Origin of the sequence: Demequina aestuarii (genome assembly GCF_000975095.1) — a bacterium.
In the GTDB taxonomy this organism is placed as follows: Bacteria; Actinomycetota; Actinomycetes; order Actinomycetales; family Demequinaceae; genus Demequina; species Demequina aestuarii.
In genome coordinates this window covers 2,061,789-2,175,574 of the sequence record NZ_BBRD01000001.1, presented here as the reverse complement: position 1 = coordinate 2,175,574, position 113,786 = coordinate 2,061,789, and the positions used below count along the sequence as shown (strand labels likewise).

At 68.7% G+C, this 113,786-nt stretch carries 109 protein-coding genes, 1 pseudogene and 1 riboswitch (2 of these 111 cut by a window edge); of the genes and pseudogenes, 75 read left to right on the top strand and 35 right to left on the bottom strand.

Translation table 11 applies throughout. From position 1 onward, the window contains the following. Positions 1 to 342, top strand: partial view of a citrate synthase gene (locus tag AOP72_RS10215; RefSeq protein ID WP_062135916.1) — the end only. Its footprint begins 948 nt before the window's first position; only the last 342 of its 1,290 coding nucleotides appear in the window; the start codon falls outside the window, past its left edge; its stop codon occupies positions 340 to 342. Between the two features lie 37 nt (positions 343 to 379). Here the strand turns inward: AOP72_RS10215 and AOP72_RS10210 are convergent, their stop codons facing one another. Both AOP72_RS10210 and dapD read right to left on the bottom strand, forming a co-directional pair. Further along, entirely contained in the window at positions 380 to 1,225 is an 846-nt protein-coding gene (locus AOP72_RS10210; RefSeq protein WP_062135914.1) for a hypothetical protein, read from the bottom strand. A gap of 1 nt (position 1,226) precedes the next feature. Beyond that, positions 1,227 to 2,174 (bottom strand): 2,3,4,5-tetrahydropyridine-2,6-dicarboxylate N-succinyltransferase, encoded by a 948-nt coding sequence (dapD, locus tag AOP72_RS10205; protein ID WP_062135911.1) that lies wholly within the window; start codon positions 2,172 to 2,174, stop codon positions 1,227 to 1,229. Positions 2,175 to 2,339: 165 nt separating this feature from the next. Between dapD and dapE the strand changes: the two genes are divergently transcribed. The 3 genes from dapE (at position 2,340) to AOP72_RS10190 (ending at position 4,570) form a co-directional block, all read left to right on the top strand. Continuing rightward, positions 2,340 to 3,434 carry a succinyl-diaminopimelate desuccinylase gene (gene dapE, locus AOP72_RS10200; RefSeq protein ID WP_062135908.1) on the top strand — a complete coding sequence of 365 codons (1,095 nt, stop codon included), beginning with the start codon at positions 2,340 to 2,342 and terminating at the stop codon, positions 3,432 to 3,434. Between the two features lie 46 nt (positions 3,435 to 3,480). Next, entirely contained in the window at positions 3,481 to 4,257 is a 777-nt protein-coding gene (locus AOP72_RS10195; RefSeq protein ID WP_062135906.1) for an LOG family protein, read from the top strand. Between the two features lie 133 nt (positions 4,258 to 4,390). Continuing rightward, the gene (locus tag AOP72_RS10190) at positions 4,391 to 4,570 is read left to right on the top strand and encodes a DUF3117 domain-containing protein (protein WP_062135903.1); all 180 of its coding nucleotides are present in this window, start codon (positions 4,391 to 4,393) and stop codon (positions 4,568 to 4,570) included. Between the two features lie 69 nt (positions 4,571 to 4,639). On the opposite strand, the gene AOP72_RS10185 is transcribed toward AOP72_RS10190, so the two are convergent. After that, a complete protein-coding gene (locus AOP72_RS10185) occupies positions 4,640 to 5,275 on the bottom strand; it encodes an O-methyltransferase (RefSeq protein ID WP_062135900.1) in 636 nt (211 codons plus the stop codon). A 124-nt stretch (positions 5,276 to 5,399) separates the two neighbouring features. On the opposite strand from AOP72_RS10185, the gene sigE reads away from it, so the two are divergent. The 7 genes from sigE (at position 5,400) to AOP72_RS10150 (ending at position 11,478) form a co-directional block, all read left to right on the top strand. After that, entirely contained in the window at positions 5,400 to 6,008 is a 609-nt protein-coding gene (gene sigE, locus AOP72_RS10180) for an RNA polymerase sigma factor SigE (RefSeq protein WP_062135897.1), read from the top strand. Then, positions 6,005 to 6,868 (top strand): anti-sigma factor family protein, encoded by an 864-nt coding sequence (locus tag AOP72_RS10175; RefSeq protein ID WP_062135895.1) that lies wholly within the window; start codon positions 6,005 to 6,007, stop codon positions 6,866 to 6,868. The genes sigE and AOP72_RS10175 overlap by 4 nt, the downstream gene beginning before the upstream one ends. A gap of 10 nt (positions 6,869 to 6,878) precedes the next feature. Further along, positions 6,879 to 8,216, top strand: coding sequence for a S1C family serine protease (locus tag AOP72_RS10170; protein WP_062135892.1), 1,338 nt, complete (start codon positions 6,879 to 6,881; stop codon positions 8,214 to 8,216). 5 nt (positions 8,217 to 8,221) lie between these two features. After that, positions 8,222 to 8,548, top strand: coding sequence for a twin-arginine translocase TatA/TatE family subunit (locus AOP72_RS10165; RefSeq protein ID WP_062135888.1), 327 nt, complete (start codon positions 8,222 to 8,224; stop codon positions 8,546 to 8,548). A 71-nt stretch (positions 8,549 to 8,619) separates the two neighbouring features. Next, on the top strand, positions 8,620 to 9,633 hold the full coding sequence (gene trpS / locus AOP72_RS10160) for a tryptophan--tRNA ligase (protein WP_062135885.1): 1,014 nt from the start codon (positions 8,620 to 8,622) through the stop codon (positions 9,631 to 9,633). 4 nt (positions 9,634 to 9,637) lie between these two features. After that, positions 9,638 to 10,762, top strand: coding sequence for a YihY/virulence factor BrkB family protein (locus AOP72_RS10155; RefSeq protein ID WP_062135882.1), 1,125 nt, complete (start codon positions 9,638 to 9,640; stop codon positions 10,760 to 10,762). A gap of 68 nt (positions 10,763 to 10,830) precedes the next feature. Continuing rightward, a complete protein-coding gene (locus AOP72_RS10150; RefSeq protein ID WP_062135877.1) occupies positions 10,831 to 11,478 on the top strand; it encodes a DUF4190 domain-containing protein in 648 nt (215 codons plus the stop codon). Between the two features lie 16 nt (positions 11,479 to 11,494). Here AOP72_RS10150 and AOP72_RS10145 read toward each other — a convergent pair whose 3' ends face one another. Genes AOP72_RS10145 through sdhC form a run of 4 tightly spaced genes read right to left on the bottom strand, consistent with a single transcriptional unit; the run spans position 11,495 to position 14,844 of the window. Beyond that, positions 11,495 to 12,271: a succinate dehydrogenase iron-sulfur subunit gene (locus AOP72_RS10145; RefSeq protein ID WP_062135875.1), complete on the bottom strand. Its 777-nt coding sequence runs from the start codon at positions 12,269 to 12,271 to the stop codon at positions 11,495 to 11,497. 16 nt (positions 12,272 to 12,287) lie between these two features. Further along, on the bottom strand, positions 12,288 to 14,054 hold the full coding sequence (gene sdhA, locus AOP72_RS10140; RefSeq protein WP_062135872.1) for a succinate dehydrogenase flavoprotein subunit: 1,767 nt from the start codon (positions 14,052 to 14,054) through the stop codon (positions 12,288 to 12,290). Continuing rightward, a complete protein-coding gene (sdhD, locus tag AOP72_RS10135; protein WP_062135869.1) occupies positions 14,051 to 14,512 on the bottom strand; it encodes a succinate dehydrogenase, hydrophobic membrane anchor protein in 462 nt (153 codons plus the stop codon). The genes sdhA and sdhD overlap by 4 nt, the downstream gene beginning before the upstream one ends. Continuing rightward, complete coding sequence (gene sdhC, locus AOP72_RS10130; RefSeq protein ID WP_062137163.1) at positions 14,509 to 14,844, bottom strand: succinate dehydrogenase, cytochrome b556 subunit; 336 nt, start codon at positions 14,842 to 14,844, stop codon at positions 14,509 to 14,511. Before sdhC ends, sdhD begins: the two co-directional genes overlap by 4 nt. A gap of 92 nt (positions 14,845 to 14,936) precedes the next feature. Between sdhC and AOP72_RS10125 the strand changes: the two genes are divergently transcribed. The 9 genes from AOP72_RS10125 to AOP72_RS10085 all read left to right on the top strand — a co-directional run bounded on the left by AOP72_RS10125 (position 14,937) and on the right by AOP72_RS10085 (position 25,292). Continuing rightward, entirely contained in the window at positions 14,937 to 16,025 is a 1,089-nt protein-coding gene (locus AOP72_RS10125) for a mannose-1-phosphate guanylyltransferase (RefSeq protein WP_202965658.1), read from the top strand. Positions 16,026 to 16,187: 162 nt separating this feature from the next. Continuing rightward, entirely contained in the window at positions 16,188 to 17,282 is a 1,095-nt protein-coding gene (locus tag AOP72_RS10120; protein WP_062135866.1) for a BMP family lipoprotein, read from the top strand. Between the two features lie 122 nt (positions 17,283 to 17,404). Beyond that, positions 17,405 to 18,925, top strand: a complete 1,521-nt coding sequence (locus AOP72_RS10115) for an ABC transporter ATP-binding protein (RefSeq protein ID WP_062135864.1) — start codon at positions 17,405 to 17,407, stop codon at positions 18,923 to 18,925. Then, positions 18,922 to 20,148, top strand: a complete 1,227-nt coding sequence (locus AOP72_RS10110; RefSeq protein ID WP_238581658.1) for an ABC transporter permease — start codon at positions 18,922 to 18,924, stop codon at positions 20,146 to 20,148. The genes AOP72_RS10115 and AOP72_RS10110 overlap by 4 nt, the downstream gene beginning before the upstream one ends. Then, positions 20,145 to 21,446 (top strand): ABC transporter permease, encoded by a 1,302-nt coding sequence (locus AOP72_RS10105; protein ID WP_062135861.1) that lies wholly within the window; start codon positions 20,145 to 20,147, stop codon positions 21,444 to 21,446. Before AOP72_RS10110 ends, AOP72_RS10105 begins: the two co-directional genes overlap by 4 nt. A gap of 8 nt (positions 21,447 to 21,454) precedes the next feature. Next, positions 21,455 to 21,856 (top strand): cytidine deaminase, encoded by a 402-nt coding sequence (locus AOP72_RS10100; protein WP_062135858.1) that lies wholly within the window; start codon positions 21,455 to 21,457, stop codon positions 21,854 to 21,856. After that, a complete protein-coding gene (locus AOP72_RS10095; protein WP_062135855.1) occupies positions 21,853 to 23,160 on the top strand; it encodes a thymidine phosphorylase in 1,308 nt (435 codons plus the stop codon). The genes AOP72_RS10100 and AOP72_RS10095 overlap by 4 nt, the downstream gene beginning before the upstream one ends. A 2-nt stretch (positions 23,161 to 23,162) precedes the next feature. Then, on the top strand, positions 23,163 to 24,176 hold the full coding sequence (locus tag AOP72_RS10090; protein ID WP_062135852.1) for a hypothetical protein: 1,014 nt from the start codon (positions 23,163 to 23,165) through the stop codon (positions 24,174 to 24,176). Between the two features lie 48 nt (positions 24,177 to 24,224). Continuing rightward, on the top strand, positions 24,225 to 25,292 hold the full coding sequence (locus AOP72_RS10085) for an adenosine deaminase (RefSeq protein WP_062135849.1): 1,068 nt from the start codon (positions 24,225 to 24,227) through the stop codon (positions 25,290 to 25,292). 30 nt (positions 25,293 to 25,322) lie between these two features. Here the strand turns inward: AOP72_RS10085 and AOP72_RS10080 are convergent, their stop codons facing one another. Then, positions 25,323 to 25,637, bottom strand: coding sequence for a DMT family transporter (locus AOP72_RS10080; protein ID WP_062135846.1), 315 nt, complete (start codon positions 25,635 to 25,637; stop codon positions 25,323 to 25,325). An 11-nt stretch (positions 25,638 to 25,648) separates the two neighbouring features. Further along, a riboswitch (guanidine-III (ykkC-III) riboswitch) is annotated at positions 25,649 to 25,711 on the bottom strand. 88 nt (positions 25,712 to 25,799) lie between these two features. On the opposite strand from AOP72_RS10080, the gene deoC reads away from it, so the two are divergent. From deoC to AOP72_RS10050, 6 genes are all read left to right on the top strand, one after another. Then, the gene (deoC, locus tag AOP72_RS10075; protein ID WP_062135843.1) at positions 25,800 to 26,492 is read left to right on the top strand and encodes a deoxyribose-phosphate aldolase; all 693 of its coding nucleotides are present in this window, start codon (positions 25,800 to 25,802) and stop codon (positions 26,490 to 26,492) included. A gap of 170 nt (positions 26,493 to 26,662) precedes the next feature. After that, the gene (locus tag AOP72_RS10070) at positions 26,663 to 27,304 is read left to right on the top strand and encodes a hypothetical protein (RefSeq protein ID WP_062135840.1); all 642 of its coding nucleotides are present in this window, start codon (positions 26,663 to 26,665) and stop codon (positions 27,302 to 27,304) included. Beyond that, a complete protein-coding gene (locus tag AOP72_RS10065; protein ID WP_062135837.1) occupies positions 27,301 to 27,813 on the top strand; it encodes an RNA polymerase sigma factor in 513 nt (170 codons plus the stop codon). The genes AOP72_RS10070 and AOP72_RS10065 overlap by 4 nt, the downstream gene beginning before the upstream one ends. A 12-nt stretch (positions 27,814 to 27,825) precedes the next feature. Then, the gene (locus AOP72_RS10060) at positions 27,826 to 28,281 is read left to right on the top strand and encodes a helix-turn-helix transcriptional regulator (RefSeq protein ID WP_062135834.1); all 456 of its coding nucleotides are present in this window, start codon (positions 27,826 to 27,828) and stop codon (positions 28,279 to 28,281) included. Positions 28,282 to 28,291: 10 nt separating this feature from the next. Then, entirely contained in the window at positions 28,292 to 28,699 is a 408-nt protein-coding gene (locus AOP72_RS10055; protein ID WP_062135831.1) for a VOC family protein, read from the top strand. Between the two features lie 168 nt (positions 28,700 to 28,867). After that, positions 28,868 to 31,213 (top strand): ATP-binding cassette domain-containing protein, encoded by a 2,346-nt coding sequence (locus AOP72_RS10050; RefSeq protein ID WP_062135828.1) that lies wholly within the window; start codon positions 28,868 to 28,870, stop codon positions 31,211 to 31,213. Between the two features lie 3 nt (positions 31,214 to 31,216). Here AOP72_RS10050 and AOP72_RS10045 read toward each other — a convergent pair whose 3' ends face one another. From AOP72_RS10045 to AOP72_RS10035, 3 genes are all read right to left on the bottom strand, one after another. Continuing rightward, positions 31,217 to 31,810 (bottom strand): SanA/YdcF family protein, encoded by a 594-nt coding sequence (locus AOP72_RS10045; RefSeq protein WP_193746405.1) that lies wholly within the window; start codon positions 31,808 to 31,810, stop codon positions 31,217 to 31,219. 75 nt (positions 31,811 to 31,885) lie between these two features. Then, positions 31,886 to 33,604 (bottom strand): phospho-sugar mutase, encoded by a 1,719-nt coding sequence (locus tag AOP72_RS10040; protein WP_062135823.1) that lies wholly within the window; start codon positions 33,602 to 33,604, stop codon positions 31,886 to 31,888. Continuing rightward, complete coding sequence (locus AOP72_RS10035) at positions 33,601 to 34,401, bottom strand: purine-nucleoside phosphorylase (RefSeq protein WP_062135820.1); 801 nt, start codon at positions 34,399 to 34,401, stop codon at positions 33,601 to 33,603. Before AOP72_RS10035 ends, AOP72_RS10040 begins: the two co-directional genes overlap by 4 nt. A gap of 114 nt (positions 34,402 to 34,515) precedes the next feature. Between AOP72_RS10035 and AOP72_RS10030 the strand changes: the two genes are divergently transcribed. Continuing rightward, positions 34,516 to 35,916 (top strand): NAD(P)H-quinone dehydrogenase, encoded by a 1,401-nt coding sequence (locus AOP72_RS10030; protein ID WP_238581657.1) that lies wholly within the window; start codon positions 34,516 to 34,518, stop codon positions 35,914 to 35,916. A gap of 9 nt (positions 35,917 to 35,925) precedes the next feature. Here the strand turns inward: AOP72_RS10030 and AOP72_RS10025 are convergent, their stop codons facing one another. The 4 genes from AOP72_RS10025 to AOP72_RS10010 form a co-directional block, all read right to left on the bottom strand. Next, the gene (locus tag AOP72_RS10025) at positions 35,926 to 37,983 is read right to left on the bottom strand and encodes an endonuclease/exonuclease/phosphatase family protein (protein WP_062135816.1); all 2,058 of its coding nucleotides are present in this window, start codon (positions 37,981 to 37,983) and stop codon (positions 35,926 to 35,928) included. 30 nt (positions 37,984 to 38,013) lie between these two features. Then, positions 38,014 to 39,801, bottom strand: a complete 1,788-nt coding sequence (locus AOP72_RS10020; RefSeq protein ID WP_062135803.1) for an acetyl/propionyl/methylcrotonyl-CoA carboxylase subunit alpha — start codon at positions 39,799 to 39,801, stop codon at positions 38,014 to 38,016. A 165-nt stretch (positions 39,802 to 39,966) separates the two neighbouring features. Beyond that, positions 39,967 to 40,641, bottom strand: coding sequence for a Maf family protein (locus AOP72_RS10015; protein WP_062135801.1), 675 nt, complete (start codon positions 40,639 to 40,641; stop codon positions 39,967 to 39,969). Positions 40,642 to 40,843: 202 nt separating this feature from the next. Then, a complete protein-coding gene (locus AOP72_RS10010) occupies positions 40,844 to 42,499 on the bottom strand; it encodes an MFS transporter (RefSeq protein ID WP_062135798.1) in 1,656 nt (551 codons plus the stop codon). Between the two features lie 214 nt (positions 42,500 to 42,713). On the opposite strand from AOP72_RS10010, the gene AOP72_RS13640 reads away from it, so the two are divergent. Continuing rightward, positions 42,714 to 43,229 (top strand): MarR family winged helix-turn-helix transcriptional regulator, encoded by a 516-nt coding sequence (locus AOP72_RS13640; protein ID WP_062135785.1) that lies wholly within the window; start codon positions 42,714 to 42,716, stop codon positions 43,227 to 43,229. Here AOP72_RS13640 and AOP72_RS10000 read toward each other — a convergent pair. The 4 genes from AOP72_RS10000 to AOP72_RS09985 form a co-directional block, all read right to left on the bottom strand. Beyond that, on the bottom strand, positions 43,226 to 43,747 hold the full coding sequence (locus tag AOP72_RS10000; RefSeq protein WP_062135782.1) for a MarR family winged helix-turn-helix transcriptional regulator: 522 nt from the start codon (positions 43,745 to 43,747) through the stop codon (positions 43,226 to 43,228). The genes AOP72_RS13640 and AOP72_RS10000 overlap by 4 nt on opposite strands. A gap of 115 nt (positions 43,748 to 43,862) precedes the next feature. Then, the gene (locus tag AOP72_RS13260) at positions 43,863 to 44,489 is read right to left on the bottom strand and encodes a SanA/YdcF family protein (RefSeq protein ID WP_062135779.1); all 627 of its coding nucleotides are present in this window, start codon (positions 44,487 to 44,489) and stop codon (positions 43,863 to 43,865) included. Beyond that, positions 44,468 to 44,701 carry an acyl-CoA carboxylase subunit epsilon gene (locus AOP72_RS13455; protein ID WP_062135776.1) on the bottom strand — a complete coding sequence of 78 codons (234 nt, stop codon included), beginning with the start codon at positions 44,699 to 44,701 and terminating at the stop codon, positions 44,468 to 44,470. The genes AOP72_RS13260 and AOP72_RS13455 overlap by 22 nt, the downstream gene beginning before the upstream one ends. Beyond that, positions 44,698 to 46,287: an acyl-CoA carboxylase subunit beta gene (locus AOP72_RS09985; protein WP_084631683.1), complete on the bottom strand. Its 1,590-nt coding sequence runs from the start codon at positions 46,285 to 46,287 to the stop codon at positions 44,698 to 44,700. Before AOP72_RS09985 ends, AOP72_RS13455 begins: the two co-directional genes overlap by 4 nt. Positions 46,288 to 46,325: 38 nt before the next feature. Between AOP72_RS09985 and AOP72_RS09980 the strand changes: the two genes are divergently transcribed. The 13 genes from AOP72_RS09980 to ptsP all read left to right on the top strand — a co-directional run bounded on the left by AOP72_RS09980 (position 46,326) and on the right by ptsP (position 65,188). Further along, the gene (locus tag AOP72_RS09980; protein ID WP_062135773.1) at positions 46,326 to 47,183 is read left to right on the top strand and encodes a biotin--[acetyl-CoA-carboxylase] ligase; all 858 of its coding nucleotides are present in this window, start codon (positions 46,326 to 46,328) and stop codon (positions 47,181 to 47,183) included. A 390-nt stretch (positions 47,184 to 47,573) separates the two neighbouring features. After that, a complete protein-coding gene (locus AOP72_RS09975; protein ID WP_062135770.1) occupies positions 47,574 to 49,952 on the top strand; it encodes a glycoside hydrolase family 3 N-terminal domain-containing protein in 2,379 nt (792 codons plus the stop codon). Positions 49,953 to 50,066: 114 nt separating this feature from the next. After that, the gene (locus tag AOP72_RS09970; RefSeq protein ID WP_062135767.1) at positions 50,067 to 50,480 is read left to right on the top strand and encodes a hypothetical protein; all 414 of its coding nucleotides are present in this window, start codon (positions 50,067 to 50,069) and stop codon (positions 50,478 to 50,480) included. A gap of 156 nt (positions 50,481 to 50,636) precedes the next feature. Continuing rightward, positions 50,637 to 53,645, top strand: coding sequence for a glycoside hydrolase family 3 C-terminal domain-containing protein (locus AOP72_RS09965; RefSeq protein WP_238581656.1), 3,009 nt, complete (start codon positions 50,637 to 50,639; stop codon positions 53,643 to 53,645). A 122-nt stretch (positions 53,646 to 53,767) separates the two neighbouring features. Then, entirely contained in the window at positions 53,768 to 56,185 is a 2,418-nt protein-coding gene (locus tag AOP72_RS09960; RefSeq protein ID WP_062135765.1) for a glycoside hydrolase family 3 C-terminal domain-containing protein, read from the top strand. Between the two features lie 9 nt (positions 56,186 to 56,194). Next, a complete protein-coding gene (locus AOP72_RS09955; RefSeq protein WP_084631682.1) occupies positions 56,195 to 56,899 on the top strand; it encodes a GtrA domain-containing protein in 705 nt (234 codons plus the stop codon). Positions 56,900 to 56,910: 11 nt separating this feature from the next. Then, positions 56,911 to 57,930: a glycosyltransferase family 2 protein gene (locus AOP72_RS09950; protein WP_062135762.1), complete on the top strand. Its 1,020-nt coding sequence runs from the start codon at positions 56,911 to 56,913 to the stop codon at positions 57,928 to 57,930. Between the two features lie 55 nt (positions 57,931 to 57,985). Continuing rightward, a complete protein-coding gene (glf, locus tag AOP72_RS09945) occupies positions 57,986 to 59,149 on the top strand; it encodes a UDP-galactopyranose mutase (RefSeq protein WP_062135759.1) in 1,164 nt (387 codons plus the stop codon). 246 nt (positions 59,150 to 59,395) lie between these two features. Continuing rightward, positions 59,396 to 60,157, top strand: a complete 762-nt coding sequence (locus tag AOP72_RS09940) for a DeoR/GlpR family DNA-binding transcription regulator (protein WP_062135756.1) — start codon at positions 59,396 to 59,398, stop codon at positions 60,155 to 60,157. After that, on the top strand, positions 60,154 to 61,101 hold the full coding sequence (pfkB, locus tag AOP72_RS09935; RefSeq protein ID WP_062135753.1) for a 1-phosphofructokinase: 948 nt from the start codon (positions 60,154 to 60,156) through the stop codon (positions 61,099 to 61,101). Before AOP72_RS09940 ends, pfkB (AOP72_RS09935) begins: the two co-directional genes overlap by 4 nt. A 17-nt stretch (positions 61,102 to 61,118) precedes the next feature. Further along, positions 61,119 to 63,197 (top strand): PTS fructose transporter subunit IIABC, encoded by a 2,079-nt coding sequence (locus AOP72_RS09930; protein ID WP_062135751.1) that lies wholly within the window; start codon positions 61,119 to 61,121, stop codon positions 63,195 to 63,197. A gap of 27 nt (positions 63,198 to 63,224) precedes the next feature. After that, positions 63,225 to 63,494, top strand: coding sequence for an HPr family phosphocarrier protein (locus AOP72_RS09925; RefSeq protein ID WP_062135748.1), 270 nt, complete (start codon positions 63,225 to 63,227; stop codon positions 63,492 to 63,494). Between the two features lie 11 nt (positions 63,495 to 63,505). Beyond that, complete coding sequence (ptsP, locus tag AOP72_RS09920) at positions 63,506 to 65,188, top strand: phosphoenolpyruvate--protein phosphotransferase (RefSeq protein ID WP_062135745.1); 1,683 nt, start codon at positions 63,506 to 63,508, stop codon at positions 65,186 to 65,188. 9 nt (positions 65,189 to 65,197) lie between these two features. Here ptsP and AOP72_RS09915 read toward each other — a convergent pair whose 3' ends face one another. The 11 genes from AOP72_RS09915 to AOP72_RS09865 form a co-directional block, all read right to left on the bottom strand. Next, positions 65,198 to 66,544: an ATP-binding protein gene (locus tag AOP72_RS09915; RefSeq protein WP_062135743.1), complete on the bottom strand. Its 1,347-nt coding sequence runs from the start codon at positions 66,542 to 66,544 to the stop codon at positions 65,198 to 65,200. A 28-nt stretch (positions 66,545 to 66,572) separates the two neighbouring features. Continuing rightward, positions 66,573 to 67,286, bottom strand: coding sequence for a LytR/AlgR family response regulator transcription factor (locus AOP72_RS09910; protein ID WP_062135740.1), 714 nt, complete (start codon positions 67,284 to 67,286; stop codon positions 66,573 to 66,575). A 196-nt stretch (positions 67,287 to 67,482) separates the two neighbouring features. After that, positions 67,483 to 68,433 (bottom strand): 1-phosphofructokinase, encoded by a 951-nt coding sequence (gene pfkB, locus AOP72_RS09905; protein ID WP_062135737.1) that lies wholly within the window; start codon positions 68,431 to 68,433, stop codon positions 67,483 to 67,485. Next, the gene (locus AOP72_RS09900; protein ID WP_238581655.1) at positions 68,430 to 69,245 is read right to left on the bottom strand and encodes a DeoR/GlpR family DNA-binding transcription regulator; all 816 of its coding nucleotides are present in this window, start codon (positions 69,243 to 69,245) and stop codon (positions 68,430 to 68,432) included. Before AOP72_RS09900 ends, pfkB (AOP72_RS09905) begins: the two co-directional genes overlap by 4 nt. Continuing rightward, complete coding sequence (locus AOP72_RS09895) at positions 69,242 to 70,282, bottom strand: zinc-dependent dehydrogenase (RefSeq protein ID WP_062135735.1); 1,041 nt, start codon at positions 70,280 to 70,282, stop codon at positions 69,242 to 69,244. Before AOP72_RS09895 ends, AOP72_RS09900 begins: the two co-directional genes overlap by 4 nt. Positions 70,283 to 70,287: 5 nt before the next feature. Beyond that, positions 70,288 to 70,737, bottom strand: a complete 450-nt coding sequence (locus AOP72_RS09890; protein ID WP_193746404.1) for a PTS mannitol transporter subunit IIA — start codon at positions 70,735 to 70,737, stop codon at positions 70,288 to 70,290. Next, positions 70,727 to 71,035 carry a PTS lactose transporter subunit IIB gene (locus tag AOP72_RS09885; protein ID WP_062135732.1) on the bottom strand — a complete coding sequence of 103 codons (309 nt, stop codon included), beginning with the start codon at positions 71,033 to 71,035 and terminating at the stop codon, positions 70,727 to 70,729. Before AOP72_RS09885 ends, AOP72_RS09890 begins: the two co-directional genes overlap by 11 nt. A gap of 33 nt (positions 71,036 to 71,068) precedes the next feature. After that, positions 71,069 to 72,268 (bottom strand): PTS transporter subunit EIIC, encoded by a 1,200-nt coding sequence (locus tag AOP72_RS09880; RefSeq protein ID WP_062135729.1) that lies wholly within the window; start codon positions 72,266 to 72,268, stop codon positions 71,069 to 71,071. 174 nt (positions 72,269 to 72,442) lie between these two features. After that, positions 72,443 to 72,982, bottom strand: coding sequence for an SRPBCC domain-containing protein (locus tag AOP72_RS09875; protein ID WP_062135725.1), 540 nt, complete (start codon positions 72,980 to 72,982; stop codon positions 72,443 to 72,445). A 43-nt stretch (positions 72,983 to 73,025) separates the two neighbouring features. Further along, the gene (locus tag AOP72_RS09870) at positions 73,026 to 73,733 is read right to left on the bottom strand and encodes an SOS response-associated peptidase (protein ID WP_062135721.1); all 708 of its coding nucleotides are present in this window, start codon (positions 73,731 to 73,733) and stop codon (positions 73,026 to 73,028) included. Between the two features lie 164 nt (positions 73,734 to 73,897). Then, positions 73,898 to 74,164: a hypothetical protein gene (locus tag AOP72_RS09865; RefSeq protein WP_062135718.1), complete on the bottom strand. Its 267-nt coding sequence runs from the start codon at positions 74,162 to 74,164 to the stop codon at positions 73,898 to 73,900. A gap of 273 nt (positions 74,165 to 74,437) precedes the next feature. On the opposite strand from AOP72_RS09865, the gene AOP72_RS09860 reads away from it, so the two are divergent. Continuing rightward, positions 74,438 to 75,046, top strand: a complete 609-nt coding sequence (locus tag AOP72_RS09860) for a hypothetical protein (protein WP_152650345.1) — start codon at positions 74,438 to 74,440, stop codon at positions 75,044 to 75,046. Between the two features lie 17 nt (positions 75,047 to 75,063). Here AOP72_RS09860 and AOP72_RS09855 read toward each other — a convergent pair whose 3' ends face one another. Continuing rightward, on the bottom strand, positions 75,064 to 75,606 hold the full coding sequence (locus tag AOP72_RS09855; protein WP_062135712.1) for a hypothetical protein: 543 nt from the start codon (positions 75,604 to 75,606) through the stop codon (positions 75,064 to 75,066). A 128-nt stretch (positions 75,607 to 75,734) separates the two neighbouring features. Here AOP72_RS09855 and AOP72_RS09850 point away from each other — a divergent pair, with 128 nt between their 5' ends. The 12 genes and pseudogenes from AOP72_RS09850 (at position 75,735) to AOP72_RS09800 (ending at position 83,529) form a co-directional block, all read left to right on the top strand. Next, on the top strand, positions 75,735 to 76,013 hold the full coding sequence (locus AOP72_RS09850) for a hypothetical protein (protein WP_062135709.1): 279 nt from the start codon (positions 75,735 to 75,737) through the stop codon (positions 76,011 to 76,013). Between the two features lie 399 nt (positions 76,014 to 76,412). Beyond that, entirely contained in the window at positions 76,413 to 77,006 is a 594-nt protein-coding gene (locus AOP72_RS09845) for a hypothetical protein (protein ID WP_152650344.1), read from the top strand. 161 nt (positions 77,007 to 77,167) lie between these two features. Beyond that, positions 77,168 to 77,515: a hypothetical protein gene (locus tag AOP72_RS09840; RefSeq protein WP_062135704.1), complete on the top strand. Its 348-nt coding sequence runs from the start codon at positions 77,168 to 77,170 to the stop codon at positions 77,513 to 77,515. A gap of 113 nt (positions 77,516 to 77,628) precedes the next feature. Continuing rightward, complete coding sequence (locus tag AOP72_RS09835; RefSeq protein ID WP_152650343.1) at positions 77,629 to 78,102, top strand: hypothetical protein; 474 nt, start codon at positions 77,629 to 77,631, stop codon at positions 78,100 to 78,102. A gap of 346 nt (positions 78,103 to 78,448) precedes the next feature. Next, a pseudogene (locus AOP72_RS13445) lies at positions 78,449 to 78,679 on the top strand (ISL3 family transposase); the annotation flags it as partial. 312 nt (positions 78,680 to 78,991) lie between these two features. Further along, on the top strand, positions 78,992 to 80,221 hold the full coding sequence (locus tag AOP72_RS09830) for a TadA family conjugal transfer-associated ATPase (protein ID WP_062137138.1): 1,230 nt from the start codon (positions 78,992 to 78,994) through the stop codon (positions 80,219 to 80,221). Position 80,222: 1 nt separating this feature from the next. Next, entirely contained in the window at positions 80,223 to 81,083 is an 861-nt protein-coding gene (locus tag AOP72_RS09825) for a type II secretion system F family protein (RefSeq protein WP_062135698.1), read from the top strand. A 13-nt stretch (positions 81,084 to 81,096) separates the two neighbouring features. After that, on the top strand, positions 81,097 to 82,020 hold the full coding sequence (locus AOP72_RS09820; RefSeq protein ID WP_062135695.1) for a type II secretion system F family protein: 924 nt from the start codon (positions 81,097 to 81,099) through the stop codon (positions 82,018 to 82,020). 35 nt (positions 82,021 to 82,055) lie between these two features. Beyond that, a complete protein-coding gene (locus tag AOP72_RS09815) occupies positions 82,056 to 82,235 on the top strand; it encodes a hypothetical protein (RefSeq protein WP_062135692.1) in 180 nt (59 codons plus the stop codon). Between the two features lie 22 nt (positions 82,236 to 82,257). Beyond that, complete coding sequence (locus AOP72_RS09810; protein WP_238581654.1) at positions 82,258 to 82,605, top strand: TadE/TadG family type IV pilus assembly protein; 348 nt, start codon at positions 82,258 to 82,260, stop codon at positions 82,603 to 82,605. After that, positions 82,598 to 83,074: a pilus assembly protein gene (locus tag AOP72_RS09805; RefSeq protein ID WP_152650342.1), complete on the top strand. Its 477-nt coding sequence runs from the start codon at positions 82,598 to 82,600 to the stop codon at positions 83,072 to 83,074. The genes AOP72_RS09810 and AOP72_RS09805 overlap by 8 nt, the downstream gene beginning before the upstream one ends. After that, positions 83,071 to 83,529 carry a pilus assembly protein TadG-related protein gene (locus AOP72_RS09800; RefSeq protein WP_062135681.1) on the top strand — a complete coding sequence of 153 codons (459 nt, stop codon included), beginning with the start codon at positions 83,071 to 83,073 and terminating at the stop codon, positions 83,527 to 83,529. The genes AOP72_RS09805 and AOP72_RS09800 overlap by 4 nt, the downstream gene beginning before the upstream one ends. A gap of 104 nt (positions 83,530 to 83,633) precedes the next feature. Here AOP72_RS09800 and AOP72_RS09795 read toward each other — a convergent pair whose 3' ends face one another. Then, positions 83,634 to 85,043, bottom strand: coding sequence for a glycosyl hydrolase 2 galactose-binding domain-containing protein (locus AOP72_RS09795; RefSeq protein ID WP_062135678.1), 1,410 nt, complete (start codon positions 85,041 to 85,043; stop codon positions 83,634 to 83,636). A gap of 242 nt (positions 85,044 to 85,285) precedes the next feature. Between AOP72_RS09795 and pflB the strand changes: the two genes are divergently transcribed. The 8 genes from pflB (at position 85,286) to AOP72_RS09760 (ending at position 98,108) form a co-directional block, all read left to right on the top strand. Continuing rightward, complete coding sequence (gene pflB / locus AOP72_RS09790; protein ID WP_062135675.1) at positions 85,286 to 87,562, top strand: formate C-acetyltransferase; 2,277 nt, start codon at positions 85,286 to 85,288, stop codon at positions 87,560 to 87,562. An 83-nt stretch (positions 87,563 to 87,645) separates the two neighbouring features. Further along, complete coding sequence (gene pflA, locus AOP72_RS09785) at positions 87,646 to 88,473, top strand: pyruvate formate-lyase-activating protein (RefSeq protein ID WP_062135672.1); 828 nt, start codon at positions 87,646 to 87,648, stop codon at positions 88,471 to 88,473. 57 nt (positions 88,474 to 88,530) lie between these two features. Further along, positions 88,531 to 88,953: a rhodanese-like domain-containing protein gene (locus AOP72_RS09780; RefSeq protein WP_084631913.1), complete on the top strand. Its 423-nt coding sequence runs from the start codon at positions 88,531 to 88,533 to the stop codon at positions 88,951 to 88,953. 78 nt (positions 88,954 to 89,031) lie between these two features. After that, the gene (locus AOP72_RS09775; RefSeq protein ID WP_152650341.1) at positions 89,032 to 90,429 is read left to right on the top strand and encodes an L-lactate MFS transporter; all 1,398 of its coding nucleotides are present in this window, start codon (positions 89,032 to 89,034) and stop codon (positions 90,427 to 90,429) included. A 2-nt stretch (positions 90,430 to 90,431) separates the two neighbouring features. Further along, complete coding sequence (locus tag AOP72_RS13905) at positions 90,432 to 90,563, top strand: MFS transporter small subunit (protein ID WP_274519730.1); 132 nt, start codon at positions 90,432 to 90,434, stop codon at positions 90,561 to 90,563. Between the two features lie 227 nt (positions 90,564 to 90,790). Then, a complete protein-coding gene (gene adhE, locus AOP72_RS09770; protein WP_062135658.1) occupies positions 90,791 to 93,520 on the top strand; it encodes a bifunctional acetaldehyde-CoA/alcohol dehydrogenase in 2,730 nt (909 codons plus the stop codon). A 230-nt stretch (positions 93,521 to 93,750) separates the two neighbouring features. Then, positions 93,751 to 97,281, top strand: coding sequence for a 5-oxoprolinase/urea amidolyase family protein (locus AOP72_RS09765; protein WP_062135655.1), 3,531 nt, complete (start codon positions 93,751 to 93,753; stop codon positions 97,279 to 97,281). After that, on the top strand, positions 97,278 to 98,108 hold the full coding sequence (locus tag AOP72_RS09760; RefSeq protein WP_062135652.1) for an MBL fold metallo-hydrolase: 831 nt from the start codon (positions 97,278 to 97,280) through the stop codon (positions 98,106 to 98,108). The genes AOP72_RS09765 and AOP72_RS09760 overlap by 4 nt, the downstream gene beginning before the upstream one ends. Here AOP72_RS09760 and AOP72_RS09755 read toward each other — a convergent pair. Further along, on the bottom strand, positions 98,105 to 98,779 hold the full coding sequence (locus AOP72_RS09755; RefSeq protein WP_062135648.1) for a TetR/AcrR family transcriptional regulator: 675 nt from the start codon (positions 98,777 to 98,779) through the stop codon (positions 98,105 to 98,107). The genes AOP72_RS09760 and AOP72_RS09755 overlap by 4 nt on opposite strands. Before the next feature lie 118 nt (positions 98,780 to 98,897). Here AOP72_RS09755 and AOP72_RS09750 point away from each other — a divergent pair, with 118 nt between their 5' ends. The 10 genes from AOP72_RS09750 to AOP72_RS09705 all read left to right on the top strand — a co-directional run bounded on the left by AOP72_RS09750 (position 98,898) and on the right by AOP72_RS09705 (position 110,089). After that, a complete protein-coding gene (locus AOP72_RS09750; RefSeq protein ID WP_062135646.1) occupies positions 98,898 to 99,767 on the top strand; it encodes an urea amidolyase associated protein UAAP1 in 870 nt (289 codons plus the stop codon). Next, on the top strand, positions 99,764 to 100,462 hold the full coding sequence (locus AOP72_RS09745) for an urea amidolyase associated protein UAAP2 (protein ID WP_062135643.1): 699 nt from the start codon (positions 99,764 to 99,766) through the stop codon (positions 100,460 to 100,462). Before AOP72_RS09750 ends, AOP72_RS09745 begins: the two co-directional genes overlap by 4 nt. Continuing rightward, complete coding sequence (atzF, locus tag AOP72_RS09740) at positions 100,459 to 102,240, top strand: allophanate hydrolase (RefSeq protein ID WP_062135640.1); 1,782 nt, start codon at positions 100,459 to 100,461, stop codon at positions 102,238 to 102,240. Before AOP72_RS09745 ends, atzF begins: the two co-directional genes overlap by 4 nt. Positions 102,241 to 102,291: 51 nt before the next feature. After that, positions 102,292 to 103,881, top strand: coding sequence for an ABC transporter substrate-binding protein (locus tag AOP72_RS09735; RefSeq protein WP_062135636.1), 1,590 nt, complete (start codon positions 102,292 to 102,294; stop codon positions 103,879 to 103,881). Between the two features lie 90 nt (positions 103,882 to 103,971). Then, positions 103,972 to 105,693 carry an ATP-binding cassette domain-containing protein gene (locus tag AOP72_RS09730; RefSeq protein WP_062135633.1) on the top strand — a complete coding sequence of 574 codons (1,722 nt, stop codon included), beginning with the start codon at positions 103,972 to 103,974 and terminating at the stop codon, positions 105,691 to 105,693. A 73-nt stretch (positions 105,694 to 105,766) separates the two neighbouring features. Next, positions 105,767 to 106,561, top strand: coding sequence for an ABC transporter permease (locus tag AOP72_RS09725; protein ID WP_062135630.1), 795 nt, complete (start codon positions 105,767 to 105,769; stop codon positions 106,559 to 106,561). Position 106,562: 1 nt separating this feature from the next. Further along, complete coding sequence (locus AOP72_RS09720; protein ID WP_062135627.1) at positions 106,563 to 107,561, top strand: ABC transporter permease; 999 nt, start codon at positions 106,563 to 106,565, stop codon at positions 107,559 to 107,561. 19 nt (positions 107,562 to 107,580) lie between these two features. Further along, positions 107,581 to 108,249, top strand: a complete 669-nt coding sequence (locus AOP72_RS09715) for a cysteine hydrolase family protein (RefSeq protein WP_202965656.1) — start codon at positions 107,581 to 107,583, stop codon at positions 108,247 to 108,249. Beyond that, positions 108,246 to 108,854, top strand: a complete 609-nt coding sequence (locus AOP72_RS09710) for a cysteine hydrolase family protein (RefSeq protein WP_062135624.1) — start codon at positions 108,246 to 108,248, stop codon at positions 108,852 to 108,854. Before AOP72_RS09715 ends, AOP72_RS09710 begins: the two co-directional genes overlap by 4 nt. After that, on the top strand, positions 108,851 to 110,089 hold the full coding sequence (locus tag AOP72_RS09705; RefSeq protein WP_062135621.1) for an MFS transporter: 1,239 nt from the start codon (positions 108,851 to 108,853) through the stop codon (positions 110,087 to 110,089). The genes AOP72_RS09710 and AOP72_RS09705 overlap by 4 nt, the downstream gene beginning before the upstream one ends. A gap of 69 nt (positions 110,090 to 110,158) precedes the next feature. Here the strand turns inward: AOP72_RS09705 and AOP72_RS09700 are convergent, their stop codons facing one another. Then, the gene (locus tag AOP72_RS09700) at positions 110,159 to 111,439 is read right to left on the bottom strand and encodes a metal-dependent hydrolase family protein (RefSeq protein WP_062135617.1); all 1,281 of its coding nucleotides are present in this window, start codon (positions 111,437 to 111,439) and stop codon (positions 110,159 to 110,161) included. Positions 111,440 to 111,563: 124 nt separating this feature from the next. Between AOP72_RS09700 and AOP72_RS09695 the strand changes: the two genes are divergently transcribed. Then, the gene (locus tag AOP72_RS09695; RefSeq protein WP_062135615.1) at positions 111,564 to 111,764 is read left to right on the top strand and encodes a hypothetical protein; all 201 of its coding nucleotides are present in this window, start codon (positions 111,564 to 111,566) and stop codon (positions 111,762 to 111,764) included. 84 nt (positions 111,765 to 111,848) lie between these two features. Next, the gene (gene prfB / locus AOP72_RS09690) at positions 111,849 to 112,958 is read left to right on the top strand and encodes a peptide chain release factor 2 (RefSeq protein ID WP_084631674.1); all 1,110 of its coding nucleotides are present in this window, start codon (positions 111,849 to 111,851) and stop codon (positions 112,956 to 112,958) included. Between the two features lie 35 nt (positions 112,959 to 112,993). Here the strand turns inward: prfB and AOP72_RS09685 are convergent, their stop codons facing one another. Next, entirely contained in the window at positions 112,994 to 113,416 is a 423-nt protein-coding gene (locus tag AOP72_RS09685; protein ID WP_062135609.1) for a hypothetical protein, read from the bottom strand. A gap of 181 nt (positions 113,417 to 113,597) precedes the next feature. Here AOP72_RS09685 and ftsE point away from each other — a divergent pair, with 181 nt between their 5' ends. Next, positions 113,598 to 113,786: the start of a cell division ATP-binding protein FtsE gene (gene ftsE / locus AOP72_RS09680; RefSeq protein ID WP_062135606.1), read on the top strand. 504 nt of this gene lie beyond the right edge of the window; 189 of the gene's 693 nt are visible here — the first part of the coding sequence; the start codon lies at positions 113,598 to 113,600; its stop codon lies beyond the right edge, outside the window.

Genomic DNA, 113,786 nt, shown 5'->3' with positions numbered 1-113,786 from the left:
GGCGCGGTGGTGAAGGACGTCGCCAACACCGTCCTCGCGGAACTGGGCGGCAATGACGAGACGTTCCAGATGGCGCAGCGCCTCGAAGAGATCGCACTGTCCGACGAGTACTTCATCGAGCGCAAGCTGTACCCGAACGTGGACTTCTACACCGGCCTGCTCTACTCGGCGATGGGCTTCCCGCGCCAGATGTTCACGCCCCTGTTCGCGCTGGGGCGCATGCCGGGGTGGATCGCTCACTACCGCGAGATGATGACGGACCCACGCACCAAGATTGGCCGTCCGCGCCAGATCTACACCGGTCAGGTGGAGCGCGACTACGTCGCGATGGACCACCGCTGACGCACGGCCGCCTGCCCCGTCGGCAGGTCGTTTCCGTTCAGTCGGTGCGGATGGTGATGAGCGTGCCGTCGCCCGCTGGCGCGATGGCGTCGGCGTCTCGAAGCCACGCCTGGCCGGCGCGCACGGACCCCGTGACGCCCTCGACGGCGGCCACCGCGACCGCCCACTGCTGAACCGCACTCGCGAGGGTCGCGTCAACGGTGGCCGGCGTGAGCACCGTCGATGCCGCGTTCACGTCCGCCACCTGCAGCGGGACCGCGTCGCCGAAGTCGGCCGCCACGCGTTCCGTGAACGCGCGCGCGGTGGTCGTGGACGCCTCGCCGAGGTCGCACGTCACGTCGCCGCCGTGCCCCGTGAGGGCGGATGCCCACAGGCGGCCCTCCTCTTCGTGGTCCGCGTACGCATCGGGAAACGCTGAGCGCTGCACCGCCTGGGCGGCGACGGTGATGTCCAGCTCCGGCCAGTTCGAGATGTCCCCCAGCGCCTCGTAGAACTGGTCCGTGGAGTAGTAGGGGTCCAGGATCTCCTCGACTGATCCCCAGCCCTGCGATGGCCGCTGCTGGAAGAGGCCGACCGAGTCCCGATCGCCGTAGTCGACGTTGCGCAGGGTGGACTCCTGGATCGCGGTGGCGACCGCGATGCTGGCGGCGCGTGCTGGCATCCCGTGCCGCAGAGATCCGGTGACGATGATCGCGATGTTGTTCGCCTGTTCCGCGGTCTTGGTGTCGGTGCGGTCTCCCAGGGTCACCGTGCACTGACCGGACGGCAGCACTCGGTCGCCGTAGCGGTCCCACAGCCCCGGCCCCCACGCGATCGCGGCTCCACCTGCCAGCACGAGCACCGCGAGCGCGGCGACACCGCCGCCGCGCCTTCGGTGCGCCATGTCAGTTCGCGTGCAATGCGGCGTTGAGCGCGATGCCATCGCCCTGGCGAGCGACCACCTCGATCGCGCCCGTGACGGAGTTGCGACGGAAGAGCAGGCCGTTCATGCCGGAGAGCTCGCGTGCCTTCGCGACGCGCGGCTCGCCCGCGTCCGTGGTCTGGCCCACGAGCAGCACCTTGGAGCCCGCAGTGACGTACAGGCCTGCCTCGACGATGCAGTCGTCGCCGAGAGGAATCCCGAGGCCCGAATTCGCTCCCAGCAGGGAGCGTTCGCCGATCGAGATGACCTCCTTGCCGCCTCCGGACAGGGTGCCCATGATCGAGGCGCCGCCGCCCACGTCGGATCCGTCGCCGACCGTGACGCCGGCGGAGATGCGGCCCTCGACCATCGAGTGACCGAGCGTGCCGGCGTTGAAGTTCACGAAGCCCTCGTGCATCACGGTGGTGCCTTCGGCGAGGTGAGCGCCCAGGCGCACGCGGTCGGCGTCGGCGATGCGCACGCCGCTGGGGACCACGTAGTCGACCATGCGCGGGAACTTGTCCACGCCGTAGACGGTGAGCACCTGACCCGCCGCACGGAACCGCAGCCGGACGTCCTCGAGGCCGTCGATGGCACACGGCCCCGCCGAGGTCCACGCCACGTTGGTGAGGACGCCGAACAGGCCGTCGAGGTTGATGCCGTGAGGCTGTGCCAGGCGGTGGGACAGCAGGTGGAGGCGCAGGTAGGCGTCGGCGACGCTGGCGGGCGGGGCGTCGAGGTCGATCTCGGTGGCGACCGCTCGCAGGGAGACTCCGCGCAGGGCGTCCTCACGTTCGGCGTCCACCAGCCCTTGAGGGGCCGATGCGTCCGCGGGGGCACGTCCGAGCGTGGGGGAGGGGAACCAGGTGTCGAGCACCGTGCCGTTCGCGTCGATGGTGGCCAGGCCGAATCCGTGTGCTGCTCGAGTCATGCCACCAGGGTAGTTGAGAGGAGTTCCCCATCGGCCCCCGCGCCGAGGCAGTGCACCGTGGCATGTCGTGGTCTCCAGACGTGCGCAGGTGCACTGCTGGGGCGCAGCAGGCCGGCGCATCGGCGCGTCGGAGGGCGCCGGGAGTGTGCCGGATAGGCTGGCAGCATGCCTGATCTCGACTTGGACCTTCCCGTCGAGGAGCTGGCGCGCCTGCTCATCGACATCCCCTCCGTGAGCGGGGGAGAGCACGCGATCGCCGATGCAGTGGAGGCCGCACTGGTCGCGTCGCCGCACCTCACGGTGACGCGTGACGGTGACGCGATCATCGCGCGCACCGAGACGGGCGCCGCGGAGCGAGTGATCGTCGCGGGACACCTGGACACCGTGCCGATCAAGGCCAACGTGCCAGCAGAATGGCGCGACGGCGGCGCCACGTTGTGGGGCCGGGGATCGGTGGACATGAAGGCAGGGGTCGCCGTCATGCTGTCCCTCGCGGTCGCGCTCGAGCGGCCGATGCGCGACGTCACCTGGGTGCTCTACGACCACGAGGAGGTCGAGGAGTCCAAGAACGGCCTGGGCCGGCTGTCGCGCCGCCACGCGGCGCTGCTGGAGGCGGACTTCGCGGTGCTGTGCGAGCCCACCTCCGCGGCGATCGAGGGCGGCTGCAACGGCACCCTGCGCGTGGACGTCACGATCCCGGGCGTCGCGGCTCACAGCGCACGCGCGTGGAAGGGCGCCAATGCGATCCACCGTGCGGCGCCGCTGCTTGCTGCGCTCGCCGCGTACGAGCCTGCTGCGGTCGAGGTCGACGGCCTGACGTACCGCGAGGGCCTGAACGCCGTGGGGATCCGAGGCGGCATCGCCGGCAACGTGATCCCTGATGAGTGCACCGTCACGGTCAACTATCGCTTCGCTCCCGACAAGACCCTCGCTCAGGCGCAGTCACACGTGGAGGCCGTCGTCGCATCGGCCGGTCTGAGCGAGTGGGAGCTCGAGTGGACTGACCTCGCGGCCGCGTGCCGGCCCGGCCTCGACGCCCCCCTGGCCCGGTCCTTTGCCGATGCGGTCGCGGCGAACGGTGGGGGAGCGCCGCGAGCCAAGGAGGGGTGGACGGACGTTTCCCGGTTCGGCGAGCTCGGCATCCCGGCGGTCAACTATGGCCCGGGCGACCCGGAGCTCGCGCACGCCGACGAGGAGCGTTGCCCGGTGACCGACATCCAGACCTGCCGCGCCGGCCTGAAGGCGTGGCTGTCCCCCTGACCTGCGCGACGAACGCGCCCGACCATACGCTCCGAGGAGAGGCTCCATGAAGGCCGAATACCGCAAGGGTCCCGTGCTTCTGCGCGGGCGCAACGTGCCGAAGTCATCGACGTCGGGTCGACTGCTCAGCGATCAGGACCCGCCGAACTGGCTCCACGAGGATCCCTGGCGAGTGATGCGCATCCAGTCCGAGTTCGTCGAAGGCTTTGGAGCCCTCGCCGAGCTGGGTCCCGCGATCTCGGTGTTCGGATCGGCGCGGTCCAAGGTGGGGACAGAGGACTACGCCATGGGCGAGGTCGCGGGCCGACGGCTCGTCGAGGAAGGCTTCGTGGTCATCACCGGCGGCGGTCCCGGGGTCATGGAGGCGGCGAACAAGGGGGCCAGCGAGGCCGGCGGAGTGTCGGTGGGGCTCGGCATCGAGCTGCCCTTCGAGCAGGGCGTCAACGAGTACGTCAACCTCGGCATCAACTTCCGATACTTCTTTGTGCGCAAGACCATGTTCGTCAAGTACGCCCAGGGCTTCATCGTGCTGCCCGGCGGATTCGGCACGTTCGACGAGCTCTTCGAGTCGCTCACCCTGGTGCAGACCCGCACCATCACGCGGTTCCCGATCGTCCTCGTGGGTCACGCCTACTGGGACGGGCTGGTGGCCTGGCTGCGCGACACCGTCGCTGCCGACGGCAAGATCGCGCCCGCCGACCTGGACCTCATTCACGTGACGGACGACATCGAAGAGGCGGTCCGGATCGTGGCCGATCACGCGCGCGGAGAGGGCACCGGACCCGAGGAGCCCGAGGAGGGCCCGGTACGCGAGGGCATGTGACTGACGGCGTGGTGCGCAGACGCTCACGCCCCGCGGGCGAGGAGGGTTTGGGAGCGACCCACGCCACGGCGTAGAATGGTCCTCGGTGCCGCGGAGTCCGCGGCTGGAGCGAAATCCCCGAGGAGAATCACATATGGCTGCGATGAAGCCCCGTACCGGAGACGGCCCCATGGAGGTCGTGAAGGAAGGTCGCGGGTATGTGATGCGCGTGCCGCTGGAAGGTGGTGGCCGTCTCGTCGTCGAGATCAACGCTGACGAGGTCGCGCAGCTGCGCGACGCGCTGGCAGGAGCGCTGCCTGTCCCGCAGGACTAGGCGGCACCGCTGACGAGCCCGCAGGACGAGGCACAGGAGGCTCGACTGCGGTGAATCGGGCCGCGACGGCTACGCCGCGTGCTTGACCGCGACCAGCATGCCATCCCCGCTGGGCAGCAGCATGGGTTCCCACGACTCGTTCTGACGCACGGACTTGAGCGTCTGCCGTACCGCAGTGGTCTCCTCGTCCCGCTGGGCGGGGTCCGGAACGCGGCCGTGCCACAGTGAGTTGTCGATCGCGAGAACGCCGCCCACGCGCAGCAGCCGCAGCGACTGCTCGAGGTACTGGGGGTATTCGACCTTGCGCGCGTCGATCAGCACCATGTCGTAGCCGCCGTCCGTGAGCCGTGGGAGCACGTCGAGGGCCCGGCCGGTGATCAGCCGCGCCCGTTCGGGAGCGAAGCCTCCTGACGCGAGGGTGCGGCGAGCGGCCTTGTGGTGCTCGGGCTCGACATCGATGGTGGTCACTACGCCCGCATCGCCCATTCCACGGAGGATGTACGTGGTGGAGACGCCGGCCCCGGTGCCGATCTCGACGGCTGACCGCGCGCCGGAGATGCGTGCCAGCAGTTGCAGCACGCGTCCTGCACCGGGGTGCACGGGTACGCACCCCAGCTGGTCCGCGGTATCGCGGGCCTCGAGCAGAACGGCGTCCTCGGGGACGAAGTCCTCGCAGTACGCCCAGTTCGCGGCATCCGTGGTCATGTATCGCCTCCTTAGGCGCATGATATCCGTCACATCGGCCGTCCGGCCGATGCCCCGCTGGAGGATCCGTGGGAACATAGGACTTCCGGTATCCGTTGCCAGATACGTGAAAGAGGGTGAGCAGATGACGCACGATGCGCATGACACGCACGTCGCGCCCGAGGCGACCCCTTTCGCGCCCGAGACGGCGAACCCTGAACTGACCTGGGAACGCATCGTCGAGGAGCACTCTGGCCGGGTCTACCGGCTCGCCTATCACCTCACCGGCAACCAGCACGACGCCGAGGACCTCACGCAGGATGTCTTCATCCGCGTGTTCAACTCGCTGTCGCAGTACAAGCCGGGCACGTTCGAGGGCTGGCTGCACCGCATCACCACCAACCTGTTCTTGGACCGCGTGCGACGCAAGAAGCGCATCCGGTTCGACTTCATGGCCGATGACGATGCCGCCGTCCCCACCTCCGCCAGCTTCGATCGCCACGAGCGCTCGGGCCAGCCGGAGGACGCGTTCGACATGTCCCACCTCGGCGATGACATCGTCGCCGCGCTCTCCGATCTGCAGCCTGAGTACCGGGCCGCCGTCGTGCTGAGCGATATCGAGGGACTGTCGTACGAGGAGATCGCCGCCACCCTCGGCATCAAGATGGGCACTGTCCGCTCCCGACTGTCTCGCGCCCGTGCGAAGCTCCGTGAGTCTTTGGCTCACCGCGCGCCGGTGCGAGGTGGCGTGTGAGTGACCAGCACCTCGGCGACGACGTACACGACCTTCTCGACAATCGACTGAGCGCTGCCCGCGCGGCGCAGGCGATGAGCCACCTCGACGCGTGCCCTGACTGTCGCATGCGCTGGGACGACCTCCGCCTCGCACGCGAGGCGCTGCAGACCTCCTCCGCCGGCATCGATATGTCCTTCGCGCAGCAACTGCTGGACCGTGACCGCATGGCGGAGATCGCGAAGGGCGAGTCCCGTCACCAGGCCCGAGCGGCGCGCCCCCGCGACCGCCGACCGATCCTCGCTGCGGTCATCATGGTGGTCGCGATGACTGCGGGCGTGGGCGCGGCGTACCTCGCCGGCGCCCCCGATGAGGTGTCCCTCGAGTTCGCTGAGCCCGCAGGAACGGCCACCGGGACCTTGGCGGCAGGCGGGGAGGTCACCTACGTGGAGGCCAGAAGCATGCGAGGCGGCGACGCGCTGCGCTCCTGGGTGCACCCGGACTGGGAGGCCACCGGCCTCACCCCGGTGGAGGGCGCGGTGATGCGTTCCGCCACCGGCGAGAACATCTTCGTCGCGACGATCCTCGCGAACCTCGAGCCCATCGTCATCACCGAGCAGCACGGACGGTTGTCGTCCGCCTTCGCCGAGCATTTCGCGGCGGTCGACCTGGGCCACACCTACGCCTACATCGTGAGCGACGACCCTCGCCAGTTGGTCTGGCAGACGGGTGACGTGGTGATCTCCGCGACCTGCTCGTGCGCGCTGTCGACGCTCGAATCGGTCGCCGCGTGCTTCCCCGCCCAGTCCGACCCTGGCTTCGTCGATCGGGTGGCCGCCGGCCTCCGAGAGTTCACCGCCTTCGCGTCCCCGGATAGATGAGAGAGCTTCGATGACTGACAACCGCTTCGCGCCCCCCGGCATCACCACGGAGGGTGACACCCCTCCCGCCACCGCGTCCCGCTCGGAGGCGCCGACGAGCGAGATCGCCGCGCCAGCGCCGGCCGAACGGTCGCCGTATGCCCCGGGGGCCGACGACGTCATGTACACCTCGGAGCCCGCGCACGATGGCGGGACCGGCGACACCCCTCCCCCCGCCTCCCCCATGCCCAAGCCGCCCGTGGGCCGCCTCCGCAAGCGCACCGTCACCGGTGTCGTGATCGGCGCGCTCGTCATCGGCGCAGGCGCGGGGTTCGGTGGCGCGTGGGCCTACGACGAGTGGGGCTCGTCGACGCCGACCATGCAGCTCGCCTCTGGCGAGGCCGTCGAGCGCCCGGCTGATTCCGTGGCGTCCGTCGCCGCGTCGGTGATGCCGTCGGTGGTGTCGATCGAGGCGAGGGTGGGTGGTGCCGGCGAGTCCACGGGCTCCGGGTTCGTGATTCGCGAGGATGGCTACGTTCTCACCAACAATCACGTGGTGGACGGCGCGGAGTCCGTGACCGTCATTCTGTCCGACGGCTCGGAGCTCGACGCCGACGTCGTGGGCGCGACCGCCGACTACGATCTCGCGGTGCTGCAGGTTGACGCGGACGGGCTCACGCCCATGGTCTTCGCCGACTCCTCCGACGTCGTGGTGGGCGACGCCACGATCGCCGTCGGCTCGCCGCTGGGCCTCGAAGGCACCGTGACGACCGGCATCGTGTCCGCGCTCCACCGCCCCGTGACGGCGGGCGACGCCAACGGCACGGCCTTCATCGACGCCATCCAGACGGATGCTGCCATCAACCCCGGCAACTCCGGCGGTCCGCTCCTCAACTCGAAGGGCGAGGTCATCGGAGTCAACTCCGCGATCGCCGCGATCCCCAGTGGCTCGGGCGGCACCTCCGGCTCCGTGGGCCTCGGATTCGCAATCCCGTCGAACCAGGCACAGCGCACCGCCGAGCAGCTCATCGAGACCGGCGTGGCGACCTACCCGGTGATCGGCGTCCAGCTCGATCAGCGGTACACGGGCGAGGGTGTCAAGGTGATCGATGACGAGTTCGGCGTGGTCGAGGGCGGTCCCGCCGAGGTCGCAGGCGTTCAGGCAGGCGACGTCATCACCGCGATCGATGGGCGTCCCATCACGCAGGTCGACGAGCTCGTGGTCCAGATCCGTGCCAAGGCCGTCGGCGACGACGTGACGCTGACCGTCCAGCGGGACGGTTCCTCCCGGGACATCGTCGTGACGCTCGACTCGAGCTCCTCCGTGGAGTACGAGACTGGCGAACAGGAGCCAGAGCCGGAAGACTAGGCCCCATGTTCGGGATCAACGGCGGCGAGCTCCTCGTCCTCACCCTGATCGCCATCGTGGTGGTCGGCCCCGAACGCATGCCTGAGTATGCACGTCAGCTGCGCGAGTGGGTCGTGGGGGTGCGGTCCGCGGTGGACAAGGGCCGCGCCCAGCTCAAGGCCGAGGTCGGTGACGACGTCGACTGGGACAAGCTCGACCCGCGTCAGTACGACCCGCGCAGGATCGTTCGCGAGGCCCTCTATGAGCCTGCGCCAGGGCCGGTGCGCTCGTCCGCGCCGCCGGCACCGCTGGTCGCGGGCCAGCCCGCTCCGTTCGACGCCGACGCCACCTGACGACGGCGTCGCGCGCGGCCGATGCGCGGGCGGGGTTGGGAGCGGGCGTCCGGGTACGGAACAATGGGCCCATGAAACCTCGCGTGTTCTCGGCGATGCAGCCCACTTCAGACTCCCTCCAGCTCGGCAACTACCTGGGAGCACTCGTCCAGTGGGTGAAGCTGCAGGACACTCACGACGCGATCTACGGCGTGGTGGACCTGCATGCACTCACGGTGACCCCGGAACCAGAGGTGCTTCGCGCGCGGACGCGGCGCACGGCTGCACAGTTCCTCGCCGGGGGAGTGGACCCCGCGACGTCGATCATCTTCTGCCAGTCCCACGTGCCGGAGCACGCAGAGCTCGCATGGCTGCTGAGCACCTTCACCGGCTTCGGCGAAGCGGGCCGGATGACGCAGTTCAAGGACAAGTCCGCGAAGGTGGGGGAGTCGGGGACCAATGTGGGCCTCTTCACGTACCCGGTGCTGATGGCCGCGGACATCCTGCTGTACGACACGAACGTGGTGCCGGTGGGCGAGGACCAGCGCCAGCACCTCGAGTTGTCGCGCGACCTCGCTCAGCGTCTCAACGCGAGGTTCGGCGAGGGCACCGTCGTGGTGCCGGAGCCGCACATTGTCAAGGAGACGGCGAAGATCTATGACCTGCAGGAGCCGACCAAGAAGATGTCGAAGTCGGCGGTCAGCCCCAAGGGCACCATCGAGGTTCTCGACGACCCCAAGAAGGTGGCCAAGAACATCCGGTCCGCTGTGACCGACACTGGCGACGTGATCGCGTTCGACCGCGAGGCCAAGCCCGGCGTCTCGAACCTCTTGACGATCTACTCCGCGATCGACGGTCGCAGCGTCGACCAGCTCGTCGCGGACTACGAGGGCAAGATGTACGGCCACCTCAAGTCTGACCTCGCGGAGGTGGTGGTGGAGTTCCTCACCCCGTTCCACGATGCAGCGATGGAATGGATCGAGTCCCCCGACAGGTTGGACTCAGTGCTGGAGGAGGGCGCCGCGCGGGCGACAGCCATCGCGCGTCCCACCCTCGAGCGGCTGTACGACAAGGTGGGTCTGCTGGCCCCGATGCACGGGAGGTAGGGCGATGGCCGAACGCGAGGACCACGGGGCGACTCAGGACGACCCAGCCCCCGCATCGGCCGCCCACGGACCGCACCGTCACGCCGCAGACTCCGCCTTCCAGCACACCACGGTCTACCGTAGGGATCAGGAGCGGCGCGAAGCCAAGGATGCCAGTCTCGTGGACAAGGGCAAGGTCGCGGTCAAACGGGGCGCGTCGCTGAAGGAGCGGTTCGACCGCACCCACGCGGGCCGCATGCTCGAGCGCGTCAACGACGGCAACGGCATGATCCTTGCCGGGGGCATCGCCTACTTCTCGATCACGTCCATCGCGGCGGCGCTCGTGATCGGCGTGACGCTGGCCAGCTACTTCATCAGCCGCAACTCCGAGTGGAACGAGAGGTTCTACACGTTCCTCGACGAGTCGATCCCCGGCATCATCGGCGACGACTCCACCGACCTCGTGGACCCCTCGTCGCTCGAGCCCCAGACCATCTCCGGGGTCGTGGGACTCGTGAGCTTCCTGATCCTGTTCAACACCGCCACGCGGTACCTGCGCGGAATGCGCGTGGGCGTCAGGACCATGCTCGGCAAGGAGGCGGCCCCGCCCGCGGAGGGCAAGCTGCGCGACTTCATCGCACTGTTCTCACTGATCATCGTGGTGGTGCTCGGGGTGGTGCTGCAGGTCATCGCCTCCCAGTTCGCGGAGGTCATGGCCGGATGGTTCTCGGTGGAGTGGATCTCGGAGGGCATCATCCGCGGTCCTGCGATCGCGATCGGCGTCCTGCTCGACATGGCGTTCGCTGCGCTCGCGATCGTGGTGCTCGGACGGTACAAGGGGCCGCGCGCGCCGCTGCTGTGGGCGCTCTTCGCGGCTGCGATCGCCATCGGCATCCTGCGCCAGGCGTTCTCGCTGGTGGTGGGCTCGCTGAGCGAGAACGCGGTGCTCGGCTCGGCCATCGCTATCGTGTCCCTGCTGATCTTCGTCGACTTCATCGCCAGGATCCTGCTGCTCGCGTCCGCATGGCTGGGTACCAATCGGGACGTGCAGCGCGTGGACCCTGAGATCGAGTCCGACGTGGCCGAGTCTCAGCCGCGCCAGTCTCACGGCGGCGTCACGACGCGCAAGTCCACGATCCGCACGTCCTAGGGCCGATGCGCTAACGTCCCTCGTAGCATCCGGCGCAGCCATCGCCGGCATCCACGAGAGGACCCTCTGTGAGCACCGACGACCCCTTCGCCTCGCCCCCGCCACAGCGAGGTCGATGGCAGCCGGATTCGGCGCCCGCCGCCCCGGACGGCGGATACGCCGCTCCGGGGTACGCACCCGTGCCGCAGGTCGCTCCCGGATTCTCCGGGGCGGCCCCGACCACTCCGCAGTACGCCCCCGCTCCGCAGGGGGCACCGGGGTACGGCTCGGCCCCGGCGACCAGTCCGGGAACGGATGGGCCCTCGATCGCCGCGCTCGTCACGGGCATCCTCGGGCTGGGCGTGGTCGCGACCGTGCTGGGAGCCTTCGGACTGCGGCGGACCGCGGATGGTCGGCGCAAGGGCACCGGCATGGCGTGGGCCGGCGTGATCCTGGGGCTCATCGGGACCATCATCTGGTCCGGCGTGATCACCTGGGGCATCGCGGGCGCGAGCACCTTCTGGGATGAGATCGGCACCGAGGTCACCTCCGAGGCCACGTATGGGGACGATCCCTTCCTCGACGGACTCTGGGATGAGTGCGAGGCAGGGGACATGGCGGCGTGTGACGACCTCTACTACGAGTCGCCCGTCGGGTCCGGGTACGAAGACTTCGGCTGGGAATGCGGCGGCGAGGGCCGCGGCATCCTCGACTTCGACTGCGCGGGCAAGGAGTAGCCCGGAGTACGCGGCTCTACACCTCGCCCGAGGTCAGCGCCTTCTTCACCTCGGAGATGGCCTTGGTGACCTCGATGCCGCGCGGGCATGCCTCGGTGCAGTTGAACGCGGTCCGGCACTTCCACACGCCGGCCTTGTCGTTCAGCACTTCGAGCCGGTCCCACTCACCCTCGTCGCGCGAGTCGAAGATGAACCGGTGGGCGCCCACGATCGCCTGCGGGCCGAAGTACTGGCCATCGGTCCAGAACACCGGGCACGCGGTGGTGCACGCGGCGCACATGATGCACTTGGTGGTGTCATCGAACCGCGCGCGCTCCTCGGGGGACTGCAGGCGCTCACGCTCGGGCGTGGGGCCTGTGGTCATGAGGAACGGCATGATCTCGCGGTAGGAGGCGAAGAACGGCTCCATGTCCACGATCAGGTCCTTCTCCACCGGCAGGCCCTTGATGGGCTCGACGGTGATGGGACGTGAGGGGTTGAGGTCCTTCAGCAGCGTCTTGCATGCGAGCCGGTTCTTGGCGTTGATGCGCATCGCGTCGGAGCCGCACACGCCGTGCGCGCACGAGCGCCGGAACGCGAGCGAGCCGTCCTGCTCCCACTTGATGGTGTGCAGCGCGTCGAGCACGCGGTCGGTGGCGAACGCCTCGACCGTGAACTCCTCCCAGTACTCGGCGCCAGCCTCGCGGCCGTCGAGGCCCTCCGGGTCGTGGCGCAGGATCCTCAGCGTGACGGTGAAGGTGGGGACGGCGCCCACCTCGCTGGTGGAGTCGGTCTTCTCGGCAGTGGCAGTCATCGTCGCGCCTCCCGGCTCAGTACTTACGTTCCATGGGCTGGTACTTGGTGATCACGACGGGCTTCCATTGCAGGTCGATGCCGTCGGGACGCGCGTACGCCATGGTGTGGTGGAGGTAGTTCTCGTCGTCTCGCGTGGGGAAGTCCTCGCGGTAGTGACCGCCGCGGCTCTCCTTGCGGCCAGCCGCTCCCGCGATGACGACCTCGGCGAGCTCGAGCAGGAAGCCCAGCTCGACCGCCTCGAGGAGGTCCGTGTTGAAGCGTTGACCGCGGTCGTGGATGGCGATCGAGGTGTAGCGCTCCTTGAGCTGCGTGACGAGCGCGGCGGCCTCGGCCAGCGACTCCTCAGTGCGGAAGACCTGGACGTTCATGTCCATCGTCTCCTGCAGCTCCTTGCGGATCTGGGCGACGCGCTCGGTGCCTTCTCCGCCCACCGTCTCCCGCAGCTTGGCGACGAGGGCGGTGACGAACGCCGGCGCATCGGCCGGGAGCTCAGGAGCGGTGGCGGTGAGGGCGTACTCCGCGGCGGCGATACCGGCGCGCTTGCCGAACACGTTGATGTCCAGCAGCGAGTTGGTGCCCAGGCGGTTGGCACCGTGGACAGAGACGCAGGCACACTCGCCTGCGGCGTACAGGCCCTTGACGACGTCGGTGTTGTTGCGCAGCACCTCTGCGTTCACGTTGGTGGGGATGCCGCCCATCGCGTAGTGGGCGGTGGGGAAGACCGGCACGGGCTCGGTGTACGGCTCGACGCCCAGGTACGTGCGCGCGAACTCGGTGATGTCCGGCAGCTTCTCGTCGATGTGCTTGGGCTCGAGGTGCGTGAGGTCCAGCAGCACGTAGTCCTTGTTGGGGCCCGCACCGCGGCCCTCGCGCACCTCGTTGGCCATCGCCCGCGCCACCATGTCGCGCGGCGCGAGGTCCTTGATCGTGGGGGCGTAGCGCTCCATGAAGCGCTCGCCCTCCGAATTGCGCAGGATGCCGCCCTCGCCGCGCGCGGCCTCGGACAGCAGGATGCCCAGGCCGGCGAGGCCCGTCGGGTGGAACTGGAAGAACTCCATGTCCTCGAGAGGCAGGCCCGCGCGCAGCGCGATGCCCATGCCGTCGCCAGTCAGCGTGTGGGCGTTCGAGGTGGTCTTGAAGACCTTGCCGGCGCCGCCGGTGGCGAACACCACGGACTTGGCGCGGAACGTGTGGATCTGACCGGTCGACAGCTCGTACGCCACGACGCCCGCGACGGAGATCTCCTCGCCGTCGGCCGCGGTCTGCGGGTCGCCGTCGAGGATCATGTCCAGGACGTAGAACTCGTTGTAGAACTCCACGTTCTGCTTGATGCACTGCTGGTAGAGCGTCTGCAGGATCATGTGGCCGGTGCGGTCCGCGGCGTAGCACGCGCGACGGACGGCGGCCTCGCCGTGGTTGCGGGTGTGGCCGCCGAAGCGGCGCTGGTCCACCTTGCCTGCGGTGGTCCGGTTGAACGGCAGGCCCATCTTCTCGAGGTCGAGCACCGCGTCGATGGCCTCGTTGCACAGGATCTCGGCGGCGTCCTGGTCGACCAGATAGTCGCCGCCCTTGATCGTGTCGAACGTGTGCCATTCGGCGTTGTCGTCCTCGACGTTGGCAAGCGCCGCCGCCATGCCCCCCTGCGCGGCGCCCGTGTGGGAACGCGTGGGGTACAGCTTGGTCAGCACCGCCGTGCGGGCACGCTGGGAGCTCTCCAGCGCGGCGCGCATGCCGGCGCCACCGGCGCCGACGATCACGACGTCGTATTCGTGCTCGGTCATAGTCTTCCCAGCTCCCTGCACAGCTCGACGTTCAGAAGTTCAGTGTCCGTTCCCGTGGGGCACGGGTCGAAGGTGAAGATCACGAGCGTGCCGAGCACGATGATCACCACCATCGAAATGTTGAGCGCCCACTGCAGCGTCTGCCGCACGAACGGGCGGCGGGCGTAGTCGTTGACGATCATCCGCATGCCGTTGGTGCCGTGCACCATGGCGAGCACCAGCATGGTGAAGTCCCACCACTTCCACAGCGGTGCTGCCCACTTTCCGGCCACGAAGGCGAAGTCGATCTGGTTCACGCCGTCGCCGGTCATCAGATTGATGAACAAGTGGGTGAAGATCAGCACGATCAGGATCACGCCGGACGCCCGCTGAAAGATCCAGCCCCACTTCTCGGCATTGCCGACGGTGCGGCGGTTCATGGGCTTCTTGGGCTCGGTGAGCTCCGGGGCAGTCATCATGCGCCCCCGAACACGTGGCCGAGGTGGCGCGGCAGGAACGCGGCCATCATGACGACGAAGATGCCCCACACGACCCACACGAGCATGCGCTGGTGGCGCAGCGCCCAGGTCCAGCGGTCCACGGCGATGATGCGCAGGCCGTTGAAGGCGTGCAGCACGATGGCGGCGACCAGGCCGGCCTCGATGAGTCCGTAGATGGGCGTCTTGTACGCGCCGATGACCTCGTTGTAGGCCTCGGGCGAGACGCGCACCAGAGACGTGTCCAACACGTGGATCAGCAGGAAGAAGAAGATCGCGACGCCTGTTGTGCGGTGCACGAGCCACATCCACATGCCTTCTCGGCCGCGATAGAGGGTGGGCGCGGGGGACACGGCTTCTCCTTTGAGTGGCAATATTCCGGTCGTCACATTCTAAGGTGGTCACCATGATGCTCGGTGCCAGCCAGGACAGCTCGGTCCACGACCTCGTCTCGGTGGTGCCGGCGGGCGGAGTGGGCTCACGGCTGTGGCCGCTGTCCCGCCCCGACCGGCCCAAGTTCCTCATCGACCTGCTGGGCACGGGCGCCACCCTGATCCAGGACACGATCGCGCGACTGGAGCCTCTCAGCGAGGCTGTCTACGTGGTGACGGGCGAGCGACATGCCGATGCGGTCGCCGGCCAGCTGCCGGACCTTGCGGCGGAGTGCATCGTCGCCGAACCCAGTCCGCGCGACTCGATGGCCGCCATCGCGCTTGCGGCCGCGCTGATCGAGGAGCGCATGGGCGAGCGGATCATGGGATCGTTCGCCGCCGACCACGTGATCCCCGATGCCCAGGCGTTCCGCGCCGCGGTCCGTACGGCCGTCGACGCTGCTCGCACCGGACGGGTCGTCACCATCGGGATCGCACCGACGTTGCCGTCGACGGCCTTCGGCTACATCCGCGCCGGGGCGCCGCTTGCCGATGCGCCAGGTGCCTTCGCGGTCGAGGCGTTCACCGAGAAGCCCGATGCGCAGACGGCCGCACAGTTCATCGCGGAAGGCACCTCATCGTGGAACGCGGGCATGTTCGTCGTGTCCACCTCCGTGCTGTTGGGGCATCTCGCCCGGCTGCACCCCACGTTGGAGTCGGGGGTGCGGGAGATCGCCGCCGCGTGGGACGGCCCGTCGCGAGCAGAGGTCCTGGCTCGCGTGTGGCCCACCCTCACGCGCATCGCGATCGACTACGCCATCGCCGAACCCGTGGCGGCCGAGGGCGGGGTCGCGATGGTGCCGGGACCGTTCGCCTGGCACGACGTGGGCGACTTCGCCTCTCTTGCCGAGCTGCTGACGCCTGACGCCGATGGCGCGATCCGGATCGGCCGCGACGCCGCAGTGTCGCTGGTCGACTCCGAAGGCGCGCTGATCGTCGGTGGCTCCAAGCCGGTCGCGGTGGTGGGGATTCCCGATGCCGTCGTGGTCGAGACGGATGAGGCGATCCTGGTGACGCGGCGCGACGCGGCGCAGCGCGTCAAGGACGTGTCCTTCCAGGTGTAAGCGCTGGCGCTCGATCCGGGCGTCCGTTCGGGCCATCGATACCGATTCGTTGTCGTGTCGCAACACTGCGCACCGTTTTGCGAAACAATTCCTGCGTAGCATGGTGGGCAACGCACCAGCCTGGCGTATCCAACAGGCACGAACAATGTGAGGGATTCACTCATGAAGAACACGATTCGCTTCGGCGCCATCGCGGCAGCCTCGGCACTCGTTCTCGCCGCGTGCGCATCCGCGCCGGAGGACGAGCCCGCCTCGTCCGACACTGCCGGCGGCACCGAGACCGAGGCCCCCGTCGAGACCGTCGACTACAAGGCCTGCATGGTCTCCGACCAGGGCGGCTTCGACGACGCCTCCTTCAACGAGTCCGCGTACGACGGTCTGGTGCGCGCGAGCGAGGAGCTCGGCATCGAGACTGCAGAGGCCGAGTCGACCGCTGAGAGCGACTACGGGCCCAACCTGCAGGCGCAGGTCGACGAGGGCTGCGACCTGATCATCACCGTCGGCTTCCTGCTCAGCGGAGCCACGGTGGAAGCGGCGCTCGCGAACCCCGACGTCAACTTCGCGATCATCGACGACCTCGCGGACAACGACTTCGACGGCGAGATCGACGCCCCGAACATCAAGCCGATCACCTTCGAGACGGACGAGGCGTCGTTCCTCGCGGGCTACGCGGCCGCTTCGGCCTCCACGACCGGCACTCTCGGCACGTTCGGCGGGCTCGAGATCCCGTCGGTCACGATCTTCATGGACGGCTTCCTCTCGGGTGCCAACTACTTCAACGAAGAGACCGGCGGCGACGTCGCGGTGCTCGGATGGGGCGACTCCGGAGCGTCCTTCGTGGGCAACTTCGAGGACGCTCCTGCTGGTCAGAACATCACGCAGGGCTTCTTGGACCAGGGCGCGGACATCGTGATGCCCGTGGCCGGCCCCGTCGGACTGGGCGCGGCATCCGCCATTCAGTCCGCCGGCGACGCGTGGATGATCGGCGTCGACTCTGACTGGACCGAATCGGCGCCTGAGTACGCCGACATCATGTTCACGTCGGTGCTCAAGCAGATCTCGAACGCGGTCTACGACACCATCGAGACCTCACTCGAGGGCTTCTCGACCGACCCGTACGTGGGCACACTCGAGAACGAGGGAGTCGGCATCGCCGACTTCGCCGAGGGCACCGTCGACGACGAGACCCTCGCGGCCCTTGAAGAGATCCGCGCTGGCATCATCGCCGGCGAGATCGAGCCTTCGGCGGCCGGTTAGCAGCAGTTCCGGGGGTAAGATTCCCCCACCTAGGGCGAGGGGCGTGCCGCGTGGACGCGGCACGCCCCTCGTGCTTGACTTGAACGGCCGCGTCAGCGGCGAGGGCTGAGGAGGACAACGGCGTGAAACTTGAGCTCCGCGGGATCACCAAGAAGTTCGGTGACTTCACCGCGAACGATGCGATTGATCTGGTGGTCGAGCCCGGCACCATTCATGCACTCCTCGGTGAGAACGGCGCGGGCAAGTCCACGTTGATGAACGTGCTGTTCGGCCTCTACGACGCCGATGCAGGCGAGATCCTCATGGACGACGACGCAGTCACCTTCGTGGGCCCAGGCGACGCCATGGCGGCCGGGATCGGCATGGTGCACCAGCACTTCATGCTCGTGCCGGTGTTCTCCGTGGCAGAGAACGTGATGCTTGGACATGAGCAGGTCAAGGGACCCGCGAAGCTTCTCGACGTGGGCGCCGCGCGCGACAAGGTGCGCGAACTGTCCGATCGGTTCGGCTTCGACATCGACCCCGATGCGCTGGTCGAGAACCTCTCGGTCGGCGCGCAGCAGCGCGTCGAGATCATCAAGGCGCTGTCGCGCGATGCCGAGGTGCTCATCCTCGATGAGCCCACTGCCGTGCTGACGCCGCAAGAGACCGACGAGCTCCTCGAGATCGTGCGCCAGCTGCGCGACTCGGGGACCGCCGTGGTGCTCATCACCCACAAGCTCCGCGAGGTGAAGGCCGTCGCCGACACCATCACCGTGATTCGCCGTGGCAAGGTCGTCGGCACCGCTGAGCCGAGCGCCTCCCAGGAGGAGCTCGCGTCGCTCATGGTCGGTCGCGACGTGTCGATGACGGTCGACAAGGGTGCTGCCGATCCCGGCGAGCCCGTGCTGCGGGTCGAGAACGTCACGGTGGTCAACGAGGCGAGCGGCGTCACCCACGTGGACGACGTCTCGCTCGAGGTCCGAGCGGGCGAGATCCTCGCGGTCGCAGGAGTGCAGGGCAACGGCCAGACGGAGCTCGCCGAGGCGATCCTCGGGCTGCTTCCCACTGCCCATGGCCAGATCATCCTGGACGGGAATGTGCTGTCCGGCAGGTCGATCCGCCAGAACCTCGATGCAGGAATCGGCTTCGTGCCCGAGGACCGCACCGAAGACGGCGTGGTCGCAGACTTCACCGTCGCCAACAACCTGATTCTCGACCTGTACGACCGTGAGCCGTACTCGCGCCGCGGTGCCATCGACCCCCAGGTGGTGCGCACGCACGCCGAGGAGCAGGTCGAGAAGTTCGATGTGCGCACCACGTCGACGCAGGCACTCACCGGAGCGCTTTCGGGCGGGAACCAGCAGAAGGTGGTGCTGGCGCGCGAGCTCGCGCGCGAGCTCAAGGTGCTGATCGCATCGCAGCCCACACGAGGTCTCGACGTCGGCTCGATCGAATTCGTTCACAAGCGCATCATCGAGGAGCGAGACAAGGGCGTCGCCGTCATCATCGTGAGCTCCGAGCTCGACGAGGTGTACGCGCTCGCGGACCGCATCGCCGTGATGTACCACGGCAAGGTCGTCGACATCGTGGCTCCCGACACGGACCGCGACACGCTCGGCCTCATGATGGCCGGTGCCCACAGCAAGGAGGAGGCCGCGTGAGCGACACGAGTGTGACTGAGAAGCCGGCGGATCCCAAGGACGGGCCCGGCGACGACCGCGTGCGGGGAGTGCTGCGCGGGATCCTCGAGAGCTCGACGCTCGTGGTCGTGATGGCCGTCGTCGCGTCGCTCGCGATCGGCGGCCTGCTGGTGATGTTCGCCGACGAGGACGTCCGCGAGGCCGCGGTCTACTTCTTCTCCCGCCCTGGGGACACCTTCTCTGCGATGGGCGCGGCGCTCGTGTCCGCCTACACCGCGATGTTCCAGGGCGCGGTGGTGAACCCCTCGTCCGAGACCTTCGTGGGCTTCATCCGACCCTTCACGCAGACGCTCACCATGGCGACCCCCCTGATCTTCGCGGGACTCGGCCTCGGCATCGGGTTCCGCGCAGGCCTGTTCAACATCGGCGCTCAGGGTCAGCTCCTCATCGGCGCAGCCCTGGGTGCCTACATCGGCTTCGCCTGGGACCTGCCGTGGGTCCTGCACCTGCTGGTCGCGGTCATCGGCTGCGCGATCGGCGGCGCCGTCTGGGGCTTCATCCCTGGCTTCCTCAAGGCCCGGACCGGCGCTCACGAGGTGATCGTCACGATCATGCTCAACTACATCGGTCTCAACCTCGTGGCGTGGCTGCTGACCTTGGAGGCCTTCCAGCGCCCCGGCAGCAACAATCCGATCTCGCCCGAAGTTGCCGATGCCGCGCAGTACCCGCTGATCTTGGGCAGCCAGTTCAACCTCCACCTCGGGTTCCTGCTGGCCATCGCCTGCGCCTTCGGCGTGTGGTGGCTGATGGAGCGCTCCACGCTTGGCTTCGAATTCCGTGCTGCGGGCTCAAACCCCCGCGCGGCCCGAACCGCGGGTATGAGCGTGGCGAAGAGCTACATCTTCGTCATGGTGATCGCGGGTGCGCTGGCGGGCCTCGCGGGCTCCGCACAGGTGCTCGGCACGGAGAAGGTGCTGACGACTGCGACCGCCGGATCAATCGGATTCGATGCGATCACGGTGGCGCTGCTCGGGCGTTCTCGCCCGCTCGGCACGGTGATGGCGGCGATCCTGTTCGGTGGCCTGCGCGCCGCCGGGCCCACGCTGCAGGTGCAGGCGGGCCTCCCCGTTGACATCGTGTTCGTCATTCAGGCGCTGATCGTGCTCTTCATCGCGGCGCCGCCGCTCGTGAGATCGATCTTCCGCCTGCCGGCACCTGCGAACGAGAAGGAGGTGGCGGCATGACCACCACGACGGTCGGAGCCCCCACTCCCCAGCAGCCAGCCGCAGACACGGCACCACGGCCTCGCACCAAGTCGTGGCGCTCGTCGATCGGCCTCGGCGTCGTCGCCCTGCTGTCGCTGCTCATCTTCGGACTCACCACGCAGGCGGGCTCGCAGACGAACTTCGTCATCGCGACCAACTCGGACTTCGTGACCCTTCCCAGCCTCACGCTGCCTGCGAAGCTCGCTGCGGTGTCGTTCTCGATCATCGCCCTCCTGCTCGCCGGCTGGACCGCGTACCGCGCGAACCAGTACCGCAAGGTGGGACTGTGGTTGCCGATCGTGTTCGGCATGGCCGTCATGGGCGCTCTCCTCACGTGGGCGGGCGCGGGCCGTGACAACACCACGATCCAGCTCACCGGACTGCTGACGAGCGCGCTGTTCCTGGCGGTGCCGCTCGTGTTCGGTGCGCTGGCCGGCACCCTGTGCGAACGCTCGGGCATCATCAACATCGCGATCGAAGGACAACTGCTCGCAGGCGCCTTCCTCGCGGCGCTGGTCGGTTCTATGGCGGGCAACGCGTATGTGGGCCTCATCGCGGCGCCCATCGCAGGCGCGCTGGTGGGCCTGCTGCTGGCCATCTTCGCCACCAAGTACTGGGTCAACCAGATCGTCGTGGGCGTGGTGCTCAACCTGCTGGTGGTGGGGCTCACGAGCTTCTTCTTCAGCACGGTCATGACGGATAACCCCGACCTCAACCAGGCCCTCGGCCTGCCGCGGATCGACATCCCGATCCTCTCCGGCATCCCCGTGCTGGGACCGGTGCTGTTCAACCAGAACCTGCTGGTGTACATCATGTACGTGGTCGTGATCGTCCTGCAGATCATGCTGTTCCGGTCTCGCTGGGGCCTGCGCGTGCGCTCGGTCGGCGAGCACCCCAAGGCGGCGGACACTGTGGGCATCAAGGTGAACCGGACGCGCATCCGCAACACCGTGCTCGGCGGCGCCGTCGCGGGTCTCGGCGGCGCATTCTTCACGGTGGCGTCCGGCCTGGCGTTCGGCAAGGAGATGACCGCAGGCAAGGGATATATCGCGCTCGCCGCCATGATCCTGGGCCGCTGGAACCCCAAGGGTGCGCTCGCCGCGGCGCTGCTCTTCGGCTTCGCGGACGCTCTGCGGGTCCAGCTGGGCATCATCGGCTCCGACATCCCGTCCCAGTTCCTCGCGATGACGCCGTACCTCGCGACCATTCTTGCCGTCGCCGGCCTCGTGGGCCATGCGCGCCCACCGGCCGCCGAGGGCACGCCGTACAAGAAGTAGGAGGGCCCATGCCCGACTTCGACTGGGAGTCCCTGCGGGCGGCGGCGCGAGAAGTCTCCGCGCGTGCCTACGTGCCGTACTCGCACTTCCCGGTGGGCGCTGCCGCGCTCACGGACTCCGGCGAGGTGGTCGTGGGGGCCAACGTCGAGAACGCCAGCTATGGACTCACGCTGTGCGCCGAGTGTGCGCTGGTCTCGAAGCTCCACACCGACCACGCTGGCGGCCGCCTGGTGGCGTTCACCTGCGTGGACGCCCACGGCAGCCTGCTCGCCCCCTGCGGCCGATGCCGCCAGCTGCTCTTCGAGCACGGGGGGCGCACGCTGCTGGTCGACACGGCCGACGGCGTCATGACCATGAACGACTTTCTGCCCGGCGCGTTCGGGCCCGACGACCTGGGAAGGGTGTCATGACTGAGAGACACGATGCAGTCGACGTGATCCGCGTCAAGCGCGACGGAGGCACCCTGAGCGACGACCAGATCGACTGGGTGGTCGACGCCTACACCAGGGGCGTGGTCGCGGACGAGCAGATGAGCTCGCTGGCGATGGCGATCCTGCAGCGCGGCATGGGCCGCGAGGAGATCGCGCGCTGGACGGCGGCGATGATCGCCACAGGTGATCGCCTGGACTTCTCCGACCTGGGCAAGCCCACAGCGGACAAGCACTCGACCGGTGGCGTGGGGGACAAGATCACCCTCCCGCTGGCCCCGCTGGTCGCCGCGTACGGCGTTGCGGTTCCGCAGCTCTCGGGCCGCGGCCTCGGCCACACCGGAGGCACCCTCGACAAGCTCGAGTCGATCCCCGGGTGGCAGGCTTCGATCTCCAACGAGCAGATGCACCGTCAGCTGCGCGACGTGGGCGCCGTGATCTGCGCCGCAGGCTCCGGGCTCGCGCCGGCAGACAAGAAGCTGTACGCGCTGCGCGACGTGACGGGCACCGTCGAGGCGATTCCGCTGATCGCCACCTCGATCATGTCCAAGAAGATTGCCGAAGGCACCGGCACCCTGGTGCTCGACGTCAAGGTGGGCTCGGGCGCCTTCATGAAGGACATCGAGCAGGCACGCGAGCTCGCACGCACCATGGTCGAGCTGGGGACCGATGCGGGGGTCGTCACCTCCGCGCTGATCACCGACATGTCGACCCCGCTGGGCTTGACGATCGGCAACGGCCTCGAGGTGACGGAGTCGGTCGAGGTGCTTGCCGGAGGCGGACCTCAGGACGTCGTCGAACTCACGGTCGCGCTCGCGCGCGAGATGCTCGCGGGCGCCGGCGTCACCGGCGTCGATCCTGCCGAGGCGCTGAAGGACGGTCGCGCAATGGACGCGTGGCGCCGCATGATCTCCGCTCAGGGCGGCGACCCGGATGCGACCATGCCGACTGCTCCGCACATCGAAGAGGTGCGCGCCGAGGCCGATGGCGTCATCACCCGCCTTGACGCGCTCGGCGTGGGCGTCGCCGCGTGGCGCCTGGGCGCCGGGCGCGCGCGCAAGGAGGACCCGGTCCAGGCATCGGCGGGCGTCACCCTCCACCGCACGCTGGGCGAGAAGGTCGCCAAGGGCGACGTCATCATGACGCTGCACACCGAGACCGAGGGTCGCATGCCGCGCGGCATGGCGGCGCTCGCCGAGGCGTGCGACGGCGCAGGGGCTGTCGAGATCTCTGACACGTCGGTCGAGAGGACCATCGTGCTCGACCGCATCGGTACGGCCACCTGAGCGTGGGCTGGACAGCCACGTCGGTGGCCGCGTCTCTCGCGGCCGCTGTCGGCCTGCGCGGGCGCTGGGCGACGCCGTACTCAGCGGCGCACGCCGCCGGTCGGGCACAGCGCGGTGGCCCGGACACCGACACCGTGTTCGCGCGCGCGTATGCGCGGCGGCGAGCCAGCGCATCGGCCGCCGACGCGAAGGCACTCGACACGGCACGCGTGACCCTGGCGGGTGATTCGGCGATCATCGAGCGCGCCGTGGCGTCGGGAGCCCCCATCACGGCGGTGGCCGGCTTCGCAGCCGCGTGGGACACGTTCCCGCGCACCGCGCAGGAGACCATTCGACGCCCGCAGGGCGCCGGGCTGGGGCACGTCCGGTTCGGCACGGTGCGCGCGGCCCAAGTGGACGAGACCACGTGCGGCGCCGCCGTGATGGCGATGATGCTGATGATGGGCGACCCGCTCGTGGCCGCGTGGCTCATGACGGGCCGCCACTTCGGCGACTACCTGCCGCGGGAGGTGCTGGCGGTCACGCTTGACGGGACCGGCTCCCGCACCATCGATGAGCGGTGGCACGCGCTCCAGCGGGTCCTGCACCACCAGACCACCCGCTCCGGACTGCTGGTCGCGCCGTGGCCGCGCGCCCTGGGGACCCCGCCGTGGCGGGTCGACGACGAGACGCGCTTCGCGGGAGTGCGATTCCGTGGCGCGGTGCTGGACGACTCCGACGCCGGCGCGGTGACCGCCGCCGTCGCCCACGCATCGGCCGCCTTGCGGGACGGAATCCCCGTGCCGCTGTACACCTCCGGAGACTCGGACGCGGGCCTTGCGACGGTGGTGCCACGGCACGTCGTGCTGCTCACGGGCCGAACCGAGCACGGATTCCAGGTCTACGAGCCCGGCTCCGGCCGCATCGTGCCGCTCGCGGAGGCCAGGCTGTTCGGTCCAGGTCCCAAGGAGCCGGCCTACGGACAGTGGACGCGCGCGAGCTGGCTCGTGCTTCCTCAGGTGCGCCGGGGCCATTGACGGGGCCTGCGGTCGGCGAGGCCACCGGCGCCCGGCTAGCCTGGACACATGAGCCTCACCCACGATGACATCATCGCCCTGCCCAAGGTCCTTCTCCACGATCACCTCGACGGCGGCCTGCGCCCCTCGACCCTGATCGAGCTGGCCGCCGAGATCGGCCACGATCTGCCCTCGACGGACCCCGATGAGCTCGCCCAGATCTTCGTCAACAACGCTAACTCGGGCGACCTGGTGCGCTATCTCGAGGCCTTCGCGCACACCACCGCCGTGATGCAGACGGAGGAGAACCTGCGCCGCGTCGCTCGCGAGGCCGTGGTGGACCTCGCTGAGGACGGCGTGATCTATGCGGAGCTTCGCTATGCGCCTGAGCAGCACGTCGCGGGGGGACTGGGCCTTCAGCAGGTCGTCGAGGCCGTCCAGGCGGGGATCCAGGAGGGCATCGGCGAGGCGGCCGAGGCCGGCCGTGTGATCCGTGCCGGCGCGCTGCTGGACGCGATGCGCCACCTCGACCGCTCCGAGGAGATCGCCGCACTGGCGATCGTCAACCGCGACCACTGCTGCGTGGGATTCGATATCGCGGGCCCCGAGCTCGGCTTCCCTGCCTCGAACCATGCCGCGGCCTTCACCGCTGCACGCGCCGCCCACCTGCCCGTCACCATTCACGCGGGAGAGGCCGACGGCGCCGACTCGGTGGGCGACGCCCTGTTCCAGGGCGCGCGCCGCATCGGGCACGGCACCCGGATCCACGAGGACATCGAGGGCTTCGGCACCGACGAGCCGGAGCTGGGCCTCATCGCGCGCCACGCGCTCGACCAGCAGATCCCGCTCGAGCTGTGCCCCACGTCGAACGTCCACACCGCTGCGGCGACCTCGATCGAGGACCACCCGATTCACGACCTGCGTGACCTCGGCTTCGCGGTGACCATCAACACTGACAACCGGCTCGTCTCGGGCGTGTCGATGTCCGGCGAGTTCGCTGCCCTCGTCGAGGCCGGCTGGACCAAGGAGGACCTGCTCGAGGCGACGCTGTCCGCTGCCTGGGGCGCCTTCTTGCCCTACGAGGAGCGCGGCGACCTCGCCGAGTTGATCCTCGAGGCCTACGGCGTCGAGCTCTAGGCCTGTCCGGCGCTCGCTGACGCTGCCGCGTCAGTGAGCGAGCTTGAGGCCCACGACGCAGACGACGATCCCCAGGATCAGCAGTGCGTTCACCAGCGAGAAGGTCTCCGCGCCTGTCGCCATCGCATAGATGACGGTCAGCGCGGCGCCGATGCCGACCCAGATCGCGTACGCGGTGCCGACCGGCAGCGTGCGCAGCGCATACGCGAGCCCTCCCATGCTGAGGATCAGCGCTGCCCCGAAGATCACGGACGGCCACAGGCGCGTGAACCCTTCGCTCCGGCTGAGCGCGGTGGCCCACACGGCTTCGAGCATTCCGGAGATGATGAGGACGAACCATGCCATGAGGTGCTCCCAGTGAGACGTCTTGTCGCGTTCCGGGTACGTCGCCTCGTCCGGGAGCCGGGATCCGGCTCTGAGAGACGAGGATCGCACGCCGCCGTGCGGGTAGCAAGTGGCGCGCCCGCGTAGGCTGGAGGCAGCCCAGACCACCCCTAGGAGGAACCCATGGCACTCTCTCGTGACGAGCTCGCGCAGTACGTCGACCACACTCTGCTGAAGCCGGAGGCCACGCCAGCCGACGTCAAGGCGCTGATCGCCGAGGGTGCCGATCTGGGCGTCTTCTCCGTGTGCGTCTCCCCGTCGATGCTTCCGGTCGACGTCCCCGACGGGCTCGCCGTCGCGGTGGTGTGCGGATTCCCCTCTGGCAAGCACCACTCGTCCGTCAAGGCCGCCGAGGCCGCGCTGAGCATCGCTCAGGGCGCCGATGAGATCGACATGGTGATCGACATCGCCGCGGCCAACGAGGGCCGGTTCGACGACGTGGAGGCCGACGTGGCCGCCGTGCGCGGCGCGGTCCCCGAGGGCAAAATCCTCAAGGTCATCATCGAATCCGCCGCGCTGTCGGATGAGGCGATCGTGGGCGCCTGCCGCGCGTCAGAGTCGGCTGGTGCCGACTTCGTGAAGACGTCGACCGGCTTTCACCCCGCCGGCGGGGCCTCGGTCGAGGCGGTGCGGCTGATGGCGGAGACCGTGGGCGGACGTCTGGGAGTCAAGGCCTCTGGCGGCGTTCGGACGGCCGAGGCGGCCCTCGCGATGATCGACGCCGGCGCTACCCGTTTGGGCCTCTCGGGCACGCGCGCGGTGCTGGACGGCCTCGACGGCACGTCGGTCCCCGCGACCGAGCCGGCCGGCTACTAACCCCCGTTCCTCCGCCCCGCCCTCTCCTCCCGCCTTAGCGTCCCAGTGGGCGCTGAGCGTCGGTCTTGGCGCGCCCGAGAATCCTGGAGAGCGCTCAGTGTCGCCCTTTCGTCAGAATGCTGCGGTCCGGACATGTACCTGGTGAAGGCACACTTCACGAGGAGGACGACATGACCGACAGTCGCGACCACGAGCTCGACGCGAAGCTGAACGCTTCCGTGCCGGTGACCACGCATCGGACGCGCGAGCGAGACGATGCGCTCCGCGCCATGGTCGCGGCCACGCGCCCCAAGCGACGGTTGCGGCCGCGCATGGGCGTGGCTATCGCGGGCGGCATCGCCCTCGTCGGCGCCGGCGGAGTCGCGGCGGCCGATGCGCTGGGTTGGACGTCCTGGTGGGCGGACGATGCGGTCAACGAGGTGACCTACACCCTGCCGAGTGGCGCTGTGTGCGAGGGGATCCTCGGCAACTTCCGCGGCACCTCGGAGGAGGTGGAAGCGGCGGAGGAGTTCATGGCGCAGCCCGACCTCTTCGACAGCGTCGATGTCGAGACACACTACGCCGATGCCCGTGCCGCGAACTACGTCGCCACTCTCGATGACGGCACCGAGGTGGACGCCGGCCCGGGCACGCCGTACTGGTCGGCGGACGATCGCTACGCCGACGCGGTGGGCCTCGCCACCTCGGTTGCGCTGCACGACCACCTCAGGGACTTGGGTGTGCTCGAACGCCTGAGCTACGAGGCAGAGAGCCGCTGTCCCGGCTCCGTCCCCGCCGAGCTGCGGGCCCGCGAGATCCGGAGCGACTGGTGAGCCGAGTGAGCGAGCGCCTCGAGGCAGCCGTTCGCGCGAACTCGGACGATCTCCTCGCCTACCTCGAACGACGCGTCGGGATCGACGATGCGCCCGACACGCTCGCTGAAGTCATGACCGTCGCCTGGCGGCGCGCCAAACACCTCCCCACCTTGCCGGTCGAGGCGCGCATGTGGCTCTTCGGCATCGCACGCAACGTGGTCTCCAATGCCGCCCGCACGAGGATCCGTCGCACGCGCCTCGCAGACCGGCTGCGTGAGGTCGCGTCTGCCGCGTCGATGCCCGCCGCCGACGACGGCGTCGAGGTTCGCGAGGCCATCGCCGCGCTCGACACAGACCTGTCAGAGATCGTGCGACTGCGCCACTGGGAGGGCTTCAGCCTCGCGGAGATCGCCAGCATCCTCGACGAGCCAGCCTCCACGGTACGCAGCCGCTACGCCAAGGCGCGCGACCTGCTGGCCACCGCACTCGCGGACGCCGAACCCCAGGCGACCCCACGACTCAGGTGAGACGATGGCCGGGTGAGCAGCGCATCGGCCCTCCCTCGCGATGCCGCCGCGCGCCCCGCGGAGCTCGCGCGCCTGCGCCGAGTTCGCGACCGGATCGACCGCGAGCACGCGCAGCCGCTCGATGTCGAGGAGCTGGCCCGCGGCGAACACATGGCCGCGGGCACGCTCAGCAGGCGCTTCAAGGAGGCCTTCGGCGAGACCCCGTATTCGTACCTCATGACACGGCGGGTGGAGCGGGCGATGGCGCTGCTGCGGCGCGGCGACGTTACGGTGACCAACGCGTCCCTCGCCGTGGGCTCATCTTCCCCCGGCACGTTTTCAACCCGCTTCACGGAGCTCGTGGGGCTCTCGCCGAGCGAGTACCGTGCGCGTGCCGCGGACTCGCCTGTGGACCTGCCCACCTGCGTCATCAAGCACGCCGTACGGCCGGTCAGGAATCGAGAAGCGGCGACCGCGCTCCCGGCGTAGCTTGAACGGCATGGACCTCTCGATACAGCACACGTTCATCCCGCACACCGACCCCGAGGCCTCGCTGGCGTTCTACCGTGATGCGCTCGGATTCGAGGTCACCAACGACGTCGGCTCCGGCACGATGCGCTGGATCACCGTGGGCCCGCCCGCCGGTGGCAGCACTATCGTCCTCACGCCGCCCTCAGTCGATCCCGGCATCACCGACCAAGAACGCCAGACCATCGCCGAGCTGATGGCCAAGGGTGCGTACGCCGCGATCGTGCTCGCCACCCCCGACGTCGACGCGGTGTTCGCCGCCGTCGAGGCCTCCGGCGCCGAGGTGGTGCAGGAGCCCGCGGATCAGCCGTATGGCGTGCGCGACTGTGCGTTCCGCGACCCGGCCGGCGCAATGGTCCGCATCCAACAGCGCAGCTAGCCCCGCCCCGCCTCACCCGCCTTAGCGCCCCAGTGGGCGCTCAGTGTCGCCCATCGACCACGCGTGAATCCTGCCGAGCGCTCAGTGCCGCGCGCTCACCGAGCCGGCCCTCGCATCGGCCTGGCACAATCGGATCCTGGCGCCGGCCGCGCCCCGGGAAGGACCACCATGACGGACCATGTTGCGGACAGGCACGACCTCATCAAGGTGCGCGGCGCTCGCGAGCACAACCTGAAGGATGTGAGCGTCGACATTCCCAAGCGGCGCCTCACGGTGTTCACCGGGGTCTCGGGATCGGGAAAGAGTTCGCTGGTATTCGGCACCATCGCCGCCGAGTCGCAGCGGATGATCAACGAGACCTACCCCGCGTTCGTGCAGGGATTCATGCCCAGCATGGACCGGCCCGATGTCGACGTGCTCGAGGGGCTCACCACCGCGATCATCGTCGACCAGGAGCGGATGGGGGCGAACGCGCGCTCCACGGTGGGGACCGCCACGGACACGAACGCGCTGCTGCGGATCCTGTTCAGCCGGCTCGGCCAGCCTCACGCGGGCTCCCCGAACGCATACTCGTTCAACGTCCCGTCGGTGAAGGCCGCCGGCGCCATCACGATCGAGCGTGGGGGCAAGAAGACGGAGAAGGTCGCCTTCACGCAGACGGGCGGCATGTGCCCCCGATGCGACGGCATGGGCCACGTCACCGACATCGACCTGACGCAACTGCTCGATGAGACGAAGTCGCTCAACGACGGCGCCATCACCGTGCCTGGATATACGGCCGACGGCTGGTACGTCCGCATCTTCACTGCGGTCGTCCCTGCCCACAAGCCCATCAAGGACTTCACCACGAAGCAGCGCGAGGAGTTCCTCTACGCCGATCCGCGCAAGATCACGTTCGACAACATGAACATGACGTACGAGGGCCTGGTCCCCAAGATCCAGAAGTCGATGCTGTCCAAGGACAAGGAGTCGATGCAGCCGCACATTCGTGCCTTCGTGGAGCGCGCGGTGACCTTCCAGACATGCCCGGAGTGTGAGGGCACGCGGCTCTCCGAGGGCGCGCGGGCGTCCAAGGTCGCAGGCATCTCGATCGCCGATGCGTGCGCCATGCAGATCTCGGAGCTCGCGCAGTGGGTGGCTCGGCTCGATGAGCCGTCGGTCGCGCCGCTGCTCGCAGCGTTGGGCGACACGCTCGACTCGTTCGTCGAGATCGGGCTCGGGTACCTCTCGCTCGACCGTCCCACCGGCACGCTGTCCGGCGGGGAGTCGCAGCGCACCACGATGGTCCGCCACCTGGGCTCCTCGCTCACCGACGTCACCTACGTCTTCGACGAGCCGACCATCGGCCTGCACCCGCACGACATCCAGCGCATGAACGGGCTGCTGCTCCGGCTGCGGGACAAGGGCAACACGGTCCTGGTGGTCGAGCACAAGCCCGAGGTGATCGCGATCGCAGACCACGTGGTGGACCTGGGGCCGCACGCCGGTGCGGCGGGCGGGCAGATCGTCTTCGAGGGCACAGTCGAGGCCTTGCGCGACGCGGGCACGCTCACCGGCCGCCATCTGGGTGACCGTGCGGCGCTTAAGACCACGGTGCGGACAGGGGCCGGCGCCATCGAGGTGCGGGCGGCCGATGCGCACAACCTCCAGTCGGTCGACGTGGACATCCCCACAGGCGTGCTGACCGTCGTGACCGGGGTCGCCGGCTCCGGCAAGAGCTCCCTGATTCACGGCTCCGTCGCGGGGCGCGACGGCGTCATCGCGATCGACCAGACCGCGATCCGGGGCTCTCGACGATCCAGCCCCGCGACCTACACGGGGCTGCTGGAACCCATCCGCAAGGCGTTCGCCAAGGCGAACGGCGTGAAGCCGGCCCTGTTCAGCGCCAACTCGGAGGGGGCGTGCCCCACGTGCAAGGGGTGGGGCGTTATCGAGACCGACCTGGGGCCCATGTCGACGGTCACGACCACGTGTGAGGAGTGCGGCGGCAAGCAGTTCCACGCCGCGGTGCTTGAGCTGACTCTCGGCGGACGCAACATCCACGAGGTGCTGTCGATGTCCGTCGACGAGGCCGAGGGGTTCTTCGCCGACGGCGACGCCAGGACGCCGGCCGCACACAAGGTGCTGTCGCGGCTCGCCGAGGTGGGACTGGGGTATCTGACGCTCGGACAGCCGCTGACGTCGCTCTCCGGCGGCGAGCGGCAACGCCTCAAGCTGGCGGTGTCCATGGCCGACGACGGCGGCGTCTACATTCTCGATGAGCCCACGTCGGGGCTCCACCTGGCGGACGTCGAGCAGCTGTTGGGGCTCCTCGACCGCCTGGTGGACGGGGGAAAGACTGTCATCGTCATCGAGCACCACCAGGCCGTGATGGCGCATGCCGACTGGATCATCGACCTGGGTCCCGGTGCGGGCCACGACGGCGGACTGGTGGTGTTCGAGGGCACCCCGGCGCAGCTCGTCGCCGACGCGTCGACGCTCACGGGCCAGCACCTCAAGGAGTACGTCGGCTAGTCGTCAGCCGGATGCGGCCCCGCGCCCGGTCCACTGGTCGAGCACCGCCTTCGCGGTGGCCGGAATCTCGCGAACGTTGCCGATGACGGTGGACTTGGTGAGCCGCACGCTGGGGTACCGACCCTGGGTGAGCAGGCCCTCCTGCTCGCACAGCCACACCGCGCGTGGCTCATGGAACTCCTGGGTCGCCACGACCACTGACGACGCTCCGTAGACGTCGCGGGCGCGCTCGCATGAGGAGTATGTGTCCAGCCCGAGGGGGTCCTCGGTGATCGCGCTCGGCGGCACTCCCATCTCCTCGGCCACCTGGCGCATCACGGCAGGCTCGCCGAAGCCCGACGAGTCATCGCCGTCGCCACTCATGATCAGCGCGTCCACGTCGCCTGCCGTGTACAGCGCGACACCGATCTCGACGCGCTCGCGGAGGAACCGTGACGGGGTGCCGTCCTCGTACACGCGCGCGCCTAGGATCAAGGCGGCGTCGGCGTGTTCGACGGCCGTGCCGGCGGGTGCGATCTGGGCCGCGGTGGCGATCCGGGTGAAGGCCCAGGGGGCGGTGCCGAGAACGATCAGCAGGACGGCGGACGCGATGCCCACGCGCACACGACCGCGGAGGCGGCCGCGAGACAGGGGCCCCGGCCGACGATCGCGACTGTCCGCCTTGGCCATGCGCTAGACGCCGAGCGCCTTGCGCACGTCCGCCTCGAGGCTCTGCATCGCCTGGTCGGCCGATGCGCGGGCCGCGTCCACGTCTGCGTCCACGGGGGCCACGACCTCCAGGTACGCCTTGACCTTGGGCTCCGTGCCAGACGGGCGAATGATCACTCGCGCCCCCGACTCCGTGGCCAGATGCAGACCATTGGTGGGGAGCAGCCCCTGGAAGCCGTCATTCATGTCGTCCGTCGACGTCACGGTCGACCCGCCGAGCGACGCTGGCGGGTCCGCGAGCAGACGGGTCATCAGCGCAGGGATCTCGGCGACGTCCGCGAATCGCGCCGAGACCTGACGAGTCAGGTAGACGCCGTGCGCACGGGCGAGGTCGTCGATGGCGTCCGCCAGCGTGCGGCCCTCGGCCTTGAGCTCCGCCACCAGGTCCGCGACCATGACCGCGGCGGTGAGGCCATCCTTGTCGCGCACCAGGTCCGGCGCCACGCAGTAGCCCAGCGCCTCTTCGTAGCCGTAGACCAGGCCCGGCTCGCGGCCGATCCACTTGAACCCCGTGAGGGTGTTCGCGTGCGCGAGGCCGTGCCGCTCGGCGATCCGGGCGAGCTGCTGGGAGGACACGATCGAGTTGGCGAGGACCGCCGTGGCCGAGCCGCCCTGGCGCTCCACGCGCTGCGCCACCCGCTCTCCCAGAAGCGAGCCGACGACGTCGCCATGAAGCATGCGCCACTCGCCGTCGATGACTGTCGCGACGGCGGCACGGTCCGCGTCGGGGTCGTTCGCGATGACCACGTCGGCGCCCAGCTTCTCCGCGAGCGCGAGTGACAGGTCGATCGCGCCGGGCTCCTCGGGGTTGGGGAAGTCGACGGTGGGGAAGTCGGGGTCGGGCTCCGCCTGCTCGGCCACGGTGTGGAGATCCGTGAAGCCCGCGGCACGCAGCGTGGCCTCGACGGTGTCGCCGCCTACGCCGTGCAGCGGAGTGAGGACGATGCGGATGGCGGCCCGTGCGTCCGCGTCGGCGTCCGCGGGAGCGCCTGCGACGGAGGCAGCCGCCGCCACGTAGTCGTCGACGATGTCGTCGTCCAGGGTCGTCCACCCCGCCTCGGCGCGCGGCACCGACGCGACTGTGTCGACGGCCGCGATGCGGGAGGCGATCTCGGCGTCGTACGGCGGCACGATCTGTGCGCCTTGGCCATCTCCGGTGACGGCGCGGCCGCCCAGGTAGACCTTGTAGCCGTTGTCTTGAGGGGGGTTGTGAGAGGCGGTCACCATGACTCCGGCATCGGCCCCGAGGGCGCGCGTCGCATAGGCGAGCACCGGCGTGGGAAGGGTCCGCGGCAGCAGCATCGCCTCGTGACCGGCGCCCGTCATGACGGCGGCGGTGTCGATGGCGAACTGGCGCGAACCGTGGCGGGCGTCGTAGCCGATCGCCACCCGGGCCGGGCCCTCGATGCCGATCTCGACCAGCGCGTCGGTCAGGTACCGGGCGAGGCCGGCGGCGGCGCGGATCACGACGGCGCGGTTCATGCGGTTCGGCCCGGCTCCGATGCGGCCGCGAAGGCCGGCAGTGCCGAACTCCAGGGGCCCGCGGAATCGGTCCGCGAGGTCGGCGCTCGCTTCAGCGTCACCCGCCCGATGCGCGGCCAGCACGGCCTCCAGCTCGGCGCGGGCAGCGGCGTCGGGATCGTCGGCGATCCATGCCTCGGCGAGGTCGACCACGTCGGTCATCGCATGCCCTCCACGATGTCGGCCAGCAGTCGCGAGATGCGCGGACCCGACGAGGACCCCACGTCGAGCACCTCCTGATGGTTGAGGTTCTCCCCGCCGATGCCAGCGGCGAGGTTGGTGACCAGCGACAGGCCCAGGATCTCGAGGCCGGCTTCGCGGGCCGCGATCGCCTCGAGGGCGGTGGACATGCCCACGAGGTCCGCGCCCAGGATGGTCGCCATGCGCACCTCTGCGGGGGTCTCGTACTGCGGCCCCGAGAACTGGATGTAGACGCCGCTGGGCAGCTCGGGGTCGATCGACAGCGCGAGGTCGCGCAGTCGAGGCGAGTACGTCTGCGTCATGTCGACGAAGGTCGCGCCCTCGAGCGGCGTCGCGCCCGTCGCGTTGATGTGGTCCGACATGAGCACCACGGAGCCGGGGCCCACCTCGGGACGGGTCGAGCCGCAGCCGTTGGTGATGACCAGCTGCGTGCAGCCGGCGGCGGCTGCCATGCGGACCGCGTGCGCGACCTTGCCGGCGTCGCGCACTTGGTAGTAGTGCTGGCGGGCGCCGAGCACCAGCACGTGGCGGCCGTCCTCGGTGCGCAGCGCGCGCATATCTGCAGAGTGGCCGGCGACCGCGTGGGCGTCGAAACCGGGGAGATCTGCGGCGGGCACCGAGGCGATCTGTTCCCCGATGAGGTCGGCTGCGCCGCCCCAACCGGAGCCTAGGATCAGGGCGATGTCGAAGCGGTCGACGCCGGTCGCGGCGCGCAGGGACTCGGCGGCCTCGGAGGCTCGGGTAGATGCATCAGTCATGACTCGAGACTATCGCCGGACGGCGGCCCTCACCTCCCGATTCGCGGGCGTGGACCGGCGCGCGAGACCGTCGGCGCGGTTGGGACGCGCCCCCGTGTGAGTGAGAATGGGCGGATGGCGACTCGCATGGTGATCATCGGTGGCGGACCGGGCGGATACGAGGCGGCGCTGGTCGCCGTCAAGGAGGGGGCAGAGGTGGTGCTCATCGAGCGCCAAGGCCTCGGTGGCAACGCGGTTCTCACTGATGTGATGCCCTCCAAGACCGTGATCGCCACGGCTGAGTGGCGCACCATCGCTGACCGCGCGCCACAACTGGGCATCCGCGATGCCGACGGCTCCGGCGCGCGTGAGTTCGCAGAGCACGTGGTGGACCTGGCGGCCGTGAACGAGCGTGTGCGCAAGCTCGTGCTGAAGCAGTCTCACGACATCGCGACGCGCATGGCGACGAACGACATTCAGGTGATCGACGGTGAGGCGCGACTGCTGAGCTCCACGCAGGTCGAGGTCGACGGCGAGGTGATCGAGGCCGACGCCGTGCTGATCGCCACCGGCGCGCGCCCCCGCACCCTGCCCACAGCGGAGCCGGACGGCACACGGATCCTCACCTGGACGCAGTTGTACGACATCGATGCTCTCCCCGAGCACCTCATCGTGGTCGGTTCCGGCGTCACGGGCGCCGAGTTCGCGGGCGCATACCGACTGCTCGGCTCGGACGTGACGCTGATCTCCTCAGGCGACCGGGTCCTGGCGACCCAGGACCCCGAGGCGGCGGACCTGATCCAGGAGATCTTCGCGGCGCGGGGCATGACGGTGATGGGCAACTCGCGCGCCGCGTCAGTGGAGAACACCGGGGACGGGGTGCGCGTCACTCTGACGGATGGCCGCGTGGTCGAGGGCACGCACTGCCTGATGGCCGTCGGCTCCGTGCCGAATACTCATGGCATGGGGTTGGAGGAGGCCGGCGTCGAACTCGACGAGCGCGGGTACGTCAGGGTCGACCGCGTCTCGCGGACGACCGCTCGTGGCGTGTATGCCGCCGGTGACTGCACTGGCGTCCTTCCGCTCGCCTCAGTCGCCGCGACCCAGGGCCGCATCGCGATGGCGCACGCGCTCGGCGATGCGGTGCACCCTCTCGACCTGAGCACCGTCGCCGCGAACGTGTTCACCGCGCCGGAGATCGCGTCGGTGGGAGCGACCGAGGCCGAGCTCGTCGAGCGGGGCATCTTCTACGAGGTCTCACGGCTCGACCTGGCCCGCAATCCGCGCGCCAAGATGCTCGGAATCGACACGGGCTTCGTGAAGATCTTCGGCCACACAGTGACCGGCCAGATCCTCGGCGCCGTGATCGTCGGATCCCGCGCGGGCGAGCACATCTTCCCCTTGTCGCTTGCCGTCGCGCATCACCTCACGGTGGACGACGTCGCCTCCGCCTTCACCGTCTACCCATCGTTGTCGGGCACCATCTCCGAGGCTGCCCGCCGGCTGCACCACATGCAGGAGCCCGGCCAGCACTGACGAGGGTGGCTACTCGCTCGCTGACTCGGAGGGGGTGGGAGAGGCCGACGCGTTCGGCGACGCCGACGTGGACGGGATCGGAGCGGGCTGCACCTCGTTGAGGTCGGCCTCGGGCTCCGTGGGCGCCACGGCTCCCGTGGCGGCGCGCGCGGTCAGCGGCCAGTGGTCCGACCACGGCAGAGTCCTCAGCTCGAACTCCGTGAACTCGACGCTGCGGCCGAACAGGTAGTCGATCAGCGCCGCCTGCTCGCCGGTCAGGTCGGGGCCCACGTAGGTGGGGCCGGTCACCCCCAGTTCGCCCTGGGCGCTCACGAACCCTGCGTCCACCATCGCCTGGTGCGCGGCGTCTCCCGGCTCGGCATTGAAGTCGCCGCCGACGACGGTGGGCTGGAGGCCCGCGAGCCAGTCGGTGAGCTCCTGCGCCTGGGCGAGCCGGGTCGCGTCCGCCTCGTCGGTGGACTGCAGGTGCGTGGACACGAAGGTCGCTCCCATGAAGTCGACGGCGAGCGCACTGCGTTGCTGGGGTCCCTCGCCGAACGGCAGTTCCAGAGTGCGGGGCTCGGAGTGCGGGCGCGACGTGAAGATGGCGTTGCCGAACTGGCGGTCGTGCGCGGGAGCGTACGAGTACGGAAGATTCAGCTCTCCCGCGAGGTACTCCAGCATGTCCGTTCCGCCGCCGAGCAGCGATCCGCGCTGCACCTCTTGGAGCATCGCGACGTCGGTGCCGTCCAGGGCGGCGGCGACCTCGTCGAGGTCCACGCGTGGGCCGCCGCCGGCCTCGTGGGTGACACCGAAGTGCAGGTTCCACGACGTCACGTAGGGGGCCTGGATGAAGTCGGCGGAGTAGATTCGCGGCTGTTCGTACGTCACGTGCGTCCACGCGCCCACGCCGACCGCGGCGACCACGCCCACTGCCGCGGCGAGGGGCACGCCCGGCGCGATCCAGCCGAACGGTGCACCTGCATTGCCCACGCGTGAGGACGGAGTCGCGGACGCATCGTCCGCTGGGGATCGTGTGCTCGCCGGCCGCGCTCGTGCCGCGTGCGCCGTCCCAAACCCGAACAGCAGTCCAGCCGCGACGGCCGGAACGGTGAACGGCGGCAGGGGCAATGGCATGTCGTAGTCGAGCTGGATCAGCAGGACGGGTCCGATCATCGCGAGTCCGAACACGAGCGCGGCGAGGAGCCGGCGTCCGGCAGTGCTGGGTGCCGGGCGAAGCACATGGGCGGCGGACAGGGCGGTCGCGGCGGTCGCGGCGGGCAGGGCGATGGCCGCGGCGGTTCCCGCGCTGGTCATCACGAAGGCGAGCGCTACCACGCCGGCTCCCGCGATGACCAGCGTGACTACGGGGGAGACTCGGTGGACCTGGGCGGCGAGACCCGCCGCCACGCACAGGGAGACGACTGTGATGATGACGCCAGCGGACATGCGCAGGTCGGTCTGGGCGTTCACCCAGGCGACATTGGCGAAGGCGAACCCGAGCAGCGACCAGTACAGACCGAGAGCCCACCACCCACGCGATGAGGGTGCAGGCTCGAGAGTGCGGCACAGCGACCCGGCGACGATCGCGAGCACCGCGACCGTGCCCAGCGCGATCCAGCCCTGCAGGTCCTCGCGCCAGACGGCGTCCCACGTCCGCAGCACGGTGTGCTCCAGCACCGCTGCGGCAGCTCCCAGCGACGTCCCCGCGAGCGCGGTTCCGGACCCGCCGTTGCCGAGTGCGACCCGCGCCGCCATCACCACGCCGGCGATCGCGAACGCGACCAGGTATAGGCCTGCGGCGATCAGCCACCCACCCGAGATGAACGGCAGGCCGAGCCGCAGCACGGCGAGCACGCCGACGAGGTAGAGCACCACGACGCCGTGGCCGAAGTGGCGCCCGACCATGGCGGCGAGCCATGCCAGCACACCGCCGCCTGCGAAGGTGCCGACGGCCGCGGCGACGACCAGCGTGAGCGAGTCGTCGTAGAGCGCGGAGAGCAGGGGACCGGCGGTGCGGACCGAGTCGAGCAGGAGCCACGACGCGACCGCGACGAGGAAGAGCGCACGACGCTGAGCGGAGACCATAGGGGACACGCTACCGGGCCGCGCGGGGGGTCACGGGGCGTCGGCGATATCGCAGATGAGGGTGCCGGAGCTCACGGACGCGCCCACGGCGTGCTGGAGGCCCGTCACGACGCCGTCCTTGTGGGCCAGCAGAGGCTGTTCCATCTTCATCGCCTCGAGCACCACGATGAGGTCGCCTTCGGCCACGGTGTCGCCCTCGGCGACGGCGATCTTCACGATGGTGCCCTGCATGGGCGAGGCGAGCGTCGAGCCCGACGCCGGCCGCGAGGAGCCATGGCCGGAGCGGCGGGCGCTGCGGCGCGCGGGAGCCCCGCGGCGGGCGCCTGCGCGGCCGGCCTGCGCGAGCGAGGCGGGCAGCACGACCTCGAGCCGCTTGCCCCCGACCTCGACGACCACGCGCTCCGTGGCCTCGGCCTCAGGCGCGTGGTCGGCGCCGGCGCCGGCACCGCCGAGCTCCGCAATGGTGTCGGCGAAGTCGGACTCGATCCACGTGGTGTAGACGCCGAAGCGCCCGGACGCAGCCGTGAACTCCGGGGCGTCCAGCACGGCGCGATGGAAGGGAAGCACGGTGGGGATGCCCTCGACCGCCATCTCGGCCAGCGCACGACGGGCCCGCGCGATCGCCTGCTCGCGGGTGGAGCCGGTGACGATCACCTTCGCGATCATCGAGTCGAAGTTGCCGGATACCGTGTCGCCCTCACGCACGCCGGCGTCGATCCGCACGCCCGGGCCGCTCGGGAACCGCAGCGTGTGGAGGCGTCCGGGTGACGGCATGAAGTTCATGGCCGGGTTCTCGCCGTTGATGCGGAACTCGATCGAGTGACCGCGCACCGTCGGCGCGAGGTCCGAGATCTCCTCGCCCGCCGCGATGCGGAACTGCTCGCGCACGAGGTCCACGCCGGTGACCTCTTCGGTCACGGGGTGCTCGACCTGCAGCCGGGTGTTGACCTCGAGGAAGGAGATGGTGCCGTCGACGCCCACCAGGAACTCGCATGTGCCGGCGCCTTCGTAGCCGGCCTCGCGCAGGATCGCCTCGCTCGAACGGACGAGCGTGGCGTTCTGCTCGTCCGTCAGGAACGGCGCGGGGGCCTCTTCGACCAGCTTCTGGTGGCGACGCTGCAGCGAGCAGTCACGCGTGGAGACCACGACGACGTTGCCGTGCCGGTCCGCGAGGCACTGGGTCTCGACGTGACGGGGGCGGTCGAGGAACCGCTCGACGAAGCACTCGCCGCGCCCGAACGCCGCGACGGCCTCGCGCGTGGCGGAGTCGAACATCTCAGGGATCTCCTCCCGGGTGCGAGCGACCTTGAGCCCGCGGCCGCCGCCGCCGAACGCCGCCTTGATCGCCACCGGCAGTCCGAACTCGTCGGCGAAGGCGATCACCTCATCCGCGTTCGCGACCGGATCCTTGGTGCCCGGCACCAGCGGGGCGCCGGCACGCTGCGCGATGTGCCGCGCGGAAACCTTGTCTCCCAGGGCGTCGATCGCGTCGGGCGAGGGGCCGATCCACGTGAGTCCCGCGTCGATGACCGCCCGCGCGAAGCCCGCGTTCTCCGCGAGGAAGCCGTAGCCGGGGTGGATGGCCTGCGCGCCGGAGCGCAGCGCGACGTCGATGAGGCGCGGGATGTCGAGGTAGGTCTCGGCGGCGGTGGAGCCACCCAGCGCGTACGCCTCGTCCGCGAGGTGCACGTGCGGCGCGTCGCGATCAGGCTCGGCGTACACCGCGATGGAGGTCAGCCCCGCGTCCGCACACGCGCGGATCACTCGGACGGCGATCTCGCCGCGATTGGCGATCAGGACAGAGGAGAAGGCAGACACGTCACTCACCGTAGCGCCTGCCCGCCGAGGGTCCGGGGTTGCCGGGTGGGCGTAGGGGGAACTTTGGTGGCCGGACTAAGGCCCTGGGTGCTTGGTTGTCGATAGTCCACAACGAACTTGGTGATTCCTTGGGTTACGGACGCGTAGGTTGTGCCGTGTCCACAATCATCCCGAGTGCCGCAACTCGTGGATGTCGACACCGAGGCCACGCAGCAGGCGGCGCAGGAGCGGCAGCGACACCCCCACCACCCCGTGGAAGTCGCCGTCGATGCGCTCGACGTAGGGGCCTCCCAGTCCGTCCACGGTGAAGGCGCCGGCGACGTTGAGCGGCTCGCCGGTGGCGACGTATGCGTCGATCTCACGATCCGACAGGTCCGCGAAGTGCACCACGGTCGACGAGGTGTCGCCCGCGAGCGTCGGCTGGCCTGTCTCTTCGCGCCGCTCGAGCCGGTTGTCGACGAGTGCGTGGCCGCTGTGCAGCACGCCGTCGCGTCCCCGCATCGCGCGCCACCTCTCCCGGGCCACCTCCGGCGTGCCGGGCTTGCCCAGGATCTCTCCGTCGAACTCCAGCATCGAGTCGCAGCCGAGCACGATCGCGTCCGGCGAGTGACGCGTCACGACGTCGTCGGCCTTGGCGCGCGCCAGCAGGTATGGCTGGTCCGCGAGGCTGAGGGGTAGCCCGATGCCGGCGCGCGCCCGCTCCTCGAACGTCGTGCGCACGTGCGCCAGCACCGCGTCCTCGTCGACGTGCGACACGATGACCTGGGGCTCGATGCCGGCGGAGCGCAGCGTCGCGAGGCGCGCAGGCGACTGAGAGGCGAGGACGAAGGGGACCACCATGGAGACAGGCTAGTGGCGGCTTCATGCCGCGACGACAGTCTCGTCCGAGGTGCGGGTCGGCGGGCGCTCGCGGCCGGGCGGTCGGCCCTGTGCGGCGCCGTGCGCATGCGAGACCCGGCTGGGCGGGAGCGTGGCGACCGTCACGCTCCCACCCGCGTCGTGGTTCGCCGTGTGCCCCGAGGCGGAGTGAGTCCTGAGTCTCCTACTGCGACGTGGAGGCGGCCGATGCGGGGGCGGGTTCCTCGGCCTCGGCACCCCGGGCGCTGCCCGGCTCAGCAGACAAGGACTTGTCGCCTCGCGGAAGGGCGATCAGCATGAGGATCGCCGTGCCGACCGCGATGAGCGCCGAGATCGCCATGGCGTACTGGTTGGCATCCATGAACGCCTCTTGGGCCGCGAAGGCGACCTGTGCTGCCGCATCGGCCACCGTGCCGCCGCCCGTGCTCATCTGGTCGGTGACCGCGATCGCGCCCGCGAGCGAGTCGCCCACCGCGGCGCCCGCCTCCGCGGGCAGGTCCTCGGCTACGGAGGAGATGTTCGAGGAGTACTGATTCGCAATCAGCGAGCCCAGCACTGCAATCCCGAGCGACGCGCCCAGCTCGCGGGTGGTGTCGTTCATGGCGGAGCCCATGCCGGACCGGTTCCGGGGCACTGACGACATCATCATGTTGGTCGCCGGGGTCATCACCATCGCCATGCCGAGAGTGATGAGCGACATGGCGATGAGGAAGTCCCAATACGCCGGGATGGTGGGCCAGGTGGTCATCAGTCCGAACCCGCCAGCGATGATCAGCAGGCCGGGGATCACGGTCCAGCGAGTGCCGAACCGTTCGACAACCCGAGGCACCATCGGCCCCACGATCATCATGGGCAGCATCGCGGGGATGAAGGCGAGCGACGTGATCAGGGAGTTGTAATCCATCACCAGCTGGAAGATCTGGGTCATGCCGAAGAAGGCGCCCATCATCGCGAAGAACGTGAGCGTCACCGAGATGACGGACAGCGTGAAGCGCGAGCTGCGGAACAGGCTCAGGTCGAGCATGGGGTGCGTGGCGCGCAGCTCCCACCAGATGAAGGCGGCGAGCGAGGCAGCGCCCACGACGGCGGCGACGATGGTCACGGTGTCGTCGAAGCCGTGCGACGGCGCTTCCATGATCGTGTAGACGATGCCGGCGAGGGCCGTCGTAATGAGGGCGCCGCCGGTCCAGTCCACGGGGGTGACCTTCTCGTCCACGGACTCCGGCACGATGCGCGCGGTGACCACGAGCGAGACGACGCCGAATACGGCGCCGAGCAGGAACGCCGAGTGCCAGTCGAAGAAGTGCAGCAGCACGCCCGTCAGCACGGAGCCGATCATCATGCCCACGCCGGCGACGGCAGCCCAGATCGCGATGGCCCGCGGGCGTTCCTTCGAGGGGAACACGACGTTGACCAATGACAGGGTGGTGGGCATCACGAGCGCGCCGCCGATGCCCATGACCGCGCGGGATGCGATGAGCTCGGCTCCGGTGGAGGCGAAGAAAGGTGCGTACAGGGACGCGAGCACGAAGATGGCGAGGCCCACCATCATGGTGCGCTTGCGGCCGTAGCGGTCCGCGATCGCGGCGGCGATGAACAGCAGCGCCGCGAACACGAGGGCGAACGCCTCCACGACCCACGTCAGCTCAAGCTGGGTGAGAGAGAAGTCGACCGCGAGATCCGGCAGAGCCAGGTTGAGGCTCATGTTCGCGATCATCGCGGTCATCAGCCCCAGGCACAGCGTGGCGAGGATCGCCCAGCGGCGGCGGAACGTGCGTTCGGAGATGCCTTCGGCGAGAGCGTCGTCGAGGGTGACGGGCGTGGTGGCAGGGGTGGGCAAGGCGCGCCTCCAGGAGGAGAAGGGTGGGGACCCCGTCGGCGGGGACGTGCATCAGAATACTTCGTGTGAGGCGAACTATCAACCACCGGTACGTCACGCACGGATGCGCGGCGACTTCCTGCGTGGGCCCGTGCCCGGTAGGTTCGGTGCACATCGCGCGCCGCCTGGCGTGCAGTCATGCGCAATCGAGACCGAGGGGGCGGAGGTGGCGGGGATGGCACAGCAGGATCGGGACCGCGCATCTCTGGAACAGCGCATCGTCGCCCTGCAGGGCTCACTCATGCGGGCGCAGATGCGCAGCCAGGCCGAGGCGCTGATCGACCAGCACCTCACGCTCGCCCAGTTCCGCGCGATCCTCTTCATCCACGCCCACCCGGGGCGCCCCACGGCCGAGGTCGGCGCCTTCGTCGGCGTCCGCCCCAACATCGCGACAGGAGTCGTGCAGCGGCTCGTCGACCGCGGGTGGGTGTCGCGCGAGCGTCACCCCGAGGACGGACGGGTGCGCCTGCTGAGGCCCACCGCCGCAGGGCGAGAGTTCGTGGACGCGGTCGTCGCCGAGGTGGAACGCGACTTCGTGACACGGCTGGCCGCGCTGTCGGTGGACCAGCTCGACGCACTCGAGGGGATCCTCACGACTCTCGGCGTGGCGGCGGCGCCGGACGGCGACACCGCTGCGCCCGGCACCGCGTCCTTCATCGCGGCACCGGGGGCCGATGCGGGGGAGGCTTAGGCCTCGACCTGCGCCTCCAGGTCTGCGTCCAGGCTGGAGCACTGCTCGGCAACCTCGGCGGGGAGCAGTGCCGTCAGCACGTGCGTGAGTGCCTCCCGATGCTCGACAGGCACGCGATCCAGCAGGGTGGCGCGGATGATCCGCGTGTATTCGCCGCGCGAGCGCTCGACGACGTCCGCGCCACTGTCCGTCAGCACGGCCCAGTTGGCGCGGCGATCGTGATCGCACGTGGTGCGTTCCACGTAGCCTGCGTTCTCCAGACGCGTGATCGAGTGGGACAGCCGTGACAGCGAGGACTCGTGCGCGCGTGCGATCTGTGCGAGCTGCAGGCGTCTGCCCTCTTGGTGCGACAGCGCATCGAGCACGGTGTACTGAAAGTGGTTGAGTCCCGTCGCGGCCCGCAACTGCTCGTCGAGCGATGCGGGAACGGTCGACAGCACGGCGGAGAACCGTCGCCACATCAACTCCTCAGCGGCGGTGAGTGCCGTCGAGGGCGCGGGGGCAACCTCGGCTGTCATGAACTGATTCTAGCCGGTTGAGGCTTCAACGGATATGCCGAGCGCGATCGGGGATCTCCACCGTGGCCGGCGCGACCGCGCCGGCCACTCCTGTGCTGGGTCTCCCGGTCTGGATCTAGCGGTCCGCCTGCGCCATCCGGTCGCGCGCGATCTCGATGGCTGCCTTCCACGTCGCGGGAAGCTCGCGGGCGTAGCCGAACGCGGTGTGCCCGCGCAGCATGACGGCCGGGTGCGCGCCCTGCGCGTTCAGGCCGACGCTCCGACACAGCCACATCGCGCGCGGCAGGTGGAACTCCTGCGAGCACACGATCACTGACGTCAGCCCCAGGCGCTCTCGCGCATTCAGCGCGGAGGCACGCGTGTCATGCCCTGACGGATCGCGGAGGAGATCAGTAGCCGGCACGCCGAGCTCGAGCGCCGTGCGTTCCATGGCCGCGGTCTCGTCGAGCCCCTCGCGGTTCGACGCGGCTCCGGTCAGGACCAGCCTCGGCACCAGGCCGCGCTCGTAGAGCGTGACGGCCGCCTCGACCCGCTGACGCAGAAAGAGGGACGGACGCCCGTCCTGCCAGACCCGCGCACCCAGCACGAGCGCCGCATCGGCCGGACGGAAGTCACCGGTGGACGCGGGGGCGCGGTCACCGAACGTCGTCGCGCGCGCGAACAGTTGAGGCGCCGCCCCCGCGAGGGCGGCGGCCGCGCCGAGCGCGAGCAGCTGGCGGCTCACCGCAGCGAGGTGCGCCACGCCGCCCCGCCGCGCGCGAGGGGCAACGAGTGGTGCTGGCCGCGCATGGTCCGCGAGCGGTCCATCCAGGCAGAGGTGGGAGCGCCCGGCTCTGGCTCCTCGTCCGCTGCCGAGGCGATCGCGGCCATGCCGGCGACGAGCGCCGCCACTTCCGAGTCGTCCGGCGATCCGCGCAGGACGCGCAGGCCGGAGTCCGGCGCCTCGTTCGTCACAGCGGCACGTTCCCGTGCTTCTTGGGCGGCAGGGATGCGCGCTTGGTCCGGAGCGCCCGCAGGGAGCGCACGATGTGCGCGCGCGTCTGCGACGGCTCGATGACGGCGTCGACGTAGCCGCGGTCGGCGGCGTCATACGGGTTCACGATCTGATCCTCGTACTCGGCGGTGAGACGGGCCCGCTCGGCCTCGACGTCTCCACCCTCCTCGGCGACCTTCGCGAGGGCGCGCCGCTGCAGGATGTTCACCGCTCCGCCCGCGCCCATCACCGCGATCTGCGCCGTCGGCCAGGCGAGGTTGACGTCCGCACCCAGCTGCTTGGACGCCATGACGATGTACGCACCGCCGTAGGCCTTGCGGGTGATCACGGTGACGAGGGGCACGGTCGCCTCGGCGTAGGCGTAGATGAGCTTCGCTCCGCGACGGATGATGCCCTGGTGCTCCTGGTCGACGCCCGGGAGGAAGCCAGGCACGTCCACGAAGGTCAGCACCGGGATGTTGAACGCGTCGCACGTGCGCACGAACCGCGCCGCCTTCTCGGAGGCGTTGATGTCGAGCGTGCCCGCCATCGCCTGCGGCTGGTTCGCCACGATGCCCACCGAGTGGCCCTCGACGTGGCCGAAGCCCACGATGACGTTCGGAGCGAACAGGGGCTGGATCTCGAAGAACTCCCCGTCATCCAGCACGGTCTGCACCACGGTGGACATGTCATACGGCTGGTTGTCCGAGTCCGGCACGATGGAGTCGAGCGCAGTGTCGTCCTCAGTGACCTCGAGATCTGCCTCGTGCTCCCACGAGGGCGGGTCGGAGAGGTTGTTCTGCGGCAGGTACTGGAGCAGGTGCTGGACGTACTCGATCGCGTCGTCCTCGTCGGAGGCGAGGTAGTGAGCGACGCCGGACTTCGCGTTGTGCGCGTGGCCGCCGCCCAAGTCCTCGAAGGTCACGTTCTCGCCGGTGACGGACTTGATGACGTCGGGGCCCGTGATGAACATCTGCGACGTGCCGTCGGCCATCACGATGAAGTCGGTGAGAGCGGGGGAGTACACCGCGCCGCCCGCCGAGGGGCCGAGGATGATCGAGATCTGGGGGATCACCCCGGAGCTGGCCACGTTGCGGCGGAAGATCTCTGCGAACTGGGTGAGCGCCGCGACTCCCTCTTGGATCCGTGCGCCGCCGCCGTCCAGGATCCCGATCATCGGGACGCCGGTGCGCAGCGCGAAGTCCTGGATCTTGGCGATCTTGCCGCCATGGACCTCGCCCAGCGATCCGCCGTACACGGTGAAGTCCTGCGAATAGACGGCGACCTGGCGGCCGTCGATGGTGCCGTAGCCGGTGATCACGCCGTCGCCGTGAGGGCGGTTCGACTCGAGCCCGAAGTTGCGGCTGCGGTGGCGGGCGAGGGCATCGAGCTCGACGAACGACCCATCGTCGAGCAGCTGCTCGACGCGCTCGCGTGCCGACTTCTTGCCGCGCGCGTGCTGCTTGTCCTGCGCCGTGGCCTCGCGCTGAGTGACGGCGTCGTCGAGCTTGCCGCGCAGGTGTTCAAGGGCGCCTGCCGTGGACTTGGTGGGCTGTTGGTCCGACACGTTCCTCCTCAAGGAAATCTGCCCGTTAGCCTAGCCGGGTGATCCTCCCCTCGCCCGCAGATGTGGCCGCGTCCCGTGAGCCGCTGACGACGGCACAGCTGGCCGGGATCGTGGGGCCCACCCGCCAACTGTCGCGGCTCGACGTGGTCGAGTCCTCACCGTCCACCAACACGGCCCTGCTGAGGGCAGTGGCGGAGTCGCCCGAGCAATGGCCGCACCTCAGCGGCATCGTCGCCGATCACCAGACCGCGGGGCGGGGCCGCGCGGGACGCGAGTGGGCCACTCCCCGTGGCGCTGCGCTGACGGTGAGCCTCGTGCTGCGGCCCCAGACGATCGCGCCCGAAGCACTGGGCTGGGCACCGCTGGTCGCAGGGCTCGCGACGGTGCGCGCCCTGCGCGACTGCGGCGTGGGCGCCTATCTCAAGTGGCCCAACGACGTGGTCGTCGAGGCGGGAGCGAAGGACATCCCCGGCTGGGGCCGGTGGCGCAAGGTCGTGGGCATCCTGTGCGAGGGGGTGCCCGGTCAGCGCGCCGTGGTCGCGGGCATCGGCATCAACGTGTCGCAGTCGTCCGCCGAGCTGCCCGTGCCGCACGCCGCCTCGCTCGCGACCCTGGGAGCCACGGACCTGGACCGGGTGCGCCTGATGCGTGCGCTGGCCGCCCATGTGCGCGACGCCGTCGCGGCGTGGGAGGGCGAAGCAGACGGCGACGGCATCCGCGCCGAGGTCGAGCGCGTGTGCGCGACGATCGGCTGGGACGTCGCGGTCGATGTGCCCGACGGCGTGCCGGTGACGGGCCGCGCGGTCGGCCTGTCAGGAGCCGGCGCGCTGCTGGTCGACATCGGCGCCGAGGTGCGCGAGGTGCTCGCGGGCGACGTGCGCGTGCGCCGCGCCTGACCCGACCCCGCCCCCTGTCTCGCGCCACCACTTCCGCGCCTTAGCGCCCTGGTGCACGCCCAGCGTCGTCTTCGAGCGTGCGCGGGATCCTGGGGCGCGTTCAGTGTCGTCGGCGGAGGGGCCGACGCGAGTGCCCCGGCGCCCAATGTCACAGAACGGTCACAAAGGCGTCACGGTGCCGATACGCAAGCGACAGAACATGCGGCGGACCGCACAGGTTGTGCGATCACGCCCTCCGCTGCACTTCGGCCTGCCGACACTTCATGGGACACGTCCTCCCTCGCCGTCAGCGGCGCATGAAGGACGGGGCCGGCCCGCTAACCGGGTGCCAGCCCGTCGACAACGCGTTCGCGGGTGGTCAACGATGACGAACAGGAAAGGGACGGGCCAATGAAGGTCATGCCTATCAGAGGGATCGCGGCGCTTGCGGGCGTGGGTCTTGCGATCTCGGTCGCCGGGTGCAGCTCGGACGACACCGAGGAGCCGCAGCCCAGCGAGACGTCGGCCGCCGCCGGGGAGTACACCGAGCGACAGGTCTCCGACGGCACCACAGACTTCGTGATTGTCGAGAACCCGAACGGCGGCGCGCAGCTGTCGTACAGCGTGGAGGGCGGCGTGACGCTGCTCGAGGAGGAGTCCGAGGGCTCCACCTACGCGTTCAAGGACATGAATGCCAACGGCGAGCTCGACGTCTGGGAGGACTGGCGCGTCGATCCCGCCGAGCGCGCGACCGACCTCGCAGCGCAGATGTCGGTGGAGCAGATCGCCGGTCTGATGCTCTTCAGCTCGCACGAGCGCTCGCCTGCCGACGGCCTCACGGACGCGCAGAAGGAGTACCTCGAGGAGTCGAATCTCCGAGCAGTCCTGAATGCCGCAGGCTCCGACGCAGAGACGACGGTTCCGTGGGTCAACGAGATGCAGGCCTTCGTCGAGACCCTGGCGACCGAGGACGCGGTGTACGTTCCGGTGAACTTCGCGTCTGACCCGCGTTCGACTGCTGGCTCCGGCGGCTACAACGCCGAGGGTGCCGACATCTCCCGTTGGCCGTCGAACCTCGGCCTTGCTGCCACGTTCGACTCCGACTACACGCTGCAGTTCGGTCAGATGGCGTCAGCGGAGTACCGCGCGCTGGGCATCACCACTGCACTGAGTCCCCAGGTCGATCTCGCGACCGAGCCCCGCTGGCTGCGCGTCGGCGGCACGTTCGGTGAGGACGCCGAGCAGGCGGCCGAGCTCACCGGTGCCTACGTCTCCGGCTTCCAGGGCACGGCGGGCGAGTCCGAGTGGGGCGCAGAGTCCGTCAACGCCATGATCAAGCACTGGCCTGGCGACGGTCCGGGTGAGGGCGGACGCGAGTCGCACACCTTCACCGGCAAGTACGGCGTGTACCCCGGCGACAACCTTGACGAGCACGTCTCCGTCTTCCAGGCCGCGCTCGACTCGGCGGCCGTGATGACGTCCTACTCCATCTCGCTGGACGGCGACGGCGAGCCTCTGTTCGGGGAGCGCGTCGGCACGGCGTACGACGAGGGCCTGATGTCGGTTCTCCGTGATGACAACTCGTTCGGCGGCGTGATTGTCACCGACTGGGGCGTCATGACCGGCGCAGACGACGAGGGTGCGTTCATCGCCACCGCGTGGGGCGCCGAGGACATGACCCCGGCCGAGCGCTACGTGAAGGTGCTGCAGACCGGTCACGACATGTTCGGCGGTGTCAACGACGCGACGTTCCTGCTCGAAGGCGCAGAGCTCTGGCAGGAGAAGTTCGAGGCAGGCGAGCTCGAGACAGACGCCCAGACCCGGTTCCAGGAGTCTGGCGCGCGCATCCTCAACATGACCTTCCAGGCGGGACTCTACGAGTCGGCATTCCTGGACCCCGAGGAGTCGACGGCTGTGCTCGCCTCCGAGGACAAGGTCGAGGCCGGCTACCAGGCGCAGCTCGACTCGGTCGTGATGCTGAAGAACGAAGGCGTCATCGCCGAGGGAGCGGACTGGTCGGACACGACGGTCTACATCCCGCAGACCTACGACGTCGGCGTGGCGAGCCTCTTCGGGCCCGCCGCCTACACCGAGGGTCCGACCATGGACCTCGACGTCGCCGAGCAGTTCTTCGGCGCGGTCGTCACTGATGAGGTCGAGTACGACGAGGAGGGTCAGGTCGTGAGCTACACCGCGCCCGACCTCAGCGACGTCGACCTGGTGCTGGTGGGAATGGACAGCCCGTACAACGGCGACAACTTCTCCGCCGCGGGCCAGGACGCCGAGACCGGCGAGTGGTACCCGTTCTCACTGCAATACGGGCCCTACACGGCCGATGGCGACAACGTCCGTGAGACGTCGATCTCGGGTGACATCCTCGAGGACGGCACCCAGGAGAACCGTTCGTACCTGGGCAACACCTCGCGCATCTCGAATGCCGCAGACCTCGACGCTTTCACGCGTGCGGTCTCGGCGGTCGAGGCCAGCGGCAACGACATCCCCGTGATCGTCGCGCTCAAGGCCACCAACCCGGTGATCCCCGCCGAGTTCGAGGCGGATGCTGACGCGATCCTGGTCAGCTTCGGCACCAACGACCAGGCGATCGTCGAAGTGGCGCTCGGCCAGCACGAGCCGCAGGGCCGTCTGCCGATGCAGTTCCCGGCAGACATGGACACTGTGGAAGCACAGTTGGAGGACGTCGCGAAGGACATGACGCCCTACACCGATGCCGCGGGCAACGCCTATGACTACGGCTTCGGCCTCAGCTGGTCGGGCGTGATCTCGGAATAGCGAGCGCTTGATGCTCGGGGCGTGGATGGCGGGAGCACCGCCATCCACGCCCCGAGCCAGAGCAAGTTCGGGGTATGGGACGATTCCCAGCCCCACGATCCAGAAGGAGCAGTCATGAACACCACCAAGATGCGGGCCGGCGGCCTCGCCGTGCTGATCGCCGCCACCGGAGCATTCGGTCTCACCGCGTGCGGAAGCGACACGGACGGGGATGCCGGCACTGACACCGAGGTGTCCGAGCAGGCGTCGGTCGATGTCGCCACCGACCTCGAGACGGCGAAGGCCGCTGTCGACGAGGCGCTCGCGGACGACGACTGGACCCAGGTCATGCTGGCCAGTGACGTCGACAGCCCCACCGTCAAGTACGGCCTCATGGTCATGCCGTTCGTGGCCTCCGACGCCGCTGACCGTGTGACCGGCACCGTCGACATCGATGGCGGCGACTACACGATCGAAGCAGTGTCGGCCGCCACGGGCGAGACCTGGCAGATCGACCAGAGCGGCGAGATCACCCAGGTGACCGAGTAACTCCGTCCTCCTCCGCGAGCTCGCCCGGCTGCTCCTGAGCCGGGCGAGCCGCCCCCCCCCCACCGCGACGACCATGCCAGGTGCCGCTGCATCGGCCCGCCGCCCCACAGACCTCTCCCAGCCCCACCCGCTTCACCTCTATGAAGGAGACAAGCCGTGAACGCACGAGCGCGTCAGGACAAGGCCGCCGCGAAGGCGCCGATGTCCAACCGGAAGTACCTGTCGATCTGGATCCCGATCATCGCGTTGGTGACGGTCATCGCCGTCGTCGCGAACATGGCGCTCGTGGTCGCCGGCGGCTGGGTCGCGTCCCAATTGGGATCCGGCACGTACACGTTCACGAATTCAGAGGAGTCCGCTGAGTGGGACACCTCGTACTACGAGTCGGACTACGCCGATATGGACGCTGTCGACGTCGCGGCCCGGGAGCTTGTCGCTGACATCGGCGCCGAGGGCATCGTGCTGGCGAAGAACGAGTCCGAGGCGCTTCCGCTCGATGGCGGTGCCGCCCTGACGATGCTTGGTCGCGCAGCCGCGGACCCCGTCTATGGCGGCTCTGGATCCGGCTCCGTCGACACCAACACGGCCGTCGACGCCCGCACCGGGCTCGAGAATGCCGGCTTCACGATCAATGACGAGGCCTACGCGGCGATTGACGAGTACGCGGCGGAGAACCGTCGTGGACACATCGAGATGGACCTGCCGATGAGTTCGACGTTCACGATTGGTGAGATGCCCATCGATGGCTACGAGTCCGTCTCGTCCTCCTTCGCACAGTACGACGACGCCGCGGTGGTCTTCATCGGCCGCCCCGGTGGCGAGGGCGGAGACCTTGCGCAGGACCTGCTCGACATCCCCAACCCCGACAACGTCGACCCGAGGGCCGAGGAGGGCCAGCACCAGCTCGAGCTGAACCAGGACGAGAAGGACCTCCTCGCTCTCGCGAAGGACAGCTTCGAGACCGTGGTCGTGGTGGTCAACGCCTCGACGACCCTCGAGTTGGGTGACCTCCAGAGCGACGCCGGCATCGACGCGATCCTCCTGGCCGGCTCGCCGGGCGCATCGGCGTTCAATGGCCTCGGCCGCATCCTCTCCGGCGACGTGAACCCCTCGGGCCACACGGTGGACCTGTGGGCGTCGGACTTCACCGCCGACCCGACGTTCGCCAACTTCGGCGAGTTCGTCTACGACAACGTCGAAGCGTCCTACCCGGTGTCCGCGACGGAGAGCGCGACGTCCAACGCGACCGTCACGTCCGACGCGCCGTTCGTGAACTACGCCGAAGGGATCTACATCGGCTACCGCTACTACGAGACCGCGGCAGTCGAGGGCTTCGTCGACTATGACGAGGCCGTGGTCTATCCGTTCGGGTATGGCCTCAGCTACACCGACTTCGCATGGGAGATCGCCGGTTCCGAGCTCGGCGACACCGACGGCGAGATCTCGGTCGACGTCACGGTGACCAACACCGGCGACGTCGCGGGCAAGGACGTAGTCCAGGTATACGTGAACGCCCCGTACTACGACGGCGGCATCGAGAAGGCCGAAGTCGTGCTGACCGACTTCGTGAAGACCGGCGTCATCGAGCCCGGCGCCTCGGAGACGGTCACCGTGTCGTTCGCGGTCGAGGACATGGCCTCATACGACTACCAGGACGCACGGGCCTACGTGCTCGAGCAGGGCGACTACGAGATCCGCGTCCAGAGCGACTCCCACACGATCGCCGCTGGCACGGAGCCGATCGGCTACACCGTGGACGAGACGGTGGTCTACGACGAGTCCCAGCCGCGTGCGACCGACGAGATCGCGGCGACCAATCAGTTCGACGACGTGTCCGCTGAGTTCTCCACCGAGGGCGAAGAGGGCAAGATCCCGGTGATGTCCCGTGCCGACTTCGCTGGCACCTTCCCCACCGCACCCACCGCGGATCTGTTCGTGGCTGACGAGGCCATCATCGACGGCTTCGAGGCGTGGGATGTCGACGCGGCCGCCGAGGCCTTCGACGGCGAGATGCCCACGACCGGTGCGAAATCCGAGCTGTCGCTGATCGACATGCGCGGCCTCGCAAAGGACGACCCGAAGTGGGAGGAGCTGCTGGACTCGCTCACCGTGGGCGAGATGACCGACATGCTGCTGAACGGCGCATACCAGACGGCGGCGATCGGTTCGATCGGCAAGCCGCAGACACTGGAGCCGGATGGCCCCGCGGGCTTCTCGTCGTTCATCAACTCGGCGATCAACGGCGTCGCCTACCCGTCCGAGGTGCTGATCGCTCAGACCTGGAACGTGGACCTCGGCGCGGCCATGGGTGAGATGCTCGGCAACGAGGCGCTGCACAAGGGCATCAACGGCTGGTACGCGCCCGCCGTCAACCTGCACCGCTCGCCGTTCGGCGGCCGGAACTTCGAGTACTACTCGGAGGACCCGGTGCTGTCGGGCCAGATGCTCACCGCAGTGGCCAACGGCGTCGCGACCAAGGGCGTCTACACCATGGTCAAGCACTACGCCATGAACGAGCAGGAGACCAACCGCGTCAACAACGGCATCGCCACGTGGGCGACCGAACAGGCGATTCGCGAGCTGTACCTGAAGCCCTTCGAGATGGGCGTCAAGAACATCACGATGGACGTCCAGTACCTCGCGGACGACGACGGCACGGTGGCGGAGACGACCATCGGTGCCGGCGGCATGATGAGTTCGTTCAACCGGGTCGGCGCGACCTGGGCAGGCGGCTCCGTTGCTCTCATGGACACCGTGCTGCGTGACGAGTGGGGCTTCGAGGGCTTCACGATCTCGGACTTCAACCTGTACCCGTACATGAACCCCAACGAGGGCATCCACGCGGGCACGGACCTCACGCTGACGTTCCAGCCGTCCAAGTCGTTCGGCGACACGAGTTCGGCGAAGGCCGTCACCGATATCCGAGACTCGACTCACGACATCCTGTACACGGTCGCGAACTCCAACGCCATGGACGGGCTGGCCCCGGGCGCCACGGTCGACTACACGCCGCCGACCTGGGTCTACGTCCAGATCATCGCCACGGTCGTGGTGGGACTCGCCCTCCTCGGAGTCATCGTCATGGTGATCCGTCGCGTGCGCCGCCACCGCTCCGGAGGGCCGGCGACGGCCGGGCAGAAGAAGGCCGCGGGCTCCGCCGTGTAGACGGCTCCGCACGCCTCCGCGGTGCCGGACGGGACCCCCCCGCCTCGTCCGGCACCGCACCCCCCGCGCATCGTCGCGGCACCCGACCCCCGCACCCGTTCGACCAGTCCGGAGCACTCACCATGGCCCATCCGCTCACCGTCCTCGAGAAGGCCGCGCTGCTGAGCGGCGAGAACATCTGGCAGTCTCGCGCGTTTCCCCACGCCGGCATCCGCTCGCTGTTCTTCGCCGACGGCCCGCACGGCGTGCGCAAGCAGACCGGCTCGGGTGACCACCTGGGGATCGCGGCGTCGCAGCCGGCGACGTGCTTCCCGACGGCCGCGACGGTGGCGAACAGCTGGGATCCCGCTCTGGCGGAAGAGGTGGGTCGAGCCCTCGGCGCCGAGGCCGCCGAGCAGGGGGTCGACGTGCTGCTCGGCCCGGGACTCAACATCAAGCGCAGTCCGTTGTGCGGGCGCAACTTCGAGTACTTCTCCGAGGACCCCTACCTCGCCGGGACCCTTGCCGCGGGCTATGTGCGCGGCATCCAGTCCCAAGGCGTCGCCGCGAGCCCCAAGCACTTCGCAGCCAACAGCCAGGAGCTGCTCCGCATGGCGAGCGACTCCGTGGTCGATGAGCGCACGCTGCGCGAGATCTACCTCACCGCATTCGAGATCGTGGTGCGCGAGTCGAGCCCGCGCGTGATCATGTCGAGCTACAACCGCATCAACGGCGAGTACGCCCACGAGAACGCGCACCTGCTCACGGAGATCCTGCGGGACGAGTGGGGCTTCGATGGCGCGGTGATCACTGACTGGGGTGGCGGCAACGACCCGGTCGCGGCGGTGCGCGCGGGCGGCGGACTCGAAATGCCCTCGCCCGGCCTGGATTCCGCGCGCCGCATCGTGGCGGCGATCGAGTCAGGCGACCTGGAGGTGGCCAGCCTCGACGCTCGCGCCGAGGAGCTTCGGGCGCTCGCGCACTGGGTCGAGGGCGGCGAGTCCGGCGGCGCCGAGGCGAGCGACCACCACGAGCTCGCTCGCCGCGCGGCGCAGCAGTCGATCGTGCTGCTCAAGAACGAAGGCGCGGTGCTGCCGCTGCCTGCCGGCGAGCGCGTCGCCGTCGTCGGCGACTTCGCCGCCAAGCCTCGCTACCAGGGCGCCGGCTCGTCGCTGGTGAACCCCACGCGGCTCACGACTGCCCTCGAGGCCATCGGCGCATCGGAGCTCGATGTCGTGGCCTACGCGCCGGGGTTCGTCCGCACCGGTGGTGAGGACGAGGCCCTCGCGAAGGACGCCGTCGCGGCCGCCAGTGCCGCCGACACCGTACTGCTGTACCTGGGGCTCGACGAGGTGAGCGAGTCCGAGGGCAAGGACCGCGACCACCTGGCGCTCAACGACAACCAGGTCGCCCTGCTGGCGCGTCTGCATGAGGTGAACGAGCGCATCGTGGTGGTGCTGTCCGCCGGAGCGGTCGTGGAGATGCCGTGGCTCGACGAGTGCGCTGCGCTGGTCCACGGCTACCTCGGTGGACAGGCGGGCGCCGCCGCGATGGTCGACGTGCTCACGGGCACGGTGAACCCGTCCGGTCGCCTCGCCGAGACGTACCCGCTGCGGCTCGAGGACACCCCGACCCACCGCACCTATCCGGCCACCGGCGACACGTCGCAGTATCGCGAAGGCCTGTTCGTCGGGTACCGCTACTACTCGACGCTGGACGTCCCCGTGCGCTTCCCGTTCGGGTTCGGCCTGAGCTACACCCGGTTCGACTATTCCGACCTCACGGTGTCCGATGCGGGGGCCACCTTCTCGCTCGAGAACACCGGCACCGGTGCCGGTGCCGAGGTCGCGCAGATGTACGTGCGGCGCCTGACCGACGGTGCGATCCGCCCCGTGATCGAGCTCAAGGGATTCTGCAAGGTCTACCTCGAGCCCGGCGAGCGCGCACGCGTCACGATCCCGTTCGACCGTCACACGTTCCGCACGTTCGACGCGGCCGGTGATCGGTGGGTCAACGAGACGGGCGACTACGAGATCGTGGTCGGCTCGCATGCGGACGATGCGCGGCTCACCGCCGCCCACTCGCTCACCGGAGACGCTCCGCAGGAGGCTCCCCCCGGTATTCCGCACTACGCCTCCGGCGACGTGTCGGCGGTGCCAGACGACGAGTTCGCGCGCCTGCTCGGACGCACGCTGCCCAAGCCGCGCCCCGAGCGCGGCGACCTGGGAGTGAACGACCCGCTGCGTGCGATGCACGATGCGCGGAGCCCGCTGGCGCGGTTCGCTGCCCGCGTGCTGCGTGCGCTGATCGACCGCTCGGAGCGCAAGGGCGCACCCGACCTGAACCTGTACTTCCTGTACAACATGCCGTTCCGTGCGATCGCCAAGATGACCGGCGGCGCCGTGAGCGCGCCCATGGTCGAGGCGATCACGGTGATCGTCAACGGCCACCTGTTCCGCGGCCTCGGGCGCCTCGTGCGCGCGTTCGTCCGCAACCTGTCCGACGCCAAGCGCATGAGGTCCGCACTCGCGGCCGACGCCGAGCGCGCACTGAACCACTAGGAGAGACCGATGCTGACACGAATCAAGAACGCTTGGGCCCGGTTCGTCGAGCGCCGCCCGGGGTTCGCGCAGTTCCTGCTCTTCACGGTGTTCTCCCAGGCGGTGACGGTGCTGCAGCTCGCGCTCATGCCGCTGTTCCGTGCCTGGTTCAACACCACCGCCCTGCTGGACACGTCGTTCCAGGTGCTTCCCATCGGTGCCGATGTGGATGGCTCGCAGTACTTCATGTTCGACTACCCCGCGGGTGCGCTTCCCGAGGGCGGGGGCGGCCTCGCCTACTTCCTGGCCGTGCAGATCACGCTAGCGATCGCGCAGATCATCAACTTCTTCCTGCAGCGCAACATCACGTTCAAGTCCAACAGCTCGCCGTGGATCGCGGCCATGTGGTACTTCATCGCGTACGTCGCGATCACCTTCATCGCCGCCGCCGCGCAGGGCTTCTACAAGGCGCCGGTGTACGACTTCTTCATCGACACCCTCGAGTGGGGCTCGACCGGCGAGACGGTGGCGGACGTGTTGACGATGATCATCTACGCGATGATCTCGTTCTGGGTGTTCTTCCCCATCTTCAAGATCATCTTCAAGCGCACGCCTGAAGACGAGGGCGACGACACGGCAGCCACTGGTGAAGCGGCCCCCGCATCGGCGGGTACGGTGTCCAGCGGCGCGCACGCTGATGGCATCGGCTCCGACAAGGGCGCACCAGGACAGTGAAGGAGCCGGGGATGGTCACCCTGAGTGTCGTCGTGCCCGCGTACAACGCGGCCGAGTGGATGGAGCGCTGCGTCGATTCGCTGCTGGTGCTCGGAGCGCGGGACCTCGAGGTGCTCATCGTCGATGATGGCTCCACCGATGCGACGGGCGCGATCGCCGATCTCTACCAGGCGGCGCACCCCGACGTGGTGAGAGCGATCCACAAGCCCAACGGCGGCCACGGCTCGGCCATCAACGTGGGCCTCGACGAGGCGCGGGGGGCGTACATGAAGGTCGTCGACAGCGACGACTGGGTCGACGTGGAGGCCTTCGGCGCGCTGCTCGACACGCTCCGCGAGTTCATCGCCGGCGGGCAGTCCGTGGACCTCGTGGTCAGCAACTTCGTCTACGAGAAGGTGGGCCGCCGTCGCAAGCGCGCGGTGCGCTACCGCAACGTGCTGCCTCAAGGACGCGTGTTCTCGTGGGACCAGGTGGGCAGGTTCCGCACCAGCCAGTTCCTCATGATGCACTCGCTCGTGTACCGCACCGCGGTGCTGCGGGAATGCGGCCTGCGACTGCCGGAGCACACGTTCTACGTCGATAACCTCTACGTCTACGAGCCCCTGCCGCACGTGCGGACGCTGTTCTACCTGGACGTGGACCTGTACCGATACTTCATCGGCCGTCCCGATCAGTCGGTGAACGAGCAGGTGATGATCACGCGCATCGATCAGCAGCTCAAGGTCAACCGCATGATGATGGACGTCGAGGTGAGCCCGTACGAGGTCACTCCCTCGCTGTACCGCTACATGCTCCATCACCTGCAGATCGTGTGCGTGATCTCCTCCACGATGCTGCTCCGCTCGGGTCGTGACGAGGACTTCGCCCGTAAGGTGGAGCTGTGGCGAGCGATCCGGTACGACGACCCCGCTGTGTACCGGCGTCTGCGCCGGACCACGCTCGGTCACCTCGTGAACCTTCCGGGCCGCCCCGGCCGCAAGGCCTCCGTGGCCGTGTACCGCGGCGCCGCCTGGGCGCTCCAGCTGAACTGAGCGGTGCCGCAGTGCGTGGCGACCGCATCGGCCGCATCGCGGCGAGGGCCACACGATGACTGACCTGGTCGTGGTGGGTGCGGGCCTGTTCGGGCTGACGGTGGCCGAGCGCATGGCCGAGCGCGGCCGGCGCGTGCTGGTGCTGGACCGTCGCGACCACATCGGCGGCAACGCCCACTCGTATGACGACCCGGCGACGGGCATCGAGGTGCACCGCTACGGAGCGCACCTGTTCCACACCTCGAACGAACGGGTGTGGGAGTACGTCAACCGCTTCACCGGCTTCACGGACTACACGCATCGGGTGTTCACGACCCACCGGGGCGAGGTGTTCCCCATGCCCATCAGCCTGGGCACCATCAACCAGTTCTTCCACGCGGCGCTCACGCCGGACCAGGCCCGCGGTCTGATCGCGGAGCAGGCCGCGGAGATGGCGGGCCGCACGCCGGCCAACCTGGACGAGCAGGGCGTCGCGCTCATCGGCCGCCCGCTGTACGAGGCGTTCATCCGGGATTACACCGCGAAGCAGTGGCAGACGGACCCACGCGAGCTGCCAGCGTCGGTGATCTCGCGGCTGCCCGTGCGATACACCTACGACAACCGCTACTTCAGCGACACCCACGAGGGCCTGCCGGCGCAGGGCTACGCCGCGTGGTTCGCGCGCATGGTCGATCACCCGCGCATCGAGGTGCGCTTGGGCGTGGACTTCCTGCCTGGCGGCGCAGGCGCCGCGGGTGCGGCCGATGCGGGCGTCACCAGAGATGACGTCGCGGGCCAGGTTCCGGTGGTCTACACCGGGGCCGTCGACCGCTACTTCGACTACGCCGAGGGCGAGCTGACGTGGCGCACGCTGGACTTCGAGCTCGAGGTCCTCGACACCGGGGACTTCCAGGGCACGCCGGTGATGAACTATGCCGATGCGGACGTGCCCTTCACGCGCATCCACGAGTTCCGCCACTTCCACCCGGAGCGCGACTACGTGCGCGACCGCACCATCATCGCGCGCGAGTACTCGCGGTTCGCGGCTCGCGACGACGAGCCCTACTACCCCGTGTCCACGCCGGGCGACCGCGCGCGGCTCGCCGCCTATCGCGAGCTGATCGCGGGGGAGAGGGGCGTCCACTTCGGCGGGCGTCTGGGCACCTACCAGTACCTGGACATGCATATGGCGATCGCCTCAGCGTTGACGCTCGTGGACAACTCCCTGGCCGAGGTCTAGCGCGTCCGGACTCACGCTCGGCGAGTGTCATGAGCGACGGGTCTGCCGGGGTCGTTGTCGCTGTCTCGCCTCGCGTACCCGCGCTCGGCGACCTAGTTTTGGGGGAGGAGCAGTGCCTCCCGGCGCCGCTCCCGCGCGCTAAAGCCACACAAACGGATGCCCGTACCGGTTGACACGTGCCCGTCTGAGTGGTTTTATGTGGGAAACGGCGCTGTGAAGCGCCGACGGCCACGACAAGAGGAACCGATGTACGCGACGGAGCGACAGCAGCGAATCCTTCGGAAGGCGCGCGCCGAAGGCCGCGTCGACGTCGCCTCGCTCGCGCAGAACCTGGGCGTAGCCACCGAGACCGTGCGTCGCGACCTGACGTCGCTCGAACGGCGCGGCTCTCTGCGTCGGGTCCACGGCGGCGCGATCCCCGTCGAGCGCCTCGAGGTCGAGCCCAGCCTGGCCACACGCTCCGGTCACCTCACCGGCACCAAGCGCCGGATGGCGGCCCTCGTCGTCGATCAGATTCCGGCAGACGCCACGGTGGTCCTCGACTCCGGCTCCTCCGCCCTCGCCGTGGTGGACATGCTTCCGCCCGATCGACAGCTCGTCGTCATCACCAACTCCATCGCTGCGGCGAACGTGCTCAGCACCTACCCGGGGGTCACGCTGTACATGCTCGGCGGACGCGTGCGGGGCCTCACCGGAGCCGCCGTGGGCGAGTGGACGGGGGAGGCGCTCACGGGCGTGGTGGCCGATGTCGCGATCATCGGCACCAACGGGATGTCCGTCAACCGCGGTCTCACCACCCCCGACCAGGCCGAGGCGCAGGTCAAGAGCGCCATGATCGCCTGCGCGCGGCGCGTGGTGCTGGCCGCCGATTCGAGCAAGGTGGGCGACGATCACCTTCATTGGTTCGCGGACCTTGGCGACATCGACGTCATCGTGACCGACACGGACCTGCCCGACGATGTCGCGGACGAGATCCGTGCGGCCGGGCCTCAGGTGGTGACCTCGTGATCGTCACCGTCACGCCCAATCCGTCGATCGACCGCGCGGTCATGATCGATGCGCTGCGTCGCGGCGAGGTGCACCGCTCCACCGCCAACCGCGTGGACCCCGGCGGCAAGGGAGTCAACGTCTCGCGCGCGCTCGCGGCCCAGGGGGCCCCCACCGTGGCCGTCGTGCCGATCGGCGGACCGGAGGGTCACCTGCTCGAGGAGCTGCTCGACACCGATGGCGTCCCGCGTCGTAGCGTGCCCGTATTCGGCGCGGTCCGCATGAACATCAGCGTTCTCGAGCCCGACGGCACCACGACCAAGCTCAACGAGCCGGGTCCGACGCTGGACGCGAGCGAGGTCGCGGCACTGCTCGACGCCACGCTCGACCTCGCCGACGGCGCCGACTGGGTCGTCGGGTGCGGCAGTCTCCCGCCCGGCGCCCCCGCCGACTTCTATGCCTCGCTCGTCGAGTCCGCGCGCGACAGTGGGGTCAGGGTCGCCGTCGACTCCTCCGGGCCGTCGATGGCGGCCGCGATCGATGCACGCCCTCACCTGATCAAGCCGAACGCCGAGGAACTCGCGGAACTGGTGGGCGCCGACCTGGTCACCCTGCACGACGTTCGTGACGCCGCCATGACGCTGGTGGACTCCGGCATCGAGACGGTGGCCGTCAGTCTGGGCCAGGACGGTGCTCTGCTCGTCTCGCGTGAGGACACCATTCACGCGCACGCCACGGCCGTGGCCCCGGTCTCGACCGTGGGTGCGGGGGACTGCATGCTCGCAGGTCTGCTGCATTCGCTCACGAATGGACTTTCGGCATCGGCCGCCCTCGCCGTCGCCGTCCGCTGGGGAACAGCCGCCGTCGCCCTCCCGGGCAGCGGCGTCCCCACGCCGGAGGATCTCCGAGGCGTCGATGTCACCGTTGACGCCTCTCCCTCCCTCACCTACCGCCTGGGTCACTGACCCGAAAGGACGTACTCATGTCCCTCATCAATGAGAGCCAGGTCGTACTCGACCTGACCGGAGCGGATCGCCACGCGGCGACGCGTGTCCTCGCAGAACGACTCGTCGAGTCCGGTCGCTGCACCGACCTCGACGCCTTCCTCGCCGACGTCCGCACGCGCGAAGAGACCATGGCCACCGGGCTGCCGGGCGGCATCGGCATCCCCCACGCGCGCAGCGCGGCGATCACCGAGCCGTCGCTCGTCTTCGGCCGCGTCTCTGACGGCATCGACTGGGGCGCCAAGGACGGCCCCGCCACGCTCGTCTTCCTGATCGCCGCCCCTGAGGCCGGGGGAGACGCGCACATGCAGATGCTGCCCAAGCTCGCCCGCGCACTGATGAAGTCCGAGTTCAAGGCGGCGCTCGCCGGCGCCACCACCGAGGCGGAGGTCGTGGAGATCGTGAGCGCCGAGGTGGCGCTCGACCCCGCCCCCGCTGACGATTCTGCGGCGACCCCCGCACCTGCCGAGCCGGGGAAGGCCGCTGACCCAGCCCCCGCATCGGCCGAGAAGAAGCCCCTGTCGATCGTCGCGGTCACCTCGTGCCCCACCGGGATCGCCCACACCTACATGGCGGCCGAGGCCCTCGAGCGTGCCGCGAAGGACGCCGGCCACACGATCGCTGTGGAGACGCAGGGCTCAGCGGGCTCCGACCCGCTCGACCCCGAGCTCATCGCCGCGGCAGACGCGGTGATCTTCGCTCACGATCTCGAGGTCAAGGACAAGGGCCGCTTCGCCGGCAAGCCGACGGTCGACGTCGGCGTCAAGAAGGGCATCTCCGACGCACCGGGCCTCGTCGCACGCGCGGCCTCCATGGCCGACGAGTGGGCCAAGGACCCCTCGCTCGCAGCGAAGACCACTGGCCCGGCCGCCGCATCGGGCGGCCTCACCACCAAGGTCGACAGCGGCATGAGCACCGGTGTCAAGATTCGCCAGTGGCTCATGACCGGCGTCTCCTACATGATCCCGTTCGTCGCGGCGGGCGGCATCATGATCGCCCTGTCCTTCATGCTCGCGCAGATCGCCATCGGCGAGCAGGGCGCGATCGAGATCGTCAAGTACGGCCTCGGCGCCGAGGGTGAGTACGACATCACCCAGAGCTTCTCCGTGCTGAGCCTCACCTCGTGGGCCGCGCTGCTCTTCGTGATCGGCGGGGCGTCGTTCGGGTTCCTCGTCCCGATCCTGTCCGCATTCATCGCCTTCGCCATCGCCGACCGCCCTGGACTGGTTCCCGGGCTCGTCGGCGGCTCGATCGCCTTCACCATGGGCGCCGGGTTCCTTGGCGGGATCGCCACCGGATTCCTCGGCGGCTTCCTTGCCAAGTGGGTCTCGAGCTGGAAGGTCCACAAGGGTGTGCGCGGGGTCATGCCTGTCGTGGTGATCCCGCTCATCTCGACGTTCCTGACCGCGGGCCTCTTCATCACTCTGCTGGGACGCCCGATCGTGGCGCTCACGGAGGCACTGAGCGACGCCCTGGGCAGCATGGGCGGCACGAGCGCCGTCATCCTGGGAGCCATCCTGGGAGCCATGATGGGCTTCGACCTCGGCGGCCCCGTGAACAAGGTCGCGTACACCTTCGCCACCACCGGTCTGGTCGCCGCCGGCGCCGTGACCGATGCCCCGGAGCTCAAGATCATGGCGGCGGTCATGGCGGCCGGCATGGTCGCTCCGCTCGCGATGGCGCTGGCCACCACCCTGCGCCCGCGGCTCTTCTCCGAGCCCGAGCGCGAGAACGGCAAGGCCGCATGGCTGCTGGGGGCGTCCTTCATCTCGGAGGGTGCGATTCCGTTCGCCGCCTCCGACCCGGTGCGCGTGATCGCCTCGTCCGTGGTCGGCTCGTCCGTCGCCGGCGGCTTGGCGATGCTGTTCGGCACCACCCTTCGCGCCCCGCACGGAGGAATCTGGGTGCTGCCGCTCATCGGCAACTTCCTGCTCTTCCTTGTCGCGCTCGCCGCCGGTGTGCTGGTGACGACCGCGATCGTCCTCGCACTCAAGTCCCGCGACCGCAAGGGCGTTCACGACCCGCTGCTGTCCGAGACCGCGCCCGCAGTCGCCTGACCCCCACCTCAACGAAGGAGCACCACCATGTCGCAGAAGACCGTCACCATCGCCTCGTCCGTCGGACTGCACGCGCGACCCGCGTCCCTGTTCGTCGAGGCGGCGTCCGCCACGGGTCTGGACGTCGAGATCGGCCGTCCGGGGGAGGACCCCGTCGACGCGACCAGCATCCTCGGCGTGATGGCTCTCGGCGCCAAGCATGGCGAGGAGGTCGTGCTGACCGCCGAGGGTGACGGCGCCGACGAGGCTCTCGATTCCCTCGTCGCGCTCCTGTCGCGCGACCTCGACGCGGAATAGGAGCGACGGTGATGGTCAGCCCGGAGAGTCGGCACGGCATCGGCGTCAGCCCCGGCACCGCGTCCGGTCCGGTGGTGCAGGTCGCGCCACCGGTCCGGCCGCCCGCCGACGAGCCAGCCCCAGCGGATGCCGAGGCGGCGGTCGCCGAGATCCGCGCTGCCCTGGAGTCCGTCGCCGTGTCGCTCGAGGAACGGGCCGCATCCGCGGACGCCCACGCCCAGCAGATCCTCAAGGCCACCGCCCTCATCGCGCGGGACAAGGGACTGATGAAGATCGCCACCAAGCAGGTGGGCGAGGGGCTCGGGCCCGCGCACGCCATCAGTGCCGCCGTCGAGTCGTACGCGGCGCAGTTCGAGCAGCTCGGCGGGTACTTCGCCGAGCGGGTGACCGACCTGCGTGACGTCGGCGCCCGCGCCATCGCGGCCGTGCTGGGAATGCCCGCTCCCGGCGTCCCGTCGTTCACCACCCCCAGCGTCATCGTTGCCCACGACCTTGCGCCGGCCGACACCGCGGTGCTCGACCCGGCACTCGTCGTGGGAATCGTCACCGAGGGAGGCGGCCGCACCAGTCACACCGCCATCCTCGCGGCGCAGATGGGGATCCCTGCCGTGGTGCAGGTGCCGCGAGCGTCCGACATCGCCACGGGCACGCTCGTCGCGCTCGACGGCGACTCCGGCGCCGTCACCCTCGACCCCGACGACGACTTCCTGGCCGCACAGGCGCAGAAGCGGGAGCGCCGGGCCAAGGCGTTCAGTCACGCGACCGGGCCGGGCGAGACCCGCGACGGCCATCCCGTGGCGCTGCTCGCGAACATCGGCGGCGTCGACGACGCCGAGCGTGCCGGGGAGCTGGACCTCGAGGGGGTGGGCCTGTTCAGGACGGAGTTCGTCTTCCTCTCCGCCTCGACCGCGCCGACCGTCGAGGAGCAGACGGAGATCTACCGCCGAGTGTTCGCCCCGTTCGAGGGGCGCCGCGTGGTGGTCCGCACGCTCGATGCCGGTGCAGACAAGCCGCTCGCGTTCGCGGATCTGGGCGAGGAGGAGAACCCCGCCCTCGGCAGGCGAGGCTTGCGCATGTCTGCGGAGCGTCCCGACCTCCTGGACGCGCAGATCGAAGCGCTGGCGATCGCCGCCCGCGAGACCACCGCAGACGTGCGGGTCATGGCTCCCATGGTCGCGACCGCCGAGGAGGCGGCGTGGTTCGCGCGTCGCGTCCACGAGAACGGGCTGCCGAAGGCGGGCGTGATGATCGAGGTCCCGGCTGCCGCGCTGCGCGCCGAGCACGTGCTCGGCGAGGTCGAGTTCGGCAGCCTCGGCACCAACGACCTCGCCCAGTACACGATGGCGGCGGACCGCATGCAGGGAGAGCTCGCCGACCTGCTGGATCCTTGGCAGCCCGCGGTGCTCGACATGATCGCGGTCGCGGGGGACGGTGCGCAGCGCTCGGGACGTCCGCTCGGGGTGTGCGGGGAGTCGGCGGGAGACCCGCTGCTCGCTCTCGTGCTCGTCGGCCTGGGCATCAGCAGCCTGTCCATGGCGCCCAGCAAGGTCCCTGCCGTCCGTGTGGCGCTCAGCATGCACGACCTGACTGACTGCCAGCGCCTGGCGCACATCGCTCGTTCCGCGCGCGAGGCAGGCGAGGCACTCGAGGCGGTCCGCGAGGCGGCCAACGCGGAGTTCACACAGATCCTGTAGCCCGGCGGCTCAGGGGGTGCGAGTCGTGCCCGACCCCGCCACCGCATCGTCGTTCACCGGAATGAGCGCGCGCAGCGAGAACCACCGGTTCTCTGCGCGCGCGGTGAGCGAGCCCCCGTACTTCTCTGCTGTCTCGCGCATGTTCTTGAGGCCGTAGCCGTGGTGCAGCGCCTGCGCCTTGGTGGTCTGAGGCAGGCCGTCGACGAACGTCACGGGCCCTTCGAAGTAGTTCTCGATCTTGATCATCGTCAGCAGATCGTGCCGGTAGATCGCGACGCGGATGAGCCGCTGCTCCGGGTCCTCCAGCCGGCCGGTCGCCTCGATCGCGTTGTCGAGCGCGTTGCCCACCAGCGTGACGAGGTCCATGGGATCCATGCTGTTGACCGCGGTCCCGTCCGCCACGCAGGTGAGGGTGATCCCGGAGCGGTCGCACTGCTGCTGCTTGGCCGTGAGGATGGTGTCCAGCACTGTCGAGCCGGTGTCGAGCATCGAACTCTCGTATCCGCGGATCGAGTCTTCGAGCTGGTCCACGAAGCCCGCTCTGCGGGTCGGGTCCGCCTCCGAACGGATCGCGTGGATGTAGTGCTTGAGGTCGTGGTACTTGCGGTTCACCGCGTCGATGTCGTGCTTGGACTGCAGATAGTGCTCGCGCTGGTGGCGCAGCATCATCCCCACCGCGCTGACCTCGGCCGCGCGCTGGAGAGCGAGGCGCTGGCCGCGCAGCGCGAACAGGATCACGAAGCCGCAGAGGTCCACGAGGGTGCGGATGTAGAAGATCTCAGGGTCGAGCCGTCCCGAGAACGGTGTCGACGTGGTCAAGAAGCTGAGGTTGGACATCAGGAACGTGACGATGGCGACCGCGCCGGCGCCCACCAGGCCACGGGTGTCGATGGGAAGGCGCTGGTCGCGCGGGAAGTGTCGCGTCTCCGCCCAGTACGCGCCCACGAACCCTGCCGCATAGACCAGGCCGAGAAGTATCAGCCAGCCTGCCCCCTCGGTGCGGTCTCCGTAGAAGAACACGTGCAGCTGCCACTCGAGCGACGCCACCAGTTCCGCGAGCACGAAGGCCCGGGCCAGCAGGTCTCCGCCCTCGCGCGGGCTGGCATCCGCGCACAGCATGATGAGCCCGTACATGGCCGCCACCGCGAGAGCCATGCCGAGCGTCCACAGCTCGATGGGCAGCTGGCCTGCGATCCACTGCACACCCAGCAGCACGGCGAGCCCGCCGGCGAGAGCGCCCACGAGGGGGACGCTCGACAGACGCTTGCGCATCAGCATGATGTAGACCACGCACGCGGACCACTCCGCGAGGGCCGTGACCGCCCGCGGAATGTCGGGAAGGGCGTCTTCGATCACTGGGTCGCCTCGACTGCGCGTGAAGGCATCACAGGACTCGCCCACCGACGTGGTCGGCCAGCGCGTCGAGGAATGCGCGCCTGCGGGGGCGGCTCACGGTGAGCACATCGCCGTCCACCATGGTGCAGCTGGTGGAGTCGACGCTGGTGACGTGGCTCATGTTGACCAGGTAGCAGTTGTTGGAACGGAAGAAGGCCTTGCCGTCGAGCTCCGCCTCCATGGCCTTGAGCGTGCCGCTGAAGGTGTACTCGCCGTTCAGCGTGTGGATGGTGATGCGGTGCTTGATGGACTCGACATAGACGATCTGACTGGTGTCGAGGCGCGTCAGCGTGCCGGCGACGTTCACCACGACGGTCTCTGGCATCGACTGGCGCACGCGGCCCAGGGAGCGGCGCATCTCCTGCGCGAACGCGAAGTAGGGCACAGGCTTCACGAGGTAGCTCAGGGCGTCCACCTCGTAGCCCTTGATGGCGTACTGCGCCATGTTGGTGACGAAGATGATCACCACGTTCGGGTCGGACTGGCGCACGCGGCGCGCGGCCTCGAACCCGTCCATGCGGGGCATCTCGACGTCGAGCAGCAGGATGTCGAACTCGGGACGGTACGTCTGGACCAGGTCCGCGCCGTCCGCGAACTCCTGAGTGGAGAACTCGACGCCCTCCTCCTCGGAGTAGCGCGCGAGGTGGGTCAGCAGGTCCTCGCGATTGGATCGTTGGTCCTCGACGATGCCTACGCGGATCACGTCGCCCTCCGGCTCGATAGGTACGCACGGGACGATTGCCCTCGGCGCCTCGCGACAGGCGAAGCGCCCCTGCGATGCTATCAACGCGCACGTCACTGCCCGCGCATGAGTCGGGCTCTCGACGCGCCCGCCAGGTGGCCATCGCGTCCGCTCTCGGGACGGCCTGCGGTTCGAGATCGCCGCCCGGTGCTTGAGGTCAGTCGCCGCTCATCGCGAGGAGGGGATCGAGGGCCGGGTGGGAGGTGACGGCCACGGACTCGACGTCGTGCGGCCCGGGAACCGCCGAGCCCGGCAGGGCCACAGCGGCGCTGCCCCAGCGCACTGCTCGCTCGATGGCGTCGCGGGCACTCGCGCCCTCACTCACGGCGTGGAGCCAGCCTGCAAGGAGGCAGTCGCCAGCACCCACGGTCGAGAGTGGAGCAGTCACGTGCGACACGGCGTGCACGGCGCCGTCGCGGGACACCGCCACCGCCCCCTGGGCGCCGAGGCTGACCACGACGGTGGCGACTCCCGCGGCGACGATCTCACGGGCGGCGTCCACCACGTCGGTCAGGAGAGGGAGCGGCCGCCCCGCATGCTCGGCGAGTTCGTGGTGGTTGGGCTTGATCAGGTCAGGACCCGCAGCGATGACTGAGGTGAGCGCCGCACCAGAGGTGTCGATCGCCACTGCCACCCCGCGCCGGCGCGCGCGGGCGATGAGCTCGACGTAGACCTCGCCACCGAGGCCGGGCGGCAGGGATCCGCAGCCCACCACCCAGGACGCCCCCTCCAGGTGGGACTCGGCGGCAGCCAGCATCAACGCAGCGTCGGCGGCGGTGGAGTCGCGGCCGAGCTCGTTGACCTTGGTGGTGGTGCCGTCGTCCTCGACGAGCGTGATGTTGGTGCGCACCGCGCCCGGGAGGTCCACGAGGTCGTGGGTCACCTGCGCGTCGGCCAGCAGCGCGGAGAAGCGGGGCGCGAGCTCCCCTCCGGCCGGCACCACGGCGACGGTCGCAGCGCCGTTGGCCGCGAGGGCGCGGGAGACGTTGACGCCCTTGCCGCCGGGGTCCTCCCGCAGGCTGAGCGCGCGGTGGACGCCGCCGGGCTGCAGTCGTGCGAGCGCGATCGTGCGATCCAGGCTCGGATTGGGCGTGAGGGTGACGATCACGTCCGTGCCACTTCGACGCCCACGTCCTCGAAGTCCTGCACCGTGTCGTCGTCGAGCGAGTCGTCGCTGATGATGAGCGCCACGTCCTCGGTGGACGCGAAGCGGTGCAGGTGGACCTGGCCGGCCTTGGACGCATCGGAGACGCAGACGAGACGCCGTGCCGCCGTCGCCATGGCGCGCTTGGCGGCCGATTCAGCCTGGTCGGGGGTGGTGAGCCCGTGCTTCACGGTGAAGCCATTGGTGCCCAGGAAGGCGACGTCGACGGTGACGTCGGTGAGCGCGCGCGTGAGCCATTCGCCCACTGCGGCTCCCGTGCGCTGACGGACGCGGCCGCCCAGCATCATCAGTTCGGTGCGCTCGCGGTGCGCCAGGTGCGCGGCCGCGTCGATCGAGTTGGTGATCACGGTGAGGCGCATGCCCGGCGGAAGGGCGTGCGCGATCGCGAGCGTGGTGGTGCCGGAGTCGAGCAGCACCGTGTCGCCCTCGTGCAGCTCCATCACCGCGCGCGAGCCGATGCGACGCTTGCGGTCGGCGAACTGGGTCTGGCGGGCCTCGAGGCTGGGCTCGAGAGTGAGCCGCTCGACGGGCAGCGCGCCGCCGTGAACGCGCCGCAGCACCCCCAGTCGCTCCAGCGCCGTGAGGTCACGGCGCACCGTCTCGACCGTCACGCCCAGTTCCTCCGCGAGCAGCCCAACCTCGACCCGCCCGCGCGCGCGTGCGGTGGCGAGGATGGACTGCTGGCGTTCTTGGGCGTACATGACGGGGCTCTCCTCGAGATGGTCCGGTGCGGTGGGGGTGCGGCGAGAGCTCACGGTTCGATGGTGACCTTGATGGCCTCTCCACGCTTGACAATACCGAAGGCGTCGAGCACCCGTTCCAGCGGCACCCGCTCCGTGATGAGGTCCTTGACGGGGACCTCGCCGGAGGCGATGCGGCGCAGCGCCTCCTTGTTGTGGTGCGGGGCGGAGCCGTTGGCGCCGAAGATTCTCAGCTGCCGGTAGTGGACCAGGTTGGAGTCGCACGTGATGGTGGGGTTGGTCTTGGGCAGGCCGCCGAAGAAGCTGATGCGCCCGTTGCGCGCCGCCATCTCGATGGCCTGCTCCTGCGCCACGTTCGCGGCGGTCGCCGTGATGATGCAGTCCGCACCGCGGCCGTCGGTGAGCTCTCGCACGCGCTCCACCACGTCGACGACCGAGCCGTCGATGACCTCCTCGGGGTGGACCGCATCGGCCGTCATCTTCAGGCGTTCAGCGTTGACGTCGATGAGGAACACGCGACCCGCGCCGTTGGCGCGCGCGAGGCGGATGTGCATGGCGCCGATGGGTCCGGCGCCGAACACCACGACGGTGTCGCCCTCCTCGATGCCGAGGATCGACTGCGCGTTGATGGCGCAGGCGAGGGGTTCGGCGGCGGAGGCCTCGTCGAAGCCCACGCCCTCGGGGATCCGGTTGAGGCCGTCGACCTTCATGACCTCGCGGGGGACGATCATGTACTCGGCGAAGCCGCCCTCGTACTGGTAGCCCATCGAGGTCTGGTTCTGGCACACCTCCATCCAGCCGCGAGAGCACTCGTAGCAGTCGCCGCAGGGCACGGCGGCGATGACCTGGACCCGGTCACCCTCGGCCCATCCCTCGACGCCCTCGCCGAATCCGACCACTTCACCGGCGATCTCGTGGCCGATGATGCGCGGCGGGGACAGGTTCTGGTGTCCGTTGTGGAAGATCTTGACGTCGGTGCCGCACGTCGAGCAGTTCCGCACGCGGATCTTGACCTCGCCGGGGCCGGGCTCGGGCTCCGGGACGTCCTCGATGCGCACGTCCTCGGGGGCGTAGAAGACCAGGGCTTTCATGGGGTTCACTCCTCAGTTTCTTGGGGGGACAGCAGGTCGAGCACGCCTTCGGGGGTGGTGGCGCCGCGCAGCGCGGCGGCCTTCTCGGGGTCCATGAGGACCTTGGCGAGGGAGGACAGGATGTCCACGTGCTCCTCGGATTTGGAGGCGATCGCGACGCACACGGTGACGTCGTTGCCGTCCCAGTCGACCCCGTCGGGGAACTGGAGCACGGCTAGCGCCGCCCGCGCGATGTGTTCGCGCGACTCATTGGTGCCGTGCGGGATCGCGACGCCTTCGCCCACGTAGGTGGAGACGGACTTCTCGCGCTCGTGCAGCGCGGCCGCGTACTCGCTGGTGGCGGCGCCGATCTCGACGAGCACCTCGCCGCATTGGCGCAGCGCGTCCGCCTTGTCCTCGGCTGTGAGGCCAAGGCGGACGGCGCCAGCGTCGAGCAGGGCCCGGTCAGGACTCAAGAGTCTCGCCGTTCTTGATGGCCTGCTCGACCTTGGTGAATGCGGGATCCCCCATGAAGATCGCGAAGGGCACGACTACGGCCTGCGGGGCCGTCGACTGCGCCCGGGCGGCAAGGCCCTGGTGGCACAGCACGACCGTCGCATCGCCGGGGATCTCGTTGACCGGGGTGTGGACCACCTCGACGCCGTGAGGCGAGAGCTTGGACCTGAGGGTGCTGGCGACCATCACCGAGCTGCCCATTCCCGCGTCGCACGCGACGACGACCTTCTTCACGTCTGAGCCGTTGATCGATGGCATCGGACCTGTCCTTTCGTGGGGGTGCGGCCGTCGTCAGACGGTCGCGGGGGTGGGGGAAGCCGCCGATGCGTCGGCAGCGGTGTCGTCCTCAGGTGCGTCCTCGCGGCGAGCTTCGCGGCCGAAGCCCATCAGGAACGCAGCGGCGATGAACGAGACAGCGGCCGCCAGGATCACCTGCGCGAACATCACCACGAAGTTGCCGATGCCGGGAGGCGTGAACGCGATCCACGCGAAGATGGATCCGGGCGACGGCGGGGCGACGAGGCCGCCGTTGAACATCACGCCGATGAGCACGCCGGTCATGCCGCCGAGGATCGCCGCGGCGATGAGCCTGGGCTTGGCCAGGACGAACGGGAAGTACATCTCGTGAATGCCGCCGAAGAAGTGGATGATGGCGGCGCTCGGTGCCGCAGCCTTGAGCATGCGGGGTCCGAACAGCATGTACGCGACGAGGATGCCGAGGCCTGGTCCGGGGTTCGACTCGATCATGAACAGCAGCGACTTGCCCGTCTCCTCAGCCTCCGCCGTGCCCAGGGGAGTGAAGACTCCATGGTTGATGGCGTTGTTGAGGAACAGGATCTTCGCGGGCTCGACCACGATCGAGGCGAACGGCAGCAGCGAATTCTCCACGAGGAAGTCCACGCCCTCGCCGGCCCACTCGACGAGCTGGCTGACGATGGGACCGATGATCATCTTGCCGAGCACGGCGAGCGCACCGCCGAGGATGCCGAGAGAGAAGTTGTCGACCAACATCTCGAAACCTGGCTTGATCTTGCCCTGCCACGTGGACTCGAGGCGCTTGAGGCACCAGGCCGCGAACGGACCGATGATCATCGCACCCAGGAACATCGGCACCTCGGAGCCGACGATCACACCCATGGTCGCCACGGCACCGATCACGGCGCCGCGGGTCTCATAGACGAGCTTGCCGCCCATGTAGCCGATGAGCAGCGGGAGCAGGTAGGTGATCATGGGGCCGACGAGCACCGCGACGCTGGCCGTCCACTCCATGACTCCGTCGTTGGGGGCCCCATTGAGGCCCTCCGCGATCTTGTTGATCCAGCCCGCCTCGATGAAGAGAGCCGTGATGAGGCCCCATGCCACGAAGGCGCCGATGTTGGGCATGATCATGCCCGACATGAAGCGCCCGAGTCGTTGCACCTGGGCGCTCACTCCGGCTCCGGTGCGATTCTTGTTGGCCTTGGCTTGCGCCTCGGCGTCGCTGAAGGACATCAGTGTCCTACCCTTCCCCTCCGCATCTTTGCGAAGGAATACCATCCTGTGCCCGTTTGGGCCCGTTCCGGTGGAACTAATTTCGCACGCTAGCGCTGACGTGCGGGCCTGTCAACAGGTAAACGGAAACAAGCGGGCACGCTCGGGGGGAGGGATGGAGGCCGTTCGGGCCCGTCAGTGCTCGAGCCCGTCCTGGGGAGGGTTCGGAGCGACGCCGCCTTCCGGGGCCAGCGCGGCGTAGTGATCGGACAGCGCCGGGTAGTAGTCGTCCCAGTCGATGTCGCTCGCGCTCTCTCCACCGAGGACGGCGGACAGGCGGTCGAGGTAGTAGTCCCAGCCGGGGCCGATGCTCCCGATGTCGTCCGCGCCCAGGCGTTGGGCGAAGGTCAGCACGGTGCCGTGAGGGGTGGTCTGGATGCCAAGGCTCAGGTGCCAGGTTCCACTCGGGGTGCGGCTGTCCACGACCAGCCGATGCGGGGGAGAGCAGTAGCGCACGAGGCATTCTGCGGCTTCCGCCTCGTCTGATTCGGCGGTCATGGAGAAGAGCACGCGACCTGTGGGTTCCTCCGTCTCCCAGCGGCCGATCCAGGTCTCGAGCTTGTCCGACTCGGCGACGTAAGCCCACACCGTGGCGACGGGCGCGTCATACACCCGCTGGAACACGAGTTCGGGGCCGTGCTCGCCCTCAGCCACCGTTCCTGTTGCCTCGACCATGGTCGTCGCTCCTCTCGGGGGTTGCTCGTCCTACGGGCGTTCGCTACTCGATGGGCTCGATGGTGGACGGGTCGTTGTGCCGGGGATTGCCCACTGCCTTCGTGACCTGGTGCCACGCGAGCTCGGGTGCCGGAGCGGCGATGACGTCGAACAGCGTGCCCTGGTCACTGTCGCCGTCGAGCCATGAGTCCACGCCCTCGGGCACCAGCATCACGGGCTGACGGTCGTGGATGTCTCGCATCGCGTCTCGTGCGGCCGTGGTGACGATGGTCGTCGAGACCAGCCACTCGGCGTCCTCGCCCGCAGCCTTGTCCTTCCAGAACTCATACAGCCCTGCGAAGGCGAGCGGGGCATCGTCCGTCGGGTGAATCCAGTACGGCGTCTTGACCCCGTCCTCGGTGCGCCACTCGAAGTACCCGTTGGCGGGCACGATGCACCGGCGCTTGGCGAAGGCCGTGCGGAATGACGGCTTCTCCGCAAGGGTCTCGGAGCGCGCATTGATCATGCGAGCGCCGATGCTGGGGTCCTTCGCCCACGACGGCACCAGGCCCCACTTGGCCGCCTCGAGACGGCGACCGGGCTCTCCCTCGCCGGACTCCTGGGCCCTGCCGGGAGCGACGATGGGCACCAGCTGCGTGGGCGCCACGTTCCAGTTGGGTGGCAGCAGGCGGGCGTCGTCGGCGACCGTCGCGATCGCGAAGTGGTCGATGAGGTCCTGCTCCGCGAGGAAGTTCGCATACCTGCCGCACATAGAAGCCATTGTGCCTCCGGGGGCTGACGCGCGCTCAGCCAGCCCGCGCATCGGCCGCCCGTGCGCCCTGTGAGTGCATCAGTGCCCGTTGCGCGCGATGTCGTGCACTCAAGCACTCGTGGGGCGCGCGAACTGCTCGAGCGTTCCGCGCCAGTGTGAGCGAGCTACTGGCCCGTCACTACCCAACTGATCGTGACGGCCACGAGGACCGCGGTCCACGTGGCGCCGATTCCGATGGCCCACCAGAGCCGCACCTTGTCCTGCTCCTCAGCCCCGCGTACGCGAATGACCGCTGCAATGGTCACCGCGACGAGAAGGAATCCGGCCGGTGGCGCCACCATTGAACCCAGCGCGAGCACCACGGCGGAGATCACGAGCCCGTCGGCCCACCTCCGGGCGCGCGTGCGCGCGGACTGGTCGACCGGGCGCATTGCTGAAGGATGTGTCATCGCATCCCCAGGCTAGTCCGAGCCGTCCCCAAGCAGTTCCTGTGCCTGGTGGCCTGCCGCCGGGGCCGTGTCCTGGAGTCCCGGGGTGTGACGCGCGCACAGCCAACCCGCGCATCGGCCGCCCTTGCGCCCTGTGAGTGCATCAGCGCACGTTGCGCGCGACTTCGTACGCTCATGCACTCGTGGGGCTATCGCGCTCGCGGGTTTGTCCCTACTCTCAAGGCGCATGAGGGATCGACGATGGGTGTGGGTGCGATGACGCGCGTGAAGGGTATGGCGCTCATCCGCCTGCCGAGGGGTGGTGTCGACCTGTCGGCCGCGTTCAGGGGGCTGCTGTACTCCTCGGCGTGGGCTACGGGGTTCATCCTGATTGGACTGATGGGCTTCATCGATCCGAACCACGGCAGGCCTACCGCGTGGACGCAGACTGTCATTCCTGTCGCGTCGTTGATCGCCGTCGTTCTCTTCATGCCGCAAGTGGTCGGTGCGCTGAGATCGCTACGGATTCTTCCGGTGTTGGCGGCCCGGGAAGATGGCGAGGGTGTACGAGTCTATTCGGCGGTCCTGCCCGGTAGAGGCGATCCAGTTCGTCGCGAGCCCGGTCATCAGACCCGATTGGAACTTCGGGAGTATCTCGAGCAGAGCCTGAACCCATGGAAGCGTGATCGCACCGCGTACCGCCTTGAGATTGTGGCGAGTTCGGGAACCACTCAGCACTTCCGATTGCTCGTGAGAGACCACGTACGGGACTTCGACTGGTGCGAGTGGGCGGAAAGCGAGTTCGCCGCTCGTGGCATCGACGTGGAGACCAACTTTCAGGCCGTCCAGACACCGAGCGCGGGGACTGACGTCGTCGAGACGTGACCGTCCCTAGGGGCGCCTCAGAGCCCGGGGCGCGCGCGGACCTCGCGAGCTGCCCACGCCAGCATGACCGCGCGGCCCCCGAGCAGGGCCGCGGCCACGAGGCACGCGTAGGCGACGCCTCGCGACGGGTCCATGAGCTGCAGGGGCCACGACGGCGCCACGATGAGCAGCACCCCGCCGCAGGCGGCGGCGACGGCCGTGATGAGCGCATCCTGAGCGGCGACGCCGAGCGCGATGGCACCCGCGGCCACCCACGTGAGCGGAGCGAGCCACAGGGACCAGATCGGCAGTGCGAACCCGGTGAGGCCGATCACCGCGAGAGCGGCCACGCTCACCTGCCATGCGCGCGGGAAGGCGGCGATCCAGCGCGCCGAGCCGGCGCGGCCCAGGAGCACGGCGGTCATCACCCACAGTCCGCCGAAGGCGACCAGAGGAGTCGCGGCTCCTGCCCATGCGGCATCGTTCCCCGGGCCGAGCAGCAGCGGGAGCGCGGTTCCCACGGCGCCGACGGCGAGCATCGCAAGAATGGCGAAGCGGCGGTCCCGTACCTCGGAGGTCACGTCAGAATCCTAGGGGGCCGACGGGCTGAGGCAGTGGGACCTCGTCGCGCGCGCATCGCCCGTGGCGTGACCGCTCTCTGTCCACAGGGGGTTCCGCGGTTGCGGCTTTGCCTCTACTCTCAAGGCGCATGAGCGGGGAGACCCTGGAGCGGATTGAGGCCCAGGTGCGCGAGAGCATTCGCAGCGCCGGGCTCGATCCGGTGCGCGAGGCCGATGCGGTCCGTGCCCTGGTCGACGATGCCCTGTCTGCATGGGAGCATCGCGCCCTCGCCGGGGCGGTGCCCGCGATCACTGATCCTGCGGCGGCGGCGCGGGCACTCATGGACAACGTCTCGGGCCTGGGTCCCCTCCACCGGCACTTCGACCATCCCGAGGTCGAGGAGATCTGGATCAACGCGCCGTCATAGGTTCACTAGAGATTGCTTTAGGTTCTCCTGCCTACCAGGGGTTGATTGCTGCCGCGGCTTCGGACAGACGGCGTCTGGGCGTATGGATCGAGTCGCTCCTGGCTTCCGTGAGCGTTGCCTGGGTCAACCGATCATGGGCAGTCCCGTTGCGGTGACATCCATGGTGACTCCTCAATGAGCGTGGGTGTGCCGTACGGAGCCGGACGATCCTGCTCCTTCACAGCAGTCCCCGGTCGCCGCATTGAAGCGACCCGCTGTTGCGTACCCGATGTGTCTGGCTGGCTACGGGACCTCGGTCCCGCGCGCGGTGTTGAGGCCCGCTGGCACCATGCGAAAGCCGTCCGATACGGCTCCCGATGGCAACAACGAAGCTGGGCTATCCCGTAAGGAGACCGATAGATGAGGACCCGAACCCGAACATGGGCCACGGCAGCGGCGGTGTCGATTCCGCTGCTCTTGGCCGCACCCGTGCCTGCGGTGGCTTCGGCTTCGCAGGTCCCCTCAACACAGGATGAGGAAGTGATTCTTCTCGACGAGCCCGGCGAAGGTCTGGTTGGCTCCGTGCTGCAACCGACCGAGGCGTCCGTCGCCGTGGCGGTCCCGCGGGGCGGCTCCGGACCGCAAGCGAGGGCTTCAACGGTGAAGGTTCCGTCGCCGGCGGCGTGCGTGGGTAAGACCGACTACCCCCACAAGTCCGGCTCGGATGCGTCGGTTCACGGCCGCATGACGTGCTCCCGAAGCGTGGAGCGGGTGGAGACGGTCACGTCGATCTATCGTGATCGATGGAATGGACCGGAGTTCCTGAAGTCCGATGTAGCAGGTGAGTCCTGGAAGAAGTCCTCAGGAGACGCCCATCCGCACTGGAAATGTAAGGGCGTGGGAACCTACACCTACAAGGGCTACTCGATGCACGCGTCACTGGAGTCTGGCACGATCTACAAGGCCACGACCTCGAACTGGCAGGTGCCAGGTAAGAGCCGCTTCTCCTGTTGATTGGAGCCTTGAGAATGCGTAATGGTGGGGATGAGGAGACTCGCGTCTCACGTGCGCCCTCGTCCCCACCCATGCTGTGGAACGGCGTGTGGCGCGAACACCCCACGTATTACGTTTGGACCACCCCAGACGGTAGCTACCGGGGAGGAGTGACCCATCGTATGGGTGGCTGGTCGACGCTTCGGCCCGATGCTGATGGTCGCGTGAGTGTCGAACTGACCTCGGGACTCGAGCCGACATCGCTCCTAGTAACGCGGTGCATCCTGTCTCGTGATGCATACCGTGCGCCGGCACGATGGCTGGCGCGCACCATCGACGTCCTGGCAGAAGACCCGACGGTCACCGTCACTCACGCCAACAAGCGCACTCGTATCGAGTTCAGCCTCAAGGCACGCAAGTGGCAGCGATTCGTCAGGCTTGAGGCCCACTACCCGGACAGGCCCGTGGGTGGCGACAATGCCGCGCACCGCTGCTACGTCGGCTTCGCTTTCAAGATCGAACCACGATGAGGCATCTCTGGAGGACATCCCTCCTGACGTTTCTCGTGGCACTGCCCTTAGGGGCATGCACGGCCGCCGCGACCGAGCCTACTGATCCCCCGACCGACTCCCAAGCGAGCGACGTGCCGCTCGTGGTGGTCGAGACAGCGCCTTCGGCACCACCCGAAGCATCACTACAAGACCACGACCTGACACGACTCGTGACACGATGGGACGATCCGAACTCCCACCAGACCATCGTGGCCCAGCCCTCACCAGATCTGGTCACCTACGACCTGCCGACCACAAGTGTCCACGAGGAAATCACCCTCACCATCCACTCCCTTGTCCTGCCCGCATTCGTAAACTTCCGGATGTTCTACACCATCGGGGCTGATGGCACGCCAAACGATACCGAGGACAGAGTCATTCAATGCGTCGGCACCTCAGATGGGCCGTGCTTCATCCAATCAGACGCGACAGGCTTAACCATCACCGTCCCGATTGATGCACAAACAGTGTTTCTCACCGTCGAGGCTTTCTATTACAATCCCGATACCGCACAAGAGCCCTATTCGCTCGTCACATGGGGAACAAACATCTCGACCATGGGCTAGTGCCGATGCGAAACTCTTTGACGAATTCTTGCCGTCAGTCACGAATGTCTGAACCGGCGCGCACATTCTTGACCATCAGCGCCACATGGAACGGCTGGCCAGGCAGCTCGGCGAACTCGGGGATGTGAGGGAGACAGAGAGCTCTGGCGTCGGCGCCGTTGCCCGCTCACTGGACAGCGTTTCCAGGCTCTTCGCAGATGAGGGTGTGCTGACCGGGGCGTGAGTGGTGGCGGGAAGACGTCGAGGTCCTCCAGGATGGGAGTTCCTACACCGCCCAGATGAAAGACCTCGACGTGTTCCACGCTACCTTCGACGCCGGATCTGACGTGAGTTCTGCGACCTCGATGCCCTGGGTCTGGTGGTCGTCGATCACCTGTCGATATCCCGTGTTGCAGCGGATCTCGGAGTCGCATGGCACACCGCTGACGACGCGGTCTTGACCGAGGGGCACCGCTTGTTGACCAACGACCCGGCCCGGTTCGACGGCGTCAGAGTGCTCGGCGTCGATGAGCACGTGTGGCGACACACGAGGTTCGGCGACAAGTACGTGAGCGCCATGATCGACCTCACCCACGTCGCCCTCTCCGTCGAGCTGGTGACGCACGAGGACCTCACCGTGTGCATCGAGAACGACTCAAGGTTCCTCGTGCACGACTGCGACGTCGGCGACGACGCGGCACCATTGCGTTTCGAGAGCCTGCCGGACGTGGAGCACGGCGCCCGCGCCGACCGCACGGTCCGGAGTACGGCGGGGCCGGAACCGTCCCGAGAATCAGCGGAGGTCGGCACTGAGTCACTCCTGGGGCACCATGTGCCTGGGCCACCACCAGGTACGAAGTCATCCACAGGGGGTTCCGCGGTCGCGGCTTTGCCTCTACTCTCAAGGCGCATGAGCGGGGAGACCCTGGAGCGCATTGAGGCCCAGGTGCGCGAGAGCATTCGCAGCGCCGGGCTCGATCCGGTGCGCGAGGCCGATGCGGTCCGTGCCCTGGTCGACGATGCCCTGTCTGCATGGGAGCATCGCGCCCTCGCCGGGGCGGTGCCCGCGATCACTGATCCTGCGGCGGCGGCGCGGGCACTCATGGACAACGTCTCGGGCCTGGGTCCACTGCAGCGCTACCTCGACGACCCCGATGTAGAAGAGATCTGGATCAACGCGCCGACCCAGGTCTACATCGCGCGCCGCGGCGCCCCGGAGCTCACACCGACGCTGCTTACCGAGGACACGGTGCGCGACCTCGTCGAGCGCATGCTCAAACAGTCTGGCCGGCGGCTGGACCTCTCGAGTCCCTTCGTCGACGCGACGCTCCCCGGTGGTGAGCGTCTTCACGTGGTGATCCCGGACGTGACGCGCGAGCACTGGAGCGTGAACATCCGCAAGTTCGTGGTGCGTGCGCGGCACGTGAATGACATGGTCGCGCTCGGCGTGATGCCTCAGCAGGCGGCGGAATTCCTCGCCGCGGCAGTCGACACGGGCCTGAATGTGCTGATCTCAGGGGCCACGCAGGCGGGCAAGACCACCATGCTGGGCGCCCTCGCGGGAGCGATCCCTGCCCGTGAGCGCGTCATCTCGTGCGAAGAGGTGTTCGAGGTCGCCGTGCCGACCCGCGACTGGGTGGCGCTCCAGTGCCGTCAGCCGTCACTCGAGGGCACTGGCGAGATCCCGCTGCGCAGGCCGGTCAAGGAAGCGCTGCGCATGCGGCCGAGCCGCATCATCATCGGCGAAGTGCGTGAGGCCGAAGCGCTCGACATGCTGATCGCCCTGAACGCGGGCGTGCCCGGCATGTGCACGATCCACGCCAACAGCGCTCGCGACGCGATCACCAAGATGTGCACCCTGCCGCTGCTCGCGGGCGAGAACGTCTCCGACCGCTTCGTGGTGCCCACCGTCGCGTCGGCCATCGACCTGGTGGTTCACCTGGGGCTCGACGCCAACGGGGTGCGGCGTGTGCGGGAGATCGTGGGCGTCTCCGGGCGTGCCGAGGGCGGCGTCGTGGAACTGTCGACGATCTTCCACCAGGGGCGCTCCGGACTTGAACGTGCCGGCGGGTTTCCACCACGCGAGGAACTGTTCGAGCAACGCGGTCACCGCCTCGGCGAGTTGTTGCGAGGGCCGTGACATGGATGCGCTGTGGGGGGCGGTGCTCGGATTGGGACTATTTATGGTGTGGTGGTCGCTCTGGCCCATGCCCGATCGCCCTGAGCGCACCCGGCACGGATGGTCCGCGCGCACCCAGGACCGCCTCGTTCGAGCCGGTGCACCGTCGGTCACACCCGCCGCACTCGGGGGAGTCGCTGCGGGGGTGGGGCTCGTCGCCTTCGTGGTTGTGGCGGGCCTGACGGAGTCGGCGCCGATCGGTGCATGCTTCGCGATCCTCGCGGCGAGGGCGCCGTTCGCGCTCGTCTCGATGCGAGCGCACGCACGCACCCGGGCGACGCGTGAACTGTGGCCGGAGGTGGTGGACTCGCTCGCATCGGGCATCCGTGCCGGCCTCGCGCTCCCCGAGGCTGTGGGCCAGATCGGCGACCGCGGGCCCGAGGCGCTGCGCGAACCGTTCGAACTCTTCGCCGAGGACTACCGAGCGTCTGGCCGGTTCCACGACTGCCTCGACGCTCTCAAGGAGCGACTCGCGGATCCCGTCGCTGATCGGCTCGTGGAGACCCTGAGAATCACGCGGGACGTTGGCGGCACGGACGTGGGCCGGGTGCTGAGGACCCTGGCCGAGTTCCTGAGGGACGATTCCCGCACCCGCGGGGAGCTCGAGGCGCGACAGTCCTGGACCGTGAACGCTGCGCGGCTCGCGGTGGCGGCTCCGTGGGCCGTGCTCGCGCTGCTCTCGACTCAGGCGTCCAACGCGGCCGCCTACAACTCGCCTGCAGGCGTGGTGGTGCTCGCGGTCGGTGGCGCCAGCACGGTGGCCGCGTACCGACTGATGATGCGCGTCGGGCAACTGCCCGAAGAGGCGCGGGTGCTGCGATGAACCGGGGGCGTCGATGACGTGGGTGGAGGCCGCCTTGGGAAGCGCCCTCGGCATGGGAGGAGTGCTCGTGCTGTCCTGGGCCTTTGCGCGCCGTGCGACGCTCGACGCCCGCATCGCTCCGTTCCTACGGACGAGCCTGCGCGACGAGGTGCGCCGTCGGGACTATTCGGTCACTCCCGTGCCCGCCCTCGAACGACTGGTGGCGCCGGTGGTGCGTGACCTCGGGGCGGTGATCAGCCGGTGGGGATCGCCGTCGGCCGACGTTGCGCGGCGGCTTCGGCGCTCGGGATCGGGGCTTTCCGTCGAGCAGTTCCGCGCACAGCAGGTCGCGTGGGGAGCGGCCTGCCTCGCGGCGGGCGTCGCGTTGGCACTCGTGCTGACCGCGACCAGGGGAGCGTCGGTGCTCGCGTCTACGGTGCTTGCCCTCGTGCTCGCCATCGGCGGCGTGCTCGGCCGTGACGCCGTGCTCTCGCAGTCGGTCAAGCGCCGCCAGCGGCGGCTCGTCGCTGAGCTGCCGACCATCGCGGAGCTCCTGGCGCTGTCCGTCGGCGCAGGCGAGAGTGCGTTGGCCGCCCTCGATCGCGTGGCCCGCACTACCTCGGGAGAACTCACCGGGGAGATCTCTTTGGCACTGGCCGATGCGCGGGCGGGACAGCGCCTGCCTGCGGCGCTCACGCGGATGGCAAGGGACGTCGGCGTGCCTGCTCTCGAGCGATTTGCCGAGGGCATCGCCACGGCAGTCGAACGTGGCACCCCGCTCGCGGAGGTGCTCCGCGCACAGGCGCAGGACGCGCGGTCGCAGGGTCGACAAGCACTCGTCGAGGAGGGCGGCCGCCGCGAGATCGCGATGATGGTTCCCGTCGTGTTCCTGATCCTTCCTGTCACCGTCGTGTTCGCAGTCTTCCCGGGTCTCATCGCGATCGACCTCGGGGGTTAATCGATGGCGCCACACCACGACACGACGGGGGAGAGATGATGATCCGACGACTGATGACGCGCATGGCGGCCGAGGATCCGGAGCGCGGGGACGTGCCTGGCTGGGTGCTCATCACGCTGATGACCGCCGGGCTGGTCGCCGCGATCTGGGCGCTTGCTGGGCCCGCGCTCGAGGGCCTGTTCACCGATGCGATCAATTCCGTCACTGGGGGCTGAGCGCGACCGCGGGTCGGCGCCCGTGGAGTTCGTGCTCGTCGGCATCCTCGTGGTGCTGATCGGGCTCGCGGTGCTGCAGCTGGTGCTCGCGCTGCACGTGCGCAACACGCTGCTGTCGAGTGCGTATGAGGGCGCGAGGCATGGGGCGCGGGCGGACCGGAGTCTCGACGACGGTGTTGCGCGCAGCGAGGAGGTCGCTCGCACGGCGCTCGGCAGCCGGGAGGTCGTCGCGAGCGCGGCACGCGACACCGTGGACGGCGCGGGCGTGGTGGTGGTCACGCTCGAATCGACGGTGCCGCTCGTGGGGCTGTGGGGCCCAGGCACCATGCGGGTGGAGGCCAGGGCATTCGACGAGGCCAGCGGTGGCTAGCCGGTCGCAGCGGTGCCGTGACGATGCGGGCTCGGCCATGGTCGAGTTCCTCGGAGTCACGGTGATGGTGCTGGTGCCCGTGATCTACCTGGTGATCGCCGCCGCACAGTTCCAGGCCGCGGCGTTCGCTGTCGAGGGCGCGAGCCGGTCCGCCGCCAGGGGAGCGGTCGTGGCAGGCCTGGATGTGGTGGAGCGCGGGGGATCGGCGGCCGATGCGCGGGAGGCGGCGATCGAGCGGGCGGAGGCGGCGGTCGCGCTCGCGCTCGAGGACTTCTCGGTGCGTGGGCAGCCCACGGTGACTCTCGAGTGCGATACGTCGCCCTGCTTCGAGCCCGGGTCGACGGTCACGGCTGACGTGGTTGTGGCGGTTCCGCTCGCGGGTGTGCCCGGACCGGTGGTCGAGGTGGTGCCGGTGGCGGTCGAGGTCTCCGCGACCGGACGTTCCCCCGTCGAGGGCTTCTCTCCATGAGGCGCTCGCGAAGGTGGTTCACGGCAGAGACACGAGACGACGAGGGCAACATCACCCTGTTGACGCTCGGATGGGTGGTGCTGACGCTGCTGGCACTGCTTGTGATGGCCGCAGCGACTCACCTGCACCTCGACCGCATGCGGCTGACGAGCCTCGCCGACGAACTCGCGCTCGCGGCTGCGGACGAGCTCGATGCAGCGGAGTACTACTCCGCGAGCGGCGATGCGGCGGCCCTCGACGGGGATGCGATGTCCGGGGCCGTGGCCGACTGGCTGGCGGCGGACACTCGCGAGTGGGTCGGGGAGGTGGGGGTGGCGCGGGTCACGGCCGCGCCCGATGGCACGGCCACCGTCACCATTGCGCGCCGTGTGCTCCCGCTGTTCGACGTCGACGCGCTCGCGGCCTTTGGGGACGGCATCACGCTCACGGCTGAGGGGCGGGCGCGCGCGGGCTGACGATGCCCGGGTTGGCCGCGCGGCCGCGAGTGTCAGCTTCCGTGCATCGTGCGGGTCGACACCGCACACATCTCGACACGTGCGGGTGCGGGCGTGGGGGTGGGTCAGGTGGTGAGGCGGGCCGGGTCCAGCACGGCGATGATGCCTGAGACCAGCGATCCGTACGCGCGGTCCTCGACGGTGCCGTACGTCAGCAGCGACGGGTGGGGCGCGAGCCTGGCCACGTGCTCGCGGGTCTCCTCGATGGCCTCGCCCTGCACGGGGGCGCCGGCACGGTAGCCGTCGCCCACGAACGGCGGGTCCTGGACCACGAACATGCCGAGCTCGTCGCAGGCCTCGTAGAAGTGCGGCGACTCGTAGACGCCCACGCCGTCGACGTGCAGCACGCCCACGCCCGCCTCGCGCTGCCGCTCGATCGTGGCGCGGACGTCCTCGTCCACCACGCGCGCGAGCACCGTGTCGAGAGGGGTCCAGCGTGCGACGGTCAGGTCCACCTGCTGATCGTTCACGGTCACGCTCACCCGCTCGGTGCGCGGCGAGACCTGGGGCGGGTCCGCGAACTCCTCCCGCGCATCGGCCGTGGCCCACTCCGTGGCAGGCGCGGCGTTGACCGCGCCGTCCAAGGTGACCGAGCGGAAGCCCACGCGGCGCGCGTGCGTGTCCAGGCGCTCGTCCGTGGAGTGGAGGTCCACGACGAGGTCGTACAAGCGCGCGGGACCGTGTCCGTGGGGCCACCAGGCCTCGATCTGAGGCGCCTCGACGGTGACCACTCCGGTGACCTCGCCGGGAGGGATCTGCGCGGTGGCCTCGGCGCCGGCGACGGAGGCCCACACGGTCAGCGGCTCACCGGACGCGCGCTCCACCCGAACGTGCACCTGCACCCGGCCGGTCTCGCCGTCGAGGCTCACGAGCGGCCGCACCTCGTCCAGCCGCGCCACGCGCCACCGCTCGATGCGCACGCCGCCGCGGATGCCCGTCGAATGCGCCGGCACGCCGCCGAACGGCCCGAAGCCCCACGCCATCTTGCGCACGCCTCGGTAGGCGCGCGTGACGTCGCCCCGCTGCGCATCGGCGTCGACTCCACGCGCGTACGCGAGGGCGGAAGCGAAGTCGACGGTGAGCCTGTTGGCGCCGCCCATCACCAGCTCGCGCACGTCGAATCGGTAGCACCGGTGCATGTTCTTGGTGCGCGCGATCTCGGTGTCGTTGAGCTTGACGGTGGCGACCGTGTCGAGGCCGTCGAACACCAGATCGACGCGTTCGCCCTCGGTCGCGGGAGTGGCCGCGAAGACCGTGGCATAGCGCCACTCGCACCACGCCATCCAGTCGGCGGCGGTGCCATCCTCGCGCGGTCCGTCGGGGAGCAGCCCGGCACGGTGGAGGTCCAGCGGCGCGGATCCCGGCACCTTCGCTGGGATGGTTGCGCGCTCGACCTGGGAGGGCGCGTCGCCCCCGGTATGCGTCAGGGTCCAGCCCTCGTGGATGGGATTGGCGATGAGGGCGACGGCGGACAACGGCGGCTCCGTAAAGGGTCGACGCGAGCAGGGGGACGAGCGACAGTCTCGCATGTCGGAGCCAGGTACGGCAGACTGACCCCCGAGGGCAGTGACGAGGGTCATTGGTCCCATGGCGAGGCCTTTCCCCGGGGGTAGCGTCGAGTTATCGCCGATGGCACCAGAACAGGTCGCCTCGGTGCAGTACATGGCTCGGCTCGATCCGCAACCTACGGAGACGGCCCCACCAGGGAGGAAACACCATGACCGCCACTGACACCCCCATCACCTCAGCCGCCGACTCCGCCGCACACGAGGCCGAATGGCGCTCGTTCGAGCGTGGCCCGTGGTCCGACGCGATCGACGTCCGCGGCTTCATCCAGGCCAACTACACCCCCTATGAAGGCGACGCCTCGTTCCTCGAGGGTCCGACCGAGCGCACCCAGCGCGCCTGGGAGTCCATCACCGCGCTGTTCCCAGAGGAGCGTGAGAAGGGCGTCTACGACGTGGACGCCACGACCCCCTCGTCGATCACCGCCCACGCCCCCGGATATGTGCGTGAGGGCGAGGACGTCATCGTCGGCCTCCAGACCGATGCCCCGCTCAAGCGCGCGATCATGCCGTACGGCGGCTGGCGCATGGTGGCCAACGCCCTGGAGACCTACGGCTACGCCGTCGACCCGCAGCTCGAGAAGATCTTCACCGAGTACCGCAAGACCCACAACGCCGGAGTGTTCGACGTCTACCCGCCGAACGTGCGCGCTGCTCGTCGCTCGCACATCGTCACCGGACTGCCGGACGCCTACGGCCGTGGCCGCATCATCGGCGACTACCGCCGTGTGGCGCTCTACGGCGTCGATGCGCTCATCGCCGCCAAGAAGGCAGAGCGCGGCATCCTCGACATGGGGCGCTCGACCGAAGACGTGATCCGTGACCGCGAGGAGAACGCTGAGCAGGTGCGCGCCCTCCAGGAGCTCAAGCAGATGGCGGCGAGCTACGGCTACGACATCTCGGGCCCGGCCCGCAACTTCCGCGAGGCCGTGCAGTGGCTCTACTTCGCCTACCTGGGCGCGGTCAAGGAGCAGAACGGCGCCGCGATGTCGCTGGGTCGCACCTCGACCTTCCTTGACGTCTACGCCGCCCGCGACCTCGCCGAGGGCACGCTGGACGAGTCCGAGATCCAGGAGGTCGTGGACGACTTCGTCATCAAGCTGCGCATCGTGCGGTTCCTGCGCACCCCGGAGTACGACGCCCTGTTCTCCGGCGACCCGACGTGGGTCACCGAGTCCATCGGCGGCGTCGGCGACGACGGCCGCCCGCTGGTCACCAAGACCTCGTTCCGGTTCCTGCAGACCCTGTACAACTTGGGCCCCGCGCCCGAGCCGAACCTGACGGTGTTCTGGTCAGAGAAGCTGCCGCAGGGATTCAAGGACTTCTGCGCTCAGGTGTCGATCGACACCTCGTCGATCCAGTACGAGACCGACGAGCTGATCCGCTCTCAGTGTGGCGACGACGCGGCCATCGCGTGCTGCGTGTCCGCCATGGAGGTCGGCAAGCAGATGCAGTTCTTCGGGGCTCGCGTCAACCTCGCCAAGGCGATGCTGTACGCGATCAACGGAGGCAGGGACGAGATCTCCGGTGCGCAGGTCGCCCCGGTGAGCGCCCCGCTGTCGGGCGAGGTGCTCGACTACGACGAAACCCTCGCCGCGTTCGACGGGCTGCTGGACTGGCTCGCCGAGACCTACGTCGACGCGCTCAACTGCATCCACTACATGCACGACAAGTACGCCTACGAGCGTCTCGAGATGGCGCTGCACGACGGCTCGATTCTGCGCACCATGGCGTGCGGCATCGCTGGCCTGTCCGTCGCGGCCGACTCGTTGAGCGCGATCAAGTACGCGACCGTTCGCCCCATCCGGGACGAGACCGGCCTGGCGACCGACTACGAGGTCGAAGGGGATTACCCGACCTTCGGCAACGACGACGACCGCGTGGACGACATCGCGATCGAACTCGTGCACCGCTTCATGGCGAAGGTGCGTCAGCAGCCCACCTACCGCGGTGCCAAGCACACGCAGTCGGTGCTCACCATCACGTCCAACGTGGTCTACGGCAAGCACACGGGCAACACCCCGGACGGTCGCCGTCTGGGAGAGCCCTTCGCGCCGGGAGCCAACCCCATGAACGGGCGCGACACCCACGGCATCGTCGCCTCGGCGCTGTCGGTCGCGAAGCTGCCGTACGACGACGCCCAGGATGGCATCTCGCTCACCACCACTGTGGTGCCGGCGGGTCTGGGCCGCGACAAGGCGGAGCAGATCACGAATCTGGTCGGCGTTCTCGACGCCTACGCGGTCTCTCACGGCTTCCACATGAACGTCAACGTGCTGAACCGCGAGACGCTCGAGGACGCGATGGAGCACCCGGAGAACTACCCGCAGCTCACCATCCGGGTCTCGGGATACGCCGTCAACTTCGTGCGCCTCACCCGCGAGCAGCAGCTCGACGTGCTGTCGCGCACCTTCCACGGCGGTCTGTAAGCGCTCGACCCGGCGGCCCCGCCCCCATGTGGGGGCGGGCGCCCCGGCCCCGGAGAGTTCGCTCGCGCGCCAGGAGGTGCACAATGACAGACCACACCGTCTCGGTGGACCTGAAGTCCGGCCCGCCCATGGACATCGCCGACGCCGAACTGGCGGAGTCCGAACGCATCGTCGACCACACCGCAGGCTCGGTCCACTCGTGGGACCTCGTGACCGGCGCCGACGGCCCCGGCACTCGCATGACGCTGTTCATGGCCGGCTGTGGGCTGCGCTGCCAGTACTGCCACAACCCGGACACGTGGCGCATGAAGAACGGAGTGCGCCACACCGTCGACGAGGTGATGGAGCGCGTCACGCGCTACCAGAAGGTCATGAACGTCACGGGCGGCGGCCTCACCATCTCCGGCGGTGAGCCCCTGCTCCAGTCGAAGTTCGTGACCCACGTGTTCCACCAGGCGCACGCGCTCGGCATCCACACGGCGCTCGACACGGCGGGCCTGCTGGGAGCGCGCCTGAGCGACGAGGACCTCGAGGACATCGACCTGGTGCTGCTCGACATCAAGTCGGGGCTTCCGGAGACCTACAAGAGGGTCACCGGCCGGCCCCTGCAGCCCACTCTCGACTTCGCTGAGCGACTGTCGCGACTGGGCAAGAAGATGTGGGTGCGGTTCGTGCTCGTCCCCGACCTCACTGACGCGGAGGACAACGTCGACGCGGTCGGCGCCTTCGTCTCGACGCTCGACGGCGTGGAGCGGATGGAGATCCTGCCCTTCCACCAGATGGGCGAGTACAAGTGGGAGGCGACGGGCGAGCCGTACCTGCTGGCGGACACCAAGCCACCGACGGACGAACTCATCGAGCGCGTCAAAGGGCAGCTGGAAGCGTATGGACTGCCCGTGACGGTGGCCTAGCCGCCGCGCCTGCCGCCGGTGGTGCGCGGTGATACCCCTAGGGGTATCATGGTCGGCATGAAACTCCGCACTGTTCGCGCAGCCCTCGTGGCTGTCCTCGCCGCCGTCGCCCTGTCCGCCTGCTCCTCCGGCCAGGAGGATGCCGCCAACTCTCCCGCGCTCGCCTTCGATGGCACCCACGTGGGTGCCGAGGCGTTCACGGACGCCACCGAGGCCGACGGCGTCACGATCATCGATGTCCGCACGCCCGGTGAGTTCGCCGAGGGTCACGTGCCTGGAGCGGTCAACATCGACGTGTCCTCGCCCACCTTCGCCGATGCGCTCGCCGAGCTCGACGCCGACGGCGCTTACGCGGTCTACTGCCAGTCCGGCAACCGATCCCGGGCCGCGATCGACCAGATGGCCTCTGCCGGGCTGACGCAGACCGTGGGGCTCGAGGGCGGCATCGGCGCCTGGGCAGGCGACGTGTCGACCGGGTGACCTAAGTCCCTGGGAAGGGTCGCTCTCGGCCGGAAAGATGGTGGGCATCGATACGACTTCCCCAAAGGGAGAACAATGATGTCCATCCTGAGTCGTGAGCGCACCGTTGCGCCACCTGCATACAACCGTTGGATGGTGCCGCCTGCGGCACTCGCCGTGCACCTGAGCATCGGTCAGGTCTACGCGTTCAGCGTCTTCAAGGACGCGCTGATCGAGAGGTTCGACGCGAGCCACACCCAGATCGGCATGATCTTCTCCATCTCGATCGTCATGCTCGGCATGTCCGCAGCGTTCGGCGGCCGATGGATGGAGCGCACCGGGCCGCGCGCCGCGATGGTGCTCGCCGCATTCGCCTGGGCAGGTGGCTTCGCGGTCGCCTCGCTCGGAGTCTCGTGGGGCCAGCTCTGGCTGGTCTACCTGGGCTACGGCGTGTTGGGCGGCATCGGACTCGGCATGGGCTACATCTCGCCGGTGTCGACTCTCATCAAGTGGTTCCCGGATCGCCCGGGACTCGCGACCGGGCTTGCCATCATGGGCTTCGGTGGTGGCGCGATGGTCGCCGCGCCCCTGTCCCAGTTCCTGCTCAGCAACTACGCGGACACTCCGGCCGATGCGCTCGTGCCGTCGTTCCTCACGCTCGGCGGGCTCTACTTCCTCCTCATGCTGGCAGGCGCCGCCGTGGTGCGCGTGCCCCAGAAGGGGTGGCTGCCTGACGGCTACGTGCCCTCGGCGCACCGATCCAAGGTCTCCAGCGGCGGCCAGGTGAGCGCCACCAACGCGATCAAGACGGCACCCTTCTGGATGCTCTGGATCGTGCTGTTCACCAACGTCACCGCAGGCATCGGCATCCTCGAGAACGCCAAGCCCATGGTCGAGGACTTCTTCCCGGCCATCACGGCCGCCGCTGCCGCCGGCTTCGTGGGGCTGCTGTCGCTGGCCAACATGGCTGGCCGCATCGGCTGGTCGAGCCTGTCGGACGTGATGGGCCGCAAGCTCACGTACGTGATGTACCTGGGCGTCGGAGCGCTCGCGTACCTCTCGATCGCGCTGTTCGGCCCCTCGGCGATGGTGGTGTTCGTGCCGCTCGCGGTACTGATCATCAGCTTCTACGGCGGCGGCTTCGCGACCATCCCGGCGTACCTCAAGGACGTGTTCGGCGAGTTCGAGGTGGGCGCGATCCATGGCCGGCTGCTGACCGCCTGGTCCGCCGCCGGAGTGGCCGGTCCGCTGATCGTGAACTCGGTGCTCGATCGTCTCGAGGGCCAGGGGCTCGAGGGCGCTGACCTCTACCGCCCGTCGCTGCTCATCATGGTGGGCGTGCTCGTGGTCGGCTTCATCGCCAACCTGCTGATCAGGCCCGTCGCCGCCAAGTGGCACGAGCACGCCGATGCGGTGCCGCGTCACGAGCTCGACGCCACGCAGGACGCGGTCGACGACGCTGCCAACCTGCCCGCTCTCGCCGAGACGAAGGGATGATCATGACCGACAAGAACACGGCCCCGCGCCGCACGAACCCGCTGGCCATCGCGCTGTGGGTGGTGGTGGGCTCCGGCCTCGTGTACGGCGTGACGCAGACGGCCATCAAGGCCGCAGCTCTCTTCACGGGCTAGACCTTCATCGGCTGGCGATAGACGTCTGGACGGCACACGGGCGGCGCCTCCGCAGGCGGAGGCGCCGCCCTGCTGCGTGCCCCGCCCGAGCCTCCTCGCCCGCGACATGCGCGCATCGGCCGTGGGCCCTTGGTCCCCGGGACCATCGCCCCTGAACAGCCGCCCAGCACGGGCATACCTTGGACCCATCAGGGCGCACCCCGCGTCCTCCCTCGGAAGGAATCGAGATGACTGCCACCACCGAGTCGCCGGCCACCGCAACCGCGGTCTCCGACGAGATCGACCGCCTCGTCGCCAACGCCCAGCGGGCGCTTGCGGCCTACTCATCCCTGACGCAGGACGACGTGAACCTGCTCGTCAAGAAGGCGTCGGTCGCGGCGCTCAACCAGCACGGCGCCCTCGCCGTCATGGCGGTCGAGGAGACCGGCCGCGGCGTCTTCGAGGACAAGGCCGTGAAGAACATCTTCGCGTGCGAGCACGTGACCCACTCGATGGCCACCATGAAGACCGTGGGCGTCATCAACGAGGACCCGATCCTCGGCATCACCGAGATCGCCGAGCCCGTGGGCGTGGTCGCAGGCCTCACGCCGGTCACCAACCCCACCTCGACCGCGATCTTCAAGTCGCTCATCGCGCTGAAGACCCGCAACCCCATCGTGTTCTCGTTCCACCCGAGCGCACAGAAGTCCTCGGTGGCGGCGGCGCGCGTGGTGCGCGACGCGGCGATCGAGGCCGGCGCCCCCGAGAACTGCATCCAGTGGGTCGAGACCCCCTCTCTCGAGGCCACCAGTGCACTCATGAACCACGACGGCGTCGCGATGATCCTCGCGACCGGTGGCAATGCCATGGTCAAGGCCGCGTACAGCTGCGGCAAGCCCGCACTGGGCGTCGGCGCAGGCAACGTGCCGGCCTACGTCCACGAGTCCGCGAACCTCAAGCGCGCCATCAACGACATCGTGGTCTCCAAGGCCTTCGACTTCGGCATGGTGTGCGCGTCAGAGCAGGCCGTCATCCTCGACGCCTCCATCTACGACGCCGCGCTGACCGAGTTCGACCGGTTGCACGCGTACCGTGCGACGCCGGAAGAGAAGGTCATGCTCGAGGAGCTGATCTTCGGGGTGCAGGCGGGCGGCGAGAACTGCGCTGGCGCCAAGCTCAACCCGAACATCGTCGGCAAGTCCCCCAACTGGATCGCCCAGCAGGCAGGCTTCGAGGTTCCCGAGGAGACCTCGATCATCCTCGCCGAGGTGTCCCACGTGGGCGAGGACGAGCCGCTGACGCGCGAGAAGCTGGCCCCCGTGCTGGCCGTCCTGCGTGCGGACAGCACGGAGCAGGGCCTCTCGCTCGCCGAGCAGATGGTCGAGTTCCACGGACTGGGCCACTCCGCGGCGATCCACGCCGAGGACCTGGAGCTGATCCAGGAGTTCGGCCGCCGCGTGAAGGCCGTCCGCGTGATCACCAACTCGCCCTCCAGCCAGGGCGGAATCGGCGACATCTACAACGCGCTCATGCCGTCCCTCACGCTGGGCTGCGGCTCCTACGGCAAGAACTCTGTGAGCTCCAACGTGACGGCGCTCAACCTGATCAACGTCAAGCGCATCGCCCGGAGGAACAACAACATGCAGTGGTTCAAGGTGCCGGCCAAGACGTACTTCGAGCCCAACTCGATCCAGTACCTGCGCGACATGCCGAACGTCGAGCGCGTCACGATCATCACGGACGCGACCATGACACGCATCGGCGTGGTCGACAAGATCCTGGACGTGCTTCACCGTCGCAACAACGGCGTGTCGGTCCAGATCATCGACAACGTCGAGCCCGAGCCCTCCATCAACACGGTCAAGGCCGGTGCCGAGGTGCTGCGCGCCTTCAAGCCGGACACCCTGATCGCCGTGGGCGGCGGCTCGCCGATGGATGCCGCCAAGGTCATGTGGCTCATGTACGAGCACCCCGAGGTCGTGTTCTCTGACCTCAAGGAGAAGTTCTTCGACGTGCGCAAGCGCGCGTTCACCTTCCCCAAGCTGGGCGAGCTCGCACAGCTGGTGTGCATCCCGACCACGTCGGGCACCGGCGCCGAGGTGACCCCGTTCGCAGTGATCACCGACACGGACACCGGGCGCAAGTACCCGCTCGCCGACTACGCGCTCACGCCCACCGTCGCGATCATCGACCCGGTGCTGACGGCGAACCTGCCCTCACGCGTCGCGGCCGACTCCGGCATGGACGCCCTCACGCACGCCACCGAGGCCTACGTGTCCGTCTACGCCAACGACTTCACCGACGGCATGGCGCTGCAGGCGATCCGACTCGTGTTCGAGAACATCGAGGAGTCCGTCACCGTCGGCGGCACCGCGGTCAAGGCTCGCGAGAAGATGCACAACGCGGCGACGATCGCCGGTATGGCGTTCGGTAACGCGTTCCTGGGACTCGTCCACGCGATGAGCCACACGACCGGCTCGATGTTCCACATCGCGCACGGCCGCACCAACGCCATCTACCTGCCGCACGTGATTCGCTACAACGGTCGCGTTCCCACCAAGCCCACCTCGTGGCCCAAGTACGAGACCTACGTGGCCCCCGAGCGGTTCCAGGAGATCGCCAAGATGCTCGGTCTCGCACACTCGACCCCGGAGGAGGCCGTCGAGGCCTACGCCGTGGCCGTCGAGGAACTGCGCGACAAGCTGGGCATCGAGCGCTCCTTCCAGGAGGTGGGAGTCGACGAGGCCGAGTTCATGTCCTCTCTCGACACGCTCGCCATGAATGCCTACGAGGACCAGTGCGCACCGGCGAACCCGCGCGTGCCGATGCTCGCGGACATGAAGGTGATGATGGAGGCCGCGTACTACGGCGTCAAGTACGAAGACGTCAAGGGCCGCGCGGTCACCGAGGCACCCGCCGCGGGCGAGGCGGAGCAGGTTCCCGCCAAGAAGACGCGGTCTCGCAAGGCCAGCAAGTAGACGGCGCGCTCGCGGGGCGGGAGACCGCCCCGCGAGCGTGACCGCATGATCGTCGCCGGTCAGGACACACCCGGCGCACATGAGAGCCCCGGTGCCTGCGCGCCGGGGCTCTCGTGTGGGCGGACGGAATCTCTTGGGGGCGGCTCCTGGCCTGGGCATCACGAAACATGCCGTTTACCTATCGTCCGATAGAGTCCATCTGTCGCTACGAAAAGGCAGGTGCAGACGTGATGGGTCACAAGGTCCTGGTTGCGAACCGCGGGGAGATCGCGGTGCGGGTGTTCCGTTCCGTCCGTGCGCGCGGATGGGGAACGCTCGCGGTGTTCACGGACGACGACCGGGGAAGCCTGCACGTGACCGCAGCCGATCACGCGGTGCGTCTCGAGACGAAGGGCGCCGTCGAGCCCTACCAAGACATCGAACAACTCATCGAGGTCGCTCTCGCTCACGACGTCTGGGGCATCCATCCGGGCTACGGCTTCCTGTCGGAAAACCCGCAGTTCGCCCGGGCGGTTGAAGACGCAGGCTTGGTGTTCATCGGCCCGACGCCCGAGCAGATCGAGTTGTTCGGGGACAAGCAGTCGGCCCGGGCGCAGGCGATTGCCGCAGGCGTGCCCGTCGCCGCCGCGACGTCCGCGCTTCTCGACGCCGACGACGCTCGCGACCAAGTCTCCACTATTGGTCTACCCGTGATCATGAAGGCCGCGGCGGGAGGGGGCGGCAAGGGCATGGCCGTCATCGAGGATCTCGACCAGATCCCCGCCGCCTTCCGCGCGGTTCACCGGGTGGCGGAGTCGGTGGGCGGCGGGGTATTCGCCGAGCGCTTCATCGCCGATGCTCGTCACGTCGAGGTGCAGATCTTCGGCGACGGCGAGGGAGGCGTGGTGACGCTCGGCGACCGTGACTGCACTCTTCAAAGGCGCAATCAGAAGGTCGTCGAAGAGGCACCGGCCTACGGGCTCGACGATGCGCTGCGCACCCGGCTTCACGACACTGCGCGCGCGCTTGGAGCCGCCGCGGGCTACCGCAGCGCCGGCACGGTCGAGTTCGTGGTCGATTCCCGTTGCGGCGAGGCCGCATTCCTTGAGATCAACACGCGGCTGCAGGTGGAGCACCCCGTGACTGAGGCCGTCGTGGGCGTAGACCTGGTGGACTGGATGCTCGCACTCGCTGACGGCGACGATTCCTTTCTCACGCCGCACCTCGAATCGGGGTCGGTGCCCCTCGTGGGGCACGCCGTCGAGAGCCGTCTCTACGCCGAGGACGCCGCTCATGACTTCCGGCCGAGTCCCGGCACCATCACTCACGTGGAGTTCCCGTCGCATGCGCGCGTCGACACGTGGGTGACGACCGGGACCGAGGTGGGCATGCGGTTCGACCCGATGCTCGCCAAGGTCATCACGGTGGGCGCCGATCGTGCGGAGGCTTGGCAGCGGCACGCGAGCGCGCTCGCACAGACGCGCGTCGACGGGGTTCACACCAACCTCGGCTTGCTGAGAGCGATTGCGGACTCGCCCCTGGTCGCCTCTGGGGCACACACCACGTCGAGTCTTGGCGTCGATGTCATTGACCCAGGCGAGGGCATCCGCGTGGAGGACCCCGGCTTCTTCACCACGGTCCAGGCGGCGCCGGGAAGGCTCGGCCTGTGGCACATCGGCGTGCCTCCGTCAGGCCCCATGGATGACCGCAGCTTCAGGCTCGGCAATGAGGCTCTCGGCAACGCCTCGGACGCGGCGGGCCTCGAATGCACGGTCTCCGGTCCGCGGTTGCGCTTCACGATGGAGTCCACTGTCTGCGTGACGGGCGCGCCCGCTTCGGTCACGGTTGACGGTGAGGAGATGCCGATGTGGGAGCCCTTCGAGGTGCCCGCCGGCTCTGTGCTGGAGGTAGGCCGTGCATCCGCCGGGCTGCGCACGTACGTGTTGGTGAGTGGCGGCCTCGATGTGCCCGACTACCTGGGGTCGCGTGCAACGTTCACGCTCGGCGGGTTCGGTGGCCACGCCGGCCGCACGTTGGTGGCGGGCGATCTGCTCGCGGTGGGGACCGATAGGTCCCGAGATCTGCCTCACCCCCGCGCCGTGGTGGAGGAGCGCCTCGAATGCGGCTCCGAATGGGAAATTGGGGTGCTCGACGGTCCGCACAGCTCCCCGGACTTCTTCACCCCACGTGACATCGAGGCACTCTTCTCCGCCTCCTATCAGGTGCACTTCAACTCCGACCGCACCGGGGTCAGGCTCGTCGGGCCGCAGCCAGAGTGGGCGCGAGGCGACGGGGGAGAGGCTGGCCTGCACCCGTCGAACATCCACGACACGCCTTACTCCGTGGGCGGCCTCGACTTCACCGGCGACACGCCCGTCCTGTTGGGCCCTGACGGACCGAGTCTGGGTGGCTTCGTCACGCCGGTCACCGTCGTCAAGGACGAGCGCTGGAAGCTCGGCCAACTCGCTCCGGGCGACACCGTGCGATTTGCGCGGAGGACGCCCGTGGTGTCCGACGCCCCCGGCGCGCCGCGCGGGGTGCTGCTGGACAGCGACGGCGTGGTTGTGCGACGGCAGGGCGACGACAGTCTGCTCGTGGAGTTTGGGCCCCAGGAACTTGACCTGATGCTGCGTGCCCGTGTCCATGTGCTGCACGAGCGGCTCAAGAACGCGCGCCTGGCTGGCGTGCGTGATCTCACTCCCGGCATACGTTCGTTGCAGATCGCGTTCGGGGTGCCGTCCGCGCTGACGCCAGCGGCCTTGGAGACCATTGCGGCGATGGCCGCAGATGTTGCGGACGCGTCCGATCTCGTGGTGCCGAGCCGGCGCGTGCGCCTGCCCTTGTCGTGGGACGACCCTGCGACCCGAGAAGCGATCGCGCGATACGAGGCGGGTGTGCGAGACGACGCTCCATGGAACCCTTGGAACATCGAGTTCATTCGCCGGGTGAACGGCCTTGACTCGGTGACGCAGGTCTTCGACACGGTGTTCGAGGCAGAATATCTCGTCATGGGCCTTGGGGATGTCTATCTGGGGGCGCCCGTCGCCACGCCGCTAGACCCGCGCCACCGCCTTGTCACCACCAAGTACAACCCGGCACGGACGTGGACGGCGGAAAACTCCGTAGGCATCGGCGGTGCGTATCTGTGCATCTACGGCATGGAGGGGCCGGGGGGGTACCAGTTCGTGGGCCGTACGACTCAGGTGTGGGACCGGTGGGCTTCTTTCGAGGGTGCGGACCGCGCCGTTGATGGCAGTCGCCCATGGCTGCTCGAGTACTTCGACCGCATCACCTGGTACGAGGTGACCGCGGACGAACTGCTGCGACTCCGCGCAGACTTCGCGGCCGGAACATGGCGGCCCGAGATCGTCGAGGGAACCTTGTCGCTCGCCGACCATCAGCAGTTCCTCGACGAGAACGCTCGGGAGATCGACGAGTTCCGTCACCGGCAACGGACCGCTTTCGGAGCAGAGCGGGCTCGTTGGGAGGCGAGCGGCGAGTTTCAACGCCAGGCACGGCCCGCACCGGTCGCCGATGATGGCGCGCGAATCGCGGAGGGGTGCGAGGCGGCGGTAGCGCCGTTCATGGCTAACGTGTGGAAGGTGAGCGTGAGCGTGGGGGACCGAGTCGCGCGTGGAGACGTGGTCGCTGTGCTTGAGGCGATGAAGATGGAAGCGCCGGTGACGGCCAGCGTGGGCGGAGTGGTGGAAGCGGTGCTCGCGCCTGCCGGATCGACGGTCTCCGCCGGAGATCCCATCGTGACGGTGAGGGCCGACGCGTGAACGGCGTCCGCGACTTCGAGTCGCTCTTTGAGGTGAGCGGCCGCCCACTCGCGCTCCACGCCTTTGTGGTGGGCTACGAGCCCATCAGTGAATCGGTGTCGGTGCGCGGCGGCCGACCGGGGCGTTACCTGCTCGAGCCGGTGACGGCAGCCGCGGTCGCCTACGATGACGGATGGGTGCTGTTGGACGGCGGCTTCAACCTTGACGTGGTGCGCGACGAGGTCAAGCGCGCACAGCACTTCAATTACGAGACGTACACGCCAGTGGTGCCACCAGGCGACCCGCTACGAGACGGTGTGGCGGGCGCCGGCCTCTCGTGGGACCGACTGGCGGGGTGCGCCATCAGCCACGCGCACGTGGATCACACAGGTATCGTGCCGACGCTTCCGGACCAGGTCCCTGTCGTGATCCAGCGCCGGGAGTGGGAGTGGGTGTCCGGCGGTGCGGCACGACCACAGTTCGTGGTGCCAGCCGACCTGCTCGAGGCACAAGAGCGCATCCGGGTGATCGACGGAGATGCTGTGCTAGCGCCGGGACTGACGGCGTTGGACACGTCGGGTCACACGCCGGGCCATCAGTCGTTCATGATCGAGCTACCCGGGCGCACCGTCGTGCTCGCGTGCGACGCAGCCGATCTCCATGTCAACATCACGTCGCGCACCCCGTGCGGGTGGACCCCCGAGCCCGATGGTGATGAGCGAGCGCAGCGCGCAATAGATCGGCTGGCGGACCTCGCTGAGGCGGGAGTCGAGGTGTGGCCGGGACACGACCCGGACTGGGTGCCGTGGGCCGCGGCGATGCGCGGCGAGGACGTCACGGTCCGTTAGGCGCGGTCGCGCCCGGGCGTCGCACCTAGCACGCGGATCGCCGCCTGCTGGATGTCGCGTGCAATCTGCTCCGCGTCGATGTCAGAGGCATCATTGCGACGCAGGATCACCCCTTCGACCAGCGAGAAGAGCAGTGCCGCAGTGCGTGGTCCAGACTCAACATTGGCTTCCCCGGCCGCGATCGCGGCCGAGACCAAGGTCTCGTACGCAGCGGCGAGTTCCGAGCGCAGTTCGCGGAATCTCACGCACTCGGGGGCAGCTGTCTCCGGCAGGAGATAGAGCGAGCCGATGTTCCACGGTCCGGAGGCGAGCAGGCGCACGTCGAAGTCAATGAGCTCGATGAGTCGGTCCAGAGGCGAGCGGTCGCGATCCGCCAGCATGTCGCGCGCTGCCAGCATGGACGGCTCGGCGGTGGCAACGAGCAGTTCGACGAGTATCGCCGCCTTGTTGGGGAAGTGGTAGTACAGCGAGGGCTGCTTGATACCGACCGCGGCTGAGATCTGGCGAGTGGTGGTGGCCGCGTATCCCTGCTCGACAAAGAGCCGAGCGGCCGATGCGAGCACACGGTCACGACCGACTGCAGGCTTGCCGTGGGGCCGCGCACGACGGTCAGGGGAGGCGACGGTCGCGGGAGATCGGCCATCGGCGGCCGTAGCGGAGTGGGTGTTCATGGCGAATCTCCTCCCACTTTAGTGTCTCGGTCGCCTTTCCCTGACGACCACGCCGCCGGTAATCCGGCCGTAACACGACGGGCCTACACTGCCGAAGGTACCTATCAAGCGAAAGGTAATGAACACGATGATCGAAGATCTCGGAGCGGGCCGCCGGGCCCGCACCCGCACCCTGGCGGAAGCGCGCGCTGATGCTCACGCCCGTGCCGATGTTCGCGTGGAGGCGATGCCCTACCTGCCGGCATCGTCCTCTCCATACGCCCCTGTGGGCGTCGACACCTCGCGCATCGTGTGGGCCGAGACCGTCGGTGGACCGGGCTACACCCACGCCACCCTGGCCCGCGGCACCCGCATCAGATTCGAAGACACAGACGGGCATGCCTGCGCGCATGTCGTGGTGTTCAACGCGGACCGGCACGGCGAACGTCTCAACCTCGCCGATACCCAGAAGGTGCCCTGGCAGGCGTACCTTGGCGCGGGGCATCCGCTGCTGTCCGGCGACGGTCGGGTGTTGGCGACCGTCGCGGCCGACACGTCGACGCGCCATGATGCTCTATGCGGCGTCACGACGTTGGCCGCCAACCGGCGGAGGTATGGCGCAGGCGAGGCCCACTCCGCGACACCGGCCGGACGCGAACTGCTCCGGCTGGCGGCGGCCAAGGAAGGTCTCGGCGCGCGCGACCTCCCACCGAGCGTGTCATTCTTCAAAGGCGTCCGGGTGGAGCCTGACGGCGCTCTCGAGTGGACGGGCTCCGCTGGCCCGGGAGTCACCGTGGACCTCATCGCCGAGATGCCGATCACGATCCTCGTCGCGAACGCTCCTCACCCGCTCGACCCTGAGGACTCGTACCGCTCCACACCGCTCCGCATCCACGCGTGGACCGCCGAGCCTTCCTCGGATCGCGACCCCTGGTGGTCAGGTTCGCCGGAGCGCGCCCGCGCCTACGCCAATACGCAGCAGTACCTGACCGCGAGGGGAATCCGATGACCGTCACCTGGGCGACCTATGAGGCTGATTACTTCGACTACTCGGGGCCGATGGTGCCCGGCGCGGTCGTGCTCGACCACGAGATCGCGCCACGGAGTGGCTGGTCCGCGGTGGTGAGCGCCGGGACCGTGCTGACTCTCGTCGATGTGGGCGGCAATCAGTCGGGCGACTGCTTGATCTATGCGGCTGCCGACACCACCGAGCGCTACAGCGTCCCCGACACCCTCGTCGCGCAGCGCAACGCGTACCTTGTGGAGGGCTCAGTCCTGATGTCGAACGAGGGTCGACCGCTCATGACCATTGTCGGGAACGAGGTCGAGCGACAGGACACGATCGGTGGCGCGTGCTCGAAGGAATCCAACACCCTTCGGTACGGCCACCACACCAGATTCCACCACGCCTGCCGCGAGAATTTCCTGCTCGAGGGCGCACGGCATGGACTCGGCGCACGCGACCTCGTGTCCAACATCAACTGGTTCATGAATGTGCCGGTGGAGGCCGATGGCACGCTGGGAATCGTGGACGGCATGTCTGCTCCCGGGAAGAGGGTGGCGCTTCGCGCCGAGAGAGACGTCTTGGTCGTGATCTCCAACTGCCCGCAGGTCAACAACCCTTGCAACGACTTCAACCCCACGCCGCTGCGGGTCATCGTCACGGACCCCAGCGCGTCCGTGAGCGAGACGGACCGTCGATGAGCGCGCGTGCGGCTGTCGAGCGGTTCCTCGCCGCAGACCCGCGTGCCGACCGTCCAGAGGCATGGATCCACCTGATCGACGAGGAGCGTCTGCGGGCCGAGGCGGGCGCTGTCGATGCCTCGGTGGCGCGCGGTGCCGCTCTCCCCCTCGCTGGCCGGTTGGTGGCAGTCAAGGACAATATCGATGTCGCGGGTTGCCCCACGACCGCCGGAGCACCGACGTACGCGTATGTGCCTTCTGCGGACGCGACTGCCGTGGCCCGGCTACGTGCCGCCGGCGCCATCATGGTGGGCAAGACCAACCTGGACCAGTTTGCGACCGGGCTCGTCGGGACACGGTCGCCCTATGGCGCGGTCCGTCACGCGGTGGACCCGGAACGGGTCAGCGGCGGCTCAAGCGCTGGTTCCGCCGTCGCCGTGGCTCTCGGCCTGGTGGACTTCGCGCTCGGCACCGATACCGCAGGCTCCGGGCGGGTGCCCGCCGCGCTGCACGGCCTCTGGGGCCTCAAGCCCACGCGCGGAACGATCCCCACGACTGGGGTGGTGCCCGCATGCGCCTCGCTCGACTGCGTCACGGTCTTCGCGGCTGATGCCGAACTCGCCGCTCTCGCGCTGCGCGTGATGGAGGGAGCCGACGGCGTCGACCCGCTAGCGTCCCGACCCCGCCGCCCGAACCCTGTGCAGGGGCGATCGCGCGGCCGGCTCATCGTGCCGGTTCCGGACCAACTCACTGGTATGGCCGCGGGGTGGGACGGGCGGTTCGCGGCAGTGGTGGAGAGCGCGCGCCGCGTCGGTTTCGAGGTGGTGGAACGCAGCATCGCTCCGGCGCTCGAGGCTGCGGCCATGCTCTACGAGTCCTCCTTTGTGGCGGAACGCTACTCCGCGGTGGGAGAACACATCGCCGCGCACCGCGCGCGAGTCGGCCATGAACTGGACCCGACCGTGGCGGGCATCATCCTTGCGGGGCAGGACTTCACGGCTAGCGACCTCTACCGGGACCTGCGTCTGCTCGAGGCCCACCGGGCTGACTGCCGCGAGCTCCTCGGTGACGCCATCGGGATGCTCACGCCGACGACGACATGGCATCCGACCCTCGCGCAGGTCGCAGAGGCGCCCGTGGTGGCCAACAGCCGCATGGGGAGGTTCACCAACTTCGCCAACCTGCTCGACTTGGCGGCCGTGGCGTTCCCCGGCGGGACGGTCGACGGCCTTCCGTTTGGCGCGATGATCACGGGCCACGCCTTCACCGACGATGCGCTGAGGAATGCCGCCGTCATGATCGCGGGTGCAGTTCGCGACCCGGAAGGGGCCTCCGCGCCCACTGTTCCCGAGTCTGCGGATCCGGCCGAGATCGAGGTGTTCGTGGTCGGCGCCCATCGTTCCGGCCAGCCGCTCAACGGTCAATTGGCGAGCCGTGGAGCGGTCCGAGTCCGGACGGCCTCAACGGCGGCGCACTATCGGCTGTACGCTCTGGGGACCACGCCACCGAAGCCGGGAATGGTACGAGACGATGGTGGCGCAGGCGAGATCGCCGGTGAACTATGGCGGATCTCCGTGGCGGGCTTCGGTGCCTTCGTCAACGAGGTGCCTGCGCCTCTCACGATCGGCACGGTTCAGCTGGACGACGGCACGCTCGTCAAGGGTTTTCTCTGTGAGCCCGCCGCGACCGTCGATGCCGAAGAGATCACACGGTGGGGCGATTGGGTGGCCTGGCTCGCGTCGAGGGAAGCCTCCGCGAACACGAAACCTGATAGCAACACGACTCACGAATCGCTGTAACTATTGACCGATAGGTTGATTTTCGCCAGCCCCTCGTTGAAGGAGATCACTGTGAACCCCCGCCAAACAATCGGTGCCGCCAGCTTTGTCGCGGCTCTGACTCTCAGCCTGACCGCTTGCGCCGGATCGGGCGGCGACCTGCCCGGCGAGACGGCCGAGTCCGGGTCCGACGCAACCGACATCGACACGACACTCACCATGGCGCTCACGTCGGACATCTCGACGCCTGACCCGAGCTCCGCCTACTCCGGCTCCGAAATGAACGTCGTGCTCGCCGCTTACGAGGGACTGGTCAAGTATCAGACCGGAGTCGACACGGCCGAGATCGTCCCATCCCTCGCTACCGAGTGGGAGGTGTCCGAGGACGGTCTCACCTACACGTTCCAGCTGCGCGAGGGCGTGACCTTCCACGACGGCACGCCGTTCACGTCGGCCGCCGTGGAGCCGTCGATCGCTCGCATGCTCGAGGAGGGCGCTTCGGGGCCCGCGTACCTCGTCGACGGCATCTCGTCGATCGAGACGCCATCCCAGTACGAGCTTGTGGTGACACTTGACGCTCCGAACTCGGCGCTCCTGGACTACTTGGCCTCTCCGTTCGGGCTCAAGATCATCTCGCCCGCGGCTCTGGAGGAGCACGGCGACGACGCAGAGTGGTTCGCGTCGAACGATGCGGGCACGGGTCCGTTTGAGTACGGCTCGTTCAACGCTGGGACTCAGTACGAGCTGACCGCGTACGAGGGCTACTGGGGCGAGTTGGGCGGCTACGACACGATCGAGTACACCATCGTCGACTCGACCAACACAGTCCAGCTCCAACTCGAAAGCGGTGAGCTTGATGGGTACATCGGATCGGCGAACAAGATCCTCTTCGATGGCCTCAGTGAGGTCGACGGGCTCCAGACCCACCTATATCCGTCGATGATGGCGCCGGTGGTGTTCCTGAACCCCGCGAGCGAGTTCTTCGCGGACTCCTCGACCCGCAGTGAACTGCTTTCGGGAATCGACTGGGACGGCATCGTCACGACGGTGTTCGGTGACCTCGCAACCGCGAGCGACGGCGTCTTCCCTGCATCGATGATCGACCCCAACGTGAACACCAGCGCGCTGTCGTTCGACGAGGCGGCGCTGGCCGGACTCGCCGACGGGGCGCTGGAGGGGGAGAACATCGAGATCGGCTACCCCTCGTTCGTGCCTGGGGCGCAGGACATCGCAGATAACGTCGCGGCCCAGCTCAACACCGTGGGCATCTCGACCGAGTCGATCGGACTCGAGTCGAGCGCGTACTGGTCGACCGTCTTCGACCCCGCGGTCGCGCCCGACATCACGTTGTTCAGCGCCTTCCCCGACGCCGCACACCCGGACACCTGGGCCCGGCTGTTCTACTCAGACGGAGGCGGTCTGAACCTCTTCTCCGGAAGCATCGACGGTCTTGGCGACTTGCTCGACGAGGCTGCCAAGACCGGTGATGAGGCGCTGTACGCGGACGTCACCGAGAGGGTCAGCTCGTCTGGCCTGTGGCTCACGCTTGCAGATCTCACCGTGTCCTCCGCGTTCCAGGACTCTGTTGAAGGTGCCGCGGACGCGAGCTACCCGGTCCTCGGGATCACGGTTGACTTCACGACGCTGAGCCCGTCCAGCTGACCACTGCCCTCAGTCCCCTCGTGGCGGCGGTGGCGCTTCTCCGCCGCCGCCACGAGGTCTGCTCCGTCCGCTCTCGCAGAAGGAAGAACGGTGTCTGAACCCACCACTGTGCTCTCGATCACGGATCTGAGCGTCACCTATCGCACACGCGATCGCATCGTCGCCGCCGTCTCAGACGCGACGTTGTCGATAGACGCGGGGCAATGCTTGGGGCTTGTCGGTGAGTCCGGATCCGGCAAGTCCACGATCGGCGCGGCGGTCCAAGGCATCATCGCGAACGACGGCGCCGCGACAGCGGCCGGCGAGGTGGTGATCGCTGGCCGAAGGCTGGCGCCCATCACCGACCCGGACTGGCCTCAGGTGCGCGGCGACATCGTCACGACCGTGTTCCAGGACCCGATGCGCTCCCTCGACCCGACGATGACCATCGGGAACATGCTGACGCGCTACACAGGGTCTGCTCAGCAGTCCGTCGCGGCGCTGGACCGGGTCCAGATCAGGGACGCGGCTCAGGTCCTCAAGAAGTACCCTCACCAGCTCTCTGGCGGTATGCGCCAGCGGGTGATGATCGCACTCGCCCTCGCGCGTGGGCCCAAACTGCTCGTCGCCGATGAGCCCACGACCGCCCTCGACGTGTCCGTGCAGGCCGAGGTGCTGTCCGTGCTCCGTGAGGCTGCAATGGACGCAGGCTGCGCCGTGCTGTTCGTCACGCACGACCTCGGTGTGGCGCGTCACATGTGCGACCACATTGCCGTGATGCATGAGGGTCGCATCGTCGAGCAGGGCGCCACCGACCAAATCTTGTCGCACCCCCGTGAGGCGTACACGCGCCGTCTGATGGCGTCCCGCATCACTCTCGCATCGGACCGCACGCGCCCCGTCGGCCTGCCGGAGGAGGCCGTGATGGCGTCGATGACCGATGCTCTTGCTCTGCGAGGCGAGCCCTCAGAGGGCGTCGCTGACCGATGGGTGGCAGGGACGCTTCGTTGGGACGAGTTCATCGGCGACACCGCCGCCGTCGGCGCTGCCACGGGGGCGACCGACATCACCCTCGTCGGGCAGGTGACCCGTCCTGCTCTCGCCGTCAACAACGTGCACAAGACATTCACGTCACGCGCCAAAGGTCGCAAGGTCGCAAACCATGTGCTCAAGGACGTGTCCTTCGAGATCGGCTACCGAGAGTCCGTCGCACTTGTGGGCGAGTCTGGCTCGGGAAAATCCACGCTGCTCAAGATCGCAGGCGGCATCGAGTCTGCCGATGAGGGCACGGTGAACGCCCAGGGCGTCGCGGGGGAAGGCCCTCAAGTGATCTTCCAGGACGCGGGGGCATCCCTCACCCCGTGGCGCACCGTCGAGCAACTCCTGTGTGAGCGGATCGCTCACACCCACACGGGCAGCGGCATGGATCGAGACCAGATGCGCGCTCTAGCGCTGCGCACGCTCGAACTCGTCGGCCTCGACGCCTCAGCGCTCACTGCTCGGCCCACACAGCTGTCCGGAGGTCAACAGCAGCGGGTCGCAATCGCGCGAGCCGTGGTCGTCCCGCCCTCGGTGCTGCTGTGCGACGAACCCACGAGCGCTCTCGACGTGTCCGTGGCGTGCTCGGTCCTCAACCTCATCAACCTGCTCCGGCACTCTCTCGGCATCGCCGTGATGTTCGTCACGCACGACTTGGCTGCCGCACGGCTCATCGCGGACAGGGTGCTGGTGATGACGAAAGGCGAGATCGTCGAGACGGTCAGCGCGGAGCGCCTCGTCGACGACATCACCACCCCTTACGGACGGAGGCTCGTCGATGCTGTTCTCGCGTAGGCGCGCACGGGCCACACTCGCACTGAATGCTCTCGCGGATCGTCCGCGCGAAGGGATCTGGAGCAGTCTTGGGATGGCGGAGAGAGCGTCGGTGATCGGAGTCGTCGCCGTAAGCCTGGTGGCTCTCGTCGGGCCGTGGCTCATGCCGTACAGCCCCATCATTCCGTCGGGCGATCCGATGCTGCCGCCGCTGTCCGAGGGGCACCTCTTCGGGACGGACACACTCGGGCTCGACATGGGATCCAGACTCGTGAGTGGCCTGCAGCGGAGTCTCCTCGCGGCAGTCGTGGTGACGGCCGTCGCCGCCGTGCTCGGCACGTTCATCGGCGTCATCGCGGGTTTCCGCGGCGGCTTCCTCGACAACGCGCTCATGCGAGTCACGGACCTGTTCCTCGCGTTCCCCGCCACGATCATCGCGATGGCGGTGGCAGCGGCGCTGGGTCAGTCGATCGCGTCGGCGATGGTGGGCATCACCGTGGTGTGGTGGCCGCTGTACGCGCGGCTGGTGCGTGGAGAGGTGAGGCGCGTCGCAGCGTTGCCTCACGTGCAGGCGGCGCGGGTGTCTGGAGTGCGCGGCTGGCGCCTGCTGGTGCGCCACGTCACCCCCGCGGTCACCCCCACGATCAGTGTCACGGCGAGTCTCGACATCGGTGCCGTGGTGATGACGCTGGCAGCACTGTCGTTCATCGGCCTCGGTACTCCGGCGCCAGCGCCGGAGCTGGGCCGCATGGCCTCTGACGGCATGTCCTACTTCCTGAACGCGTGGTGGATCGCGGTGCTGCCCAGCCTCGCCATCGGACTGGTGGCGTTCCTGTTCAACTACTCGGGTGACGCGCTGCGAGTGCTCCTGCGTCGGAAGGGCGTGTGACATGACCTCTTTCGTGGTGAAGCGACTCGGTTCGCTTGTCGTAGTGCTGTTCTTCCTGACCGCCATCGTGTTCATCCTCGGCAAGGTGGGGAATGCCGACCCGGTCCGCACCTACACCGGCGTCAACGCCAGTGCTGAGCAGGTGGCAGCCGCGCGGGTCGAATTGGGCATCGACGATCCGGTCTCGGTGCAGTTCGCCAACTTCGCAACGGGCCTGCTCCAGGGGGACCTGGGAATCTCGCTCGCGACCAAGAGGAACATCTCCGACGACCTCTCCTCGAGCCTTCCCGCCACGCTCGAGCTCGCGCTCGCGGCGATCGCTTTGGCCATCGTGATCGGCGTCGTGCTGTCGGCGCTCTACACCCGGCCGGGCCGGGTCGGCCAAGTGCTGCGCCTGGTGTTCTTCTCGTTGGCGTCCGCGCCATCGTTCCTTGTCGCGATGCTCAGCGTGCTCGTGTTCTACAAGTGGCTCGGCGGCGTGCTGCCTGCCGCAGGGCGGAGCTCCTTTGGCCCCTACGACGATGGAACGGGCTTCTATGTGTTGGACGGCATCCTGCACGGGAGCTGGACGTACACGTGGGATGCGATCGCGCACCTCCTGTTGCCGGCCTTCGCGGCCTCCGTCACCTCTGGGGTGGCCCTGGCGCGTGTCCTTGCGGACGGCATCACGTCGTCGATGGCCTCCCCCTGGGCGCGCACCGCGCGGTCGCTCGGGGAGTCCGAGAGCGCCGTGTTGCGTCGCCACGGCCTGCGCAACGCGTCGTCACCAGCGTTGTCGTTGCTCGCCGTCCACGCAGGCTTCATGGTCTCCAGCCTTGTGGTGGTCGAGCAGGTCTTTTCGTGGAACGGCCTCGGCTCGTATCTGAGCACCGCCATTGGTGTGGGGGACTTCCCGGCGATCGCTGCCGTGTGCCTCATCTTGGGCGCCGTCTACGTGCTGCTCAATACTGCGGTTGACATCGTCCTTGCGGCGGTCGACCCCCGAGTTCGGCTCTCGTAGTCGTCGCGAAAGGACAACCGTGCCTCTACAGGTCACCGACATCACTCCCGCATCTCATCTGAACCCCGTCGGCAACGCGGTGCTTGTCGTCGTGGACATCCAAGGGGGAGGACAGCCCTCATCCTTCGGAAGTGACAAGCCTGGCTACATGTCCGGGCGCCCCGAGCGCAATGCCAAGGCTGTCGACCTCGTCGCGGCCTTTCGCGCCAAGGGTGCGCCCGTGGTGTTCATTCAAGAGGTGCACAAGCCGTCGCTGATCGACATCGGGCGCGAGCTGGACGGAGCCGAGGGAGTCCACTGCGTGGAGGGCGATCCACGCACCGAGCTGCACCCAGGACTCGAACCATTGGCCGATGAGTACCTCATTCGCAAGCGTCGCTACAGTGCCTTCTTCGGCAGCGAGCTGGATATCGTCCTCAAGGGCTTCGGTGCGCAGACCGTCGTGCTGATCGGCGGCATGACGGACGTGTGCATTCACTACACCGCCGTCGATGCCCACCAACTCGGTTACCACTTCCGGACGGTGAGCGACATGGTGATCGGGTCATCCCAGAAGGCCCACGATGCCGCCCTGCGCGCCATGAGATACCTGCAGCGCGACGCTTTGGTCAGCCTCGATTCCGTGCACGACTGGCTCGCAACACTGTCCACTGGCACCGACGTCACGTCCGCGCAGGAGCCGTCATGAACCTCCACGGCACCACGGTCCTCGTCGTCGTCGACTTTCAGGGCGGGCCACTCGACGGACCGATGTCGCACGATGACCCCTTCGACATCCCGGCCCAGCGCGATCGTGCGGTGGCGATGGTCGATCGTGCCCGACGCAAGGGCGTTCCTGTCGTGTGGATTCAAGAGGTCCACAAGCCGCACTTGATCGACATCGGGCGCGAGCTCGACGGGTCCGAGGGGCCGCACTGCATCGAGGGCAGTCCATACACGGAACTCGTGGATGGGCTCGTGCCGCGGGCTGACGAGTTCCACATTCGCAAGCGTCGGTACAGCGCGTTCTTCGGCACCGAGCTCGACATCGTCCTCAAGTCCTACCAGGCGGAGAGCCTCGTGCTCATCGGCGGATTCACCGACATCTGCATCCTGTACACCGCGGTCGATGCCCACCAGCGAGACTTCCATATCAACGTCGTGACGGATGTCGTGATGGGCTCCTCCCAGCAGGCGCATGACGATGCGCTCGACATGATTGAGTACCTCCAGAAGCGGTCGCTGGTTGCTTCCGAGGAGACGATGGCCTGGCTCGATTCGCTGCCCGACGGGGCACATCCAGCGCACACGTGAGTGGCATCTCGCGGCGAGCGCTGGTCACCCTGTGGGTGCTCGCCTCCGCCGTGTTCGCCGCCACGTTGGGCACGATGCTCGTGCCCGGGGTCCTGCCTGTCTTCGCAAGCGAGACGGGTATCCCGCTCGCTGACATCGGGCGATCCAACGCGGTCTTCGGCATTGCGTACGCGGTGGCAGCACCCTCGATCGCTTGGCTCCTGCGCAGGCGCCAGCCGTACGCGGTCATGATCGTCGCGTTGCCCGTGGCCGGCGCAATGCTCGCCGTGGTGTCGCAATCGGACACGGCGACCGAGCTCTATGTGGCTCGCGCACTGCAAGCAGTGGCCGTCGCAGGAGTCGTGCCGATGTGCACAGTCCATGCAGGCTCGATTGTGGGTGCCGCTCATCGCTCGCGGGCGCTGTCGATCTCGTTTACGGGGATGGTGCTCTCCTCTCTGGTCGGTGCGCCACTGGGCAACACTCTCGCCTCCGCGATTGGCGCGCGCTCCACGTTCCTGGTGGCTGCCGTGTGCGCGCTGGCGGTCGCCGCGGTCGCGTGGGCGCTTCGGCTGTGGCAACCGGGCTTGAGAGCCCGCGGGATTGAGCTGAGGGCTACCGATTCTGCCGTTGGCGTGGCCAGTGTCACCGCCGTGATCGTGTTGGCGGCGACGCTCGCCACTGCGCTGTTGGAAGGTGCCGCGACGGGCGGGCTCAACACCTTCGTGTCGCCCTTCCTCACCGCCGCAACCGGTGCCGACGGTGTGCTGCTGTCGGGTCTGCTTCTCTGCTACGGAGTCGCCGGCCTCGCAGGAAACGGACTGCTCGGGGCGGTCGCAGACCGCAGGGGCCCGGCCCGCGTCCTGACAGGCGTGTGCGTCGCGGCAGCGGCGTCGGTCGCAGGGCTCATGATCGCGGACACCCCCACGGTCGCGGCGGCCTTCCTGCTCGCCTGGGGGTTCTGTTCATGGGCGATCAATCCCCCGCTCCAGGCGCTCATCGTCGCTCATGCCGGTCGTCACCTGGGCCTCCTCGTGGGCGTGAACTCATCGGTCATCTTCACCGGTTCCTCGCTTGGCGCGGCGCTCGCATCTGCTCAGGTGGACAGGGACCGACTGACCACCCTGCCGTGGTTGGCTGCGGGCCTGTTCGTCGGCTCTGCCCTCACCGCGGCCGTTGCCTGGGTGACGATCGCCCGGGGACGTTCCCGCGCCCGACGGGCGTCCTTTTCCGAGAGTCGGACGAGCTCGGGTTAGGAGATTTGTCGCCACTTGCGGGTCTGCGAGTGATCGCGCAGGCCGGTTGGAGGGCGACAGATCGAAGGCCTACTGGGAAGTGAAGAACCCGTCCAGGTCCTTGACCTTCCGTCCGCCAATGGTGACGGCTCGCACCCGTTCTGGATCCGCAAGTGATGTGATGTCCGCGACCGGGTCCGCATCCGTCAGGACGAGATCCGCGATGCGGCCCGTGGTCACAGTGCCGAGGTGAGCATCGAGTCCCAGCAGTCGAGCCCCTGTCTGGGTACCGGCCCGGATCGCCTCGAGCGGCGAAAGGCCCGCAGCCACGAGGTGACCGAGTTCGGCAAGGTTCGCGCCATGCGGGTGGATGCCTGCGTCGGTGCCCATCGCGACCGGCACGCCGGCGGCCACTGCACGAGACGCGGCGTCCCTGCCCCGATGTTGCCACTCAAGCTTCTTGGCGATGACGGCGGGGGGTTTGCGGGACGGGTCGGGGGCGAGGTTCAAGGTCGACAGGGTCGGGACGAGCACCGTGCCGCGGCGCAACATTTCGCGGATCAGCTCGTCTGACATCTCGTAACCATGCTCAAGGCTTGTCGCGCCGCCGCGGACCGCTTCCAGCGCTCCTGCGAGGCCCTGTGCGTGCGCGGCGATGGGTCTGCCTCCGCGCCGCGCGACTTCGCGCGCGATCAGTCGCACTTGGTCTTCGCTGATGCCAAGGTCGTCAGGGCTGTCCTCGGGGGTCGAGATTCCACCCGTGGTACAGACTTTGATGACATCGGCACCTGTACGCAGCAGCGTTCTGACGGCCCGGATAGCCTCGGCGTCCGAGTCAACGACGGCCCCGCTGGGAATCGGCTCGTACGCGACGTAGTCAGCGAGGCTGCCGTTCGCGCGGACTGGGTCGGCATGGCCGCCCGTGGGGGAAAGGAGCGCGATAGCGACGTGCATGCGTGGTCCCACGATGTGTCCTGCAGCGACGGCGTTCCGGTAACCGGGCGTGAGTCCCGCGAGATCCCGTGCGGCCGTGACTCCCGCTGCGACCGTCTGCCGCATCGACTCTGCGGTGGCGAATGCGTGTTCCTCGGCGAACTTCGTGGCCTGGCTCTCGCTCCGCGAGTCGTTGGGCATGGTGAGGTGGACGTGCACGTCGACGAACCCGGGCAGCACGTGCAGTCCACGGGCGTCGACGGTGCGGTCGGGCCTGGTGGCCGCGGCCGATGTGGGGCCGACGCTGACGACCACCCCGTCACGAATCTCGACGTCCGCGATCCTGGGCGGCGCACCAGTGCCATCGACGACTGTGGCGCCCACAATTCGCGTCGAGCCGGGCTGTGTCGGGGCGTCGGGAAGCCGAGCAGGGGTCACGGTGCTCCTTGGAAGGCGTCGGGTATCGGAGGTCAGCCTATCGCGCGATCGTCAGCCTGCCCTCGTCGGAATCTGCGCACGGACGATGCGGTTGTCACCCCTGTACCGACGAGAGGAGTGCAGCATGATCGCGTATCGCAAGCACGCAGCCGTTCTCATCGGCGCCGGGGTGCTGACCCTGGGCCTGACGGGCTGCGGCGACGCCGACGCCGGCGACGTGGTCGACGAGACCACCGCAGAGATCTCCGAGGGAGCCGAGGCGGTCGAGGACTCTGTCGAGGAGGGTCTTGACGAGGTCTCCGAGGAAGCGAACGAAGAGGACTAGCGTCCGCCTGGTCGTGCCGCCGGGAGCGGGGTCTCCTCGCCCCGGCGGCGCGCGTCGCATGGGTCGCCACTAGACTTGACCGTCGTGGCTACTGACTTCCCTGCAGAGATCTCCGCGCTGCGGTCGACCTTCGAACAGATCGAGGCCGTGACCGACCCCGACACGCTGCGCTCCCAGTTGAGCGAGCTCGAGGACCAGGCCGGGTCGCCCGACCTGTGGGACGACCAGGACCATGCCCAGGCGGTCACGCAGAAGCTGAGCAACACCAAGGCGGAGCTCGACCGGTTGAGCTCATTCCGCCAGCGCATCGACGACCTCGAGGTGCTCGTGGAGATGGCGGTGGAAGGCGACGATGCCGAGACGCTCGCCGAGGCCGACGCCGAGCTCACCAAGCTGCGCTCGGACCTGTCCGCGATGGAAGTGCGCACCCTCATGACGGGCGAGTGGGACGAGCGCAACGCGGTCGTCACCATCCGGTCCGGAGCGGGCGGGGACGATGCGACCGACTTCGCCGAGATGCTGCTGCGCATGTACCTGCGCTGGGCTGAGCGTCACGGATACGCCACCAAGGTGCTCGACACCTCCTACGCGGAGGGTGCGGGCATCAAGTCGGCCACCTTCGAGATCCAGGCCCCGTATGCGTTCGGCATCATGTCGGTGGAGGCGGGCACGCATCGCCTCGCGCGCATCAGCCCCTTCGGATCCGCCGACAAGCGCCAGACCAGTTTCGCCGCCGTCGAGGTGATCCCGCTCATCGAGGGTACGGACCACATCGAGGTGCCGGAGACGGACATCAAGGTCGACGTGTTTCGGTCGTCGGGCCCCGGTGGCCAGTCCGTCAACACCACGGACTCTGCGGTGCGCATCACGCACCTGCCGACGGGTCTCGTGGTGTCGATGCAGGACGAGAAGAGTCAGATCCAGAACCGTGCCGCCGCGATGCGCGTGCTCCAGTCCCGGCTGCTTCTGCTCAAGAAGGAGCAGGAGGCCGCGCAGAAGAAGGAGCTCGCGGGAGACATCAAGGCCAGCTGGGGCGATCAGATGCGCTCCTACTTCCTCTATGGCCAGCAGCTGGTCAAGGACCTGCGCACGGGACACGAGGTGGGGAACCCGCAGGTGGTCTTCGACGGTGACCTCGACGGGTTCATCGACGCCGGCATTCGCTGGCGGCGTCAGCAGGTCAGCGAGAGCTGACGGGCGTCGACCGGCCCGTCAGTGCCGGCTCGCTGTCATCGCCGGTGGTACAGCAGCGCGGACCGGATGTGCTCGCGCAGTTCCTCCAGAGGGATCGATCCGACTGCAGGAACCACGATCGCGCGGGTGCCGTCGTGAGCGAGCAGATCCCCGTGAGCGGCGCGGAACTCGTCGACGAGGCTCGTCTGGCAGTGGGTGAAGAGCGCGACGTCCGTGCCGGGGCCGATGCGGTCGATCCTCACGGTCGTGCCGGTCCGCGGCGTTGCGGGGAGGTAGCTGGGCTGCCCCCACGTGAGCGTCTCGATCACGGGCCCGATCGCGGGCTCGGAGGCAGAGACCTCCCACACGAGGCCGCGGAGATCGAGGATCCGGTCGCGCACCACGTCTGGGTAGTCGGCGATGGCCGCCTCGACCGCAGCAGGCACGGCCGGTGCGGCGACGCTCGGGTTGTCAGCCATGGAGCCTCCGCTTCCAGGTGATTCGATGCTAGCGACCCGTCCCAGTCGCGCGCGAGCGGGTGAACGGCGCCTCGCGGTGTGATTCATGTCGCATCGGTGCCCCCGGCGCGCCTACTGCCACGCTGGCGCGGCCTTTCTTACCCTGCAAGAAGCGCGAGTCCAACCCCTCGCGCCCGGTGGCATGATTCGACTCGACAACGTCAGCAAGGTCTACACGCGCGGAGCGAGGCCTGCCCTCGACAACGTCTCCGTGGAGATCGAGCGCGGCGACTTCGTCTTCCTGGTGGGCTCCTCGGGCTCCGGGAAGTCGACCTTCCTGAAGCTCATCCTGCGCGAGGAGCGCTCGACCGCGGGCGACGTATTCGTCGCG

Excerpts from the sequence above, each read along its gene's own strand:
- AOP72_RS10000 (WP_062135782.1), bottom strand. The coding sequence starts at position 43,747 with ATGACAGCCGAGGTTGCCCCCGCGCCCTCGACGGCACTCACCGCCGCT.
- AOP72_RS09765 (WP_062135655.1), top strand. The coding sequence starts at position 93,751 with ATGGGTCACAAGGTCCTGGTTGCGAACCGCGGGGAGATCGCGGTGCGG.
- AOP72_RS09825 (WP_062135698.1), top strand. The coding sequence starts at position 80,223 with ATGGATGCGCTGTGGGGGGCGGTGCTCGGATTGGGACTATTTATGGTG.
- AOP72_RS09860 (WP_152650345.1), top strand. The coding sequence starts at position 74,438 with ATGACGCGCGTGAAGGGTATGGCGCTCATCCGCCTGCCGAGGGGTGGT.
- AOP72_RS10035 (WP_062135820.1), bottom strand. The coding sequence starts at position 34,401 with ATGACTGATGCATCTACCCGAGCCTCCGAGGCCGCCGAGTCCCTGCGC.
- trpS (WP_062135885.1), top strand. The coding sequence starts at position 8,620 with ATGAAACCTCGCGTGTTCTCGGCGATGCAGCCCACTTCAGACTCCCTC.
- AOP72_RS09830 (WP_062137138.1), top strand. The coding sequence starts at position 78,992 with ATGAGCGGGGAGACCCTGGAGCGCATTGAGGCCCAGGTGCGCGAGAGC.
- AOP72_RS09710 (WP_062135624.1), top strand. The coding sequence starts at position 108,246 with ATGAACCTCCACGGCACCACGGTCCTCGTCGTCGTCGACTTTCAGGGC.
- AOP72_RS10100 (WP_062135858.1), top strand. The coding sequence starts at position 21,455 with ATGCCCGACTTCGACTGGGAGTCCCTGCGGGCGGCGGCGCGAGAAGTC.
- atzF (WP_062135640.1), top strand. The coding sequence starts at position 100,459 with ATGAGCGCGCGTGCGGCTGTCGAGCGGTTCCTCGCCGCAGACCCGCGT.
- AOP72_RS09750 (WP_062135646.1), top strand. The coding sequence starts at position 98,898 with ATGAACACGATGATCGAAGATCTCGGAGCGGGCCGCCGGGCCCGCACC.
- pflB (WP_062135675.1), top strand. The coding sequence starts at position 85,286 with ATGACCGCCACTGACACCCCCATCACCTCAGCCGCCGACTCCGCCGCA.
- AOP72_RS09745 (WP_062135643.1), top strand. The coding sequence starts at position 99,764 with ATGACCGTCACCTGGGCGACCTATGAGGCTGATTACTTCGACTACTCG.
- AOP72_RS10080 (WP_062135846.1), bottom strand. The coding sequence starts at position 25,637 with ATGGCATGGTTCGTCCTCATCATCTCCGGAATGCTCGAAGCCGTGTGG.
- AOP72_RS10155 (WP_062135882.1), top strand. The coding sequence starts at position 9,638 with ATGGCCGAACGCGAGGACCACGGGGCGACTCAGGACGACCCAGCCCCC.
- AOP72_RS10165 (WP_062135888.1), top strand. The coding sequence starts at position 8,222 with ATGTTCGGGATCAACGGCGGCGAGCTCCTCGTCCTCACCCTGATCGCC.
- AOP72_RS10015 (WP_062135801.1), bottom strand. The coding sequence starts at position 40,641 with ATGGTGGTCCCCTTCGTCCTCGCCTCTCAGTCGCCTGCGCGCCTCGCG.
- pflA (WP_062135672.1), top strand. The coding sequence starts at position 87,646 with ATGACAGACCACACCGTCTCGGTGGACCTGAAGTCCGGCCCGCCCATG.
- AOP72_RS10050 (WP_062135828.1), top strand. The coding sequence starts at position 28,868 with ATGACGGACCATGTTGCGGACAGGCACGACCTCATCAAGGTGCGCGGC.
- AOP72_RS10095 (WP_062135855.1), top strand. The coding sequence starts at position 21,853 with ATGACTGAGAGACACGATGCAGTCGACGTGATCCGCGTCAAGCGCGAC.
- AOP72_RS10105 (WP_062135861.1), top strand. The coding sequence starts at position 20,145 with ATGACCACCACGACGGTCGGAGCCCCCACTCCCCAGCAGCCAGCCGCA.
- dapD (WP_062135911.1), bottom strand. The coding sequence starts at position 2,174 with ATGACTCGAGCAGCACACGGATTCGGCCTGGCCACCATCGACGCGAAC.
- sdhA (WP_062135872.1), bottom strand. The coding sequence starts at position 14,054 with ATGACCGAGCACGAATACGACGTCGTGATCGTCGGCGCCGGTGGCGCC.
- AOP72_RS10040 (WP_062135823.1), bottom strand. The coding sequence starts at position 33,604 with ATGACCGACGTGGTCGACCTCGCCGAGGCATGGATCGCCGACGATCCC.
- AOP72_RS09895 (WP_062135735.1), bottom strand. The coding sequence starts at position 70,282 with ATGAAAGCCCTGGTCTTCTACGCCCCCGAGGACGTGCGCATCGAGGAC.
- sigE (WP_062135897.1), top strand. The coding sequence starts at position 5,400 with ATGACGCACGATGCGCATGACACGCACGTCGCGCCCGAGGCGACCCCT.
- AOP72_RS09720 (WP_062135627.1), top strand. The coding sequence starts at position 106,563 with ATGACCTCTTTCGTGGTGAAGCGACTCGGTTCGCTTGTCGTAGTGCTG.
- AOP72_RS09685 (WP_062135609.1), bottom strand. The coding sequence starts at position 113,416 with ATGGCTGACAACCCGAGCGTCGCCGCACCGGCCGTGCCTGCTGCGGTC.
- adhE (WP_062135658.1), top strand. The coding sequence starts at position 90,791 with ATGACTGCCACCACCGAGTCGCCGGCCACCGCAACCGCGGTCTCCGAC.
- AOP72_RS09975 (WP_062135770.1), top strand. The coding sequence starts at position 47,574 with ATGAAGGTCATGCCTATCAGAGGGATCGCGGCGCTTGCGGGCGTGGGT.
- AOP72_RS10120 (WP_062135866.1), top strand. The coding sequence starts at position 16,188 with ATGAAGAACACGATTCGCTTCGGCGCCATCGCGGCAGCCTCGGCACTC.
- AOP72_RS10125 (WP_202965658.1), top strand. The coding sequence starts at position 14,937 with ATGATGCTCGGTGCCAGCCAGGACAGCTCGGTCCACGACCTCGTCTCG.
- AOP72_RS09755 (WP_062135648.1), bottom strand. The coding sequence starts at position 98,779 with ATGAACACCCACTCCGCTACGGCCGCCGATGGCCGATCTCCCGCGACC.
- AOP72_RS09875 (WP_062135725.1), bottom strand. The coding sequence starts at position 72,982 with ATGGTCGAGGCAACAGGAACGGTGGCTGAGGGCGAGCACGGCCCCGAA.
- AOP72_RS10085 (WP_062135849.1), top strand. The coding sequence starts at position 24,225 with ATGAGCCTCACCCACGATGACATCATCGCCCTGCCCAAGGTCCTTCTC.
- AOP72_RS10185 (WP_062135900.1), bottom strand. The coding sequence starts at position 5,275 with ATGACCACGGATGCCGCGAACTGGGCGTACTGCGAGGACTTCGTCCCC.
- AOP72_RS13640 (WP_062135785.1), top strand. The coding sequence starts at position 42,714 with ATGGCACAGCAGGATCGGGACCGCGCATCTCTGGAACAGCGCATCGTC.
- glf (WP_062135759.1), top strand. The coding sequence starts at position 57,986 with ATGACTGACCTGGTCGTGGTGGGTGCGGGCCTGTTCGGGCTGACGGTG.
- ptsP (WP_062135745.1), top strand. The coding sequence starts at position 63,506 with ATGGTCAGCCCGGAGAGTCGGCACGGCATCGGCGTCAGCCCCGGCACC.
- AOP72_RS09925 (WP_062135748.1), top strand. The coding sequence starts at position 63,225 with ATGTCGCAGAAGACCGTCACCATCGCCTCGTCCGTCGGACTGCACGCG.
- dapE (WP_062135908.1), top strand. The coding sequence starts at position 2,340 with ATGCCTGATCTCGACTTGGACCTTCCCGTCGAGGAGCTGGCGCGCCTG.
- AOP72_RS09970 (WP_062135767.1), top strand. The coding sequence starts at position 50,067 with ATGAACACCACCAAGATGCGGGCCGGCGGCCTCGCCGTGCTGATCGCC.
- AOP72_RS09960 (WP_062135765.1), top strand. The coding sequence starts at position 53,768 with ATGGCCCATCCGCTCACCGTCCTCGAGAAGGCCGCGCTGCTGAGCGGC.
- AOP72_RS09695 (WP_062135615.1), top strand. The coding sequence starts at position 111,564 with ATGATCGCGTATCGCAAGCACGCAGCCGTTCTCATCGGCGCCGGGGTG.
- AOP72_RS09950 (WP_062135762.1), top strand. The coding sequence starts at position 56,911 with ATGGTCACCCTGAGTGTCGTCGTGCCCGCGTACAACGCGGCCGAGTGG.
- sdhC (WP_062137163.1), bottom strand. The coding sequence starts at position 14,844 with ATGTGGATGTGGCTCGTGCACCGCACAACAGGCGTCGCGATCTTCTTC.
- AOP72_RS09725 (WP_062135630.1), top strand. The coding sequence starts at position 105,767 with ATGGCGGAGAGAGCGTCGGTGATCGGAGTCGTCGCCGTAAGCCTGGTG.
- AOP72_RS09865 (WP_062135718.1), bottom strand. The coding sequence starts at position 74,164 with ATGCGCCCGGTCGACCAGTCCGCGCGCACGCGCGCCCGGAGGTGGGCC.
- AOP72_RS09940 (WP_062135756.1), top strand. The coding sequence starts at position 59,396 with ATGTACGCGACGGAGCGACAGCAGCGAATCCTTCGGAAGGCGCGCGCC.
- AOP72_RS09780 (WP_084631913.1), top strand. The coding sequence starts at position 88,531 with ATGAAACTCCGCACTGTTCGCGCAGCCCTCGTGGCTGTCCTCGCCGCC.
- AOP72_RS09800 (WP_062135681.1), top strand. The coding sequence starts at position 83,071 with ATGAGGCGCTCGCGAAGGTGGTTCACGGCAGAGACACGAGACGACGAG.
- AOP72_RS10190 (WP_062135903.1), top strand. The coding sequence starts at position 4,391 with ATGGCTGCGATGAAGCCCCGTACCGGAGACGGCCCCATGGAGGTCGTG.
- AOP72_RS10210 (WP_062135914.1), bottom strand. The coding sequence starts at position 1,225 with ATGGCGCACCGAAGGCGCGGCGGCGGTGTCGCCGCGCTCGCGGTGCTC.
- AOP72_RS09850 (WP_062135709.1), top strand. The coding sequence starts at position 75,735 with ATGAGCGGGGAGACCCTGGAGCGGATTGAGGCCCAGGTGCGCGAGAGC.
- AOP72_RS10070 (WP_062135840.1), top strand. The coding sequence starts at position 26,663 with ATGACCGACAGTCGCGACCACGAGCTCGACGCGAAGCTGAACGCTTCC.
- AOP72_RS09885 (WP_062135732.1), bottom strand. The coding sequence starts at position 71,035 with ATGCCATCGATCAACGGCTCAGACGTGAAGAAGGTCGTCGTCGCGTGC.
- AOP72_RS09820 (WP_062135695.1), top strand. The coding sequence starts at position 81,097 with ATGACGTGGGTGGAGGCCGCCTTGGGAAGCGCCCTCGGCATGGGAGGA.
- AOP72_RS09870 (WP_062135721.1), bottom strand. The coding sequence starts at position 73,733 with ATGTGCGGCAGGTATGCGAACTTCCTCGCGGAGCAGGACCTCATCGAC.
- deoC (WP_062135843.1), top strand. The coding sequence starts at position 25,800 with ATGGCACTCTCTCGTGACGAGCTCGCGCAGTACGTCGACCACACTCTG.
- AOP72_RS10055 (WP_062135831.1), top strand. The coding sequence starts at position 28,292 with ATGGACCTCTCGATACAGCACACGTTCATCCCGCACACCGACCCCGAG.
- sdhD (WP_062135869.1), bottom strand. The coding sequence starts at position 14,512 with ATGATGACTGCCCCGGAGCTCACCGAGCCCAAGAAGCCCATGAACCGC.
- AOP72_RS09880 (WP_062135729.1), bottom strand. The coding sequence starts at position 72,268 with ATGTCCTTCAGCGACGCCGAGGCGCAAGCCAAGGCCAACAAGAATCGC.
- AOP72_RS10030 (WP_238581657.1), top strand. The coding sequence starts at position 34,516 with ATGGCGACTCGCATGGTGATCATCGGTGGCGGACCGGGCGGATACGAG.
- AOP72_RS09815 (WP_062135692.1), top strand. The coding sequence starts at position 82,056 with ATGATGATCCGACGACTGATGACGCGCATGGCGGCCGAGGATCCGGAG.
- AOP72_RS13905 (WP_274519730.1), top strand. The coding sequence starts at position 90,432 with ATGACCGACAAGAACACGGCCCCGCGCCGCACGAACCCGCTGGCCATC.
- AOP72_RS10195 (WP_062135906.1), top strand. The coding sequence starts at position 3,481 with ATGAAGGCCGAATACCGCAAGGGTCCCGTGCTTCTGCGCGGGCGCAAC.
- AOP72_RS09845 (WP_152650344.1), top strand. The coding sequence starts at position 76,413 with ATGAGGACCCGAACCCGAACATGGGCCACGGCAGCGGCGGTGTCGATT.
- AOP72_RS09775 (WP_152650341.1), top strand. The coding sequence starts at position 89,032 with ATGTCCATCCTGAGTCGTGAGCGCACCGTTGCGCCACCTGCATACAAC.
- AOP72_RS10170 (WP_062135892.1), top strand. The coding sequence starts at position 6,879 with ATGACTGACAACCGCTTCGCGCCCCCCGGCATCACCACGGAGGGTGAC.
- AOP72_RS09955 (WP_084631682.1), top strand. The coding sequence starts at position 56,195 with ATGCTGACACGAATCAAGAACGCTTGGGCCCGGTTCGTCGAGCGCCGC.
- AOP72_RS10145 (WP_062135875.1), bottom strand. The coding sequence starts at position 12,271 with ATGACTGCCACTGCCGAGAAGACCGACTCCACCAGCGAGGTGGGCGCC.
- AOP72_RS10025 (WP_062135816.1), bottom strand. The coding sequence starts at position 37,983 with ATGGTCTCCGCTCAGCGTCGTGCGCTCTTCCTCGTCGCGGTCGCGTCG.
- AOP72_RS09840 (WP_062135704.1), top strand. The coding sequence starts at position 77,168 with ATGGGTGGCTGGTCGACGCTTCGGCCCGATGCTGATGGTCGCGTGAGT.
- AOP72_RS09930 (WP_062135751.1), top strand. The coding sequence starts at position 61,119 with ATGTCCCTCATCAATGAGAGCCAGGTCGTACTCGACCTGACCGGAGCG.